The 113,324-nt window shown below is 60.0% G+C and carries 108 protein-coding genes, 4 tRNA genes and 1 pseudogene (1 of these 113 running past the window's edge); 64 read left to right on the top strand and 49 right to left on the bottom strand.

Annotation, left to right across the window (positions count from 1 at the left end; genetic code table 11):
• Positions 1–381, bottom strand: partial view of a class II fumarate hydratase gene (gene fumC / locus RAC79_RS18910; protein WP_080857020.1) — the start only. It extends 1,011 nt beyond the left edge of the window; 381 of the gene's 1,392 nt are visible here — the first part of the coding sequence; the start codon lies at positions 379–381; its stop codon lies off the left edge, out of view.
• Positions 382–881: 500 nt separating this feature from the next.
• On the opposite strand from fumC, the gene RAC79_RS18905 reads away from it, so the two are divergent.
• Positions 882–2,741 carry a murein L,D-transpeptidase gene (locus tag RAC79_RS18905; RefSeq protein WP_161988002.1) on the top strand — a complete coding sequence of 620 codons (1,860 nt, stop codon included), beginning with the start codon at positions 882–884 and terminating at the stop codon, positions 2,739–2,741.
• A gap of 312 nt (positions 2,742–3,053) precedes the next feature.
• Here RAC79_RS18905 and RAC79_RS18900 read toward each other — a convergent pair whose 3' ends face one another.
• Positions 3,054–3,755 carry a phosphoglycolate phosphatase gene (locus RAC79_RS18900; protein ID WP_065654994.1) on the bottom strand — a complete coding sequence of 234 codons (702 nt, stop codon included), beginning with the start codon at positions 3,753–3,755 and terminating at the stop codon, positions 3,054–3,056.
• 190 nt (positions 3,756–3,945) lie between these two features.
• Between RAC79_RS18900 and rpiA the strand changes: the two genes are divergently transcribed.
• The 4 genes from rpiA to RAC79_RS18880 all read left to right on the top strand — a co-directional run bounded on the left by rpiA (position 3,946) and on the right by RAC79_RS18880 (position 8,388).
• Entirely contained in the window at positions 3,946–4,641 is a 696-nt protein-coding gene (gene rpiA / locus RAC79_RS18895) for a ribose-5-phosphate isomerase RpiA (protein ID WP_174036025.1), read from the top strand.
• Between the two features lie 16 nt (positions 4,642–4,657).
• Positions 4,658–5,227 (top strand): DUF2059 domain-containing protein, encoded by a 570-nt coding sequence (locus RAC79_RS18890; protein ID WP_003524811.1) that lies wholly within the window; start codon positions 4,658–4,660, stop codon positions 5,225–5,227.
• A 147-nt stretch (positions 5,228–5,374) separates the two neighbouring features.
• Complete coding sequence (gene gor / locus RAC79_RS18885; protein ID WP_174039170.1) at positions 5,375–6,763, top strand: glutathione-disulfide reductase; 1,389 nt, start codon at positions 5,375–5,377, stop codon at positions 6,761–6,763.
• A gap of 248 nt (positions 6,764–7,011) precedes the next feature.
• Positions 7,012–8,388 carry a class II 3-deoxy-7-phosphoheptulonate synthase gene (locus tag RAC79_RS18880; protein ID WP_142846348.1) on the top strand — a complete coding sequence of 459 codons (1,377 nt, stop codon included), beginning with the start codon at positions 7,012–7,014 and terminating at the stop codon, positions 8,386–8,388.
• A 170-nt stretch (positions 8,389–8,558) separates the two neighbouring features.
• Here RAC79_RS18880 and RAC79_RS18875 read toward each other — a convergent pair whose 3' ends face one another.
• From RAC79_RS18875 to RAC79_RS18850, 6 genes are all read right to left on the bottom strand, one after another.
• Entirely contained in the window at positions 8,559–10,298 is a 1,740-nt protein-coding gene (locus RAC79_RS18875) for a TadG family pilus assembly protein (protein ID WP_065654998.1), read from the bottom strand.
• Position 10,299: 1 nt separating this feature from the next.
• On the bottom strand, positions 10,300–10,722 hold the full coding sequence (locus tag RAC79_RS18870) for a TadE/TadG family type IV pilus assembly protein (RefSeq protein WP_003524819.1): 423 nt from the start codon (positions 10,720–10,722) through the stop codon (positions 10,300–10,302).
• A 137-nt stretch (positions 10,723–10,859) separates the two neighbouring features.
• Complete coding sequence (radC, locus tag RAC79_RS18865; RefSeq protein ID WP_065654999.1) at positions 10,860–11,693, bottom strand: DNA repair protein RadC; 834 nt, start codon at positions 11,691–11,693, stop codon at positions 10,860–10,862.
• Between the two features lie 14 nt (positions 11,694–11,707).
• Positions 11,708–12,547 carry a type I methionyl aminopeptidase gene (gene map, locus RAC79_RS18860; protein ID WP_078053031.1) on the bottom strand — a complete coding sequence of 280 codons (840 nt, stop codon included), beginning with the start codon at positions 12,545–12,547 and terminating at the stop codon, positions 11,708–11,710.
• A gap of 31 nt (positions 12,548–12,578) precedes the next feature.
• A complete protein-coding gene (gene sfsA, locus RAC79_RS18855) occupies positions 12,579–13,298 on the bottom strand; it encodes a DNA/RNA nuclease SfsA (RefSeq protein WP_125145664.1) in 720 nt (239 codons plus the stop codon).
• Positions 13,299–13,330: 32 nt separating this feature from the next.
• On the bottom strand, positions 13,331–15,190 hold the full coding sequence (locus tag RAC79_RS18850) for an alpha/beta hydrolase (protein WP_174039169.1): 1,860 nt from the start codon (positions 15,188–15,190) through the stop codon (positions 13,331–13,333).
• 139 nt (positions 15,191–15,329) lie between these two features.
• Here RAC79_RS18850 and RAC79_RS18845 point away from each other — a divergent pair, with 139 nt between their 5' ends.
• A complete protein-coding gene (locus RAC79_RS18845; protein WP_223215599.1) occupies positions 15,330–15,755 on the top strand; it encodes a hypothetical protein in 426 nt (141 codons plus the stop codon).
• 549 nt (positions 15,756–16,304) lie between these two features.
• On the opposite strand, the gene fnrN is transcribed toward RAC79_RS18845, so the two are convergent.
• Positions 16,305–17,030: a transcriptional regulator FnrN gene (fnrN, locus tag RAC79_RS18840; RefSeq protein WP_065655003.1), complete on the bottom strand. Its 726-nt coding sequence runs from the start codon at positions 17,028–17,030 to the stop codon at positions 16,305–16,307.
• Positions 17,031–17,243: 213 nt separating this feature from the next.
• Here fnrN and hemN point away from each other — a divergent pair, with 213 nt between their 5' ends.
• From hemN to RAC79_RS18800, 8 genes are all read left to right on the top strand, one after another.
• On the top strand, positions 17,244–18,593 hold the full coding sequence (gene hemN / locus RAC79_RS18835) for an oxygen-independent coproporphyrinogen III oxidase (RefSeq protein WP_174044350.1): 1,350 nt from the start codon (positions 17,244–17,246) through the stop codon (positions 18,591–18,593).
• Between the two features lie 114 nt (positions 18,594–18,707).
• Positions 18,708–18,992, top strand: a complete 285-nt coding sequence (locus tag RAC79_RS18830; RefSeq protein WP_003495848.1) for an acyl carrier protein — start codon at positions 18,708–18,710, stop codon at positions 18,990–18,992.
• Between the two features lie 88 nt (positions 18,993–19,080).
• Positions 19,081–19,560 carry a 3-hydroxyacyl-ACP dehydratase FabZ family protein gene (locus RAC79_RS18825; protein WP_065655005.1) on the top strand — a complete coding sequence of 160 codons (480 nt, stop codon included), beginning with the start codon at positions 19,081–19,083 and terminating at the stop codon, positions 19,558–19,560.
• 209 nt (positions 19,561–19,769) lie between these two features.
• Entirely contained in the window at positions 19,770–20,966 is a 1,197-nt protein-coding gene (locus RAC79_RS18820) for a beta-ketoacyl-ACP synthase (protein ID WP_080856386.1), read from the top strand.
• An 11-nt stretch (positions 20,967–20,977) separates the two neighbouring features.
• A complete protein-coding gene (locus RAC79_RS18815) occupies positions 20,978–22,261 on the top strand; it encodes a beta-ketoacyl-ACP synthase (RefSeq protein ID WP_059758707.1) in 1,284 nt (427 codons plus the stop codon).
• 145 nt (positions 22,262–22,406) lie between these two features.
• Positions 22,407–23,435 carry a zinc-binding dehydrogenase gene (locus RAC79_RS18810; protein ID WP_059758710.1) on the top strand — a complete coding sequence of 343 codons (1,029 nt, stop codon included), beginning with the start codon at positions 22,407–22,409 and terminating at the stop codon, positions 23,433–23,435.
• Positions 23,436–23,440: 5 nt separating this feature from the next.
• On the top strand, positions 23,441–24,370 hold the full coding sequence (locus tag RAC79_RS18805; protein WP_174039167.1) for a lipid A biosynthesis lauroyl acyltransferase: 930 nt from the start codon (positions 23,441–23,443) through the stop codon (positions 24,368–24,370).
• A 279-nt stretch (positions 24,371–24,649) separates the two neighbouring features.
• Positions 24,650–25,345: a hypothetical protein gene (locus RAC79_RS18800; protein ID WP_035240634.1), complete on the top strand. Its 696-nt coding sequence runs from the start codon at positions 24,650–24,652 to the stop codon at positions 25,343–25,345.
• A 31-nt stretch (positions 25,346–25,376) separates the two neighbouring features.
• On the opposite strand, the gene RAC79_RS18795 is transcribed toward RAC79_RS18800, so the two are convergent.
• Entirely contained in the window at positions 25,377–26,180 is an 804-nt protein-coding gene (locus tag RAC79_RS18795) for a TSUP family transporter (protein ID WP_174039166.1), read from the bottom strand.
• A gap of 183 nt (positions 26,181–26,363) precedes the next feature.
• Between RAC79_RS18795 and RAC79_RS18790 the strand changes: the two genes are divergently transcribed.
• From RAC79_RS18790 to recJ, 5 genes are all read left to right on the top strand, one after another.
• On the top strand, positions 26,364–27,323 hold the full coding sequence (locus tag RAC79_RS18790; RefSeq protein WP_174039165.1) for a nucleoside hydrolase: 960 nt from the start codon (positions 26,364–26,366) through the stop codon (positions 27,321–27,323).
• Positions 27,324–27,625: 302 nt separating this feature from the next.
• Positions 27,626–28,846 carry an LL-diaminopimelate aminotransferase gene (locus tag RAC79_RS18785; protein WP_035260789.1) on the top strand — a complete coding sequence of 407 codons (1,221 nt, stop codon included), beginning with the start codon at positions 27,626–27,628 and terminating at the stop codon, positions 28,844–28,846.
• 60 nt (positions 28,847–28,906) lie between these two features.
• Complete coding sequence (locus RAC79_RS18780) at positions 28,907–30,217, top strand: homoserine dehydrogenase (protein ID WP_080856383.1); 1,311 nt, start codon at positions 28,907–28,909, stop codon at positions 30,215–30,217.
• Positions 30,218–30,404: 187 nt separating this feature from the next.
• Positions 30,405–30,629, top strand: coding sequence for a hypothetical protein (locus RAC79_RS18775; RefSeq protein ID WP_174036016.1), 225 nt, complete (start codon positions 30,405–30,407; stop codon positions 30,627–30,629).
• A gap of 94 nt (positions 30,630–30,723) precedes the next feature.
• Complete coding sequence (gene recJ, locus RAC79_RS18770; RefSeq protein WP_236780859.1) at positions 30,724–32,532, top strand: single-stranded-DNA-specific exonuclease RecJ; 1,809 nt, start codon at positions 30,724–30,726, stop codon at positions 32,530–32,532.
• 142 nt (positions 32,533–32,674) lie between these two features.
• On the opposite strand, the gene RAC79_RS18765 is transcribed toward recJ, so the two are convergent.
• The 7 genes from RAC79_RS18765 to RAC79_RS18735 all read right to left on the bottom strand — a co-directional run bounded on the left by RAC79_RS18765 (position 32,675) and on the right by RAC79_RS18735 (position 37,849).
• A tRNA-Glu gene (locus tag RAC79_RS18765) sits at positions 32,675–32,749 on the bottom strand.
• 218 nt (positions 32,750–32,967) lie between these two features.
• Positions 32,968–33,093, bottom strand: a complete 126-nt coding sequence (locus tag RAC79_RS18760) for a hypothetical protein (protein ID WP_272872066.1) — start codon at positions 33,091–33,093, stop codon at positions 32,968–32,970.
• 107 nt (positions 33,094–33,200) lie between these two features.
• Positions 33,201–33,275, bottom strand: a tRNA-Glu gene (locus RAC79_RS18755).
• Between the two features lie 303 nt (positions 33,276–33,578).
• Positions 33,579–34,352: an amino acid ABC transporter ATP-binding protein gene (locus RAC79_RS18750; protein ID WP_003524857.1), complete on the bottom strand. Its 774-nt coding sequence runs from the start codon at positions 34,350–34,352 to the stop codon at positions 33,579–33,581.
• Positions 34,353–34,363: 11 nt separating this feature from the next.
• Positions 34,364–35,521 carry an amino acid ABC transporter permease gene (locus tag RAC79_RS18745; protein WP_065655013.1) on the bottom strand — a complete coding sequence of 386 codons (1,158 nt, stop codon included), beginning with the start codon at positions 35,519–35,521 and terminating at the stop codon, positions 34,364–34,366.
• 2 nt (positions 35,522–35,523) lie between these two features.
• Positions 35,524–36,720, bottom strand: coding sequence for an amino acid ABC transporter permease (locus RAC79_RS18740; RefSeq protein WP_065655014.1), 1,197 nt, complete (start codon positions 36,718–36,720; stop codon positions 35,524–35,526).
• 106 nt (positions 36,721–36,826) lie between these two features.
• A complete protein-coding gene (locus tag RAC79_RS18735) occupies positions 36,827–37,849 on the bottom strand; it encodes an amino acid ABC transporter substrate-binding protein (protein ID WP_065655015.1) in 1,023 nt (340 codons plus the stop codon).
• A 376-nt stretch (positions 37,850–38,225) separates the two neighbouring features.
• Between RAC79_RS18735 and RAC79_RS18730 the strand changes: the two genes are divergently transcribed.
• Complete coding sequence (locus RAC79_RS18730; RefSeq protein ID WP_174044343.1) at positions 38,226–39,413, top strand: cystathionine beta-lyase; 1,188 nt, start codon at positions 38,226–38,228, stop codon at positions 39,411–39,413.
• Between the two features lie 2 nt (positions 39,414–39,415).
• Here the strand turns inward: RAC79_RS18730 and RAC79_RS18725 are convergent, their stop codons facing one another.
• Both RAC79_RS18725 and RAC79_RS18720 read right to left on the bottom strand, forming a co-directional pair.
• Positions 39,416–40,597 (bottom strand): FAD-dependent monooxygenase, encoded by a 1,182-nt coding sequence (locus RAC79_RS18725; RefSeq protein WP_174039163.1) that lies wholly within the window; start codon positions 40,595–40,597, stop codon positions 39,416–39,418.
• Positions 40,598–40,627: 30 nt separating this feature from the next.
• Complete coding sequence (locus RAC79_RS18720) at positions 40,628–40,873, bottom strand: zinc-finger domain-containing protein (RefSeq protein ID WP_035261222.1); 246 nt, start codon at positions 40,871–40,873, stop codon at positions 40,628–40,630.
• Positions 40,874–41,043: 170 nt separating this feature from the next.
• Here RAC79_RS18720 and RAC79_RS18715 point away from each other — a divergent pair, with 170 nt between their 5' ends.
• The 3 genes from RAC79_RS18715 (at position 41,044) to RAC79_RS18705 (ending at position 43,192) form a co-directional block, all read left to right on the top strand.
• Positions 41,044–41,820, top strand: a complete 777-nt coding sequence (locus RAC79_RS18715; protein ID WP_065655040.1) for an alpha/beta fold hydrolase — start codon at positions 41,044–41,046, stop codon at positions 41,818–41,820.
• Positions 41,821–42,022: 202 nt separating this feature from the next.
• Entirely contained in the window at positions 42,023–42,847 is an 825-nt protein-coding gene (cysE, locus tag RAC79_RS18710) for a serine O-acetyltransferase (RefSeq protein WP_065115719.1), read from the top strand.
• Between the two features lie 141 nt (positions 42,848–42,988).
• Positions 42,989–43,192 (top strand): DUF3126 family protein, encoded by a 204-nt coding sequence (locus RAC79_RS18705; protein ID WP_003524869.1) that lies wholly within the window; start codon positions 42,989–42,991, stop codon positions 43,190–43,192.
• A 55-nt stretch (positions 43,193–43,247) separates the two neighbouring features.
• Here the strand turns inward: RAC79_RS18705 and RAC79_RS18700 are convergent, their stop codons facing one another.
• Complete coding sequence (locus tag RAC79_RS18700) at positions 43,248–44,642, bottom strand: cytochrome P450 (protein WP_142845525.1); 1,395 nt, start codon at positions 44,640–44,642, stop codon at positions 43,248–43,250.
• Positions 44,643–44,753: 111 nt separating this feature from the next.
• Here RAC79_RS18700 and RAC79_RS18695 point away from each other — a divergent pair, with 111 nt between their 5' ends.
• Positions 44,754–45,413 (top strand): TetR/AcrR family transcriptional regulator, encoded by a 660-nt coding sequence (locus RAC79_RS18695; protein ID WP_080856379.1) that lies wholly within the window; start codon positions 44,754–44,756, stop codon positions 45,411–45,413.
• A gap of 97 nt (positions 45,414–45,510) precedes the next feature.
• Here RAC79_RS18695 and fdhA read toward each other — a convergent pair whose 3' ends face one another.
• Entirely contained in the window at positions 45,511–46,701 is a 1,191-nt protein-coding gene (fdhA, locus tag RAC79_RS18690) for a formaldehyde dehydrogenase, glutathione-independent (RefSeq protein WP_003524961.1), read from the bottom strand.
• A 161-nt stretch (positions 46,702–46,862) separates the two neighbouring features.
• The gene (locus RAC79_RS18685) at positions 46,863–47,735 is read right to left on the bottom strand and encodes an ATP-binding protein (RefSeq protein WP_003524963.1); all 873 of its coding nucleotides are present in this window, start codon (positions 47,733–47,735) and stop codon (positions 46,863–46,865) included.
• Positions 47,736–47,941: 206 nt separating this feature from the next.
• On the opposite strand from RAC79_RS18685, the gene yajC reads away from it, so the two are divergent.
• From yajC to RAC79_RS18660, 5 genes are all read left to right on the top strand, one after another.
• Positions 47,942–48,289, top strand: coding sequence for a preprotein translocase subunit YajC (gene yajC / locus RAC79_RS18680; protein ID WP_003524964.1), 348 nt, complete (start codon positions 47,942–47,944; stop codon positions 48,287–48,289).
• Between the two features lie 80 nt (positions 48,290–48,369).
• Complete coding sequence (gene secDF / locus RAC79_RS18675) at positions 48,370–50,943, top strand: protein translocase subunit SecDF (RefSeq protein WP_374997433.1); 2,574 nt, start codon at positions 48,370–48,372, stop codon at positions 50,941–50,943.
• A complete protein-coding gene (locus RAC79_RS18670; protein WP_003524967.1) occupies positions 50,943–51,335 on the top strand; it encodes an Mth938-like domain-containing protein in 393 nt (130 codons plus the stop codon). Before secDF ends, RAC79_RS18670 begins: the two co-directional genes overlap by 1 nt.
• A gap of 23 nt (positions 51,336–51,358) precedes the next feature.
• Positions 51,359–52,204, top strand: a complete 846-nt coding sequence (locus RAC79_RS18665) for a phytoene/squalene synthase family protein (RefSeq protein ID WP_174039162.1) — start codon at positions 51,359–51,361, stop codon at positions 52,202–52,204.
• A gap of 145 nt (positions 52,205–52,349) precedes the next feature.
• A complete protein-coding gene (locus RAC79_RS18660; RefSeq protein WP_059753108.1) occupies positions 52,350–52,808 on the top strand; it encodes a hypothetical protein in 459 nt (152 codons plus the stop codon).
• Positions 52,809–52,828: 20 nt separating this feature from the next.
• Here RAC79_RS18660 and RAC79_RS18655 read toward each other — a convergent pair whose 3' ends face one another.
• The 3 genes and pseudogenes from RAC79_RS18655 to lipB all read right to left on the bottom strand — a co-directional run bounded on the left by RAC79_RS18655 (position 52,829) and on the right by lipB (position 55,717).
• The gene (locus RAC79_RS18655) at positions 52,829–53,764 is read right to left on the bottom strand and encodes a DMT family transporter (protein ID WP_174039191.1); all 936 of its coding nucleotides are present in this window, start codon (positions 53,762–53,764) and stop codon (positions 52,829–52,831) included.
• An 87-nt stretch (positions 53,765–53,851) separates the two neighbouring features.
• Positions 53,852–54,919: pseudogene (locus RAC79_RS18650) on the bottom strand (NAD(P)-dependent alcohol dehydrogenase).
• Between the two features lie 66 nt (positions 54,920–54,985).
• Complete coding sequence (lipB, locus tag RAC79_RS18645) at positions 54,986–55,717, bottom strand: lipoyl(octanoyl) transferase LipB (protein WP_174039161.1); 732 nt, start codon at positions 55,715–55,717, stop codon at positions 54,986–54,988.
• A gap of 189 nt (positions 55,718–55,906) precedes the next feature.
• On the opposite strand from lipB, the gene RAC79_RS18640 reads away from it, so the two are divergent.
• A tRNA-Leu gene (locus tag RAC79_RS18640) sits at positions 55,907–55,991 on the top strand.
• 198 nt (positions 55,992–56,189) lie between these two features.
• Here the strand turns inward: RAC79_RS18640 and RAC79_RS18635 are convergent.
• Positions 56,190–56,435: a hypothetical protein gene (locus RAC79_RS18635; RefSeq protein ID WP_125145676.1), complete on the bottom strand. Its 246-nt coding sequence runs from the start codon at positions 56,433–56,435 to the stop codon at positions 56,190–56,192.
• Between the two features lie 216 nt (positions 56,436–56,651).
• Here RAC79_RS18635 and RAC79_RS18630 point away from each other — a divergent pair, with 216 nt between their 5' ends.
• A complete protein-coding gene (locus tag RAC79_RS18630; RefSeq protein ID WP_065655024.1) occupies positions 56,652–57,077 on the top strand; it encodes a PAS domain-containing protein in 426 nt (141 codons plus the stop codon).
• 76 nt (positions 57,078–57,153) lie between these two features.
• Here the strand turns inward: RAC79_RS18630 and RAC79_RS18625 are convergent, their stop codons facing one another.
• A complete protein-coding gene (locus RAC79_RS18625; RefSeq protein WP_003502827.1) occupies positions 57,154–57,321 on the bottom strand; it encodes a Thivi_2564 family membrane protein in 168 nt (55 codons plus the stop codon).
• A 111-nt stretch (positions 57,322–57,432) separates the two neighbouring features.
• Here RAC79_RS18625 and RAC79_RS18620 point away from each other — a divergent pair, with 111 nt between their 5' ends.
• Positions 57,433–57,858, top strand: a complete 426-nt coding sequence (locus tag RAC79_RS18620; protein WP_142845522.1) for an OsmC family protein — start codon at positions 57,433–57,435, stop codon at positions 57,856–57,858.
• 3 nt (positions 57,859–57,861) lie between these two features.
• Here RAC79_RS18620 and RAC79_RS18615 read toward each other — a convergent pair whose 3' ends face one another.
• From RAC79_RS18615 to RAC79_RS18605, 3 genes are read right to left on the bottom strand one after another with little or no spacing between them, the layout of a single operon-like run.
• Complete coding sequence (locus RAC79_RS18615; RefSeq protein ID WP_142845521.1) at positions 57,862–58,356, bottom strand: peptide deformylase; 495 nt, start codon at positions 58,354–58,356, stop codon at positions 57,862–57,864.
• A gap of 17 nt (positions 58,357–58,373) precedes the next feature.
• On the bottom strand, positions 58,374–58,676 hold the full coding sequence (locus tag RAC79_RS18610) for a hypothetical protein (protein WP_142845520.1): 303 nt from the start codon (positions 58,674–58,676) through the stop codon (positions 58,374–58,376).
• The gene (locus RAC79_RS18605; RefSeq protein ID WP_174039160.1) at positions 58,676–60,976 is read right to left on the bottom strand and encodes an FdhF/YdeP family oxidoreductase; all 2,301 of its coding nucleotides are present in this window, start codon (positions 60,974–60,976) and stop codon (positions 58,676–58,678) included. The genes RAC79_RS18610 and RAC79_RS18605 overlap by 1 nt, the downstream gene beginning before the upstream one ends.
• Positions 60,977–61,369: 393 nt before the next feature.
• Between RAC79_RS18605 and mgtE the strand changes: the two genes are divergently transcribed.
• A complete protein-coding gene (mgtE, locus tag RAC79_RS18600) occupies positions 61,370–62,797 on the top strand; it encodes a magnesium transporter (protein WP_142779228.1) in 1,428 nt (475 codons plus the stop codon).
• Between the two features lie 72 nt (positions 62,798–62,869).
• Positions 62,870–63,256 (top strand): MerR family DNA-binding transcriptional regulator, encoded by a 387-nt coding sequence (locus tag RAC79_RS18595; protein ID WP_003524989.1) that lies wholly within the window; start codon positions 62,870–62,872, stop codon positions 63,254–63,256.
• A gap of 268 nt (positions 63,257–63,524) precedes the next feature.
• Here the strand turns inward: RAC79_RS18595 and RAC79_RS18590 are convergent, their stop codons facing one another.
• Positions 63,525–64,490 (bottom strand): heparan-alpha-glucosaminide N-acetyltransferase, encoded by a 966-nt coding sequence (locus RAC79_RS18590; protein WP_065655030.1) that lies wholly within the window; start codon positions 64,488–64,490, stop codon positions 63,525–63,527.
• 69 nt (positions 64,491–64,559) lie between these two features.
• Positions 64,560–65,252 carry a DUF599 domain-containing protein gene (locus tag RAC79_RS18585; RefSeq protein WP_003524993.1) on the bottom strand — a complete coding sequence of 231 codons (693 nt, stop codon included), beginning with the start codon at positions 65,250–65,252 and terminating at the stop codon, positions 64,560–64,562.
• A gap of 504 nt (positions 65,253–65,756) precedes the next feature.
• Here RAC79_RS18585 and cobU point away from each other — a divergent pair.
• The 5 genes from cobU to ccoP all read left to right on the top strand — a co-directional run bounded on the left by cobU (position 65,757) and on the right by ccoP (position 69,914).
• Positions 65,757–66,278, top strand: a complete 522-nt coding sequence (gene cobU, locus RAC79_RS18580; protein WP_142845518.1) for a bifunctional adenosylcobinamide kinase/adenosylcobinamide-phosphate guanylyltransferase — start codon at positions 65,757–65,759, stop codon at positions 66,276–66,278.
• A gap of 238 nt (positions 66,279–66,516) precedes the next feature.
• On the top strand, positions 66,517–68,139 hold the full coding sequence (gene ccoN / locus RAC79_RS18575) for a cytochrome-c oxidase, cbb3-type subunit I (RefSeq protein WP_065655032.1): 1,623 nt from the start codon (positions 66,517–66,519) through the stop codon (positions 68,137–68,139).
• Between the two features lie 10 nt (positions 68,140–68,149).
• Complete coding sequence (ccoO, locus tag RAC79_RS18570; RefSeq protein WP_065655033.1) at positions 68,150–68,881, top strand: cytochrome-c oxidase, cbb3-type subunit II; 732 nt, start codon at positions 68,150–68,152, stop codon at positions 68,879–68,881.
• A gap of 13 nt (positions 68,882–68,894) precedes the next feature.
• A complete protein-coding gene (locus RAC79_RS18565) occupies positions 68,895–69,047 on the top strand; it encodes a CcoQ/FixQ family Cbb3-type cytochrome c oxidase assembly chaperone (RefSeq protein ID WP_003502810.1) in 153 nt (50 codons plus the stop codon).
• Positions 69,048–69,050: 3 nt separating this feature from the next.
• Positions 69,051–69,914, top strand: coding sequence for a cytochrome-c oxidase, cbb3-type subunit III (ccoP, locus tag RAC79_RS18560; protein WP_142845517.1), 864 nt, complete (start codon positions 69,051–69,053; stop codon positions 69,912–69,914).
• 237 nt (positions 69,915–70,151) lie between these two features.
• Here the strand turns inward: ccoP and RAC79_RS18555 are convergent, their stop codons facing one another.
• Positions 70,152–70,508, bottom strand: coding sequence for a VOC family protein (locus RAC79_RS18555; RefSeq protein ID WP_078053007.1), 357 nt, complete (start codon positions 70,506–70,508; stop codon positions 70,152–70,154).
• A gap of 10 nt (positions 70,509–70,518) precedes the next feature.
• Positions 70,519–70,923, bottom strand: coding sequence for an SRPBCC family protein (locus tag RAC79_RS18550; RefSeq protein ID WP_142845516.1), 405 nt, complete (start codon positions 70,921–70,923; stop codon positions 70,519–70,521).
• A gap of 119 nt (positions 70,924–71,042) precedes the next feature.
• Here RAC79_RS18550 and ccoG point away from each other — a divergent pair, with 119 nt between their 5' ends.
• From ccoG to gndA, 5 genes are all read left to right on the top strand, one after another.
• Entirely contained in the window at positions 71,043–72,626 is a 1,584-nt protein-coding gene (gene ccoG / locus RAC79_RS18545) for a cytochrome c oxidase accessory protein CcoG (protein WP_065655454.1), read from the top strand.
• Positions 72,623–73,123 (top strand): FixH family protein, encoded by a 501-nt coding sequence (locus RAC79_RS18540; RefSeq protein WP_142845515.1) that lies wholly within the window; start codon positions 72,623–72,625, stop codon positions 73,121–73,123. Before ccoG ends, RAC79_RS18540 begins: the two co-directional genes overlap by 4 nt.
• On the top strand, positions 73,120–75,411 hold the full coding sequence (locus RAC79_RS18535) for a cation-translocating P-type ATPase (protein WP_174039159.1): 2,292 nt from the start codon (positions 73,120–73,122) through the stop codon (positions 75,409–75,411). The genes RAC79_RS18540 and RAC79_RS18535 overlap by 4 nt, the downstream gene beginning before the upstream one ends.
• A complete protein-coding gene (gene ccoS, locus RAC79_RS18530; RefSeq protein ID WP_003502794.1) occupies positions 75,408–75,566 on the top strand; it encodes a cbb3-type cytochrome oxidase assembly protein CcoS in 159 nt (52 codons plus the stop codon). Before RAC79_RS18535 ends, ccoS begins: the two co-directional genes overlap by 4 nt.
• Before the next feature lie 164 nt (positions 75,567–75,730).
• On the top strand, positions 75,731–77,161 hold the full coding sequence (gene gndA, locus RAC79_RS18525; RefSeq protein ID WP_174039158.1) for an NADP-dependent phosphogluconate dehydrogenase: 1,431 nt from the start codon (positions 75,731–75,733) through the stop codon (positions 77,159–77,161).
• Between the two features lie 67 nt (positions 77,162–77,228).
• Here gndA and RAC79_RS18520 read toward each other — a convergent pair whose 3' ends face one another.
• The 3 genes from RAC79_RS18520 to RAC79_RS18510 all read right to left on the bottom strand — a co-directional run bounded on the left by RAC79_RS18520 (position 77,229) and on the right by RAC79_RS18510 (position 81,379).
• Positions 77,229–77,555, bottom strand: coding sequence for an RcnB family protein (locus tag RAC79_RS18520; RefSeq protein WP_142845513.1), 327 nt, complete (start codon positions 77,553–77,555; stop codon positions 77,229–77,231).
• Between the two features lie 190 nt (positions 77,556–77,745).
• Entirely contained in the window at positions 77,746–78,777 is a 1,032-nt protein-coding gene (mgrA, locus tag RAC79_RS18515; RefSeq protein ID WP_174039157.1) for an L-glyceraldehyde 3-phosphate reductase, read from the bottom strand.
• Between the two features lie 103 nt (positions 78,778–78,880).
• Complete coding sequence (locus tag RAC79_RS18510; RefSeq protein ID WP_174039156.1) at positions 78,881–81,379, bottom strand: glycoside hydrolase family 2 protein; 2,499 nt, start codon at positions 81,377–81,379, stop codon at positions 78,881–78,883.
• Positions 81,380–81,867: 488 nt separating this feature from the next.
• Here RAC79_RS18510 and RAC79_RS18505 point away from each other — a divergent pair, with 488 nt between their 5' ends.
• Positions 81,868–82,920 (top strand): LacI family transcriptional regulator, encoded by a 1,053-nt coding sequence (locus RAC79_RS18505; RefSeq protein WP_161987931.1) that lies wholly within the window; start codon positions 81,868–81,870, stop codon positions 82,918–82,920.
• Between the two features lie 195 nt (positions 82,921–83,115).
• Here the strand turns inward: RAC79_RS18505 and znuA are convergent, their stop codons facing one another.
• Positions 83,116–84,108 carry a zinc ABC transporter substrate-binding protein ZnuA gene (znuA, locus tag RAC79_RS18500; RefSeq protein WP_078053000.1) on the bottom strand — a complete coding sequence of 331 codons (993 nt, stop codon included), beginning with the start codon at positions 84,106–84,108 and terminating at the stop codon, positions 83,116–83,118.
• A 104-nt stretch (positions 84,109–84,212) separates the two neighbouring features.
• On the opposite strand from znuA, the gene znuC reads away from it, so the two are divergent.
• The 3 genes from znuC to zur are packed head-to-tail and all read left to right on the top strand — an operon-like array spanning position 84,213 to position 86,354.
• Complete coding sequence (gene znuC / locus RAC79_RS18495; protein ID WP_174039155.1) at positions 84,213–85,133, top strand: zinc ABC transporter ATP-binding protein ZnuC; 921 nt, start codon at positions 84,213–84,215, stop codon at positions 85,131–85,133.
• Positions 85,126–85,944 carry a zinc ABC transporter permease subunit ZnuB gene (gene znuB, locus RAC79_RS18490; protein ID WP_174039154.1) on the top strand — a complete coding sequence of 273 codons (819 nt, stop codon included), beginning with the start codon at positions 85,126–85,128 and terminating at the stop codon, positions 85,942–85,944. The genes znuC and znuB overlap by 8 nt, the downstream gene beginning before the upstream one ends.
• Positions 85,941–86,354: a zinc uptake transcriptional repressor Zur gene (gene zur, locus RAC79_RS18485; RefSeq protein WP_020809932.1), complete on the top strand. Its 414-nt coding sequence runs from the start codon at positions 85,941–85,943 to the stop codon at positions 86,352–86,354. Before znuB ends, zur begins: the two co-directional genes overlap by 4 nt.
• A 36-nt stretch (positions 86,355–86,390) precedes the next feature.
• Here zur and RAC79_RS18480 read toward each other — a convergent pair whose 3' ends face one another.
• Positions 86,391–86,924, bottom strand: coding sequence for a gamma carbonic anhydrase family protein (locus tag RAC79_RS18480; RefSeq protein WP_174039153.1), 534 nt, complete (start codon positions 86,922–86,924; stop codon positions 86,391–86,393).
• Positions 86,925–86,955: 31 nt separating this feature from the next.
• Positions 86,956–87,645, bottom strand: a complete 690-nt coding sequence (locus tag RAC79_RS18475; protein ID WP_374997432.1) for a fumarylacetoacetate hydrolase family protein — start codon at positions 87,643–87,645, stop codon at positions 86,956–86,958.
• A 137-nt stretch (positions 87,646–87,782) separates the two neighbouring features.
• Here RAC79_RS18475 and dusA point away from each other — a divergent pair, with 137 nt between their 5' ends.
• On the top strand, positions 87,783–88,793 hold the full coding sequence (gene dusA / locus RAC79_RS18470; protein ID WP_174039151.1) for a tRNA dihydrouridine(20/20a) synthase DusA: 1,011 nt from the start codon (positions 87,783–87,785) through the stop codon (positions 88,791–88,793).
• 6 nt (positions 88,794–88,799) lie between these two features.
• On the opposite strand, the gene RAC79_RS18465 is transcribed toward dusA, so the two are convergent.
• Positions 88,800–89,600, bottom strand: coding sequence for a DUF72 domain-containing protein (locus RAC79_RS18465; protein WP_374997431.1), 801 nt, complete (start codon positions 89,598–89,600; stop codon positions 88,800–88,802).
• A 56-nt stretch (positions 89,601–89,656) separates the two neighbouring features.
• A complete protein-coding gene (gene uvrA, locus RAC79_RS18460) occupies positions 89,657–92,578 on the bottom strand; it encodes an excinuclease ABC subunit UvrA (protein WP_142845505.1) in 2,922 nt (973 codons plus the stop codon).
• A 264-nt stretch (positions 92,579–92,842) separates the two neighbouring features.
• On the opposite strand from uvrA, the gene RAC79_RS18455 reads away from it, so the two are divergent.
• Positions 92,843–93,418, top strand: coding sequence for a single-stranded DNA-binding protein (locus RAC79_RS18455; protein WP_065655441.1), 576 nt, complete (start codon positions 92,843–92,845; stop codon positions 93,416–93,418).
• Between the two features lie 39 nt (positions 93,419–93,457).
• Positions 93,458–93,712 (top strand): hypothetical protein, encoded by a 255-nt coding sequence (locus tag RAC79_RS18450; RefSeq protein ID WP_142845504.1) that lies wholly within the window; start codon positions 93,458–93,460, stop codon positions 93,710–93,712.
• A gap of 37 nt (positions 93,713–93,749) precedes the next feature.
• Here the strand turns inward: RAC79_RS18450 and RAC79_RS18445 are convergent, their stop codons facing one another.
• Both RAC79_RS18445 and RAC79_RS18440 read right to left on the bottom strand, forming a co-directional pair.
• Entirely contained in the window at positions 93,750–94,898 is a 1,149-nt protein-coding gene (locus RAC79_RS18445; protein WP_003525060.1) for an HPP family protein, read from the bottom strand.
• A gap of 132 nt (positions 94,899–95,030) precedes the next feature.
• Entirely contained in the window at positions 95,031–95,660 is a 630-nt protein-coding gene (locus RAC79_RS18440) for a MarC family protein (protein ID WP_003525062.1), read from the bottom strand.
• A 217-nt stretch (positions 95,661–95,877) separates the two neighbouring features.
• On the opposite strand from RAC79_RS18440, the gene gyrA reads away from it, so the two are divergent.
• On the top strand, positions 95,878–98,670 hold the full coding sequence (gene gyrA, locus RAC79_RS18435; protein WP_142845503.1) for a DNA gyrase subunit A: 2,793 nt from the start codon (positions 95,878–95,880) through the stop codon (positions 98,668–98,670).
• A 96-nt stretch (positions 98,671–98,766) separates the two neighbouring features.
• On the opposite strand, the gene RAC79_RS18430 is transcribed toward gyrA, so the two are convergent.
• The 3 genes from RAC79_RS18430 to RAC79_RS18420 form a co-directional block, all read right to left on the bottom strand.
• The gene (locus tag RAC79_RS18430) at positions 98,767–99,027 is read right to left on the bottom strand and encodes a hypothetical protein (RefSeq protein ID WP_003502750.1); all 261 of its coding nucleotides are present in this window, start codon (positions 99,025–99,027) and stop codon (positions 98,767–98,769) included.
• An 83-nt stretch (positions 99,028–99,110) separates the two neighbouring features.
• The gene (locus RAC79_RS18425) at positions 99,111–100,604 is read right to left on the bottom strand and encodes a D-alanyl-D-alanine carboxypeptidase family protein (RefSeq protein ID WP_142845502.1); all 1,494 of its coding nucleotides are present in this window, start codon (positions 100,602–100,604) and stop codon (positions 99,111–99,113) included.
• A 138-nt stretch (positions 100,605–100,742) separates the two neighbouring features.
• On the bottom strand, positions 100,743–101,462 hold the full coding sequence (locus RAC79_RS18420) for a hypothetical protein (protein WP_142845501.1): 720 nt from the start codon (positions 101,460–101,462) through the stop codon (positions 100,743–100,745).
• A 137-nt stretch (positions 101,463–101,599) separates the two neighbouring features.
• Here RAC79_RS18420 and RAC79_RS18415 point away from each other — a divergent pair, with 137 nt between their 5' ends.
• The 4 genes from RAC79_RS18415 (at position 101,600) to RAC79_RS18400 (ending at position 102,777) form a co-directional block, all read left to right on the top strand.
• Positions 101,600–101,863: a hypothetical protein gene (locus tag RAC79_RS18415; RefSeq protein WP_035261275.1), complete on the top strand. Its 264-nt coding sequence runs from the start codon at positions 101,600–101,602 to the stop codon at positions 101,861–101,863.
• A 15-nt stretch (positions 101,864–101,878) separates the two neighbouring features.
• Positions 101,879–102,106 carry a hypothetical protein gene (locus tag RAC79_RS18410; protein WP_035261278.1) on the top strand — a complete coding sequence of 76 codons (228 nt, stop codon included), beginning with the start codon at positions 101,879–101,881 and terminating at the stop codon, positions 102,104–102,106.
• A gap of 341 nt (positions 102,107–102,447) precedes the next feature.
• Positions 102,448–102,600 carry a hypothetical protein gene (locus tag RAC79_RS18405; protein ID WP_162856850.1) on the top strand — a complete coding sequence of 51 codons (153 nt, stop codon included), beginning with the start codon at positions 102,448–102,450 and terminating at the stop codon, positions 102,598–102,600.
• Positions 102,601–102,687: 87 nt separating this feature from the next.
• Positions 102,688–102,777 (top strand) — tRNA-Ser (locus RAC79_RS18400).
• 129 nt (positions 102,778–102,906) lie between these two features.
• Here RAC79_RS18400 and RAC79_RS18395 read toward each other — a convergent pair.
• Positions 102,907–103,245, bottom strand: coding sequence for a hypothetical protein (locus tag RAC79_RS18395; RefSeq protein WP_003523701.1), 339 nt, complete (start codon positions 103,243–103,245; stop codon positions 102,907–102,909).
• Positions 103,246–103,562: 317 nt separating this feature from the next.
• Here RAC79_RS18395 and RAC79_RS18390 point away from each other — a divergent pair, with 317 nt between their 5' ends.
• The 8 genes from RAC79_RS18390 to RAC79_RS18355 all read left to right on the top strand — a co-directional run bounded on the left by RAC79_RS18390 (position 103,563) and on the right by RAC79_RS18355 (position 113,002).
• Complete coding sequence (locus RAC79_RS18390) at positions 103,563–104,651, top strand: septal ring lytic transglycosylase RlpA family protein (RefSeq protein ID WP_065655433.1); 1,089 nt, start codon at positions 103,563–103,565, stop codon at positions 104,649–104,651.
• 75 nt (positions 104,652–104,726) lie between these two features.
• Positions 104,727–105,899 (top strand): D-alanyl-D-alanine carboxypeptidase family protein, encoded by a 1,173-nt coding sequence (locus tag RAC79_RS18385; RefSeq protein ID WP_065655432.1) that lies wholly within the window; start codon positions 104,727–104,729, stop codon positions 105,897–105,899.
• Between the two features lie 136 nt (positions 105,900–106,035).
• The gene (gene tmk / locus RAC79_RS18380) at positions 106,036–106,710 is read left to right on the top strand and encodes a dTMP kinase (protein WP_065655460.1); all 675 of its coding nucleotides are present in this window, start codon (positions 106,036–106,038) and stop codon (positions 106,708–106,710) included.
• Positions 106,703–107,728, top strand: a complete 1,026-nt coding sequence (locus tag RAC79_RS18375; protein ID WP_142845500.1) for a DNA polymerase III subunit delta' — start codon at positions 106,703–106,705, stop codon at positions 107,726–107,728. Before tmk ends, RAC79_RS18375 begins: the two co-directional genes overlap by 8 nt.
• 305 nt (positions 107,729–108,033) lie before the next feature.
• Entirely contained in the window at positions 108,034–109,584 is a 1,551-nt protein-coding gene (gene metG / locus RAC79_RS18370; protein WP_142845499.1) for a methionine--tRNA ligase, read from the top strand.
• 11 nt (positions 109,585–109,595) lie between these two features.
• The gene (locus tag RAC79_RS18365; protein ID WP_142845498.1) at positions 109,596–110,378 is read left to right on the top strand and encodes a TatD family hydrolase; all 783 of its coding nucleotides are present in this window, start codon (positions 109,596–109,598) and stop codon (positions 110,376–110,378) included.
• A 2-nt stretch (positions 110,379–110,380) separates the two neighbouring features.
• Positions 110,381–111,199, top strand: a complete 819-nt coding sequence (locus RAC79_RS18360; RefSeq protein ID WP_174039141.1) for an MBL fold metallo-hydrolase — start codon at positions 110,381–110,383, stop codon at positions 111,197–111,199.
• Between the two features lie 21 nt (positions 111,200–111,220).
• A complete protein-coding gene (locus tag RAC79_RS18355) occupies positions 111,221–113,002 on the top strand; it encodes a chloride channel protein (RefSeq protein ID WP_078052968.1) in 1,782 nt (593 codons plus the stop codon).
• Positions 113,003–113,004: 2 nt separating this feature from the next.
• On the opposite strand, the gene RAC79_RS18350 is transcribed toward RAC79_RS18355, so the two are convergent.
• Positions 113,005–113,139: a hypothetical protein gene (locus RAC79_RS18350; RefSeq protein ID WP_262927925.1), complete on the bottom strand. Its 135-nt coding sequence runs from the start codon at positions 113,137–113,139 to the stop codon at positions 113,005–113,007.
• Positions 113,140–113,324 lie beyond the last annotated feature (185 nt).

Raw genomic sequence — 113,324 nt, 5'->3', positions numbered from 1 at the left:
GGGCTTCTTGGTGCCCATTTCGCCGCCGAGCATCTCGATTGCGCGGTTGGAAATCACCTCATTGGCGTTCATGTTGGACTGGGTGCCGGAGCCGGTCTGCCAGACGACGAGCGGGAAATGCTCGGTCAGCTTGCCGTCGATGACTTCCTGCGCGGCGGCGATGATGGCCTCGCCGACCTTGGGGTCGAGGCCTGCCAGCGCCATGTTGGCGCGGGCGGCTGCCTGCTTGACGATGCCCAGCGCACGAACGACAGAGGCGGGCTGCTTTTCCCAGCCGATCTTGAAGTTGCCGAGCGAGCGCTGCGCCTGCGCGCCCCAATAGCGATCGGCCTGAACTTCAATGGGTCCAAATGTATCGGTTTCCGTCCGTGTGGCTGTCATCAATCTTGCCTTTTTACTCGTTTTCCTCCGCCAAAACGGCGCCTTCGCCCGCCTTGCGCGGCCGATATATAGAATCATCGCGCCGGCAATGAAAGCGCTGCAATGCAGCGGAGGCAGATATTTCCCGCCGCGCAAAAGCGATTTCGCCTTAAGGCGCGGTGCAGGGTGAAAAAGGCGCCAGCGTGTCATTTTTACTACGACGCGAAATGGCCGGAAAACCGGGCTTTCCGGGGCGCCCGGAAGGTGTGGCGGGGCAGGGCAAAGTGAATGAAATAAATGGAAATTTAACCATTCTCGCCAATTCTGGAAATTACGTTTTTACGGCTTTGGCTGTATCATAAGGTTCATTTCGGCACGGTTGTGGGCCTTTTCACGTTTTCTTTTCAACGGGCCGTCGATCGGCTAGACAGGCATGAAACTGATGCCCGCTTTCGCTGGCGGTGCTGGGTGCTACGAGGATCAAATTGCAAGTCACATCTGGAAAAACATCGGCAGCACTGGTGCTGGCTCTCGGTCTTTCCGTTTCCACCGCTCTTCCCGGCAGCGCCGGTGCGGTAACGCTGATGGACCTCCTGCGCGGCGGCCCTGGCAAGATCGCGCGCGATCGCGGTGAGTTGCCGCCGGCCGGCATCGTCACCTCGCCCTCCGGATCGAGTGCCGGCCAAAGTGCCGATGCTTCCGATCCCGAGCCGCTGCCGCGTGTTTCCGGCCCGCGTTATTACGACTACAAGGCGGATACGGCCCGTGCGGTGAACACGGCGAATTTCGGTGAAGGCCTTGCCAATCTGAAATTCAGCGCCACCCCCGAGATCGCCAAGGCGCTGGAAACCTATTACGGCGCAGGCGGCAAGACGCTCTGGGTTTCGGAAGGCGAGCTGACCGCGCGCGCCAGTGCTGTCATCGCCTTTCTCGAGACGGTCGGAGAAAGCGGCCTCGATCCAGCCGATTACAGCATTTCGCCACCGGCAAAGGATGTGACGGCCAGCATCAGCAACACTTCCGGTGCGGCTGCGACCGATACGCCGGTGGAGACGGCCTCGGCGCCCGTGTCCGACGCCTATCAGCGGGCACAGATGCAGTTCGAACTGGCCCTTTCCGCCAAGGTTCTCGCCTATGTGCAGGATACGGCCCGTGGCCGTGTCGATCCGAACCGGCTCTCCGGCTATCACGATTTCAAGCGCAAGACGGTGAACCTCGCACCGGTGCTGAAGCTTGCGGGCCTGAGCCCCGATGTCGCCGCCTATCTGCGCAGCCGTGAACCGTCGAGCGCCGAATATCTGGCGCTGAAGGCGGAGCTTGCCCGCCTGCGCGGTGAGGGCGATGCGGCGCATGTCGTCCGCGTTCCCGCCGATCTGGTGCTGAAGCCCGGCAACAGCAGCGCTGATATGGCCAATGTCGTCAAGGCTATCGAACATCGCGCATCGCCCGCCTTCAAGGCGGAGCATGCGGCGATCATTTCTGGTTATCAGCAGACGCCGGATTATACGCCCGATCTCGTCGATCTGGTGAAGGCGTTCCAGAGCGAGAACGGTCTGAAGCCCGACGGCGTCATCGGCCGCGCCACCGTGCGCGCCATGGTCGGCGAAAGCAATGACGCGAAGATCGCCAAGGTGCAGGTGGCGATGGAGCAGGTGCGCTGGCTGCCGGCCGATCTCGGCCAGCGTTATGTCTTCATCAACCAGCCCGCTTTCATGGCCTATTATCACAATGATGGCGTGGAACAGTTCGGCATGAAGGTGGTCGTCGGCTCCAAGGCCAACCAGACCTATTTCTTCCAGGACGAAATTCAGACCGTGGAGTTCAACCCCTATTGGGGCGTGCCGCAGTCGATCATCGTCAACGAAATGCTGCCGAAGCTGCGCCGCGATCCGTCCTATCTCGACCGGCTGGGCTACGAAGTGCAGGTGGGCGGTCGTGCCGTTTCCTCCACCAGCGTCAACTGGTATGGCTCTACCAATGCCGTTTCCGTGCGCCAGCCGCCGAGCAGCGACAATGCGCTGGGCGACCTGAAAATCCTGTTCCCCAATGCGCATGCCATCTACATGCATGACACGCCTGCCAAGAGCTTTTTCAACCGCGACATGCGGGCGCTGAGCCACGGCTGTATCCGTCTGGTCGATCCGCGCCGCATGGCCGCCGCGGTTCTCGGCACCAGCGTCGACAAGGTCGGCGAGCAGATCGCATCCGGCAAGAACCGCGCCGTGCAGGTGCCGGAGAAGGTTCCGGTCTACGTGGCCTATTTCACCGCCTGGCCGGACAAGGACGGCAAGGTGCAGTTCTTCGACGATGTGTATGACCGCGACAGCTATGTGCAGAAGGCGTTCGCCGTGACGACGAAGGCGCGTGCCGCTTCGATCTGATCAGGATTGCATCAAGAGAAAAAGCGCCGGAGACGGCGCTTTTTTGTTTGAAGGAAAGGCCTGCCCAATTTGTTTGGTGCTGGAGTCCGCCTGCTACATTTGGCGTCAACGGCAACACCGTACTCCGTCACCCCGGACTTGATCCGGGGTCCAGCGCGATCAAGTCCTTGATCGCGAAAGAGTCTTCTCACGACGCAGACGCGTCGTGGCTGGATGCCGGATCTAGTCCGGCATGACGGAAGAGAGGTTGTTCAGCTCTCATTGACGTCGGAATCGCCGTTCCCTGGCGCTTTACTTGTCTGGTCCAGCCTCTCAGGCCGCCGCTGCACCCTTCGCAACCAGCTCTTCGAAGAGCGCCGGCGTCAGCGCAGTGAAATCGTCGATCACGACATCCGGTTCGAGTTCAACCATTGGCACATCCGAATAACCGAAAGTGACGCCAATCGACGGCACGGCGGCGTTCTTTGCCGCGAGAATGTCGTTGATGCTGTCGCCGACCATGATGGAGCGCTGGACGTCGCCGCCGGCCTTTTCGATGGTGCCGAGAATATGGCGGGCATCCGGCTTGCGGAATTCGAACGTATCGCCGCAGGTGATGGCGGCGAAATATCGCGTCAGCCCCAGTTTTTCGAGCAGCGGCACAGCGAGGATTTCGGTCTTGTTGGTGCAGACGGCAAGCGTGATGCCGGCTTCCGAGAGCGCATCCAGCGTGTTGACGATGCCGGGATAGGGGCGGCTTTCACCCGGCATTTCGGCGCGGTAATGGGTGATGAAGCGCTCATAGAGCGGCTCGATTTCGGCTTCCGGCAGTTCCCTCTCGCGAAGCGCGAAGGCGCGCTTGATCATGACCCGCGCGCCCTGGCCGACGAGGTGGGTCAGGTCGTCATAGGTGACGGGAGCAAGCCCGGCTGCGGCAATGGTGTGGTTGAGGCTCGAGACCAGATCGGCGGCGGTATCGACCAGCGTGCCGTCGAGATCGAAAATGGCGAGCGGGGAGAGCGGGCGGGATGTCACGGGAACTGGCCTCTCGGGAATGCGTGTAACTGATGTATCGGTGCTTTCATTCCCGCCAAGCCTAGGCAAACGGGCCTGTCTTTGCAACCGCGTCACAACGTTCTGTTCGTTGCCTTGAAAAAGGCTTTCGTTTGGCTTTCGACCCGTGTAAACAGCACGGCGACGACAAAGTTACCGGAGTTTCAGGCACATGGATGCCCGCCAGATGAAGATCAAGGCCGCCGAGGCCGCATTGTCCCACGTACAGGATGGGATGAGGCTCGGTATCGGCACGGGTTCGACGGCCGAGGAATTCGTCAGGCTTCTGGCCGAAAAGGTCGCCGCCGGTCTGAAAGTCGAGGGGGTGCCGACATCCGAGCGCACAGCGCGCCTGTGCGTCGAGCTTGGCGTGCCGCTGAAATCGCTGGATGAATTGCCGGAACTGGATTTGACCATCGACGGTGCGGATGAGGTCGATCATGCGCTGCGTCTCGTCAAGGGCGGCGGCGGCGCGCTGCTGCGCGAAAAGATCGTTGCGGCGGCATCCGCCCGCATGATCGTGATCGCCGACCAGAGCAAGGTGGTGGAGACGCTGGGCGCCTTTCCGCTGCCCATCGAAATCAACCCGTTCGGCCAGGTGGCGACGCGTATCGCCATCGAAAAACTGGCGTCGCGTTCCGGGCTTTCCGGCGCGCTGACGATGCGTTCGTCGGGCGACGGCGCCTTCATGACCGATGGCGGACACCTTATCCTCGACGCATCTTTTAGCCGTATTCCTGATGCAGAAGCGCTAGCACGCGAGCTGAACACGATTCCCGGTGTCGTCGAGCACGGACTTTTCATAAATTTGGCATCGCTTGCCATTATCGCGGGTCCTGAAGGCGCCCGCGTGATGCAGGCAGTATAACAGGAGCGAGATTTTCATGGTCAAACTAGCGGGACTGGGCAAAGCTGCCGCTGCTTCGATCCTCATTTCCGGCATCGTGTTCGGTACTGCCGCACGCGCTCAGGAAATTTCGGAAGCGCATATCGCTGCCGCACGGCAGGCGATCACCTCTCTTGGCGTTACCGACCGTTTCGACGACATTCTGCCGGGTCTGGCGGAGCGTCTGAAGGCCGAACTCATTCAGGCTTCGCCGAACGTTCAGGACGCGATCACCGAGACTGTTGACGCGAAGGCTCTTGAGCTTGCGCCGCGCCGCGCCGATCTGGAGCGCGAAGCAGCGCTCACCTATGCGCGCGCCTTCACCGTCGAAGAGCTGAACGCCATTTCCACCTTCTACAGCAGCGAAGCCGGCAAGAAGCTTCTGAAGGACGGCCCGATCGCCACGCGCGAACTGATGAAGGCCGCCGACATCTGGGCAGCCGGCATCAACCGCGACCTCAACGCTTCCAGCATGTCGGAACTGCAGAAGGTTGCCGGCGCCGATCTGAAGCCGCTTCCGGCCGATCAGAACGCCACGGGCGGTGCTCCGGCGGCTCCCAAGCCCTGATTGAATGAACAGACAGTTCAGAAATATTCAAAGCCCGGCCGCAAGACCGGGCTTTTCATTTGTGCGTCGCAGCACCTATATGTGCCGTGAATGCGCCGCCGCCCGTCTCGAGGCTGAGGACGGCGGTTTTGATCAGGGGTTTTGACTATGACAGCTTATGACTACGATCTTTTCGTCATCGGTGGCGGTTCCGGCGGCGTGCGCAGCGGCCGCGTGGCGGCCTCGCTCGGCAAGCGCGTCGCAATCGCCGAGGAATACCGCTATGGCGGAACCTGCGTCATCCGCGGCTGCGTGCCGAAGAAGCTGTTCGTCTACGCCTCGCAATTCCCTGAGCATTTCGAGGATTCGGAAGGATTCGGCTGGAGCGTCGGCGAGCGCAGCTTCGACTGGAAGAAGCTCATCGCGGCCAAGGACAAGGAAATCACCCGTCTCGAAGGGCTCTACCGCAAGGGACTGGAAAACGCCAAGGCCGATATTTTCGACAGCCGGGCGGAACTGGTCGACGCCCATACCGTGAAGCTGACGAAAACCGGCGAGACCTTCACCGCCGAGCGCATCGTGATTGCCGTCGGCGGCACGCCGAACGAGCACAAGGCGCTGCCCGGCCATGAGCTGACGATCTCGTCCAACGAGGCTTTCGACCTGGAAGAGCTGCCGAAATCGATCCTGATCGCCGGCGGCGGTTATATTGCGGTCGAATTCGCCAATATCTTCCATGGGCTCGGCGTCGAAACGACCCTGATCTATCGCGGCAAGGAAATCCTGTCGCGCTTCGATCAGGACATGCGCAGGGGCCTGCATGAAGCGATGGAGGCCAAGGGCATCCGCATCCTTCTGGAAGATATCATCGAGGAAGTCAGCAAGGATGGCGCCGGCGGTTTCGTGGCACGCACCAAGCAGGGTGCCTCGCTGCATGTGGGCCTGGTCATGCTGGCGCTTGGTCGCGATCCGAATACCAAGGGCCTGGGGCTGGAAAATGCCGGTGTGAAGGTGGATGCGCGCGGTGCGATCATCGTCGACGATTATTCGCGCACGAATGTGCCGAATATCTTCGCGCTGGGCGACGTCACCGATCGGGTACAGCTGACGCCGGTGGCAATCCATGAGGCCATGTGCTTCATCGAAACCGAATACAAGAACAACCCGACCAAGCCGGATCACGAGCTGATCGCGACGGCGGTGTTCTCGCAGCCGGAAATTGGCACCGTCGGCCTTTCGGAAGAGGAAGCCGGCAAGAAATATCCGGAACTGGAAGTCTATCGCGCCCAGTTCCGGCCGATGAAGGCGACGCTTTCCGGCCGTCAGGAAAAGACGATCATGAAGCTGATCGTCAATGCCGCCGACCGCAAGGTTGTTGGCGTCCATATTCTCGGCCATGAGGCGGGCGAGATGGCGCAGCTTCTCGGCATCACGCTGAAAGCCGGCTGTACCAAGGATGATTTCGACCGCACGATGGCGGTTCATCCCACAGCCGCCGAAGAGCTGGTGACGATGTATTCGCCGAGCTATCGCGTCGTGCATGGCGAGCGTGTGTAACGCCGGTACGGGCGTCATATAATCGCCGCCCACATCAGCCTGCCGCCCTTCGAGAGCGAAGTTTTCGAATGGCGGCGGGGTTGTTAAATCGTTTGAATTGACTTTTGTGCGTCTGGAGCGCTCAAAACGGGCAGAATGAGCCGGATGGCTCGGGGATCGGCTATGCAAAGCCGATGCTTGGAGCTATAAGCCGCTCAATTTTTCGAGGCGGCCGCGCGACGTCGCGTGGGCGAGAAAAGGGTGAGAACATGGCACAGAATTGGACCCCCGGCAGCTGGCGGCAGAAACCGATCCAGCAGGTTCCCGAATATCCGGATGCGGCAGCACTTGCGGCAACGGAAGCCACGCTTGCGACCTATCCGCCTCTGGTCTTTGCCGGCGAAGCCCGCCGCCTGAAGAAGCAGCTCGCCAATGTGGCTGAAGGCAACGCCTTCCTGCTGCAGGGCGGGGATTGCGCCGAAAGCTTCCTCGAGCATGGCGCGGACAACATCCGCGACTTCTTCCGTGCCTTCCTGCAGATGGCCGTCGTGCTGACCTATGGCGCGCAGCTGCCCGTCGTAAAGGTCGGCCGCATTGCCGGTCAGTTCGCCAAGCCGCGCTCTTCCAACGTGGAAGCGCAGGATGGCGTGACGCTGCCGTCTTACCGCGGCGACATCATCAACGGCATCGAATTCAACGAGGCCTCGCGCATCCCGAACCCGGAGCGCCAGCTCGACGCCTACCGCCAGTCGGCGGCGACGCTGAACCTGCTGCGCGCTTTCGCGATGGGTGGTTACGCCAACCTTGAAAACGTTCACCAGTGGATGCTCGGCTTCATCAAGGACAGCCCGCAGGCGGACCGTTACCGCAAGCTGGCCGACCGGATTTCCGAAACCATGGACTTCATGAAGGCGATCGGCATCAGCGCGGACAATAATCCGAGCCTGCGTGAGACCGACTTCTTCACCAGCCATGAGGCGCTGCTGCTCGGTTACGAAGAGGCGCTGACCCGCGTCGATTCCACCTCCGGTGACTGGTATGCCACATCCGGCCACATGCTGTGGATCGGCGACCGCACGCGCCAGCTCGACCATGCGCATGTGGAATATTTCCGTGGCATCAAGAACCCGATCGGCTTGAAATGCGGTCCGTCGCTGACGCCTGACAATCTGATCGAGCTGATCGATGCGCTGAACCCGGCGAACGAGGCTGGCCGCCTGACGCTGATTTGCCGTTTCGGCCATGACAAGGTGGCGGACAGTCTGCCGAAGCTCATTCGCGCCGTCAAGAAGGAAGGCCGCAAGGTCGTCTGGTCCTGCGATCCGATGCATGGCAACACGATCACGCTCAACCACTACAAGACGCGTCCTTTCGAGCGCATCCTGTCGGAAGTGGAAAGCTTCTTCCAGATCCACCGCGCCGAAGGCACGCATCCGGGTGGCATCCATATCGAGATGACCGGCAAGGACGTGACGGAATGCACGGGCGGTGCGCGCGCCGTGACGGCGGATTCGCTGTCCGACCGTTACCACACCCATTGCGATCCGCGCCTCAATGCCGATCAGGCGCTGGAACTGGCGTTCCTGCTGTCCGAGCGCATGAAGAGCGGCCGTGACGAGAAGCGTCTGGCAATCGCCAACGCCTGATCTGACACCATAAACAAAAAAGCCGCCGGGAGACCCTCCGGCGGCTTTTTCGTGCGCGGCGCTGACCTAAAGCGCCTCGCGTTTAATCTGATTCATGCGACGCGCTTTATGTTTTTGTTTTTACGCATATCTTTGTCCCAAAAACGCTGCACACTTTGGGGAGACATGCTCTATTGCACCAGCGCCGGCTGCTGGCAGCGGACATCCGTGACCCGCACATCGGCTTCGCCGATCTTGACGCCGAGAACCAGAAGCACGTTGTAGAGCAGCTGATCGACCGGAGCGGTGACTGCCGCGAGCGTGTTGGCAAGCGCCGACTGAATGCCCGCCAGACCTCCCAAATCCAGGTTGAGGAAGAGAAGCCTTATATCCAGGTTGAGGTTTTTCAGCAGTGAACTGACAAGAGTGGTGACTGTGTCCTTGGTGGAGACACTCTTGATCTTGGCCTGGGTAATATCGGACTGCGTGAAGGTCAGCTTGCTCTTGGTCATGTTGGTGGCGTTGATGAGGGCGCTGCCATTGATGGCGAGCAGTGCTGAATCCACGATTGCGGCCTTGGTGACGCGCGGGTCCCTGCCGAAATTGGCAAAGGCGGTGGTATCGACATTGCCAAGGGCGATTTCGGCGATGCCGGGAACGACCTCGACATCGACGGTGCCCTGTCCGCCACCCGTGCAGCGAATATCGGCAAGCCGCGCTTCGGCATGGGCGACTTCCACATAAAGCGGGAGATTGACCTTGAGGCCGGCAATGGCCTGAAGCCCGTCCACCACGACGTTGACCGCCAGCCGGGTCTGTGCAGTACGCACGATGGTGCCCGCGCCGCCAACGGCGAGCGACGGCGTTTCGACCGGCGGTTCACCGATGGCGAGCGTTGCCTTGACCGAGGCGAGGCCGAGAAGATTGGCGTTGATGTTAAGCCCCAGCTGGTTACCGCCATTGCCCGCCACGGCGGCGGCATTGATGAGATCGAAGACGCCGGCGGTGACCTTGAGGTTTTCGCCCGTACCGATCAGCTTGTCCGAGAACGGGCCGAGATTGAGTATCTCCTCGAGCTTGATCTTCACGTTGCTCTTGTTGACGGTTTTTTGCAGCGTATTCAAAATGTTGACGACCGCCGGCTGCAAGCCTGCGGTTTTCGTCAGTACGTCGAGGAATTTGCCGTAGCTGATTTCCGTCTTCAGAACATCCTTATAGGTGCCCGCGGTGAGGTTGAGATCGATGGCCAGCGCCTCGACGATCTTGAGCGCATTGACATCGGCGGCGAGAAGCGCCTGATAATCCATGAGTTTCAATGAAACCGTGGTGCCGAGCAAGCCACCGAGCAGGCTGTTGAGAATTCCCTCATCGAGGCTGGCGAGGCGCGATCCCACCGAAAATGCCGCGATCCTTTGGGACGAGGCCGTTCCGACCGCCGAGACCTTTGGCGGCTTGGTGAAGGCGGAAGCGAAGAATATCTGGCCCTGTTCGACGATGTTCACCTTTATCGCATTCGTGGGCAGGGCGTTATCGACGAAACGCTGGCCGACCGGGACTGTCGCATCCGGCTCGTAATGACCCTTGATGACCTCGGCATAACCCTTGCTGTTGGCGAATTCATTCAGCGGGTCGAAGGGTTGCAGGCCCTTTTCGGTCAAAAGTCCCTGCGCCGTCCTGACACCGAGATCCATGCCATTGAGGGCGAAATATTGCTGAACCGCCTTTTCGGCGTCCGCGGCGTTGGCTGCCGCCGATATGGCTGCGAGATCGGCGGTCTGCTGCAACTGCCGTTTTTGCAATGTCAGATAACCGTAGTCGACGCCGAGCGCCAATATGCCGATGAAGAGCGGTGCGGTGAGCCCCGCCGAAATGGCGATGTTGCCCGTTTTGTCCTTGAGGAAGCGGGGAAGCAGGGAATGAAAATCTCGCATGTCATGCTCCTCCGATCCGGATGGTGGAAAAACGCCGGATGACCGGTTCGGGCAGGGTGTAGCTGTAGAGGCTCCAGATCGGCAGATCGCGGGCGTCATATTCGACCTTCACCGTGAACTGGTTGGCATTGGCGGGATCCGTCGCGACATCGACGGTGAAACGGCTCTTGTCCATGAAGGCGTAGCTGAGGTCGCTTTTGGTGACGAAATCCCGGGCAAGCTGCTGGCGTTCGGTCGTATTGAGGCCGGCAACCGCTGTGCGCGCCGCGTCGGCGGCGATCTGCTGCACCGAATAGGCCGCCATCAGATAAATGCCGTAGGCGATCATGGTGAGCAGAACGAGAAAGAATATCGGTGCGACGATGGCGAACTCGACAGCAGACGAGCCAGATCTATCGCGAAAGAAACGCACTCCATTAAACATAAAGCACCCCCGTTCCTTCAGGCATCAAGGTTCGATGCCTTGATTTATTATTTTCGGAAATGCTAATTTATAGGTGTTAATTTTGTGTTGATGCCGCTCCTATGGGTTGCAGCTCTTCTTAAACTTTCGCGTTTACTTCAAATCAACCGAAGGCCTTTGAAACTGGCGTGGCCGTCCTTGCCGATGATGATGTGGTCGTGGACGGTGATGCCGAGCGGCTTTGCCGTATCGATGATGGTCTTGGTCATCTCGATATCCGCGCGCGAAGGGGTGGGGTCTCCACTTGGATGATTATGTATTAAAATCAAGGCGGTAGATGAAAGTTCAAGGGCGCGGCGCACCACTTCGCGCGGGTAGACCGGCGTGTGATCCACGGTTCCCTGGCCCTGCACCTCATCGGCGATCAGGACGTTGCGCTTGTCGAGGAACAGGACGCGGAACTGTTCGCGCGTTTCATGGGCCATGGCGGCGTGGCAATAATCGATGACAGAGGACCAGGAGCCGAGCACCTGCTTGTTGCGGATTTCGCTTTTCAGCATGCGCTGGGAAACGGAGGCAACGAGCTTCAGATCGAGCGCCACGGTTTCGCCAACGCCCTTCACCTCCTGCAACAACGGCAAGGGCGCGCCGAGCACGCCGCCAAGCGTTCCGAAACGGGCGATCAGGGCCTTGGCGATGGGTTTGGTATCGCGCCTCGGGATCAGCCGGAAGAGAAGAAGCTCCAGCAATTCGTAATCGGCGAGCGCCGCGTCGCCGCCATCGCGATAACGCGCCCGCAGCCGGTCGCGATGTCCGTGATAATGGGCGGCATCCGTTTCCTGTTCGACCATGGCTGCCGGCCTTTTCGCGCCGCTTCGCGATTCGGCGAAAAAGCCGCGCTCATCCGCTCCGTTGAACAGATCGCCTTCGCCCGCCTGAAAGCCGGGAGTTTTGGAAAGATCGGCGGAAGGCGGGGCGGGGCGTTTTGCCATAGGCGGGTCTGGCCTTATGCGGGGGGAAGCGGCGGCAGGCCCGGACGGTCGAAGCCGCCGGGCGACAGTGTGAAGATTTCGCAGCCCGTGGCCGTGACGCCGACGGCATGTTCATATTGGGCGGAGAGCGACCGGTCGCGCGTCACCGCCGTCCAGCCGTCGGAAAGCACCTTCACATGCGGTTTGCCGAGATTGATCATCGGCTCGATGGTGAAGATCATGCCTTCGCGGATTTCCGGCCCTTCATCCGGGCGGCCGTAATGCAGGATGTTCGGCGTGTCGTGGAACAGGCGTCCGACGCCATGGCCGCAGAAATCGCGCACGACGGAGCAGCGCTCGGCTTCCGCATAGGCCTGGATTGCCGCGCCGATTGCGCCGGTGCGCACGCCGGGCTTCACCGCCGCGATGCCGCGCAGCAGGCATTCATAGGTCACTTCCATCAGCCGCTCGGCGGCGCGCTTGATCTGGCCGACCGGATACATGCGGCTCGAATCGCCATGCCAGCCATCCAGCACATAGGTCACGTCGATATTGACGATATCGCCTTCGCGCAGCGGTTTTTCATCCGGAATGCCGTGGCAGACGACGTGGTTGATCGAGGTGCAGACGGATTTGGTATAGCCGCGATAATTCAGCGTTGCCGGCAGCGCGCCGTGGTCGGCGCCGAATTCGAAGACGAAACGATCAATGGCGTCGGTCGTCACGCCCGGCTTGACGATTGCGGCAAGTTCATCGAGGCAGCGCGCCGTCAGCTGGCACGCCTTGCGCATCCCGTCGAAGTCCTCAGCGGTATAGAGGCGGATAACGCCGGTATTCTTGAGGGGGGCGGAGGCTGCGTCGATATAGGTGACCATCTTGGTGCTTTCTGTCTCTTTACGTCCCTGTTCATAAAACAGCCGGACGCCATTCGTCCATCTTAACCGTTCCGCTGACCGAAATTTGTGCCGGGGAGACCGTGCATTTCACCGCATAGGCCTCCACGCCGCGCGCCATCGCACGCTGAAACGCCAGCGCATAGACGGGATCGAGATCGTCGCAGATGCGCATCCGGTCGCAATCGTCGCGCTGGATGAGATAGAGCATCACCGAACGGTAACCTGCTTCCGCGGCGTCACCCAGTTCCTCCAGATGTTTCGCACCGCGTTTGGTGGCGGTATCGGGAAATTCGGCGAGGCCTTGCTCGCGCATGAAATGCACGTTCTTGACTTCCACATAGGCGTCCGGCCGGCCGGGCTCGGACAACAGGAAATCGATGCGGGAATTGCGGCCGTATTTCTGTTCGCGCCGGATCGTCGAATAGCCGCCGAGTTCAGGGATGAGGCCGTTCAGGATCGCTTCTTCCGCCAGCCGGTTCGGCATGCCGGTATTGATGCCGACCGTGGTGCCATCGGCCTCGACCATTTCCAGCATGTGCCGGTACTTGCGGGTCGGGCTGTCATGTTCCGACAGCCATATGCGGGAGCCCGGAGCCGTGAGCCCGCGCATGGAGCCGGTATTGGGGCAGGAGCCGGTGATCGCGGTGCCGTCTTCCAGAATGGCGTCGAACAGGAAACGCTTGTAGCGGGCGATCAGCGTGGCGGGAGTAAGCGGGGGCGTGAAGAACATGTGGCCTGAAAGATGAGAAATGATGGGTGCGGTCAGGAGAGGACATAGGTTCCCGGCGCATCGCCGAGCACGGGGCGCTTGCCGTCTTCCGGTTTTCGCGCCGTCACCTTTTCAGCGCTCTGGCTTTCGATCCAGTTCTGCCAGTGCACCCACCAGGAGCCTTTGTGCGGGGTGGCGGCGGCCTGCCAGCCGTCAAAGTCTCCGGCCGGTGACGGGCCTGTCCAATATTGGTATTTTTCAAGCTGCGGCGGATTGATGACGCCGGCTATGTGGCCGGAAGCGCCAAGCACGAATTCCACCGGCCCGCCGAACAGCGCAGCACCCGTAAAGACCGATTTCGCCGGCGCGATATGGTCCTCGCGGGTGGCGAGATCATAGACCGGGATTTTGATATCCCCGAGATTGATCCGCTTGCCGGCGACCCGCATCAGCCCGCGGGCGAGATTGTTCTCGAGGTAACAATTGCGCAGATAAAAAGAGTGGCTGGCGGCCGTCGCCCGGGTCGAATCGGAGTTCCAGTAGAGGAGGTCGAAGGGCAGGGGCTCGGCGCCGCGCAGGTAATTATCGACCACATAGGGCCAAATGAGATCGGAGGCGCGCAGCATGTTGAAGACGGTGGCCATGATCGAGCCGTCGAGATAACCGACCGCCTGCATGTGCTTGTCCAGCGCGGCCAGCTGGCCTTCGTCGATGAAGACCTTGAGATCGCCGGCATGGATGAAATCGGTCTGGGCGGCCAGCAGCGTGGCGCTGCGAATGCGTTCATCGCCTTGCTGCGCATGCAGCGCCAGCGCGGAAGATAAAAGAGTGCCGCCGACGCAATAGCCGATGGCGTTGATTTCTTTTTCGCCGGTCCGCTCCTCGATGGTATCGAGCGCAAAACCGATGCCTTCGCGGACGTAATCATCCCAGCCCTTGTCGGCGAGGCGGGCATCCGGGTTGATCCAGGAGACCATGAAGACGCTGTGGCCCTGCTCGAGGCACCAGCCGACGAAGGATTTCTGCGGGTTGAGATCGAGGATGTAGAATTTGTTGATCCATGGCGGCACGATCAGCAAAGGCCGTTTGAAGGCCTTCTGCGTCGTCGGCGCATAATGGATGATTTCGCAGAGCGGGCTTTTCGCCACCACCTTGCCCGGCGTGACGGCGATATTCTGGCCGATGACGAATTTGCTGTAATCGGTCTGGCGCAGTTTCAGGTGGCCGTTTCCGGCCGCGACATCCTCCGCCAGCTGCGCCATGCCCTTGACGAGATTGGCGCCGCTGGAGGCGACCGTTTCGCGAAAGACCTGCGGATTGGTGAAGACGAAATTGGCCGGCGAAAGGGCCTCCGTCACCTGGCGCATATAAAACAGCGCCTTGGTGCGGGTATGTTCGTCCAGCCCATCGGCCTCCGTCACCATCCGGTCGGCGAAACCAACGGTGGTCTGGTAGGCTTTCAGGAGAAAATCGAAGAACGGATTGGCCTGCCAGTCGGCATCTGCAAAACGCCTGCTCCTGCGTTCCGCAGGGCCGCTTTCGGCGGGTTTTTGCGGGGCCGAATCGGCATCGCCGGAAAACTGCGCCACCGATTTTGCCCAGAGATCGTAATAGCTGGAAAGCAGATGGGTCTGCGCCTCGAGCGAGCGCTTCGGTTCGGCCATCCAGTATTCGGCGACATCGGAGAGCGTCCTGACGAGATCGGTTACCGGATCGGCGCTGGTGTGGGGAACCTCACCGCGTTCGCGCGGGGCGAGCCATTCGGATGCGGCCTTGCCGAGATTTTCGAGCGCACGGGCGATGTTGATCGCGAAGGTTTCCGGGTCGCGGATCAGATAGGCCTCGGCGGAGCTGGCGTCGAAGCCGGGCGTTTTGCCACCCTTTTTCGTGTCCCCGCCGTCAACACCTGCCATGCACCATCCTCCGCCAAATTTATGTTTGCACATTCTGCATGAAAACGAATACAAGTTCCACCAGCAAGGGGAGGCCGCAAAGGGCCGAACCGTGGTCGAATTCGATATCTGCAGATATCCTTACAGGCGGAACATGACGATGGGCAAGCACATGGGCACATGGGGAACATATGCGGAAAATGCGGCAAGAATCGCTGTGCTTTCGCTCTCCGGCGCAATGCTCGCCGCCACACTTGCCGCCTGCAAGGCTCCGGAGCCGATCGTCGCGCCCGCCCATATGCGCCGCCCGACGGCCGAAATCGTCGGCCCGCGCCCGGTCAGCGACACTGCGGTGAGCCAGAAGCGCGACACCGGCACCTATCCGACCTTCTCGCAGCCGCTGACGGCCGCTGGCACCCAGATGGGCGAAGATGAGGCCTCCACCATGGAATCGAGCCTCTCGCGCCTCGGTGCGGCACGGCGCAACGGCCAGATTTCGGAAGCCGAATACAAGCGCCGCGTGGCGGAGCTGCGGGCGCTTGCCGAAAACCAGAAGCCGGTTGCGACGCCAGCCGCCTCGCAGTGAGATCACGCCGCGCAGTTTGCGCGGTCTCAGCGACGGACCAGATTATCTTTGATTGACGAAACATACCCCAAACGGGGAATTCCCCATGGAGCGAGTGGGTGCGCCCTGTTTCTTCTCCCCGCCGGGAGAAGTCCGCGGCAGCGGGATGAGGGGGCTAGCTCTCCACATATCTCCGCGCTTGCCCCCTCATCCGACCCTTCGGGCCACCTTCTCCCCGGCGGGGAGAAGAAACAAGCGGCGATGCCGAACTTGCTACAGCGACAATCACGGCTGAAGGTCCTGTCGGCCCGGCAATCATAACCCCTTCTTTACCCTGCCTTTGAACCATCTGCTTACCCAAGATGTTAAGCAGATGGATGAGGTTTGCCGCTTATGATGCAGCCATAACAAACAGGCCGCTGAAAAAGCGGGGCACGGGGTGAAATATCATGAAATGCATCGCCGCTTTGCTGGTTCTTGCCGGTTTTGCGCTCGCACCCGCTCAGGCGCGAGCGCCGCATATCAATTTCGGGACATCTGCACTTCAGGGGCAGTGAGAGGCAAATTCCGTCAGTCGTTGCCGGCGGCGTCACTCAGCACGTCGAGATCGGGCACGGTGATGTGGCGATTGTTCTCGATGCGGATAATGCCTTCCTTGCGCAGCTTGGTCATTTGCCGGCTAACCGTTTCGATGGTGAGCCCGAGGAAATCGGCGATATCGGCGCGTGAAAGCGGCAGGTCGAAGCAGGATTTGTCGTCGTTTTCCGGGTCGATATGGGTGGCGATCATATAAAGGAAGCTGGCAACCTTTTCCTGCGCCGATTTGCGCCCAAGCGTCAGCATCCAGTCGCGAGCCTCGTCCAGTTCCTTCAGGGACTGGCTGTGGAGCTTGCGTTCCATATCGGGCACTTCGGCAACCATCCGGTCGACGACACGGCGCGGGAAAAGACAAATCTCGACATCGGTTGCGGCTTCCGCCGTCATCTTGCTTTCCGCCATGAAGGGGCGGCCGAGAAAGTCCGGCGCGAATTGCAGGCCGACGATCTGCTGGCGGCCGTCCGACATCATTTTCGACAGCTTCACCACGCCGTTCAGGATATTGCCATAGGAGGTCACGAGTTCGCCCTGGCCAAGAAGCTCGTTGCCCGCTTCCAGTTTCTTGCGGCTGGAATGGCGATTGAGGTCACAGAGCTGCTGTGGCGTCAGCGTGCTGCAAAGACCGCCGTGACGCGCCTCGCAGGAGCGGCAAACAACGGGTTCTTCCGAATTGTGGATGGTCTTCTGCAGCGTGTCCATAAGCCTTTTCCAATGCTGGCTTTTTCGGGACGATTGCGACCGTGGGTGTCAAATCCGGTCTGATGCAAGGCTTTCGCCACGTAGCCGTCGCCCCTGCGTCTACTTTAGCAAGAACTTACGGTGCAATTTGATTGAAGTCAAAGTTGCAAACTGTCGCAGCCGTTACTGAAAGAGAGGAAATCGACATTTTCTTGATAAAAGGCAAATCGGGCGATGAATACCGAACTTCTTTACAAATATTCGGGTGCAGTGCCGCGCTACACAAGCTATCCGACCGCGCCGCATTTCCACGAGGGAATCGATAATGGCACCTATCGCCGCTGGCTCGGCGCGCTCGGTCACAGGAATCGCCTCTCGCTTTATCTGCATATTCCCTATTGCGACCGGCTGTGCTGGTTCTGCGCCTGTCACACCAAGCACACGCTGAAATACGAGCCGATTGCCGTTTATCTTGAAGCACTTAAGCAGGAGATCGAAGCCGTCGGCGCGCTTGTTTCGCCGGATGCGGTGGTGAGTGCCGTGCATTTCGGCGGCGGCTCGCCCACCATGTTGAAGCCAGAGGACATGCAGAGCCTGATGGACTGTCTGCGGCGTCATTTCACCTTCGGCCTCGCACCCGAGATCAGCGTCGAGATGGACCCCAACGATCTGGATGACAGCCGCTACGATGCGCTTGCCGCCATCGGCATGTCGCGGGCGAGCCTCGGGGTTCAGGACTTCGATGACAAAGTGCAAAAAACCATCAACCGCATTCAGTCCTTCGAACAGACGAAATCCGTTGTGGATGCGGTGCGGGCGAGGGGCGTTCATTCGGTCAATTGCGACATTCTTTATGGGCTGCCGTTCCAGACCTGCGGGACATTGGAAAAGACGGTGAACCAGATCGTGTCGCTCGACCCCGATCGCATCGCGCTTTTCGGTTATGCGCATGTTCCGTGGATGAAAAAACACCAGTCGCTGATCCCGGAGCATGCCCTGCCGGATATTGCCGAACGCTACCGCCAGATGACGATGGCGGCGGAGATGCTGAAACAGGCGGGTTACGAGGCCATCGGCATCGATCATTTCGCCAAGCCGACCGATACATTATGCCAGGCCGCCGAAGCGGGCGCCCTGCGGCGGAATTTTCAGGGCTATACGACCGATACGGCCGATGCGCTGATCGGACTTGGTGCATCGTCCATCGGCAGGCTGCCGCAGGGTTATGTGCAGAACATGGTGGCGACGGGGGAATATCAGCGGATGGTGGGCGAGGGCGGTCTTGCCGCCGTCAAGGGCATAGAGTTGTCTGAGGACGACCATCTGCGCTCGCATGTCATCGAAAGGCTGATGTGCGATTTCGCTATCGATCTTTCGCAGTTGCAGCACCGTTTCGGCAATGTGAGCCATTCCGTGACAGCCCAGGCGCAGCATTTTGCCGCAAGCGACAAGGATGGCGTGGTGCGGATGGACGCCGATATTTTTGCGGTGACGGAGGCTGGAAAGCCCTTCGTGCGTAATATCGCGGCAATCTTCGACGCCTATCTCGGCAATGGACGCGGCCGCCATTCGGTTGCTGTTTAGGCAACAGTTTTGGGGCAAATTTCAAAGTTACGTCACGAAACCATTGGCTTTTTTGTGCGACTTGCCTATGTGGTGCGTCAGACAGGATAATTCATACGAACGACAATAAGGATTATGGGCGTGACAGCTACATTCGACAAGGTTGCCGACATTATCGCCGAAACCAGCGAAATCGACCGCGAAACCATTACGCCGGAGAGCCACACGATCGACGATCTGGGCATCGACAGCCTCGACTTTCTTGATATCGTTTTCGCGATCGACAAGGAATTCGGCATCAAGATTCCGCTCGAGCAGTGGACGCAGGAAGTCAACGAAGGCAAGGTTTCCACCGAAGAATATTTCGTGCTGAAGAACCTTTGCGCCAAGATCGACGAATTGCGCGCAGCCAAGGGCTGATCTGACAGTGCCCGCTTCAGGCGGGCATTTTCTTTTGATGCCGCCTGCGGGCAAACAATGACTAACCGACCAGAGACGGGCCGGACGGATGCTGCTTGAATATTTTCAGATGATCGACAAGGTCGAGGCCGTGGACATGACGACGCGCACGTTGAAGGCGCAGTCTGTCGTTCCCGACAAAAGCCCGGTTTTCGAAGGCCACTTTCCCGGCATGCCGCTGGTTCCGGGCGTGCTTCTGATCGAGACCATGGCGCAGGCTTCCGGCATGATGGTTCTGGCGTTTTCCGATTTTGCGTCCATGCCGTTCCTGATGTCGGTGGACGGCGCCAAGATGCGTACCTTCGTGGAGCCGGGCGCTGTTCTCGACATCGAGGCGGTGCTGGAGCATGACGGTTCCGGCTTTGCCGTTACCAAGGCGAAGATCACCTCGGATGGCAAGAAGGTCTGCGACGCGCAGCTTAAGCTCAGGACCATGCCCTTCAGCGAAATTCCGCTCGGGCCTATCGTCAAGAAGCGGGCCGAGGAAGTCGGCCTGATGGCGGCGATTGCCGCGGATGCACAGAAATAAGCGTTTCCGTCCGTTTCGAAGGAGAGCGTTTTTCCCGCCGGCTCGGTTTTTGAGCACGAAAATCGTGGGCTCGCGACGGCGGATCAGGCCTTCACCATTGCCAATCCGCATCGCGCGCTTTATTCCGCAACGCATGAAGTGGTTGTTCGCGACCGCTGTTGGATAGCCGTGACCGTTTCGACGGGGCCGGCTGCAAAGGATGACAGACGATGAAATCTGACAATGATGTGGTGATAACAGGGGTCGGCATCGTGACCTGTCACGGCGTCGGCAGCCAGGCGCATGTGGCGCTTCTTTCGGGAACCGCCGTGCCGGAGCCGGTGGTCGAGACCGAAAAGTTCAAGCCTTATCCGGTCCATCCCATGCCGGAGATCGACTGGTCCGCGCAGATCGCCAAGCGCGGCGACCAGCGCCAGATGGAAAACTGGCAGCGTCTCGGCGTTTTCGCCGCCGGTCTCGCACTCGACGATGCCGGGCTGAAGGAAGATGCAGAAGCCTGCGCCACCATGGACATGATCGTTGCCGCCGGCGGCGGTGAGCGCGACATCAATGTCGACACGCTGATCGTTGACGAGGCGCTGAAGCGCAATGACCGCGAAAAGCTGCTCAATGAGAAGCTGACGACGGAGCTGCGTCCGACGCTGTTTCTTGCCCAGCTTTCCAACCTGATGGCCGGCAATATTTCCATCGTGCACAAGGTTACCGGGTCTTCCCGCACCTTCATGGGCGAGGAAGCGGCCGGCATTTCCGCCGTCGAAACCGCGTTCCACCGCATCCGCTCCGGCGAATCGAGCCACGCGCTGGTGGGCGGCGCCTTCTCGGCGGAACGTCCCGACATGATCCTGCTGTTTGAGGCCATCGGCGCGCATGCGCAGGGCGGCTGGCAGCCGCTGTGGTCGCGTCAAGGTCAGGAAGGCGGCGGCATGGTTTCCGGTTCGCTCGGAGCCTTCCTGGTGCTGGAATCGCGCAAGCACGCCAGCGAGCGCGGCGCGCGCATTTATGCCCGCATCGACGCCATCGAGGGCGACCGCGGCAGCCGTGACGAAGGCAAGATGGAAAAGCGCATGGAGCGGCTGCTTGCCCCCGCCAAGGACAGCGCGGCGACCGTCGTGTTTTCCGGCGCGAGCGGTTATGACGGCGTGACGGCCCGCGAGAAGGACATTCTCGAAAAGGCCCTGCCGAATGCCGTCATTCGCGGTTTTGGCGGCGTCACCGGTCATGGGCTGGAAGCACAGTTTCCGCTCGGGCTGGCGCTTGCCGCGCTGACGCTTGAAAGCGGCGCGAAGGTGCCTACCTTCGATGCGGCTGAGGAAAAGCCCATGGGCGAGGCGGCCAGCGAAGCCGTCGTCACCACCGTCGGCCATGTGCGCGGCGAAGGTGTCGCCGTTCTGTCCCGCGACGTTTGAGGAGAAAGACCATGACTTCCAATTTCAGGGATCATCTCGGTCGTCCCATCGTCGCCGTCACCGGCATGGGCATCATCACCTCGCTCGGGCAGGGGCTTGCCGATAACTGGGCGGCGCTGACATCGGGCAAATCGGGCATCCACAAGATCACCCGTTTCCCGACCGAGGGGCTTTCGACCCGCATCAGCGGTACGGTGGATTTCATCGATATCCCGGTTCCGAATTCGGTCGAGCGTTCCTATGCCTTCGCGCGCGAAACCACCATCGAGGCACTGGCGCAGGCCGGTATCTCCGGCGATTTCGACGGCCCGCTATTTCTCGCGGCGCCGCCTATCGAGCCGGAATGGAGCGCCCGTTTCGAGCTTGCCGACCGGTCTCCGCCGGCCGCCCAGCCGGGTGACGCCTATGAACGGTTCTTGACGGCCTTCCGCCAGCGTCCCGACCCGGCATTCCAGGAAGCCGCCCTGTTCGGCGCAATTTCCGAGCGTCTTTCCGACCGTTTCGGCACACGCGGCCTGCCGGTCACGTTGTCTACGGCCTGTGCATCCGGCGCGACCGCGATCCAGCTCGGCGTCGAGGCAATCCGCCAGGGCCGCACCGAGCGGGCGCTGACGGTGGCCACCGACGGTTCGGTCAGCGCCGAGGCGCTCATTCGCTTCTCGCTTCTCTCCGCGCTTTCCACCCAGAACGATCCGCCGGAAAAGGCCTCCAAGCCGTTCAGCAAGGACCGCGACGGTTTCGTGATCGCCGAGGGTGCTGCGACGCTGGTGCTGGAATCGCTGGAAGCCGCCGTTGCGCGCGGCGCGAAGGTACTCGGCATCATCAAGGGTGCGGGCGAGAAGGCCGACAGCTTCCACCGCACGCGGTCTTCGCCCGATGGCGGCCCGGCGATTGCAACGATCCGCGCGGCACTGGCCGATGCGGGCGTGGCAGAAAGCGATATCGGTTACATCAACGCCCACGGCACTTCGACGCCTGAGAACGACAAGATGGAATATGGCTCCATGCTCGCCGTCTTCGGCGAGGGTCTGAAGAATATTCCGCTGTCGTCCAACAAGTCGATGATCGGCCATACGCTCACCGCCGCCGGCGCCGTGGAAGCGGTGTTCTCGCTGCAGACCATGTTGACCGGCACGCTGCCGCCGACGATCAACTACAACAATCCCGATCCGACCATCACGCTCGACGTGGTGCCGAATGTGAAGCGGGATGCTCAGGTGAGTGCGGTTCTGTCCAACTCCTTCGGGTTCGGCGGGCAGAATGCAAGCCTTGTCATGACGCGGGAACCGGCTTAACCGGTTTCGCCATCAACAGGAGCGTTTCCAGGGCAACTGCGGAAACGCTCTCGCTTCTTTGATTACGCATTCCGGCCGCAAAACGGTTACAGAGTTTTGCTGGAATCGCACTAGAGATTAACGCCTTCGGGCGAAGGACTGATATATGCGCGCTCTTCAACTCGTGGACGACCGGAAGCTCGAAAAAGTGGACCTGCCCGAACCGGATGCCCCGGCGCCGGGCGAGGTGACGCTGCGCGTCAAGGCGGTTGCGCTCAACCACATCGATGTATGGGGCTGGCGCGGCATGGCTTTCGCCAAGCGCAAGATGCCGCTCACCATCGGTGCCGAGGCTTCGGGTGTGGTCGAAGCCATCGGTCCGGGCGTTTCGAATGTGCTGCCCGGCCAGCTCGTGTCGATCTACGGTGCGCGCACCTGCGGGCTGTGCAAGCCGTGTCGCGAAGGCCGTGACAATCTGTGCGAACATGTGCAGGGTGTGCACGGTTTCCACCTTGACGGTTTCGCGCAGGAAAAGATCAATATTCCCGCCCGCCAGCTGGTGCCCGCGCCGCATGGCGTCGATGCCGTTGCAGCGGCTCTCGCACCGGTGACCTTCGGCACCGTCGAGCACATGCTGTTCGACAATGCCAAGCTGGAGTCCGGCGAAACCATCCTCATCCATGCCGGCGGTTCCGGCATCGGCACGGCGGCGATCCAGCTTGCCAAGAAGATGGGCTGCACCGTCATCACCACTGTCGGTTCCGACGACAAGATCGAACGGGCGAAGGCGCTGGGCGCCGATCACGTCATCAACTACCGGACTGACCGTTTCGAAGGCGTCGTGCGCAAGCTGACGAAAAAGAAGGGTGTCGACGTGGTGTTCGAACATGTCGGCAAGGACACCTGGGCGGGTTCGATGTTCTCGCTGAAGCGCGGCGGCCGTCTCGTCACCTGCGGTTCGACGTCGGGCGTCTCCACCGATATCAACCTTATGATGCTGTTCCAGCAGCAGCTGAAGCTGCTCGGCTCGTTCGGCTGCCGTATGGAAAACATGGCCAACGCCATGCAGAAGATGGCGCGCGGCATCGTTCATCCCGTCATCGACACCGAAGTGACCTTCGACGATATCGACCGGGCGCTGGAGCGCATGGAGACACGCCAGGTATTCGGCAAAATCGTGCTGCGGATGGACTGAGCATCTTGAAGCTTTTCCTGACACGGATTGTCCTGAAACTGGACCACTTCCGGCAGTGGCTGATTGCGACATTCGCCTTCGGCCTTCTCAACCTGCTGAAGCTCTTTCCCGCTGATGCGGGCATTCGCGCCGCCGACCGGCTGGCGCGCTGGGTGGGGCCGAAAACCGAACGCCACAAGCTGATGCTCCATAATCTGGCGCGCGCTTTTCCGGAGAAATCCGAAGATGAGCGGCTTGAGATCGCCATGGATAGCTGGGCCAATATGGGCCGGCTTGCGGCGGAATACGTGTTTCTCGACCGGCTGTTCGATTTCGATCCGGAAAAGAACGAAACGGGCCGCATCGAGGTCGAGGGCATTCCGACCTTCCTCGAGCTGCGCGACAATCCGCGACCCTTCATCGTCTTTACCGCCCATAGCGGCAATTTCGAATTGCTGCCGGTGGCCGGCTCGGCTTTCGGTCTCGATGTAACGGTGCTGTTCCGTCCGCCGAACAATCCTTTCGTGGCCGACAAGGTGTTCAACTTCCGCAAGGAGCGCATGGGCAATCTTGTGCCGTCGCACGCCGGCTCCTCTTTCGCGCTGGCGCGGCAGCTGGAAAAGGGCGGCGGTGTCGGCGTGCTCGTCGACCAGAAGTTCGGCAAGGGGCTGACGACAAAGTTCTTCGGCCTTGAAGTCCGCACCAACCCGCTGCTTGCCAAGCTGGTGCGGCAGTTCAACTGCGATGTCTATCCGGCCCGTTGCGTTCGTCTTCCCGACAATCGCTACAGGCTGGAAATAGAGCCCAAGGTTGAAATTCCGCGCGATGAGAAGGGTAATGTCGACATTCAGGCGACGGCGCAGCTTCTGAACGACAAGGTGGAAAGCTGGGTGCGCGAATACCCCGGACAATGGCTGTGGTATCACGACCGATGGGACGTGAAGCACCAGATTTAAGGTGATGCCGTGCGGCCCGATCCTCGGCGATTTTTACGAAATTCGGCCGTAGAATGATGTGTTCCGATGTTTTTTCCATATTAATGGAACCTCATTTTTCGTTCATGGATTATCGAAATTGAAAAATTGGCGGCTGCTGTGATATTTTGGACAACAATCCTCGCAGCGTTCCTGCGTTTCGTTACGTCATTTTTAAGCGCAAAGACGCTATAATCAGGGGGCAAAGGGTTAATCCGTTCGCATTGGGAACCGGGTTATGCCCGTTCAGGGAGAGTTGGGTTGAAAGATTTGATTGAGTTGTTCTGGCTGCGTTATACGGAACTGCAATCTGCCGTTGGTAAGAACGAAGCCGACAAGATCGCAGTGCTGGAGCGTGAACTGGAGCAGCTTCTCGAGCGGGTCGTCGGACGCAAGACAGAAAATTCCGAAGATATTCGCGAGCAGTTCCGTTTTGCCATCGACCTCCTCAACCACGAGGCGGAGGATCTGGGCTGCGTCCAGCGCAACTCCGAGCTTCTGCGGACGCTCGTTGATCGTTATGTCGGCATGCCTTCGAAGGCCAAAGTCGTTGGTGACGAGGACGAGGACACGCTGGAGTGGCATCATCGCCACCTGATCCTCGATGAAGACATGCTGAACGATCTGGACGATCCCGTCGTGATCGTTACGCCCGGCTACCGCGTTTCGTTCGCCAATTCTCTTGACGCGTTTCAGCGCAATGCGCCGGAAGGGCTTGTGGGTTGCCATATTGCGGAGCTGGTCGGCGTCCACCGTTTCCAGAACGATCTCAGGGACAAGCTCGATAATTGTTTCAAGGGTGATACGTCGAAGTATACCTACGCGGAAGACCAGAACGGCCGTACGATCGTGAAATCGTTGGAAATGTCGCCGTGTTATTCATCTGCCTACAAACTTGTTGGCGCGATGGTCGTCATCCGTGAAATCGAGGATCGCAGACGCCGCGCCACGGCGTGACGTTACACGTCCGTCTCTGACGACCATCCTTTTACGTCGGGAATATCGTTTCCCATATCGTCGCGATGGACCATGCGGAAGATGCATCCGCAAGGAGCTTCGTCGCCATGGCCAGGCAGGAAATCACCAGCAGCGGGCGGATGATCTTCGCGCCGTTCTTCATGGCGAAGCGGGAGCCGATCTGTGCGCCGATGAACTGGCCGACGCCCATGGCGAGGCCGAGCTTCCATAAAACCGCCCCCCCTATAGCAAACACAACGACACCGCCGAAGTTCGAGCCGAGGTTCAGAAGCTTGGTGTGGGCGGTTGCTTTCAACATGCCGAAACCGGCAAGCGCCACGAAGGCGAGCATGTAGAAGGATCCCGCACCGGGGCCGAAAACGCCGTCGTAGAAGCCCACCAGCGGCGCGACGGTGAAGCCGAACACGAAGGGTGTGATGCGGCGGTGGCTGTCGATATCGCTGAGCTGCGGCTTGAAGGCGAAATAGATCGCAATCGCGATCAGCAGGAACGGCATTATGGTACGCAGCACGCTCGAAGGCACGAAGCCGGCGGCGACCGCGCCGAGCCCGCCGCCAAGCATGGCCATGACGGCCATGGGCAATTGTTCCCTCAGATTGACATGGCCGCGCCGGGCATAAGCGATGGTGGCGGAGGCAGAGCCGAATTGCGATTGCAGCTTGTTGGTGCCGAGCGTATCGAGCGGTGCAATGCCCATGATCAGCATCGCCGGAATGGTGATGAGGCCACCGCCACCGGCAATGGAATCGATAAAGCCGGCAAAAATGGCGACGCAGAAAAGGACGAGAAAAACGTTGAGGGCGATGTCTTGCACTGGGGATGTCCGGGCAGCGGCGGGAGAGGGCTTCTTCTTTCACTGAAAAGACCGCCACGCAATATTTTTCTGCATGATATGCCGCCTGCGGGGGGATTGCGGTGTTGCCGCTTATCGTTATGTTTCCGTGGCGCGTCGCCGGCAGAAGCGGATGGCGCTTGAAGACATACGGATGAGGGCATTATGCATAAAGTGATATTCGATACGGATCCCGGTGTAGACGACGCCATGGCGCTTCTGTTCCTGCACCGTCGCCCCGATATCGATCTGATCGGCGTCACCACGGTTTTCGGCAACGCTCCCATCGATATCACCACCCGCAATGCGCTCTTCCTCAAGCGGGAATGGCAGATGACCGCACCGGTTGCGAGAGGCGCCGGCGTGACCTTCGATCCCGCCCGCAAAGAGGGTCATTGGCCGACCTTCATCCACGGCGAAAACGGCCTCGGCGATATCGATATCCCTGAAACCATCGATCTGCCGCTCGACCCGCGGCCCGCGCATCGCTTCATCATCGAAACGGTGAAGGCCAATCCAGGTGAGGTGACGCTGATCGCCGTCGGCCGCATGACCAATCTGGCGCTGGCACTGCGTGAGGAACCGGATTTTGCGGCGCTGGTGAAGGAAGTCATCGTCATGGGCGGCGCCTTCGACATCAACGGCAATGTATCGCCGGCGGCCGAGGCCAATATTCATGGCGATCCGGAAGCGGCCGATCTTGTCTTCACTGCGCCGTGGCGCGTGGTCGTCGTCGGTCTCGATGTCACGACAAAAACCGTGATGACGAGCGCCTTCATGGCTGAGATGGCAGAGGCGGGCGGCAAGCCGGTGCAGCTGCTTTCGGACCTGTCGCAGTTCTACATCGATTTCTACAAGACCCGCACCGGTGACGGCATGGTGGTGCATGATAGCTGCGCCTGCGTTTATCTCGTCGCGCCGGAACTGTTTACCACCCGCAGCGGCCCGGTGCGTGTCGTTTGCGGCGGGCTTGCCGATGGCCAGACGATCCAGAAGCCGGATGGCCGCGCCTTTCCGCCGGGCGACTGGGACGGGCATCCGAGCCAGCTCGTCTGCACGGATATCGAGCCGGAGCGCGTGCTTTCGGTCATCCGCGCGGCAATTGTGAAGGGTGAGCACGGCTGAAGGGCAGGAATGGCCGTTCTTGAGCATGGCTTGCCTTGCATTTTCCAAGAATCTGGCGTTATGCAAGTTCCCTGATCATAGTGCGCGATCCGCCTTGCCGGCGGGGCTGAGAAGGCCGTGCCGGAAGGACGGGCGGATCACCGCTATGCGGCGTGGGCCGAGAAAAGCCTTGTAGGTTTTCCCGTGCTTTGCGCTACAATGAATAACGCCTGCCGGGTCGGTTCGTGTCGGCGGCGTTTAACAACAAAAAACGAACCTTCGTTATGGGCCGGCAGAACCGGTCCATTCCCATGAGGAAAGAGATGGAAGAGTTTCACAAGGTCCGGCGTCTGCCGCAATACGTCTTCGAACAGGTCAACCGTTTGAAAGCGAGCGCGCGAGCGGCCGGGGCCGATATCATCGATCTCGGCATGGGCAATCCCGACCTTCCGACCCCGAAGGCCATCGTCGACAAGCTTTGCGAGGTCGTTCAGGACCCGCGCACCCATCGTTATTCCTCGTCCAAGGGCATTCCCGGCCTTCGCCGCGCGCAGGCAGCCTATTATGCCCGCCGTTTCGGCGTGAAGCTGAACCCCGACACGCAGGTCGTCGCCACGCTCGGCTCCAAGGAAGGCTTCGCCAATATGGCGCAGGCCATCACCGCACCGGGTGACGTTATCCTGTGTCCGAACCCCACCTATCCGATCCATGCCTTCGGCTTCCTGATGGCGGGCGGCGTTATCCGTTCGATGAATGTCGAGCCGGATGACAGCTTCTTCGGACCGCTGGAGCGCGCGGTGCGCCATTCCATTCCGAAGCCACTGGCGTTGATTGTCAACTACCCGTCGAACCCGACGGCGCATGTCGCCTCGCTGGATTTCTACAAGGACGTCATCGCCTTTGCGAAGAAGCACGAGATCATCGTGCTTTCCGACCTTGCCTATTCGGAAATCTATTTCGACGAAAACAATCCGCCGCCATCGGTTCTTGAAGTTCCCGGCGCAATCGACGTTGCGGTGGAGTTCACCTCCATGTCGAAGACCTTCTCCATGCCCGGCTGGCGCATGGGCTTTGCCGTCGGCAACGAGCGGCTGATCGCGGCGCTGACGCGCGTGAAATCCTATCTCGATTACGGCGCGTTCACGCCGATCCAGGTTGCGGCGACCCATGCGCTGAACGGTGACGGTTCCGACATCGCGGAAGTGCGCAATGTCTATCGCCGCCGCCGCGATGTGATGGTCGACACCTTCGGCAAGGCCGGCTTCGAAGTTCCGCCGCCGGCGGCGACGATGTTCGCCTGGGCGAAGATTCCGGAAAAATTCCGCCATCTCGGCAGCCTGGAATTCTCCAAGCTTCTGGTCGAGAAGGCAGATATTGCCGTTGCTCCCGGCATCGGCTTTGGCGAGATGGGCGACGATTACGTCCGTCTCGCGCTCGTGGAAAACGAGCATCGAATTCGTCAGGCAGCGCGCAATCTGAAGCGTTTCCTGTCGAGTGCAGACGAAACGATGCATAACGTCGTTTCGCTCAACGCCCACAGATAAGGGCAACCCAAGGCGGCCGGGTGCCGGCCGCCACCATCAACAGCAATCAGGAACATACCCATGGCAGATTCATTGAGAATCGGCATAGCGGGGCTCGGCACTGTCGGCGCTTCGCTCGTGCGCATCCTCCAGCAGAGAAGCAACGAACTTGCGATTACCTGCGGACGCGCGATTGAGATTATTGCCGTGAGTGCGCGCGACCGTTCGCGCGACCGTGGCATCGATCTTGCGGGTATTACCTGGTTCGACACGCCCGAGCAGCTGGCGAGCGAAGCGGAGATCGACGTGTTCGTCGAACTCGTCGGCGGTGCTTCCGGTCAGGCGGAAAATGCGGTGCGCGCCGCACTTGCACGCGGTCTCCATGTGGTGACAGCCAACAAGGCGCTGCTGGCCAAGCATGGCGTCGAACTGGCGACCATTGCCGAAGACAAGGGCGCGCTTCTTAATTTCGAAGCGGCGGTAGCCGGCGGTATCCCCGTCATCAAGGCACTGCGTGAATCCTTGACCGGCAACCATGTGTCGCGCATCTACGGCATCATGAACGGCACCTGCAACTACATCCTGACCAAGATGGAGAAGGAAGGGCTGTCCTTCGAGGCCTGTCTGAAGGAAGCGCAGCGGCTCGGTTACGCGGAGGCCGATCCGGCCTTCGATATTGAGGGCAACGATACGGCCCACAAGCTGGCAATCCTGACGACGCTTGCCTTTGGCAACAAGATTTCGGCCGATGACATCTATCTGGAAGGCATCACCAATATCTCCAGCGAGGACATTCAGGCGGCCGCCGAACTCGGTTATCGCATCAAGCTTCTCGGCGTGGCGCAGGTGACCGAATCCGGCATCGAGCAGCGCGTGCATCCGACCATGGTGCCGCTCGATTCCGTTATCGCCCAGGTGGATGGCGTGACCAATGCGGTGGCGATCGAATCCGACATCCTCGGCGAATTGTTGATGGTTGGCCCAGGTGCGGGCGGCAACGCCACGGCGTCTGCCGTGCTCGGCGACATTGCCGATATCGCCAAGAGCCGTCCGGGCGCCCAGCAGGTGCCGGTGCTCGGCCGTCCGGCGAAATCGTTGACGGAATACCGCCGCGCCAAGATGAAGAGCCATGAGGGCGGTTATTTCATTCGCCTCACGGTGAAGGATCAGGCCGGCGTCTTTGCCTCCATCGCCACCCGCATGGCGGATAACAACATCTCGCTGGAATCTATCGTGCAGCGCCAGCGCGTGCATGTGGAAGGCGCGCCGCAGACCATCATTCTCGTTACCCATGCGACGATGGAAGATGCGATCCGCAAGGCCGTGAAGGCGATCAAGAACGAGAAATATCTCGTCAGCGAGCCGCAGGTCATCCGTATCGAGCGCACCTGAGACGCTTCGTGATCTTAATGTTATCGAGGGCCGCGCTTCCGGATGGAGGCGCGGTTTTTCGTTCTATGGCTGCCCGCATCGTGTCGGTAGTCTCGCGCCCATAAAATTTGGGGGCACGGCGTCGGAAGCGCTGGAAAACAAGGCGATTCGGCACTATGGTTAATCCTGTTCACCAAGCGAGGGAGGCGTGGCCGTGACATCGATCATCCTGTTCAAGGACAATAAGCGCGCAGGCTTTGCGGCTGCCCATCACCGGGCGCGGCCTCACAATGCCAATGACAATATTCGCAGCATGGAGTTCGATATGGGGGAGCATGAGCGCAACTGGTGTTCGCTTGCCGTGTTCTCACTGCTGCTGCTTGTTGGCGCCGTCTCGATCGTCAGCCCGTTTTTCTCGATTTTTTCGGTGTGAATCCTCATAAGCGCGTTTTTGCTTGAAAAACGCGCCATCGCCATTTAGCCCGTTTTAAAGCGCGATTGGGCGCATGACAGGATGAATGGACAGGATGGCAATGATGGAGCCGGCCGATACCGTGGCCCGCGCGTTTCTAAGCGTGGAGCGGTCGGCGACAGAACAGCGCTGGGTGTCGCGGCTGGATCAGGCCGGGCAGAACCGCGCGCTGGCTATGTCCCAGATCCACGCCATTCCAGAACTGATCGCACGGGTGCTTGCCGGGCGCGGTGTGGGTGTCGATGACGCCCTGGCGTTCCTCGATCCGACCATTCGCTCCCTGATGCCCGATCCGCATGTGCTGACCGATTGCGAAAAGGCCGCCGAGCGGTTGGTGCGGGCCATCGAGACAGGCGAGAAGGTGGCAATCTTTGGCGACTACGATGTCGACGGCGCTGCTTCCTCCGCTTTGATGTACCGGTTTCTCGCGCATTTCGGTCTGACACCGGAAATCTATATTCCCGACCGTATTTTCGAGGGCTACGGGCCGAACCCGGCGGCGATGCAGCAGCTTGCCGCCAATGGTGCGACGCTGATTGTGACGGTCGATTGCGGTTCCACCAGCCATGAATCGCTGAAGGCCGCCAGGGATGCGGGAACGGATGTGGTGGTGATTGACCACCATCAGGTCGGCACGGAGCTGCCGCCGGCCGTGGCGCTGGTCAATCCCAACCGCGAGGACGATCTTTCGGGGCAGGGGCATCTCTGCGCCGCCGGCGTCGTGTTCCTCGTGCTGGTCGCCACCCTGCGGCTGTTGAAGGAGAGGCGGCACAGGCAGGCCTTCACGCTCGATCTGCTGTCGCTTCTCGATATCGTCGCGCTTGCCACCGTGTGCGATGTGGTGCCGCTGAAGGGGCTCAACCGCGCCTATGTGGTGAAGGGGCTGATTGCCGCGCGCCATATGAACAATGCGGGGCTCGCTGCTCTCTTCAAGAAGGCCGGGCTCGGCGGGCCCGTGACGCCCTATCATTTCGGTTTCCTGATCGGGCCGCGCATCAATGCCGGTGGCCGTATCGGCGACGCTGCGCTCGGCAGCCGTCTCCTGACCATCGACGATGCGTCGCAGGCCGAGGTCATTGCCGAGAGGCTGGATGAGCTGAACCGGGAGCGGCAGGCCATGGAGGCCGCCATGCTGGCGGAAGCCGAAGCGGAGGCGCTGTTCGAATATGGCGACGGCTCGGGTGCGGGCGTCATCGTTACTGCGCGTGAAAACTGGCATCCCGGCATTGTCGGTCTGCTTGCCTCGCGTCTGAAGGATCGCTTCCGCCGTCCCGCCTTCGCCATTGCCTTCGATCCCTCCGGCAAGGGCACCGGTTCAGGCCGTTCGATCAACGGCTTCGATATGGGTCGCATGGTGCGCGCTGCCGTGGAGGCCGGCTTGCTGGTCAAGGGCGGCGGTCACGCCATGGCGGCCGGCCTGACGGTGGAGCGCGCCAATCTCGGCAAGCTCAGGACTTTCTTCGAGGAAGCGGCGGCAAAGACCGTGAACGAGCTGGTGGAAAGCAGCGTGCTGAAGATCGACGGCGCTATCGGCGCGTCGGGCGCGACATTGCAGCTTGTCGACCAGCTGGAGCAGGCCGGTCCATATGGCTCCGGTCATTCGCAGCCCATCTTTGCCGTGCCGGCGCATCGTCTGCGCGATGTGCGGCTTGTGGGTACAGCTCACGTCAAGATCACGCTGGAGGCCATGGATGGCTCGCGGCTGGACGGTATCGCGTTTCGCGCCGCAGAAGCGCCTCTGGGGCAGATGCTGCTGAATGCGCGTGGCAGGAACATTCACGTCGCAGGCACCGTGGGCGCCGATCTCTGGCAGGGCCAGAGGCGCGTTCAACTGCGCGTTCTGGACGCGGCATTCGCGCCCTGACTTTGCGCAATGACAGGGCCTTCCAGCTATATTGGAATTTCACCGGACACCGGCCCAGGCGAGTGGATGAGACACAACGAGACTTCTTTACGCGATGCGTGAAGATTTTCGTGCAGGCAGCTGATTTTTAAGGAGAAGCAAGTGGCACGCCCTAGGGGAGTCGAACCCCTCTTTTCAGAATGAAAATCTGACGTCCTAACCGATAGACGAAGGGCGCGTGCGCTTGTGGTGTGGCGCCCTTATAGTCAGGCTCCGGTTGGTCCGCAAGCGAAAAAATTGATTTTTCTCGCTTCGTGACGAGTTTTTTTATGGAGGCCGGAAGGGCTGTGGAAAACTGCGCCCGAACTGGCCAAGGCCTTGAAATATCGCCCCTATCGCTGCGCGTCAGTAATGGCCCCATGTCTTGCGGGAGGCGGGGGACGCAGTCTCTAACCCTTAGCTGGCAAAGGCGGCCGGCTCGATGAAGCGGATGCTGTGGGGAGAGCTGAAGGGGAAAGGCAAGCCGGTCGATTTGCCTGTTGGCGTTTCGTCCGGCTTGCCTTCCATCGGGGGGGACAGCATTCTAACGTGCCCGACGGGAATCGGTTCCGGCACATTGATCACGCGTGACGAATTTGCCAGCTGATGCAATGTTGTCATATTCTGAAGGGGAAAAACACGAAGGCAAGTGGCACGCCCTAGGGGAGTCGAACCCCTCTTTTCAGAATGAAAATCTGACGTCCTAACCGATAGACGAAGGGCGCGTGCGCTTGTGGTGTGGCGCCCTTATAGTCAGGCTCCCGAAGGTCTGCAAGCGGAAAAATGCATGATTTGACAAAAAAATGACATGGGCCCCCAGAAGCCCTGAAAAACAAGGATTCCTGTTTCGTAACAAATGGTTAAACTGCGACGCTGCGCCCATTTTCGTGCTCTTGGCGCTTCGAAAGCGGTGGAATCACGGAATCGAAATCGTCGCGCTCGTGCATGGAGATAAAGATTTCAGCAGGTCTCCAGAAACGAAAACGGGGCCGAAACGGCCCCGCTCGATATACGTGTCGATCGCAGTCTCAGTGCAAAATCTGGCTGAGGAACAGCCGGGTGCGCTCGTGCTGCGGGTTGTCAAAGAATTCGGCGGGCGAGTTCTGTTCGACGATCTGGCCCTGGTCCATGAAGATGACGCGGTTTGCCACCTGGCGGGCGAAGCCCATTTCGTGGGTGACGCACAGCATCGTCATGCCGTCTTCGGCAAGGCTCACCATGGTGTCGAGCACTTCCTTGACCATTTCCGGATCGAGCGCCGAGGTCGGCTCGTCGAACAGCATGATCTTCGGCTTCATGCAGAGCGAGCGGGCAATCGCCACGCGCTGCTGCTGGCCGCCGGAGAGCTGGCCGGGATATTTGTTCGCCTGCTCGGGGATCTTGACGCGCTTCAGATAGTGCATCGCCACTTCTTCGGCTTCCTTCTTGGGCATCTTGCGAACCCAGATCGGCGCCAGCGTGCAGTTTTCGAGGATCGTCAGATGCGGGAAGAGGTTGAAGTGCTGGAACACCATGCCGACTTCACGACGCACCTCATCGATCTTCTTAAGGTCGTTGGTGAGTTCGATGCCATCGACATTGATCGTTCCCGACTGATGTTCTTCAAGACGGTTGATGCAGCGGATCATGGTCGATTTGCCCGACCCGGAAGGACCGGCGATAACGATGCGTTCGCCCTTCATGACCTTCAGGTTGATATCGCGCAGCACGTGGAAGTCGCCATACCACTTGTTCATGCCGATGAGTTCGATCGCCACGTCCGTAGTCGAGACGGTCAGTTTTTTTGCTTGGGTTTCTGCCATTTGAGCGTCCCTTATCGTTTATGCCCGGTGTCGAGGTGCCGTTCCATGAACAGCGAATAACGCGACATGCCGAAGCAGAATATCCAGAATACGAAGCCTGCGAAAATATAGCCAGTCATGGCGGTGACGGGTGTGGCCCAGTTCGCATCCGATTGGTTGAGTGTGACAATGCCGAGCAGATCGAACATGCCGATGATCGAAACCAGCGACGTGTCCTTGAACAGCCCGATGAAGGTGTTGACGATGCCCGGAATGACGAGCTTCAGCGCCTGCGGCAGCACGATCAGCCGCGTCTTCTGCCAGTAGTTCAGACCGAGCGAATCCGCACCTTCATATTGTCCCTTCGGAATGGCCTGCAGGCCGCCGCGGATCACCTCCGCCATATACGCCGAGGAGAACAGCGACACGCCGACGAGCGCGCGCAGGAATTTGTCGAAGGTCCAGCCGTCGGGCAGGAACAGCGGCAGCATGATGCTGGCGAAGAACAGGACGGTAATCAGCGGAATGCCACGAATGACCTCGATGAAGAGCACGCAGAGCATCTTGATCACCGGCAGGTTCGACCGCCGGCCAAGCGCCAGAAGAATGCCGAAGGGGAGTGACACCGTGATCCCGAAGAACGACAGGATGAGGGTCACCATCAGGCCGCCCCACAGCTGCGTTTCCACCTTCGGCAGGCCGAAGACGCCGCCGATGAGCAGGAAGAACGCAATGAAGGGCAGGATGATGAAAAGCGCCAGCGCATTCAGTCGCTTGAACGGCGCTTTTGGAATCAGCATCGGTATAAGCAGGATGGCGAACGTCACCATCACCAGGATGGGACGCCAGCGTTCGTCGATCGGATAGCGACCGAAGACGAATTGGCCGAGCTTTGCCGAAACGAAAGCCCAGCACGCACCGGACTGGCCGTCCGGCAGCGCGCCGCCCTGCGAAGCGGTCAGGCAGGCGATACGATCGCTGCCGGTCCATACCGCGTCGATGAACAGCCACTTGATGATCGGCGGCACCAGATAGGCGAGCAGGGCAAGGGCGATAACCGTGAGAACGGTGTCCTTAGGCGTGGCGAAGAGTTTGGTGCGCAGCCAGTGGCCGAAGCCGACGGCGCTCGAGGGCGCGGGTTTGGCGTCCTCGATGGTCTGTCGCACGAATGCGTGATTGCTGATCGTCATCGTTATCGCTCCACCAGGGCCATTTTCGCATTGAACCAGTTCATGACCACGGCCGTGAGCAGGGACAGCGAGAGATAGATGACCAGCCAGATTGCAACGACTTCGACTGCCTGTCCCGTCTGGTTCAGGATCGTGCCGCCGACCGAGACGATGTCGGCGAAGCCGACAGCGACCGCAAGCGAGGAGTTCTTGGTCAGGTTGAGATACTGGCTCGTCAGCGGCGGGATGATGATGCGCATCGCCTGCGGAACGACGATCAGGCGCGTCGTGGTGCTGGAGCGAAGTCCCAGTGCATCCGCAGCTTCCGTCTGACCCTTCGCTACAGCCTTGATGCCGCCGCGAACGATTTCGGCGATAAAGGAGGCGGTATAGAAGGAAAGCGCCAGGAACAGCGACATGAATTCAGGTGCGACAACCGCGCCGCCCGACAGGTTGAACCGCCCGGCAATCGGATAGTCGAATGTCAGCGGCGCCCCGAGCGCCAGAAACGTCGCCAGCGGCAGGCCGATGATGAGAAGCGTCACCGTTATGCCGGTGCGGAACTGCTGTCCGGTTCTCTCCTGTCTGGCCTTCGCCCAGCGGTAAACGAAGACGCTGAGAACGATGGCGACCAGGAAGGCCAGCGGCACGAGCCAGGTGCCTTCTCCCCACAGCGGCTTGGGATAGAAGAAGCCGCGATTGTTGAGGTAGGCTCCAAGCGGAAGCTCGAGCGACTCGCGCGCCTGCGGCAGAACCGAGATGACGCCCTTGTACCAGAAGAAGATGACGAGCAGCGGCGGGATGTTGCGGAAGATTTCCACATAGGCCTGCGCGAGTTTCGAAATCAGCCAGTTATTGGACAGCCGGGCGATGCCGACGATGAAACCGATGATCGAGGCGGCGATGATGCCGAAAAATGCAACCTGGATCGTGTTGAGAATGCCAACGAGCAATGCCCGGCCATAGGTCGCGTCGCTGGTATAAGCGATCAGCGACTGGCCGATATCGAAACCGGCTCTTCCGTTGAGGAAGCCGAAGCCGGACGAGATGTTTGACCGTTGAAGATTGGTGATCGTATTCGTCACGATGATCCAGACGAAGGCGGCCAGGACGACGACTGTCAGGACCTGATAAAAAATGCCGCGTATGCGTGGATCGTAGATAAGTGACGACGCGCTTTGCGCGCGCGATCGTTGCGAACTGACCGCGTTGCCTGCCATAGGCACCTTTCCCTTTTATGTGCTCTTTGCGAGCTTATTTATATAATTTGAAGCGGAGGCCGGGCGTTGCCCAGCCTCCTTATGATCTAGCCGGTAATGGGGCCGATCAACGGACCGGCGGTGCGTATTGCAGGCCGCCCTTGGTCCAAAGCGCGTTCTGGCCACGCTCGATCTTCAGCGGAGAGCCAGCGCCGACGTTGCGGTCGAAGACTTCGCCGTAGTTACCCACCAGCTTGATGATGTTGTAGGCCCAGTCGTTGGTCACACCGAGATCGGTACCGATCTTGGTGCCTTCTTCCGTGCCGAGCAGGCGCTTCACGTCCGGATTGGCGCTGTTCTTCTGCTCATCGACATTCTTGGAGGTGATGCCAAGCTCTTCGGCGTTGACCATCGCATAGTGAACCCAGGTCACGATGTCGAACCACTGGTCGTCACCCTGGCGAACGGCCGGGCCAAGCGGCTCCTTGGAGATGACTTCCGGCAGAACGACGTTTTCGTCCGGGTTCTTGAGCTTCAGGCGGATCGCGTAAAGGCCAGACTGGTCAGTGGTGTAGACGTCGCAACGGCCAGCATCATAAGCAGAGGTCGCGTCGGCTTCCTTTTCGAAAACCACCGGGTTGTACTGCAGATTGTTGGTCTTGAAGTAGTCGGCGAGGTTGAGCTCCGTAGTTGTGCCGGTCTGCACGCAGACGGCGGCGCCGGAAAGCTCGAGAGCGGACTTCACGTTGAGGCTCTTCTTGGCGATGAAGCCCTGGCCGTCGTAGTAGTTGACGGTACGGAAGTTGAAGCCCAGCGACGTGTCGCGGCTGATCGTCCAAGTGGTGTTACGGGTCAGAACGTCGACTTCACCGGACTGGAGAGCCGGGAATCGGTCCTTGCTCGAAAGTGCGACGAACTTGGCCTTCGAAGGATCACCGAAAACCGCTGTGGCAATACCACGGCAATAGTCCACGTCGATACCGGACCATTCGCCCTTGTCATCGGGATTGGAGAATCCCGGAATGCCGGCGCTGACGCCGCAGGTGACGAAACCCTTGCCCTTCACATCCTGAAGCGTCGCAGCCGAAGCGACCGAGGCTCCTCCCAAAACTGCTGCGCCGATGGCGGCCGACAGAATTGCCTTTTTCATTTTTCCCAACCTTTGTTTGTTATCGTCACTTGGAAGGGGACCGGCATGTTTGTCTTCCCCAGCTCCCCCTTCAGCGAGATCTTTTTCGATCCGCTTTTTCTATCACAATCGCAATTGGCAGCGGGGTCAAGACGTGCGGGCAATAATTGTGCCTATAAAACGGAATTTTCCAAATTTTGGTCGGGAAGTGTGCAAAGGGTGAAAATATAAGCATATTTTTGCGGAAATTTGCACTTGCACAGTATTTGTATACTTCTTGTATTCTGATTGGCGATGCGTCAATCCGACCTGCCCAGGCGTCCCTGCGGGACTTGACCTTGCGTTGCGCTCTTAGCATTGTCGCACGCGTCAATGTTCCTTCGAAAGCTGATCTGAAATGACCAAGACAAATGACCTGCTTTCCGCCGCAGGTGTGAATACGCGCCTGACCCATGGCGGCAACGATCCCGCGGACTGTTTCGGTTTCGTCAATCCGCCCATCGTTCGCGGTTCGACCGTGCTTTTTCCCGACGCGGAGACGCTTTCGACCGAAAACCAGAAATATACCTATGGCACGCACGGCACGCCGACGACGGACGCTTTGTGCAATCTCGTCAACGAGCTGGAAGGGTCTGCCGGAACCATTCTCGTGCCCTCGGGCCTTGCGGCCATCACCGTGCCGTTCCTTGCCTATCTCGGCGCCGGCGATCATGCGCTGATCGTCGATTCCGTCTATTTTCCGACGCGCCGTTTCTGCAATACGATGCTGAAGAAGCTCGGTGTTGAGGTGGAATATTACGACCCGGCAATCGGGGAGGGCATTGAGGCTCTCATCCGGCCGAACACCAAGCTGGTACATCTGGAAGCGCCGGGCTCCAACACCTTCGAGATCCAGGATGTCAGGCTGATCACCGATATCGCTCACCGCCATGATTGCGTGGTGACGATGGACAATACCTGGGCGACTCCGCTTTATTTCAAGCCGCTCGATTTCGGCGTCGATGTCTCCATTCACGCCGCCACCAAATATCCCTCGGGTCATTCGGATGTGCTGATGGGCTTCGTTTCGGCCAATGAAAAGCACTGGAAGGCGCTTTATCAGGCCAATACCAATCTCGGCATCTGCGTCACCTCCGACGATGCCTACCAGATCCTGCGCGGCATGCGCACCATGGGAATAAGGCTGGAGCACCACCAGAAAAGCGCGCTCGATATTGCCACATGGCTGGAGAGCCGTGACGACGTCGTCCGTGTGCTGCATCCGGCGCTGCCGAGCTTTGCCGGGCACGAACTCTGGAAACGCGATTTCAAGGGCGCAAGCGGTGTCTTCTCCTTCGTGCTGAAGGCGGAAGAAGGCAAATACAAGCAGGCGGCGGCCGCCTTCCTCAATGCGCTGACCTTCTTCGGGCTCGGCTATTCCTGGGGCGGATACGAATCGCTTGCCGTTTCGGTCTCGCTTGTCGACAGAACCATCGCCAGGGGGCCCTCGGAAGGGCCGGTTATCCGCCTGCAGATCGGGCTTGAGGATATCGCCGACCTCAAGAAGGACCTTGAGGCCGGGTTTGCGGCAGCGGCCGGGGTTTGACCTCAGCCTTTGGCGCGATAGCCGTAGAGCCAGTCGAAGTCCTTCAGGAAGGCGTCGGTGGGGCGCGTGGAAAACACGAAGTCCCGCGCAATACGCACCGGGCCTGTCGCGTGATAGGCAAAACGATTGAGAGAGGCCCGTTTGCGGGCCTTTTCTATGCGCGGCAGGCGCAGGGCCTCGAAGCTGGCAAGGGCCTGCGGCAAGGGCAGGGGCTTTTCGGCATTGCCGCCTGCCGTCGCCCCCGCAAGTTCGAAAGCATCCTCTATCGCCATGGCCGCGCCTTGTGCGGCGAAGGGCATCATGGCATGCGCCGCATCGCCGATCAGCACCGTGTCGCGGTCATTGTGCCAGCGGCCCGGGCCGGCCTGATAGAGCGGCCAGAACGTCGGCTTCTCTGACGAATCGAGCAATCGGACGATATCCGGGCTGAAGCCGCGAAACTGTTCCAGCAACATGGCTTTCTGCCGCCCGCTCGATTCGGCCCGCCAGGTTGCGCCGGGGTCGGCACCCAGCGCGATGGCGACAATGTTGAAACCGCCGACTTCCTTCAGCGGATAGGCGACGATATGGCCGCCGGAACCGAGATAGGCGGTCACTGCGCTCTTGTTGATGGCTGACGGCACGTCATTTGCGGCAACGGTGAAGCGCCAGGCAATATTGCCGGAGAAGGTGGCTTTGGGGGCGGAAGGGACCGCGAAGCGGGCCGCCGACCAGACACCGTCCGCGCCGACGATCAGATCATGGTCACGGAAGGTGGTTGCGGCAATCACGTCCACCGTCGCGTTTTCGATGCGCTTGCCGAGATGCAGGCGGCAGAGCGGGTTGCGTGTCACCGCCTGGAGAAGCGCATTCTGCAGCGTCGAGCGGTGCAGCACGCCATAGGGTGCGCCCCAGCGTGTGCGCGCCACCGCGCCCATCGGCAGCGAGAGCAGCGTGGCAAGCGATTTTCCGGAGGCGAGTTCAACGCTGACCGGTTCGGTCCAGCGTGCCTCGATTTCCGGCAGCACGCCGAGTTCGGCGAGAATGCGTGCGGCATTGGGCGAGAGTTGCAGGCCTGCGCCCACTTCCGTCAGCTCACCGGCCTGCTCGATGATGTCACAGTCGATACCGTACCGGGCAAAGGAAAGGGCAGCGGTGAGACCGGCGATGCCGGCACCGACAATGGCTACGGATTTGATGGGCATTGGTGCGCCCCGATCAGGAAAAGTGGAAGGTCAGGCGGCCTTCACATGGAAGACGCAGCCCGGAGGATTGGTCTGCTCGGCCTTCAGCGACGGATTGTAGCGGTAAAGGGTGGAGCAGTAGGAACAGACCTTCTCGTTGTCGTCGCCCATATCGATGAAGATATGCGGATGATCGTAAGGAACGGAAGCGCCGGTGCACATGAATTCCTTGACGCCGATCTCGATCATGCGGTGTCCGCCATCGTTCTGGAAGTGGGGAATGGAATGCCCGGCCATGTTCGTCTCCAAATGCAATATCGTTACCGAGCCGCAATCCGTCTTCGCGTGCCGGCTCGTCGTTGCGGATATGTAGCCTCAAACGCATTGCATCTCCATAAAAATCGTCAGCAAAACATGTTCAACATTGCTAATTCCTGCCATATGGTCCGGCAAAAAGGATGTCCTTGATGAATCTCAACACGCCGCAGTTTTCCGATTTTTCCCATGACGGCCTTCGCCTTGCCTATTTCGACGAGGGCGATCCGGCGGGCGAACCGGTTCTGCTGATCCACGGCTTCGCCTCCAGCGCCAATGTCAACTGGGTGCATCCCGGCTGGCTGAAAACATTGGGGGATGCGGGCTACCGGGTGATAGCCATCGACAATCGCGGCCACGGCGCAAGCGACAAGCCGCACGATTCCGAAGCCTATTATCCTCCGGTCATGGCCGGGGATGCGGTGGCGCTGCTCAACCATCTCGGCATCGCCGAAGCGCATGTGATGGGCTATTCCATGGGCGCGCGCATTTCCGCCTTCCTTGCCATGGCGCATCCGGAGCGCGTGCGTTCGCTGGTCTTCGGCGGGCTCGGCATCGGCATGGTCGAAGGTGTCGGCGACTGGGACCCGATTGCCGAGGCGCTTCTCGCACCTTCGCTCGATGTCGTCACCCACGAGCGCGGCCGCATGTTCCGCGCCTTTGCTGACCAGACGAAAAGCGACCGGCTGGCGCTGGCCGCCTGTATCGAGACGTCGCGGGTTCTCGTCACCCGCGAACAGGCTGGGAAAATCGATGCGCCAACGCTGATAGCGGTTGGAACGAAGGACGATATCGCCGGTTCCGCTGCGGAGCTTGCCGCGATCATGCCGCATGCGCGGGCGATCGATATCCCCGGCCGCGACCACATGCTGGCCGTTGGCGACCGGGTGTTCAAGGCGGCGGTGCTGGAATTTTACCGCTCGCTTTGATCAGGAGCATTTTCAGGAAAAGTGGAGCCCGGTTTTCCGTCCGGAAATGTGGCAACGCTGACGGCACGGCAAGAAACGGTTTTTCATGCTGCATGAAGAAAAACTGAAGCCTTGCCGCCTTTAAAGTCGTCATTCGAATCCCATTTCTAATGCACGTCTTTTTCTGTATAAAGAACGACCACTGCAAACGAGGAGACCATTCATGGTCGCACGTACCGAGGCCCGTCAGCCCGAACAGCTGGCGATCGTCGATCCCATCTGGGGCAGCCTGCTCAATGAAGCCCGCAGCGCCGCGGCACAGGACCCGCTGCTTTCGGCCTTCCTTTATTCGACGATCCTCAATCACCGGTCTCTCGAAGAATGTGTGATCTACCGCATCTGCGAACTCCTCGATCATCCCGACATGCAGGCCGTGCTTCTGCGCCAGACCTTCCAGGACATGCTGGATGACTGGCCGGAATGGGGAAGCGTGCTGCGCGTCGACATTCAGGCCGTTTACGACCGCGATCCGGCCTGCACGCGCTTCATGGAGCCGCTCCTCTATTTCAAGGGGTTCCAGGCCATCCAGACCCACAGGCTCGCCCACTGGCTGCTGCAGAAGGGCCGCAAGGACTTCGCGTTTTACCTGCAAAGCCGCTCCTCGAGCATTTTCCAGACGGATATCAATCCGGCCGCGCGCATCGGCAAGGGCATCTTCCTCGATCATGCCACCGGGCTGGTGGTCGGCGAGACCGCCGTGATCGGCGACAACGTCTCCATCCTCCACGGCGTCACGCTCGGCGGCACCGGCAAGGAAGGCGCGGACCGCCATCCGAAGATCGCCAATGGCGTGATGATCGGGGCGGGGGCGAAAATCCTCGGCAATATCGAGATCGGCAGCTGCTCGCGCATCGCCGCCGGCTCGGTGGTGCTGAAGCCGGTTCCGCCCAAGACGACCGTTGCCGGCGTGCCGGCGCGTGTGGTGGGAGAAGCAGGGTGTTCCGAACCCTCGCGCCTGATGGACCAGCTTATCGGGGCCGATATCTGACCGGCCCTGTCGCGCCCCGATGGGGCCGGCATTTTCACGGTCGTCCGTGTGGAAGACACGGATGACTTGCCGCTTTCACTTTACTTTGGCCTTTGTCCCATGCCAAAAGCGGGCCAACGCGAACCGCACAGGAGAATAGTGGTGAAAGCCGACGAAATCAAAAAACTCGACGCCTATTTCAAGCGCACCTTCAACCCGACGATGGTGGTCAAGGCGCGTCCGCGCAAGGACGATTCCGCCGAAGTGTATCTTGGCGAAGAGTTTCTCGGCGTCGTTTATATCGATGACGAAGACGGCGACCGCTCCTACAACTTCTCCATGGCGATCCTCGACGTCGATCTGTAATCGTCACCATCCGGTGACGGATGGAGTTTCGCACTGAACCAGTCGCCCGTGGCGGTTACGCCGCGGGCGATTTGTTTTTTCGGCTGCTGACCTGCATCATCAGGCGGTTTTCCGGCCGCAACGTGACCCGCATCAGCGGCTCCGTATTTCCCGGGCTTTTGTTCCTGAGGTGGTCGTTCTGCAAAAGAACGGCAAGGATCGCAACAGCCTCCATCATGGCAAAGGCATTGCCGATGCAGACGCGCGGGCCGGCGCCGAAGGGCATATAGGCATAGCGGTGGCGCGCCTTGACCTTTTCAGGCTGGAAGCGTGACGGGTCGAAGCGGTCGGGTTCTTCCCACAGTGTTGTGTGCCGGTGGACGGCGTAGATCGGCACATAAAGAACGGTGCCGGCCGGGATATCGTGTTCGCCGAGCCTGAAGTCCTGCAATGCCGTGCGTGTCACGACAGGGGCGGGCGGGTAAAGCCGCATCGCTTCCGAAAATACCTGTCTGGTATAGGTCAGGCGGGCGATATGGTCGGCCGCGACCGGTTCACCGGCGGTAACGGCTTCAATCTCGTCGATGACCTTGCGCTCCACGTCGCTGTTTTGCGAGAGCAGATGGAAGGTCCAGGCAAGGCCGAGGGCCGTGGTTTCATGACCGGCGGTGATGAAGGTCAGGAGATTGTCGATGATTTCCGTGTCGCTCATCATGCGCCCCGTTTCCGGATCTTTCGCTTCGAGCAGCATGGAAACCAGATCGTTCCTCTCGATCGGATTTTGTCGCCTTTCGGAAATGACGGTTGCAAGGCTGGAGCGAAGATAGTCCACCGCCGCGCGCGCCTTGCGCCGGCCCGGATGCGGAAGCCATTCCGGTGCGCCCAGCATGGCGAGTGCGAAGGTCCAGCCCGTGGGTTTCAGATAATCGGTGATGCTTTGCTCGACGCGGGCTATATCGATGCCGTGGCCGCCGGACATCATGGTTTCGACGATGATATCGAAGGTCGTCCGCATCATCTCATGGCCGATATCGATGTCGCCGGCGGGCGATGCGTGCCAGCGCTGTTGCGTGCGGCGCGCGGCGTCGATCATGACCGGCAGCAATTCCAGCAGCTTCTCGTGCCGGAATGCTGCGGCGACGGATTGCCTTTGCCACTTCCAGTGATCGCCATCGGCCGTCAGAAGTCCCTGGCCGAGCGCGGGGCCGAGGGCGCGGCGCACATCTTCGCCCTTGCCGAGCAGATGGGCGTTCTTGACAAGCGCCTCATGAATAAGCGCGGGATCGGCAAGATGAACCCGCATGACGCCGCCGAGACGGGTAAAGACCGCCGGCTCGCTGAAAATTTCCGGCGGCAGAGCCTTCAGCGGATTGCGGATGAGCGACAGCGCGACGCGGGCGGTTGCGAATTTGGAGACGGGAGCGATTCCGGGCGTATCCGGGGAGGCGGTGCGAAGGTCGGTTCCGGTCATTTTACAGGTCCTTTGTCCGCGTTGAACACTTACATTTCCTGTTAAGGTGTATACCTTATTGTGGGTATTTAAGGTGCATACCTTAGATTTCAATGGTCGGGTTCGAAATCAATGAAGAAAAGCAGTACCGCGCGGACGGCAGCACGTCCCACACGCCAGAGAATTCTCGACGCCGCTCTTACTCTGTTTAACGAGCGCGGGCCTGACCATGTGACGACCGCCGAAATCGCAAGGGCGGTGGAGATCAATGAGGGCAATCTCTATTATCACTTCCGCACCAAGGAAGCACTGGTTCTAGCGCTGTTTGCCCGGTTCGAAGCCGATGCGCTGGCAATTGTCGGAAAGATTGACGGGGCCGATGAGGGAGCGGCGGCAACCTATGCCGGTTTTCTGCGGCTATGGTTTTCGCTGGTGTGGGACTACCGGTTCCTGTTTCGCGATCTGGTCGGTCTTGTCTCTTCCGCCCCGGCGCTGGTGGAGCCCGTGCGAACCATAAGCGCCGCGATGCGCCTTGCCGTCGGCGATATCGTCGCGCGCATGGAGAAAGCGGGCCTCGCTGCGATACCGGAGGAAGAACGGCCTGCCGTTTTGACGAACCTATGGATCGTCTCCACCTATTGGGCGTCCTATCTCAACCTTCAGGAAGGCATCACCGAGTTCGGTCCGCCGCAGCTGGACTGGGGATTGAAGCAGGTCTCAAGCCTGTTCAGGCCCTATCTCTCCCCGGAAGCGAAAGCCGAGCTGGAGGCGCTGCTGGTAGGGGAGCCGTAAGTTTCACCGGGTAGTGACAGGGCCGGAAAACAGGGACGCCCGCGACGATATCCGTCGCGGGCGCCTTTACAATTATCAGCCATATGCCGCTGAAGTATCAGGCAGCCTTCAACAGATCGCCATGCGGATCGAGGACGAACTTGGTGGCCGCGCCCTGATCGAAGCTTTCATAGCCCTGCACCGCATCGTCGAGCGCAATGATCTTGGCGTTGACGATATCGGCAATCGGCAGGCGGTCGTGCAGGATCGCCTGCATGAGCTGGCGGTTATATTTCAGCACCGGCGTCTGTCCGGTGTGGAAGGATTGCGCTTTTGCCCAGCCGAGGCCGAAGCGCAGCGACAGGCTGCCCTGTTTCGCCGCCGCATCCACCGCGCCGGGGTCTTCGGTGACGTAGAGGCCCGGAATGCCGATGGAGCCGGCGGCGCGGGTGATTTCCATCATCTGGTTGAGAACGATGGCCGGCTGTTCGCCGCCCGCATGGCCGCGCGCTTCGAAGCCGACGGCGTCGATGGCGCTATCCACCTCGTTGGTGCCGACGATTTCGGCGATCATGTCGCCCAGCCGGTCGCCCTTGGAAAGATCGACGGGTTCAAAACCGACTTTTGCCGCGTGCGCAAGGCGATCCTTGTTGAAATCGCCGATCATGACGACCGCAGCACCGAGAATGCGGGCGGATGCGGCGGCGGCAAGGCCGACCGGGCCGGCGCCCGCAACATAGACCGTGGAGCCGACGCCGACGCCCGCCTTGACGGCGCCATGGAAGCCGGTCGGCAGAATGTCGGACAGCATGGTGAGGTCGCGGATCTTCGACATCGCCTTGTCGCGGTCCGGGAACTTCAGCAGGTTGAAATCGGCATAGGGGATGGTGACATAGCGGGCCTGTCCGCCGATCCAGCCGCCCATATCGACATAACCGTACGCGCCGCCGGCGCGGGACGGGTTCACCGTCAGGCAGACGCCGGTATCCTGCGACTTGCAGCAACGGCAGCGGCCGCAGGCGACGTTGAAGGGCACCGAGACGATATCGCCAATTTCCAGCATCTCGACATCGACGCCTTTTTCGATGACTTCACCGGTGATCTCATGGCCGAGGACGAGGCCCGGCATCGCCGTGGTGCGGCCGCGTACCATATGCTGGTCGGAGCCGCAGATATTGGTGGAAATCACCTTGAGAATGACGCCGTGCTCGATGCGGCGGCCATCCGGCGCCTCAAGCTTCGGGTCATCGATATCGCGAACCTCGACCTGACCCGGCCGCATGTAGACGACGCCTCTGTTCCTGCTCATATCCATCTCCTCCATGGTTTGAACACCGTACCTGTCCGCTCCTCCGGAAACAGGTGACTCCATGGGTGCAGCAAACCATGTGAGGGGAGATGTGGCGTTCGGGAATACGACACGCGGTGTGGTCGTAACGACACCGCGTTTCGCCCGATGTCACGGTGGCGTTATCTGTCGAGCGGTTTTCTGAGGCGGCCGGCGGCGTCCTGAATATATTGCCAGGCGACACGGCCCGAGCGGCCGCCGCGCGTGGTCGCCCATTCCAGCGCCTCGTGATGCAGCGTTTCGCGGTCAAGACCCAGATCGAAATGCGCCGCATAGCTGTCGATCATCGTCAGATAATCTTCCTGGCCGCATTTGTGGAAACCGAGCCACAGGCCGAAACGGTCCGAGAGCGAAACCTTCTCCTCCACCGCTTCCGAAGGGTTGATGGCGGTGGACTGCTCGTTTTCCATCATGTGGCGCGGCAGAAGATGGCGGCGGTTGGAGGTCGCATAAAACAGCACATTGTCCGGCCGGCCTTCGATGCCGCCGTCCAGCGCCGCCTTCAGCGATTTATAGGCCGTATCGTCATGGTCGAAGGAGAGGTCGTCGCAGAAGACGATGACGCGATGGCCGGAGGCCTTCAATATATCGAGCAAAGCGGGCAGGGTGTGGATGTCCTCGCGGTGCACTTCCACCAGTTTCAGCGAAACGCCGCTTGCCGCGCGCACATCTTCGTGAACGGCCTTGACCAGCGAGGATTTGCCCATGCCGCGCGCACCCCACAACAGCACGTTATTCGCGGCAAAACCTTCCGCGAAACGCAGCGTGTTTTCGTGGAGAATGTCGCGGACGTGGTCGACGCCACGGATGAGCTTCAGGGCGATGCGGTTGGGGCGGGGAACCGGCTGGATAAAGGAGTTGACTGGCGCCCAGACGAAACAATCGGCCGCATTCCAGTCGTTTACGGCGGGCGCCGGCCCGGCCAGACGTTCCACGGCGATGGTGAGCCGGCGCAGTTCTGAAAGAAGCAGGGAGGCCGTTTCTTCTCGAATCATGGTGTTTCTTCCGCTTGTCTGGTGTTCAAAACTCTGTTTTGCGCCCGGCCTAGCATGGCGTTTCAGGCCCATAAAGGTTAAGAGGTCCGGAATCGGTACGGCGTGGGCCCTGCATCTGTTGCAATCCCGGCGTTCCCCACTATATTCCGGCGGCTTGAAAGCTGGGGCGGCATCCAAGGTCGTGCCGTAATTCTGAGGAGTTTTATATGTTCATTAGTCAAGCTTTTGCCCAGGACGCAGCGGGCGGCGCATCGGCCTTCGGTTCCGGCCTTGAGATGCTTTTCCTGTTTGCGCCGCTTATGGTGGTCTGGTACTTTTTCCTTATCCGCCCGCAGCGCGCGCAGATGAAGAAGCGCCAGGAAACGCTGACCAATATTCGCCGTGGCGATCAGGTCGTTCTCGGCGGCGGCATCGTCGGCAAGGTGACCAAGGTCATCGATGACAATGAACTCGAAGTCGAAATCGCCGAAGGCGTGAAAATCCGTGCCGCCCGTGCCTACATCGCCGAAGTGCGTGTGAAGGGCGAAGTGGTCAAGACGGAAGCCGCTTCCTGATCCTGCCGGATTATCGAATGCCCGATTGCGAATTTTGACGGGTTGCGCAAAGCGCTACCCCAACCCTGACCGAGATCGAAATGCTTCATTTTTCCCGTTGGAAAACAGTCTTCATCTGGCTGCTTGTGCTGGCAAGCGTCTTCATCGCTTCTCCCAACCTGTTTACGGACAAACAGCTGGAGGGCATGCCTGCCTGGTACAAGGACAACAAGGTAACGCTCGGTCTCGACCTTCAGGGCGGTTCGCACATCATGCTCAAGATCGAGCGTTCCGACATCGTCAAGGAACGGCTTGAAACGATCGTGGGTGATGTGCGCACGCAGCTTCGCGACGCCAACATCCGCTATTCGGGGCTGACCGGCAACGGCCAGCAGATTCAGGTCCGCATCAGCGATCCCGCTCAGGTGGAAGCCGCCAAGAACGCGCTTCGCGACCTGACGCAGCCGGTGTCCGCCGGCACGCTGGTCGGCGGCTCCATCACCGAAGTGACGATGAATGACGGCGGCGACAATCTGCTCAGGCTCAACCTGACGGATGAAGGCATCGACTACCGCCTGTCATCCGCCGTTTCGCAATCCATCGAAGTCGTGCGCCGTCGCGTTGACGAAGTCGGCACCACCGAGCCGCTCATCCAGCGTCAGGGTTCGGACCGCATCATCGTGCAGGTGCCTGGCCTTCAGGATCCGCAGCGCCTGAAGTCGCTTCTGAACCAGACGGCAAAGCTCTCCTTCCGCATGGTCGATACGACGATGCCGGTGCAGGAGGCGATGAACGGCCGTCCGCCCGCGACCTCCGAGGTTCTCTATTCGCAGGACGATCCGCCGGTTCCCTATCTGGTGGAACGTCGCGCGCTTGTTTCCGGCGACAATCTCGTCGACGCGCAGGCAAGCTTCAACCAGCAGACCAACGAGCCGGTCGTTACCTTCCGCTTCGACAGCCGCGGTGCGCAGCGCTTCGCGCAGGCGACGCAGCAGAATGTCGGCAAGCCTTTCGCCATCGTTCTCGATAACCAGGTCATTTCCGCACCTGTCATCCGCGAGCCGATCATCGGCGGTTCGGGGCAGATTTCGGGTAATTTCTCGGTGCAGGGCGCCAACGATCTCGCGGTCCTGCTGCGCGCCGGTGCGCTGCCGGCCACGCTGACCGTGGTTGAAGAACGCACCGTCGGCCCGAGCCTCGGTAACGACTCCATCACCGCCGGCCTGACGGCCAGCGCCATCGGCGCCGTTGGAGTCCTCATCTTCATGTTCGTCTTTTATGGCTTCTTCGGCCTGCTGGCGAACATCGCCCTCATCGTCAACGTCATCATGCTGCTCGCTGTGTTGAGTGTGATCGGATCGACGCTGACCTTGCCGGGTATTGCCGGTATCGTCTTGACCATCGGCATGGCTGTGGATTCGAACGTTCTGATCTATGAGCGAATACGCGAGGAGGTGAAGAGCGGTAAACCGCTGATCCAGTCATTGGATAACGGCTTCACCCGCGCCTTTGCGACCATTATCGACGCCAACCTGACGACGCTGATCGTGGCAAGCGTGCTGTTCTACATGGGCACCGGTCCGGTGAAGGGCTTCGCAGTCACGCTGGCCGTCGGTATCATCACGACCGTCTTCACGGCCTATACGCTAACAGCGTGGATGTTCGGCTACTGGGTTCGCCGCAGCCGTCCGAAGCACCTGCCGAAGGGTGTCCGCACCGCCATGTTCGACGGTCGCGACATTCCCTTCATGCGTTATCGCCGCGTGGTGTTCATGATCACCGGCGCTATCATGCTCGCCTGCGTCGGCGGTTTCGTGGCCAAGGGTCTGAACCTCGGCATCGATTTCCAGGGCGGTTCGGTCATCGAAGTGCGCGCCAAGCAGGATGAAGCCGATCTCGCCGATATTCGCGATCGTCTGAACCAGCTCAACCTCGGTGAAATACAGGCGCAGAATTTCGGTACGCCGCAGGATGTTCTCATCCGCATTCAGGCGCAGGACGGCGGCGAAAATGCCGAGCAGTCCGCCATCACCATGGTGCGCGGCGAGCTTGAGGACAAATACGACTTCCGCCGCGTGGAAGTCGTGGGTCCTGCCGTGTCTGGCGACCTGACCGTTACGTCCACCATCGGCGTTATGCTCGCCATGGCGGCGATCATGGTCTACATCTGGGTTCGCTTCGAGTGGCAGTTTGCACTCGGCGCGGTCATCTCCATGGTGCACGACGTGGTCTTCACGATCGGACTGTTCGTCTTCCTTGGGATAGAGTTCAATCTGACCAGTATCGCGGCGATCCTTACGATCATCGGTTATTCACTGAACGACACCGTCGTCATCTACGACCGTGTCCGTGAAAACCTCAGGCGATACAAGAAGATGCCGCTTTCCATGATCATCGACGTGTCGCTGAACCAGACGCTGTCGCGCACGATCCTCACAGGTCTGACCGTGCTTCTGGCACTGCTGGCGCTGTATCTCTTCGGCGGCGAGGTCATCCGTTCCTTCACCTTCGCCATGCTGTTCGGTGTCGGTATCGGCGTGTTCTCCTCGGTCTACATCGCCGCTCCAGTGCTGATCGCCTTCAAGCTGCGTCCTGATAGCAAGGATGCGGAAGACGAGAAGGACGACAAGAAAGAAAACAACACCGGCGCCATTGGCGGCAAGCCTGCCGTCTGATGGCCGGCGGGATTGAAATACGCCCGGCCCATTTTCCCGGCCGGGCGCCCATCGATGCCTATGGCAATGGCGGGTTCCGTTTTGCCGACATGTCGCATCGCGGTTCGCTTCTGCTCCTGCCTTCGGGCATCTATGGGTGGGAGCCTGTCGATGCGAAAGAACTGACGGTCGGACATTTCGAAAAGGTTCTGGCGGAAGCGCAGGATATCGAAGTGCTGCTGATCGGCACGGGCGACGGCATGCGGGTTCTGCCGAAGGAATTGCGCGCCGCCTTCAAGGAGGCGGGCATTTCGGTGGATCCGATGAGCACGGGGGCTGCCGTGCGCACCTATAATATCATGCTGTCGGAATCGCGCGCCGTGGCTGCGGCGCTGATTGCCGTCGAAGGCTGACAGGACGTTTCGCGCGGGGAACCATGGCACCCACAGAAAATCTCGACGTCTGCCTCGCGACGCTGCGCGATACCGATCGCGACCGCTATCTCGCCTGTCTTCTGTCGCCTGCCGACAGGCGTAATGCGCTTGCCGCGCTATACGCCTTCAATGCCGAAATAGCCCGCATCCGCGATTCCGTGCGCGAAGCGCTGCCCGGCGAGGTGCGCATGCAATGGTGGCGCGATCTTCTCGACGGCAATCCACATGGCGACAGCCAATCCCACCCGGTGGCAGCAGCGCTTTTGACGACGATCGAGCACTATCGCCTGCCGCGCCCGGTTCTCGCCAATATGATCGAGGCGCGTATCTTCGATCTCTATGACGACCTGTTCGAGGATCGCAATGCGCTGGAAGGTTATGCCGGAGAGACCGCATCCGCATTGATCCAGCTTGCAAGCCTCGTGCTTTCCGCTGAAGACGCCGCATCCAGCGCGGAGGCGGCAGGGCACGCGGGCGTGGCGCAGGCCATGGCGGGCATGCTGCTGCTCATGCCGCTGCACCGGCGTCGCGGGCAGGTCTATATTCCCGCCGATATGCTGGCTGCGGCCGGGCTCGACCGCGAAACATTTCTTGAAGGGCAGGACAGGCAGCGCATCGGCATCGCCATCGAAATTTTCGCGGCCCATGCGCTGGATCATATTGAGAAGGCGAGACGCGCGAAGATTTCAAAAAATGTCTTTGCCGCCTATCTTCCCGTCGCCCTCTCCGCGCCGGTCATCGCTGCCGCGAGAAAGGCTGGGAGCGGCGTATTCGACGGAGACCTGCAACTGTCGCAGCTTCGCCGGCAATGGCTGCTGGCAAAGGCTTCCTTCCTCAAGCGTTTCTGACGGTGCGGACCGTGCCAGGCTGCGAAACGACGTCGATCCCGCAAAGCCACACTTCACACAAGCCTCGGCCTATATGAACCTGAACCGAGTTCGCATCGTTTCGATTCGCGAATCTTGATGTTTCGATGCTGAGGGAGCGTCCCGGATGAGTATTGCGATCTGGATTATCGTTTTCGTGCTGCTTTCGGTCTTCGCTGTTTATGCCTGGCGCATGTCGCGGGCGACGGATGAGGATAACAGTCATGATGTGGGGCAGGCGATCATGGATTTCGCCCGCGCCTTTCCCAATGAGGCGATCAGAAGTCTGCATATGACGGCGGATGGCGGTGCAGCCTTCGTGCGGCTGCACGACAACAAAGCCGGCTTCATGCGCAATATGGGATCGCATTATGTGTGCGTGATGATCGATCCCGAGCGGATCCGGGTCGAAAGTCTTGAAAGCGGCGACGGTTTCGTCGTCACCTTTTTCGACATGCCGAAATATAGCGGCTCATACCGGTTCAAATCGGCCGGAGAGGCGGCCGAGGTTTCCCTCTGGCTGCTCGGCAGTCTCGTGGAGGCGCAGGACCATCACGACGAAGGCCCGCTGCCCTCGAACGGTTGAGGCACGTCAGGTGTCGGCTGTCACTGCCCGTCAAGCGGCGGGTTCGCACCGGCCTGCTGGCGCTCGCGCCAGATGATGAACAGGCCGGATGCGACGATGATGAGGATGCCGAGCCATTTCGACGGCGTCGGGAAATCCGAAAACAGCGCATAACCGAGGATCGTCGCCGAGATGATCTCGAAATACTGGAACGGCGCCAGCAGAGAGAGCGGCGCCAGCCGGAAGGCCCTGACGATCAGCAGGTGCATGTAGCCGGATATCGACCCCAACAATACGAGCAGGGCAAGTGCGAAGCCGGATTGCGGCAGCGAGACGGCAAAATCCTTGTCGCCCAGCGCATCGCCGGCGAAAAGTGCGGCCCCCATGAACACTGTTCCCGCAATGCCCGACATTGTCTGCATGACAAGCGGGCTGTCGGCATCGCCGATGGCGCGGTTCAGGAAGAGGTAGAGCGTATAAAGAAAGGCGCAGGCGACCGGCAGGAGCGATGTCCAGCCGAAGATTTCGAAACTCGGCTGAATGACGATCAGGGCGCCGCCGAAGCCGACCGCAATCGCTGTCCAGCGCTTCCAGCCCACCTTGTCGCCGAGGAAGAGGGCCGACATCATCGTCAGCATGAAAGGCTCGACGAAATAGATCGCGAAGACATCGGCGAGCGGCATGTATTTGACGGCGGCGAAAAACATCAGGCTGGCCGAGGCGTGCAGGACGCCACGCAGGCAGTTCATCCACGGTCGTTTGGCGCTGAACAGCGCCCTGTGCGACACCACCAGCAGCAGCGGCAGGGTGCAGAGCACCTGGAAAAAGAAGCGGTAGAAGGTCACCTGCGCCGGCGACATGCCGCCGCTCACCGCCATATATTTGGCAATCGCATCCATGACCGGCAGCACCAGCATGCAACCCGCCATGATGGTCATGCCCTTGGCGATATCGTTGAAACCGGTCTGGCTGGTCATGGATCGGGGAGTCATGGGTCAGGCTGCGCTTTCGACCAAAAGGTCCAACGGGAGAGGGGACGCCCGCAAGGTCGCCCCCTTCCGGGGTCAGGCGGCCTTCTGGCGCGGCAGGCTCTTCATATCAATGACGAAGCGATAACGCACATCGCTTTTTATCATGCGTTCATAAGCGTCGTTGATCTGATCGATGTCGATCATCTCGATTTCGGCGGCGATGCCTTTTTCGGCGCAGAAATCCAGCATTTCCTGCGTCTCGGGAATGCCGCCGATCATCGAACCGGCAAAGGTCTTTCGACCGGGAATGAGGCTGAAGGCCATAACCGAGAGCGGCTTTTCCGGTGCGCCGACCTGCACCAGCGCGCCGTCACGTTTCAGCAGCGCGAGATAGGCGTTGATGTCATGGTCGGCGGCCACGGCGTCGATGATGAGATCGAGGCTCGAGGCGGCTTTTTTCATCTGCTCGGCATCGCGCGAGACGATCACCTCGTGTGCGCCGAGCTTTTTCGCATCCTCTGCCTTGCTGGGCGACGTCGTGATCATCACCACGGTTGCGCCCATGGCATTGGCGAGCTTGACGGCCATATGGCCAAGACCGCCAAGACCGACGACGCCGACACGCTTGCCGGGTCCGGCGTTCCAGTGGCGCAGTGGCGAATAGGTGGTGATACCCGCGCAGAGCAGGGGTGCCGCTGCCGCCGGATCGAGGCCTTCGGGAATATTGAGGACGTAACGGTCATCGACGACGACGTGGGCGGAATAACCGCCGAGCGTATGTGCACCGCCGCCCATCGCTTTGTCGGGCGAATTATAGGTGCCGGTCATGCCGTTTTCGCAATATTGCTCCAGACCCTCGGCGCAGCTGGCGCATTCCCGGCAGCTATCGACGATACAGCCGACGCCGACGCGGTCGCCCACCTTGAACCGGGTGACCTGCGCGCCGACACGGCCGACGCGGCCGATGATTTAGTGGCCGGGAACGCAGGGATAGAGGGAGCCCGGCCATTCGCTGCGGGCAGTGTGGATATCGGAGTGGCAGACGCCACAGAATTCGATCTCGATTTCGACATCGCGGGGGCCGGGATCGCGACGCTTGATGGTCGCGAGCTTCATCGGCGAAGAGCCGTCATCGCAGGCATAGGCGGACGTAGTGAACATGATCGCTCCTCCTCTTGTGGTGATCGATGCTGGAAACACCGGCCTGCGGCAAAGGTTGCGGTGGGATCAGCCGCCTGCGCCGGTTTCGGGCACTGCCTCGCCAAACACCTCCTCAAAGGCCTCGCGCAGCAGAACGTCGACGTCGCCGATCATAACCGGCAATCCAAGATCGACAAGGCTGGTGACGCCATAGGCGCTGATGCCGCAGGGAACGATGCCGGAAAAATGCGAGAGGTCCGGATCGACATTGATCGAGAGCCCGTGGAAGCTCACCCATTTGCGCAGCCTGATGCCAAGTGCCGCGATCTTGTCCTCGGCCATGCCGCCATCGGGAAGCAGCGGTTTTTCCGGCCGCCGGACCCAGACGCCGACGCGGTCCTCGCGCCGCTCGCCACGCACATTCATCTTGTCGAGCGTGCGGATGATGACATCCTCCAGCGCCGCCACATAGGCGCGGACATCCTGCCGCCGCCGCTTCAGGTCGAGCATGACATAGACGACCCGCTGTCCCGGCCCGTGATAGGTATATTCGCCGCCACGACCCGTGGCGAAGACGGGAAAACGCTCCGGTTCTATGAGGTCGGCGGCATCGGCGCTGGTGCCGGCGGTATAGAGCGGCGGATGTTCCAGAAGCCAGACGAGTTCGTCGGCCTCGCCGCTGGCAATGGCGGCGACTTCACGCTCCATTTCCTCAATCGCCTGCTCATAAGGGACGAGGCCTTCCGAGATTCGCCAGCGAACGGGCGGCGAACCGGGGGCGGGGAGCATGTTTGTCTCGATATCGGTGCGTGTGAGCATGAAAAAGTCCTTTCCACAGCCTTCTCGCAAAATGGCGACAGGGCCGCAACCCCAGCATTTCCGGGCTTCCTGCATATAGGATGGTGCGGTGCGATTTTTAATTTCAAAAAACTGTCACGACGCTCTTGTGCACCGAAAATCCTTTTGCTACATGCACCCCCGTCGGCGCAAGTCGACGCCTACCACGATGCGGTCGTGGCGGAATTGGTAGACGCGCAGCGTTGAGGTCGCTGTGGGGCAACCCGTGGAAGTTCGAGTCTTCTCGACCGCACCAAAGAAACCCGCTTCGGCGGGTTTTTTCTTTTTTAGCCAGTCGTTTAGCTTGCCTTCTGTTTCCGGTCCCCGGTTCGTTGGACCGTATCGGATGTGTCCCAAGTCACACCAATCTGCTTTATCCCGCAGCCAGAGCGCCACGAATTAACGGCGGCAAATTATCGACCTGCCGCCGTTCGAATTGAATGGACGAGGTGGATCAGCGTCGGTTGCGCTGGCCGTCACCGACACGGTAGGGGTCACCATCCATGACCTGATCCATGCGCCACTCGTTTCCACGATATGGACTATGCCACGTCTGGCACCCGGCCAGAAAGACGGTTGCGGTCAACAATCCGAAAGTGAGGGCGGCTCGCACCATATTGAACTCCTTCGACATGTCATCACAAGCCATGTAGGCGCAGGCAGGTGGTTTTGCGATGCCTCTTCGAAATTTATCGTCCATTTCGGAACCCTGGAGCACGTCCGGTCAAAACGGAATCGTGGGGCGTGCTCTATCGCTTTGTTTTTTCGCATTCCGGGACGTAAAACCGCTACGCACTTTTACTGGAAATGCTCCAGCTGGATTTGGTCATCGTCAAATTTCAGTGGATATCGATGCACGCTGTAGTAGCCGTGCGTTTCCCCCTACAAAAAGGAGGGGTGGAATATTAGAGGTCCGATGTTAGCTTTTGTCAGGAAAATATGTCTGGGGGTTTTCGTGCAGGGGGACAAAACGGATTCAGACAATGCGCTTGGCTATTACATGTGGAGTATTTCCGATAACAGGCTGATCATGGATGCGGTCACTGCGGAATGCCATGGGTTTTCGGAGCCGGTTGCGTCGAGTGGGGTGACGATCGAGGAGATTCTCGAAAGAATCGACGTCGAGATGCGCGATCAGGTGGCGCAGGCCATTTTTGAGAGCATCACTACCGGGGTGTTTTTCGACCAGCGCTACAAGGTCAATCTGCCGGATGGGTCGGATCGGTGGATCGTGGCGAAGGGCAGGGCGATTTTCGATGCCGACAATACGCCGTTTCTGGGTATTGGCAGCGTTCGGGATATTACCCTGAAAAAAACCTATCAGTTCGAGCCTCGGCAATAGCGACCGGATGGGTGAAAACCGCGCATAAAAAGAGGCGGCTTTCGCCGCCTTTTTTCGTCTGCACCGTGCGGGGACATCAGAAGACGGCGAGATATTTCAGCAGCGAAATAATGCCGATGATGATGACGATCACCTGTGCGATCTGTTTCGCACCGCCGCCGACCGGCAGTCGCGCGATAAGCCACAAGACGAGCACAATCACCAGGAAGGTGATCAGAATGCTGACGAGCGTAGATGTAACCATATGTCCCAGCTCCCTTTTCAATCAATACTCAACGGTCGTTCACCGTTGCGTGAGTAAAAGCGCGAGGCTAATTTTGGTTCCATCGGGCGAAATCGCGGTGTGAGGTCGGGCATGAATCAGTTCAGGGTTAAAAAGCGGCCGACGGGCGCTGTCGTCACTCTTGGCCGTCTCGGGCATCCCGATGTCGTCACGGCCACCGGAGGCGCCCTGACGGTGGTGACGGCGGCCTCGGAGCCGGGTTTCAATCCGCTCGATCTCCTTTATTCGTCGCTGTCGGCCTGTCTGGCGCTCAGCGCCCGGATTGCGGCGAGCCGCATGGGCGTGCTCGACCGGTTCGAAAAGGTCATGGTGCACGTGTCCGGCGAAAAGGCTGAGGAGGAGCCATCGCGGATCGTGCGTTTCGATGTCCGGATAGAGATAAAGGGGGATTTCGATGAGGCTACGCGCAGCGCCATCGCACATATGGCCGAGGAAATCTGCACCGTCAGCAACACGCTGAAGGACGATGCGGAATTTGCGCTGTCGATTACCGGCTGACCATCAGGATTTCCGGGATTTTTCCCATTTTTTCACCAGCCGGTCGCGCTTGAGCTTCGAGAGGCGCTTCAGCCAGAAAATGCCGTCCAGCTGGTCGATCTCGTGCTGGATGCAGATGGCGTGAAATCCCTCTGCGATCTGCCGGTGTTCGCCGCCGGCTACGTCCTGAAATCTCACCTCGATTTCGGAGGGTCGCTCCACTTCCTCCGTGAAGCCCGGCATGGAGACGCTGCCCTCCACATGGCGCATGGTCTGCGTGGATTGGCTGACGACTTCAGGATTGATGTAGGTGAGCACGGTTCCCGGTGTCAGCTCCAGCACGAAAACGCGCTGTTTGACGCCGATATGGGCGGCGGTGATGCCGACGCCGGGTGCGGCGCGCATCGTATCGATCAGGTCCGTCACCAGTTCCTGCAATTGCCCGTCGAAAGCCGTGACCGGTGCGCAGATTTCGGACAAGCCGGGATGGGGATAGGGCAGGATCGGCCTGGTTGCCAAGGAATGCTCCGTTCGTTTCAAATCCGCAGGGACGCCGCCGCAAGGGACTGTCCTTCTTCGGTTGCCTCCAGAAAGCTGCGCTGGGTGCGGGCATCGCGTTTTGTCACCCGCACGAAACGTGGCGACAGGGAAGTGATTTCGCGCAGAATGAGGGCGTGTGCAAGCCCCAGCCGGTTGGCGATACTGCGGCTGTCAGCGCCGATGGTCAGATAAACCGAAAGAAGGATCGCTGCGCCCGTGGCGGTCAGCGCCTTTGAGGCGCTTTCCTGAACCCGCTCCACCGCCGCCATGAACGCCGCAGTGGATTGCTCCTCTTCCATCAGGAGGCATCCCGGCGCAGGCGAACGGAGACGAGCACCGATTTCGATGTCGGCGTGAAACTGCCTTCGCCATAACTCGACAGCGGCACCAGCACGTTCAGTTCGGGATAATAACCGCCGACGCTGCCCTGCGGGATATTATAGGGCACCAGCCGGAAATTCTTTGCGATGCGTTCCACGCCGTCGCCATATTCGCCGATGACATCGACGCGCTGGCGGGAATGAGCGCCGAGCGCTTCCATATCCTTCGGGTTCATGAAGATGACTTGGCGCTCGCCATAGACACCGCGATAACGGTCATCCATGCCGTAGATCGTGGTGTTGTATTGATCGTGGCTGCGGAAGGTCTGCAATACGAACAGGTCGTCGCGCGTGAGCGCCTGCTGGTGTTCGGTCTGTTCGGGCAAGGGGCCGCTATAGAAGGTGGCCTTTTTCGCCGGCGTGTTCCATTCCCGTTCGGCTGCTGCGTTGCGCAGATGAAAACCGCGCGGCACGCGGACGCGCTCGTTGAAATTATCAAAACCGGGAATGACCCGCTCGATCATGTCGCGGATGAGATCGTAGTCATCGGCAAGCGCCTTCCAGTCGACATGGGTATTGCCAAGCGTCGCCTCGGCGATGCCGGCGACGATGGCGACTTCCGAACGCAGCTCATCCGAGGCCGGCGGATTGATGCCGCCGGAACCGTGCACCATGCTCATGGAATCCTCCACCGTGACGATCTGCGCGCGGCCGGCCGAATTGCGGTCGATTTCCGTTCGGCCGAGGCAGGGCAGCACGAAGGAGGTTTCGCCCGGCACCAGATGCGAATGGTTGAGCTTGGTGGCGATGTTGACGGTCAGCTTCTGCTTTTCGAAAGCCTTGACGATCAGCGGGCTGTCGGGCGTCGCGCGCATGAAATTGCCGCCGAGCGCGATGAAAGTCTGAGCCTCGCCGTCCAGCATCGCAGCGACGGCTTCCACGGTGTTGTGGCCGGGCTTGCGCGGCATGGGGACGCCGAGTTCCTTTTCCAGCGCTTCGAGAAGCGCTGGCGGGGCCTTTTCGTCGATGCCAACGGTGCGGTCGCCCTGCACGTTGGAATGGCCGCGCACCGGGCAAAGGCCGGCGCCCGGACGGCCGATATTGCCGCGCAGCAGCATGAAATTGGTGATCTCGCGAACGATGATGACAGAATGCTTGTGCTGGGTGACGCCCATGGCCCAGGTGGCGATGACGGAACCGGCATTCATGTAGATACGGGCGGCTTCCTCGATCTCCGCGCGGGTGAGGCCGGACTGGTCGAGGATGCTTTCCCAGCTGGTCGCATCGACGGCGGCACGATAGGCCTCGAACTCCACCGCATGTTCGGCGATGAAGTCGTAATCGATAATGGCGGGTTCGCCCGCTGCCCTTGCGGCATCGTCGGCGGCGAAGACCGCCTTGCTCATGCCGCGCACGGCCGCCATGTCGCCGCCCTGGCGCGGCTGGTAATAATTGGTGGCGATGCGGGTGCTGCCGCCGGTAATCATCTCCACCTTGTCCTGCGGGTCGGCAAAGCGTTCCAGACCCTTTTCACGGATGGGGTTGAAAACGGCGATGCGAGCGCCGCGAAGGGCGGCGCGGCGCAGGTCGCCCAGCATGCGGGGATGGTTGGTGCCGGGATTTTGTCCAATGACGAAAATGGCGTCCGTCTGTTCGAAATCCTCAAGCAAAACGGTGCCCTTGCCGACGCCGATCGAAGCCTTCAGGCCAACGCCGCTCGCTTCGTGGCACATGTTCGAACAATCGGGGAAATTGTTGGTGCCGTAAAGCCGGACCATCAACTGATAGAGGAAGGCCGCCTCATTGGAGGCGCGGCCGGAGGTATAGAACTCCGCCCGGTCCGGGCTGTCGAGGCTGTTGAGGATACGGCCGATTTCGGAGAAGGCATCGTCCCAGGAGACGGGCAGATATTTGTCGCTCGCCCGGTCATAACGCATGGGATGGGTGAGGCGGCCCTGTTTTTCCAGATCGTAGTCGGACCAGCCGCGCAGTTCCGAGACGGTGCGGCTGGCGAAGAAGTCCGGCGGCACGCGGGCCTCCGTCGCCTCCCATGACACGGCCTTGACGCCGTTCTCGCAAAATTCGAAAGACGAGCCGTGTTCCGGATCGCCCCAGGCGCAGCCAGGGCAGTCGAATCCATCCGGCTGGTTGGTCTTCAAAAGCGTGCGGGCGCCGGAAATCGGGGCGCCGGATTCGAGAAGGCGTTTGCCGACGCTTTTGAGAGCGCCCCAGCCGCCTGCGGCTGTCGATGCCTTGCCAATGAAGTCCGTCTTGCTCATGTTCCTGATTCCCGGAATCTGTCTTCTCGTGCCCGCCTGTCGGCGTTTGCCGTTTGTCAAATGCCTATCCAGAAGCGCCGTTCCACGCTGCCTGTCAATGTCTTAATTGTGCATTGCGGCGAAACCTTTGTTCGCCCGTTCGACATTTAAAACGGGAACGGCGTAAAGGGGGTGGGCGTTGTCGCAAAACAAGCTGCAAAGCCTCGCTAAACATGCCTATAGCCGCTGGCCGTGGCTAAGTCTGCGAACCGGAAGAGGAATGTCGAATGGATTTTTCGCCGCAGCCGGAGAGCTTGTTTATTTGCCGCTATCCGGTTGTTGACAATAAACCTTTTAACGCCATTCTGCCTGCGCATCCGTGCACTGCGGCATTTGAATACAAGGGGACGCCAGATGACAGACCGTGACGACGATCCTGTCGCGCCCGAGGACATGAAGCCTGCGGAAGCGCCCTCCGATATTTACGCCGAAGACGGCTCCGTCCGCTCGGATTTTCTGACGATGGTGGGCGCTGCGATCGCTGACCGCGATCTGCTTTTCCTGCGCAAGAACGTGGCGCGGCTGCACGAATCCGAACTCGGCGACGTGCTGGAATCCATCCTGCCGGAACAGCGCCATGCGCTGGTGCGTCTTCTCGGTTCCGACTTCGACATGACGGCGCTGACCGAGGTGGATGAGGGCATCCGCCTCGATATCGTCGACCAGATGTCGAACGAGCAGATCGCCGCCGGTATCGGCGAGCTGGATTCGGACGACGCCGTCTATATTCTCGAGGACCTCGACGACGAGGACCGCGAGGATATTCTCTCGCAACTACCGTTCACCGAACGTGTGCGGCTGATGCGGGCTCTGGATTATCCGGAAAGCTCGGCCGGCCGCCGCATGCAGACGGAATTCGTGGCTGTGCCGCCGTTCTGGACAGTGGGGCAGACCATCGATTATCTGCGCGAGGAGGAGGAGCTGCCGGATTCCTTCACGCAGATCTTCGTCATCGACCCCACCTTCAAGCTGGTCGGCGCGCTCGATCTCGACAAGGTGCTGCGCGCCAAGCGTCAGGTGAAGATCGAAACGATCATGCACGAGACCAACCACTCCATTCCGGCGGAAATGGACCAGGAAGAGGCCGCGCAGCTTTTCGAGCAATACGACCTTCTCTCCGCCGCCGTGGTCGACAACAACGGCCGACTGGTGGGCGTGCTGACCATCGATGACGTGGTGGACGTCATTCAGGAAGAGGCCGAAGAGGATCTGCTGCGCCTTGGCGGTGTCGGTGACGAAGAACTGTCGGACTCGATTGCCAGCACATCGCGTTCACGCGTGCCCTGGCTTGCGGTCAATCTCATCACCGCCTTTCTCTCCGCCTCCGTCATCAGCCTGTTCGATGCGACGATCCAGCAGATCGTCGCGCTGGCGATCCTGATGCCGGCGGTGGCCGGCATGGGCGGCAATGCCGGGTCGCAGACCATGACGGTGTCGGTGCGGGCACTTGCCACCAAAAGCCTCGATATTCACAACGCCGCGCGCATCATCCGGCGTGAGGCGGGTGTGGGTATCCTGAACGGCATGCTGTTCGGCTGCGCCATCGGCATTGTTGCCGGTATCTGGTTTCAGGATATCCATATTGGCGGCATCATCGCCACGGCCATGTGTCTCAACATGCTGGCGGCGGCGCTGGCGGGCATTCTCATTCCGCTGGTGCTCGACAAGTTCGGGGCGGACCCGGCGGTCTCCTCGGCGGTCTTCGTCACGGCGGTCACCGATATTGTCGGCTTTTTCGCCTTTCTGGGGATCGCGACCTGGTGGTACGGTATTTCCGGGTAAGGCCGGGCGGGCGAAAATTGACTTTTACGTGAAGGTCAAATAATATCATCCGGTTATGAATCGGATAGGCCCTTGGACAAGTATTATAGCATAACCGAACTGACACGCGAATTCGGTGTTTCCACCCGCACCTTGAGATTTTACGAGGACGAGGGGCTAATTCACCCTGAGCGTCGCGGGCGCACACGGCTTTTCAGGGCTGCGGACCGCCGCCTCATTCAGGAAATCCTGCGCGGCCGCCGTATCGGTTTCACGATCTCCGAAATTCGCGAAATCATCCACGTCTACAAGGAACCGCCGGGCGAATCGGGCCAATTGGTGCTTCTGATGAAGAAGGTCGATGAAAAGCGCGCGGAGCTTCGGCAAAAACGCAAGGACATCGAAGAGACGCTGGCGGAACTCGACAATGTCGAAGAAGCCTGTCTGACGCGGCTTGCCGAAATCGGCGTGGGGACTTGAAGCCGGCCCCGGCCCTATAGCGGTGTTGGCTATTCCGTTGACGTAGCTGTCAAGAATGGCTCCGAAGCCTTTTCACTTTTGTTGCATATGGAACGAGCGGGTTTCGCTTGTCTCTTCTCCCCGCCGGGGAGAAGGTCGCGGCAGCGGGATGAGGGGGCAAGCTCTCGATTTATCGCCGACGTTGCCCCCTCATCCGACCCTTCGGGCCACCTTCTCCCCGGCGGGGAGAAGAAAAGGCGGCAAGCGCTAACGTTCTGGCTACCTGAGCCTACTGCGCCTCAACAGTGCACTGCTTCGCCACCTCGCTGACCTTCGTCTGCTGATCGGCGCTGAGCTTGCCTTCCATCATCGTGTCGAACAGGTTTTCTGCCTGCAGCTTCTCCAGCGTGCAGCCGCAGAAACGTTGGCACAGTTCCAGTCCGTTCGCCTGCTCGACGCAGCTCTTTTCACAGCTCGATTTGTAAAGCTCGACCTGATCGACAGGCGGGGGCGGGGCGATGAGTGACAGCGTGTAGACGAGGCCGATCAGCACCGGCTGGTGGATGAGGTAAAAGGCAAGGCTGTGACGGCCGGCGCCTGCGATCAGGTTGCGAGGCGAACTCGGGCTTCGAAAGCGGTCGAGCCAGTCGCGCGGTGTGACGAATTGCGACACCGCAAGGCCGGCGAGGAAGGGCGCAAGCCAGGGCAGCAGCGGCACATAATCGTTCGAGCGGGGCGGCATGGTGGAAAAACCGATCCAGGCCAGCCATTTTGCGTTGAACAGCTCCGATTGCAGATAGTGCGGCAGGATGAAAGCGACCACCGCAAAAAGCAGCGTCACGGCCGCGGGTGCTCGCAGGAACAACAGCCCGACAAGGCTTGCGGCGGCGATATTGTGCAATATGCCAAAGAAGATGAAGCTGTCCGGAAAGGCGAAATAGGTGGCGACGGTAATGAGCAGCGCCGAGCCGGCCACCATCGCAAAGCGCTTGCCGAAGGACGGCCAGTTCACGCCCTTGCCATGGGCGAGAAACAGGCTGAAACCGGCCAGAAACAGGAACGAGCTGGCGATGCCGCGCGCATAGAGTTTCCACAGGCCGGTCGTCGCCGTGCCGGGTTCGAGATAGCCGAAATATTCCAGATTCCACGTGAAGTGGTAGGACGCCATGGCGATGAGGGCCAGCCCGCGCAGGGTGTCGAGACCGCCTATGCGGCCTTTGCGGCGGTTTTCGTTTGCGGCTGCGTTCGTGTCCATGGTTTCCGTTTTTCAAGCTTTCGGGGAGGCCGGTATCACGCTGGGCTTGGCCCTTGAAGTGCGGCTATTTCAAGGCCTGTTTTCTTCCATGATGGCGCGTCGTGCTTCGGAAAAGAACTGGCGGCGTAGCAGCGCCACGATGATGATGACCGTGCTGGCGATGAAGACGTAAGGGCTGATGAACCAGCCGAGATAACCGATGGACAGAAAGATGGTCCGCAGGCCGTCATTGAAGTTCTTAGCAGCGATGATGTTCATCTTTATGACGTTTTCCGCCGCCCGCTCCGCCGCCTCGCGATCGGCGCCGACATCGTGGACCATGGGAATGGCGCCGAACAGTATCGTGCAATAGTTGAACAGGCGGTAGGACCAGCCGAACTTGAAGAAGGAATAACCGAAAAGACAGGTGAGTCCGATGACCTTCAGTTCGAAGGCCGTGCGCCCCGCATAATGCACGAAAGGCATGTCGCGAAACACCGATTCGACCTGTTCTGTCGCGCCCAGAAGCGCGAAACATCCGCCAATGGCGAAGATGGAGGTGGAAGCGAAAAAGGCGGTGCCGTTCTGCAGGCCGGCCATGATCTGCGTGTCGATCATCTTCAGGTCGCGCTTCAGCGAATTCATGATCCAGTCTCGCCGACGCTCGGCCATGGCCTGATTGAGGCTGGCTCTCGAAAATAGCCGCGTTCCCGTCGTGACATGGGTATAGACGGCCCATAACAGGATGAAAACGACGATCGAGATATAGTCCATGACGGTCATCACGGGCAGGCCACCTTGCTGTTTGCGAATCTTCGAAAGCATATTGATTTGAAGGCCATGGCAAGGCAATGGCGGCGGCTGCCGTCACTCCATATTCTCCTTTGGCGTTGCGGTTTCATCATTCGGTTTTTCGCTAACTTTCCGGTAACCAAGTCGCTTTATCAATCCAGTCGCGGACGACAGGTCTGCCGGTTCCGGATTAAGGTTTTGCGTTCCGGTTCCGCCTGATTTTTGGCTAACGGCAGGGACCGATTGACAGGATGGCCGTTCGCACCTAGCCTTTCATCAGGACCGGTGTTTCCGGTATCCGGAGTTGCCAAGGCTGTGATATGTCCCGCATCCCGCAGGCAGGTTTTGTCTCTCCGGTCCGGTATCAGCGGCAGTCCGGCATGAACAACCGGGGGACGCCTTTTTCTACGAATCGTTCCCTTCATGTCTGCCTGTCCCTGGCTTTCGACACGGCGAAGATGCCGGTCCACTTCATTCTCTTCCTTCAGGTTTTAGATGACAGATAAAAACCGCTCCGTTTTCATTCTTGGCGGCGCGCGCTCCGGCAAGTCCCGTTTTGCGGAAGAGCTTGCGGGCAAGTTCGGTGGAAGCCTGCATTATCTGGCCACCGGCCGGGCATGGGATGACGAGATGCGCGACCGCATCGTCCATCATCAGGGGCGACGCGGCGGTGAATGGACCACCCATGAAGCGCCCGTCGATATTGCCGCCGTGCTGGAGCAGCTCGATGCGCCGGAAAATGTCGTTCTCATCGATTGCCTCACCCTGTGGCTCACCAATCTGATGATGGAGAATGCCGATATCGAGGCTGCCTTTGCGGCGCTCGAGGCGGCGATTGTATCGGCTCGGGCAAAGCTGATTTTTGTCTCCAACGAAGTCGGTCTCGGCATCGTGCCGGAAAACCGCATGGCGCGGGAATTTCGCGACCACGCCGGCCGCCTGCATCAGCGAATCGCCGCCATTGCCGGTGAGGTCTATTTTGTCGCCGCCGGTCTGCCCCTGAAGATGAAGGGCTGAAGCGGCACCCGCGAAAGCGGGCCGACATCGCCGTGTATTTTTGCTCTTACGCAAATTCCTCTCATAAAGCCGCGCCCCGTTTTGCCGGGGCTGCGACAGCTTTGCATTCTTGATCTGGATCAAGGTGGCGTTCCCCTGCTGGTGGCAATGCTCCAACCGACGCAAAGGCGCGTTTCCGCTCTCCCAGGCGCGTGCCGTGCCTTTCGTCGGTCGGCTTGCACGTTGGGGGAAACCAACAATGAATTACACGTTAGAAACCGCGATCGTGGCCCTTGGGGCCTTTCTCGCGTTGCTTGGGGCAGCCTTTGCCCATGACAGTCTTTTCGCCGCCCATATGTGGGTGCTGTTCTTTACGCTTCTGGTCAGCACGGTGCTTCTGTTGCGCCGTGTCTCCTTCGCGCCTGTCGATTCAGCCGCGCGTGCCCGCCTCAAGTCGGAATATTTCGATGAGGTGGTGAAATACGGCGTCATTGCGACCGTGTTCTGGGGTGTCGTCGGCTTTCTGGTCGGCGTCGTGGTGGCGCTTCAGCTCGCCTTTCCCGATCTCAATATCGCGCCCTATTTCAATTTCGGCCGGATGCGGCCGCTGCACACATCGGCGGTGATCTTCGCTTTCGGGGGAAATGCGCTGATCGCCACCTCCTTTTACGTGGTGCAGAGAACCTGTCGGGCCCGCCTGTTCGGCGGCAATCTCGGCTGGTTCGTGTTCTGGGGCTACAATCTCTTCATCGTCATGGCCGCCACCGGCTATCTGCTCGGCATCACGCAGGGCCGCGAATATGCGGAGCCGGAATGGTATGTCGATATCTGGCTGACCATCGTCTGGGTTGCCTATCTCGTCGCCTTCCTCGGCACGATCTTCATGCGCAAGGAGCCGCATATCTATGTGGCGAACTGGTTCTACCTGGGATTCATCGTCACGATTGCCATGCTGCATATCGTCAATAATCTCGCCATTCCGGTCTCGTTTCTCGGCGTCAAGAGCTACTCGGCCTTTTCGGGCGTGCAGGATGCGCTGACGCAATGGTGGTACGGCCACAATGCCGTCGGCTTCTTCCTGACGGCCGGATTCCTCGGCATGATGTATTATTTCATCCCGAAGCAGGTGAACCGCCCGGTCTATTCCTACCGCCTGTCGATCATCCACTTCTGGGCGCTGATCTTCATGTATATCTGGGCCGGCCCGCACCACCTGCACTATACAGCGCTGCCGGACTGGGCGCAGACGCTCGGGATGGTGTTCTCGGTGATGCTGTGGATGCCCTCGTGGGGCGGCATGATCAACGGTCTGATGACGCTTTCGGGCGCATGGGACAAGATCCGTACCGATCCCGTCGTGCGCATGATGGTGATGGCGGTTGCCTTCTACGGCATGGCGACCTTCGAAGGCCCGATGATGTCGATCAAGGCCGTCAATTCGCTCAGCCACTATACCGACTGGACCATCGGCCATGTTCATTCCGGCGCACTCGGCTGGAACGGCATGATCACCTTCGGCGCGATCTATTACCTGACGCCGAAACTCTGGGGCAGGGAGCGTCTCTACAGCCTGCAACTGGTCAACTGGCACTTCTGGCTCGCCACGCTCGGCATCGTCGTTTACGCCGCCGTCATGTGGGTCGCCGGCATCCAGCAGGCGCTGATGTGGCGCGAATATGATGCCCAAGGCTTCCTCGTCTATTCCTTCGCGGAATCGGTCGCGGCGCTGTTCCCCTACTACGTGATGCGTGCATTGGGCGGCCTGATGTTCCTCAGTGGCGCGCTGATCATGGCCTACAACGTCACGATGACCATCCTCGGTCATCAACGCGAGGAGGGCGCCAGCAAGGACGCGGCTCCTTCGCTGCAGCCTGCTGAATAAGGAGAGGCCGATGTCCATACTTGACAAACACGGCGTCATCGAACGCAACGCGACGCTGCTTCTGGTCGGCTCCCTGCTGGTCGTTTCCATCGGCGGCATCGTTGAAATCGCACCGCTCTTTTATCTCGAAAACACCATCGAGAAGGTGGAGGGCATGCGGCCCTACACGCCGCTGGAACTGGCCGGGCGCAACATCTACATCCGAGAGGGATGTTACGTTTGCCACAGCCAGATGATCCGGCCGTTCCGCGACGAGGTGGAGCGGTACGGGCATTACAGCCTGGCAGCTGAATCCATGTACGATCATCCGTTCCAGTGGGGTTCCAAGCGCACGGGTCCTGACCTTGCGCGCGTCGGCGACCGTTATTCGAACGAATGGCATGTGCAGCATCTGGCCGATCCGCGTTCGGTGGTGCCGGAATCGGTCATGCCCTCCTATGCGTTCCTGAAGACCACGCCGCTGAAGATCACCGATGTTTCCATGGAGCTGAAGGCCAACCGCGCTGTCGGCGTGCCTTATAGCGACGAGATGATCGAGAAATCCGCTGCCGATCTTGCCGCCCAGGCCGACCCGAATGCGGATTCGTCGGAACTTCTGGCGCGTTATCCGAAAGCGAAGGTGGGCGATTTCGACGGCGATCCGGCGAAGCTCACCGAAATGGATGCGCTGGTCGCCTATCTGCAGATGCTCGGCACGCTGGTCGATTTCTCGACCTATGACGATGCCGCCGGATACCGGTGAGGAGGTGTGAGCCATGGAAACCTACACGGCCATGCGCCACTTCGCCGATAGCTGGGGTCTGCTTGCCATGACCCTGTTCTTTGCCGGCGTCGTCGTTTTCACCCTTCGCCCCGGCTCGAAGAAGGCCGCGGACGATGCCGCCAGCATTCCGCTCAAGGAGGACTAGGATATGTCCGAAAAACACATTGATGACATCAGCGGCGTCGAAACCACCGGCCACGAATGGGACGGTATCCGCGAGCTGAACAATCCCATGCCGCGCTGGTGGGTCTGGACCTTCTATTTTACGATCCTCTGGGCCATCGGCTATACCATCGCCTATCCGGCATGGCCGCTGATCAATGGGGCGACGCAAGGGTTGCTCGGCTGGAACAGCCGCGGCGATATTGCCGCCGAAATTGCCGATGCAAAACAGTCGCAGAGCGTCTTTGTCGACAAGATCGCCAATTCGTCGCTTGCCGAAATTCAGGCCGACCCGACCCTGATGCAATTTGCCCTTTCCGGCGGCGCTGCCGCTTTCAAGGTCAATTGCATTCAGTGTCACGGTTCGGGCGCGGAAGGCGGGCAGGGCTATCCCAACCTCAACGATGACGACTGGATGTGGGGCGGCAGCGTCGACGACATCTATACGACGGTGAAGCATGGCATTCGTTTTGCCGACGATGCGGATACGCGTGCTTCGGAAATGCCCGCTTTCGGTGAAATTCTGAAATCGGACGAAATCCGCGAGGTTGCGGCCTATGTCGTCAGCCTCACCGGCACCCCATCCAACCCGGCTCTGGTGGAGCCAGGCAAGCAGCTCTTTGCCGACAATTGCGCCTCCTGCCACGGGGAAGATGCCAAGGGCAATCGCGAATTCGGCGCGCCCAATCTGGCCGACGCGATTTGGCTGAAGGCGCATGGGGAGGAAGGCATCGCCGCGCAGATCCGTTCGCCCAAGCACGGGGTCATGCCCGCCTGGGGTGAGCGTCTCGGCGATACGACGGTCAAGCAGCTGGCGATCTTCGTTCATTCGCTTGGCGGGGGTGAGTGATTGCTTGAGGTAGAAAAGCAAAGGGCCGCGTGATGCGGCCCTAAGGCCACGCGGAGATGTTTTGGGCAGAGTACCTCATCCGCACTCCGTCACCCCGGACTTGATCCGGGGTCCAGCGCGATCAAGTCATTGATCGCAAAAGACTCTTCTCACGGCGCAGACGCGCCGTGGCTGGATGCCGGATCAAGTCCGGCATGACGGAGAGGTTTCAATGTGGGCCGCGATGCGGCCTTTTTCTTATCGGTCCGACCAGACGGCCAGTTCGTATCCGTCCGGATCGGTGAAGTGAAAACGCCGGCCGCCCGGAAACTCGAAGATTGCGACGCTGATCTGCCCGCCGGCGGCTTCGACGCGTCGCTGCACATCCTCGATATCGTCGGCGTAGAGAATGACGAGCGGTCCGCCCTTGGCCGAGACCGGAGCCGTCGTGGTGAAACCGCCGGTCAGCCGGCCATCGGAAAACTCGCAATATTGCGGACCGTAATCCTTGAAGGACCAGCCGAACGCGCCGCCGTAAAATTCCTTGCTGCGCTCGATATCGGCGACGTTGAATTCGACATAATCGATCCGCCGGTCGTTCGTATTCGTGGTCATGCTTCCTCCATCAATCCTTTTCGAGCAGCGCCTTCAGCGTTTCGAGATCGGCCGTGACCGCTTTTGCATCCTGCTCGAAATCCTCGTCCGTCATCTCCTGAAGGCGAAGCAGGGTGAAACTCACCTCCGTGCCGCTGCCGTTCGGCGTTACCCGTAGCGCGTTATAAACCTTCACGCCATCCGGCAATGTCACGACATGGTCGATGACACCGAACTCGTTTGCGGGCGCGAAATTGACGCGCACTTCGCCAAGCGGCCCGCCCTCGGCGATCCAGTCCTCGCCGTCCGGTGTGAGGCCGCCCGCAAGGCCCGCGGCCCAGCGGGGCATGTTCTGCGGGTTGGAGGCGAAGTCATAGACGTGGCTCCAGGGTTTTTCGACCGACAGATGAATGATTCTCGACTGCATGACAGGCATTTCATCCTCCCTTGGCGGCGCGTTCCCATACTGCGCCACTTTGTCGTCACTTGATGTAAGTCAAGGATGTTTCACCGGGGAGATGGGAGAAAGCAAGGAGATAAAAACGGACTCCTATCATGAACATCTATCGCGCCGGACAGGATCGCCCGCAACAGCCTGTCGAGAGGCTGGAGGCGGAAGCCGTCAATTCCGCAAAAACGCGCAAACCGCTCTACGAGGCACGCAGGAAGATTTTTCCCAAGCGCGCCGAGGGCAGGTTTCGGCGCTTCAAATGGCTGGTGATGCTGGTCACGCTCGGCATTTATTATTTGACGCCGTTCCTGCGCTGGGATCGCGGTCCCTATGCGCCGGATCAGGCGGTGCTGATCGATATCGCCAACCGGCGCTTTTATTTCTTCTTCATCGAAATCTGGCCGCAGGAATTCTTCTTCGTCGCCGGATTGCTGGTCATGGCCGGGCTTGGGCTCTTTCTCGTGACTTCCGCTGTCGGGCGCGCATGGTGCGGTTACACCTGTCCGCAGACCGTCTGGGTCGACCTGTTTCTGGTGGTCGAACGGGCGATAGAGGGTGACAGGAACGCGCGCATGAAACTGGATGCCGCGCCCTTCACATTCGGCAAATTGCGCAAGCGGGTGCTGAAACATGCGATCTGGCTGGTGATCGGCGTTCTGACCGGCGGCGCATGGATTTTCTATTTCGCCGATGCGCCGACACTGGCGATGCAGTTCATGACCGGGCAGGCGCCGATGATCGCCTATTCCACCGTCGCCATCCTCACCGCCACCACCTATGTCTTCGGCGGGCTGATGAGGGAACAGGTCTGCACCTATATGTGTCCCTGGCCGCGCATTCAGGCGGCGATGCTGGATGAGAACTCGCTTGTCGTCACCTATAATGACTGGCGCGGTGAACCGCGCTCGCGGCATGCCAAGAAGGCTGCGGCGGCAGGGGAAAGCATCGGCGACTGCGTCGATTGCAATGCCTGCGTCGCGGTCTGTCCCATGGGCATCGACATCAGGGACGGGCAGCAGCTGGAATGCATCACCTGCGCGCTCTGCATCGATGCCTGCGACGGGGTGATGGACAAGATCGGCAAGCCGCGCGGGCTGATCGCCTATGCGACGCTTTCCGAATACCAGTCCAACATGGCGCTGGCGACCGGCAATGGTGAGCACGCCATCCGCCCTGCCAATGTGCGTGAGGAGGACGGCAGCTTCAGGAAGAGTGTCCGCCACTTCAACTGGCGCATCGTCTTCCGGCCGCGCACGCTGCTTTACACGGCCATCTGGTCGGCGGTCGGTATCGGCATGCTGTTTGCGCTGGTGACGCGCGAGCGGCTGGCGCTGAATGTCCTGCATGACCGCAATCCGCAATATGTGCTGGAATCGAACGGTTCCATTCGCAACGGCTATACGGTGCGCATTCTGAACATGGTGCCGCAGCCACGCACGATGAACCTGACCATCGAGGGCATTCCGAATGCGGTGATGAAGATCAACGGCATGCCGGATACGGCCGCGCGCACCTTCGAAGTGACGGTGGAGCCGGACGAGGCGACGACGCTGAAGGTCTTCGTCACTCTGCCGGGCAAAGATGTTGCGCGGGCGGCGGAAAATTTCGAATTCATCGTCAGCGATACGGGCGGCCATGAGACGGCCCGCTACGATGCTGTATTCAACGCTCCGGGAGTGAAAAAATGACCGTGAACAATCGCCAGACGTCCGGTTTCACGTTCACCGGCTGGCATATGCTGGGTGTCATGCTGCTGTTTTTCGGCACCGTCATCACCGTCAACATGGTGATGGCCTGGAACGCGGTCAACAGCTGGAGCGGGCTTGTCGTGCCCAATACCTATGTGGCCAGCCAGCAGTTCAACGCCAAGGCGGAAGCCGCCAAGGCAAGGGCCGCGACCGGCATCAAGGGCAAGCTCATCGTGGATGAAAAGACGGTGCGATATGAGGTGTTTCATCCCGACACCGGCCCGGTCGACACCGATAAGGTGACGGCGCATTTTCGCCGGCCCGTCGGTGAACGCCAGAATTTCGACATGGAACTGACCCCGGTTTCCACCGGCGTCTTCACCGGCCCGCATGACATGCTGCCGGGCCAATGGATCGTCGAGGTCACCGCCGTCAAGGACGGCCGGATCATCGTTCATGAGGGCACGCGGATTGCCGTCATCAGGGGGCGCAAATGAGCTGCTGCGCACCGGGAACGGAAGGTTCGTTGCAACTCGGCGAGCCGGTCAATCCGCCATCGTCGGAGGAGTTGTTGCTGGCGAGCCGCGATCTGGGGCAGGGGCTGCGCCAGACCGACCTCAGCGTGCCGGATGTGTATTGTGGCGCCTGCATCACTACCATCGAGACCGCGCTCGGCCGTCTGCGCCAAGTGGAGCGGGCGCGCGTGAACCTGTCGTCCAAACGCGTGGCGGTCGTCTGGAAAGAAGAAGTCGACGGCGTCAGGACTGACCCTGCCGAGATTGCCCGCGCCATTCTTGCGACGGGATATCGCACGCATCTTTTCGCCAGCGGGCAGGATGCCTCGGACGCCTTGCGTTCGCAGCTGATCAGGGCGGTGGCGCTGTGCGGTTTTGCTTCCGCCAATATCATGCTTCTGTCCGTCTCCGTCTGGTCGGGGGCGGATGCGGCGACGCGCGACATGTTCCACTGGATTTCGGCGATGATCGCCGCGCCGGCGCTGATCTATGGCGGGCGTTTCTTCTATCAATCGGCCTGGAACGCGCTGAAACATGGCCGTACCAATATGGATGTGCCGATCGCACTCGCCATCACGCTTTCCTATGCCGTTTCCCTGTGGGAGACGATCCATCACGGTGAACATGCCTGGTTCGATGCGACCGTGTCGCTGCTGTTCTTCCTGCTGATCGGCCGGACGCTTGACCATATCATGCGTGACAAGGCGCGCTCGGCCATTGCCGGGCTTGCCCGGCTTTCGCCGCGCGGGGCAACGGTGATCGGTGAGAATGGAACGCGGGAGTATCGGCCGCTTGCCGATATCCAGCCGGGAATGTCGATTGCGATTGCGGCTGGCGACCGTGTGGCGGTGGATGCCGTGGTCGTCTCCGGCAGCAGCGATCTCGACATGTCCATCGTCAACGGTGAAAGCGCGCCGCGCCGCGTTGCGGCAGGCGACAGCCTTCAGGCCGGTACGCTCAATCTCACCGGTTCGCTGACTGCGCGGGTGACGGCATTGGCAAAAGATTCCTTCCTTTCGGAAGTGATCGGGCTGATGGAGGCGGCCGAAGGCGGGCGGGCGCGTTACCGGCGCATCGCCGACCGCGCCGCAAGCTATTATTCTCCCGTGGTGCATCTTCTTGCGCTGGTGACGTTTCTCGGCTGGGGCATTTTCGGCGGTGACTGGAAACAGGCGATGCTGATCGCCATTGCGGTTCTCATCATCACCTGCCCCTGCGCGCTCGGCCTTGCCGTTCCCGTCGTGCAGGTGGTGGCCGCCGGAAGGCTGTTCCGGCACGGCATCATGGTCAAGGAAGGCTCGGCCATGGAGCGGCTGGCCGAAATCGATACCGTGCTGTTCGACAAAACCGGCACCCTGACTATCGGCAAACCGAGATTGGTTGAGACTGGCGATGTGAAGCCCGTCACCATGGCGATTGCAGCGGGGCTTGCCGCCCATTCGCGTCACCCATTGTCGAAAGCCCTGCATGCTGCCTATAGCGGCGCGGTGCCGGCCTATGAGGCGGTGCGGGAAATTCCGGGCTCCGGCGTCGAGGCGGAAACGGAAGCCGGAACCTATCGGCTGGGCAATCGCCGTTTCGCGTGCCCAAGTGAAGCGAGCATCGACAATGGCGATGCGCGCTCGGAAGTGGTGCTGTCCCTCGATGGCGGGCATCTGGCAAGCTTCGGCTTCGAGGATAATCCGCGCGCGGGTGCGGTTTCGGCATTGCGCAGCCTGTCGGTACGGGGGCTTATGCAGGAAATCGTTTCGGGTGACCGGGCAGCAGCCGTCAGCGCCATGGCGCAGCGGCTGGGGATTGGTAACTGGCGTGCGGACCTATCGCCGAAGGACAAGGCGGCGCGTTGCGCCGAGCTTGCGGGCGAGGGGCGGCGGGTACTGATGGTGGGAGACGGTATCAACGACGCGCCGGCGCTCGCCGCCGCGCATGTGTCCATGGCGCCCGCCACCGCCGCCGATATCGGCCGGCAGGCCGCCGATTTCGTGTTCATGCAGGAGGATCTCGATGCCGTGCCTTTCGCAATCGAGACATCGCAACGGGCAGGAAGGCTGATCCGGCAGAACTTCGCGCTTGCCATCGGCTACAACATCATCGCCGTGCCGATTGCCATTGCCGGTTATGCGACGCCGATGATCGCGGCCATCGCCATGTCGACGTCCTCGCTGATCGTCGTCGCCAATGCGTTGCGTCTTGCCGGTACGGCTGAAACCGTCCGTCCTCAGAATGAAGCGAAGACCGGATTTGCAGGCGAGGGGGCGCAACTGGCATGAACATGCTGATCTATCTCATTCCCGTCGCGCTGTTTTTAGGAGCGCTCGGCCTTTTCGCCTTCCTCTGGTCGGTGCGTTCGGGCCAATATGAGGATATGGACGGGGCCGCCTGGCGGGCGCTGGATGATGGTGACGACCGGCCCCGACGATCATAAGAGGCGAGTCGGGCTTGCCATTTTGAGCCGGCCTCGACCTGCCGCAAATATGCAAAGCTGATTTGCGTCATCAAAATTTAATCGTTTCAGTCGCGGCTAGCCTTGCCGTTTGTTCATTACAGTGCCACAACACGACCACCAAAAAGCAAGATGGAGGCACATCCGTGGAACAGGCAGAAATCGGTTTGATCGGTCTCGGCGTCATGGGCTCGAACCTGGCGTTGAACATCGCGGAAAAGGGCAACAAGATTGCCGTATTCAACCGAACCCCTGAAGCGACGAAAAAATTCTACGCCGAGGCTGGGGACTTGCAGGGACAGTTGATCCCCTGCGAAACCATCGAGGAATTCGTCGCCGCCATTCGTCCTCCGCGCCCGATCATCATCATGATCAAGGCCGGCGATCCGGTTGACCAGCAGATGGAAATCCTGAAACCGCATCTCGCCAACGGCGACATCATGATCGACGCCGGCAATGCGAATTTCCGCGATACGATCCGCCGTTTCGACAATCTGAAGGATAGCGGCCTGACTTTTATCGGCATGGGCGTTTCCGGCGGTGAAGAAGGTGCGCGTCATGGACCGTCGATCATGGTCGGCGGCACCGAGGACAGCTGGAAGCGCGTCGAGAAGGTGCTGACTTCCATTTCCGCCAAGTACAACAACGATCCGTGCGTGGCATGGCTCGGCAATGACGGCGCTGGCCATTTCGTCAAGACCATCCATAACGGTATCGAATATGCCGATATGCAGATGATCGCCGAAATCTACGGCATCCTGCGGGACGGCCTTGGCATGAGCGCCGTCGAAATCGCCGATGTTTTCGCCGAATGGAACAAGGGCCGCCTGAATTCCTACCTGATCGAAATCACCGAGAAGGTTCTGCGCGCCGCCGATCCGATCACCGGCAAGCCGATGGTCGACCTGATCCTCGACAAGGCTGGCCAGAAAGGCACCGGCAAGTGGTCGGTCATCGAGGCGCAGAACATGGGCGTCGCCGCCACCGCCATCGAAGCGGCCGTGGCTGCGCGTATTCTCTCTTCGCAGAAGGACGAGCGTGAAGCTGCCGAGAAGATCTTCGGCCTGCCGACCCTTGCGCCTGCACCGGCTGACAAAAAGGCCTTCATCGCCGATCTGGAAAGCGCGCTTCTGGCCGCCAAGGTCGGCGCTTATGCGCAGGGCTTCGCGATCATGTCGGCCGCTTCCAAGGAGTTCAACTGGAACCTGCCGATGCCGACGATTGCCCGCATCTGGCGCGCCGGCTGCATCATCCGCTCGGAATTCCTCGATGAGATCACGTCGGCCTTCACCAAGGACCCGCATGTGGCCAACCTCATCGTGACGCCTGCCTTTGCCGGCATCGTCAAGGATACCGACGCACCGCTGCGCCGTGTTGTTTCCTATGCCGTTCTCTCCGGCCTGCCGGTTTCGGCGCTGGCTTCGGCGCTCGGTTATTTCGACGCCTATCGCCGTGGTCGCGGCAGCGCCAACCTCATTCAGGCGCAGCGCGACTTCTTCGGCGCCCATGGTTTCGAACGCACCGACGGTGTGGACAAGCCGCACGGCCCGTGGGGCAGCGGCGCCGACATTTTTTGATCGGCGGAAACGACAAACGATAAAAGGCCCGCGCGAGCGGGCCTTTTTCATTTCATCGATGCCTGGATTAGCGGGCGGCGGCGAGGCCGACGATCAGGCCGCTGACGGCGTTGATGAGCAGGAACTGGTTGTCGACGCGTACCCAGTGCTGGTCGCGGCGCGGTTCTGCAAGGTGGTAACGGCGGTAGTCACGACGGTCTACCATGTTGCGGCGCTCACGGGCCGAAAGGCGCTGGCCGCGATCCCAGCGGTGCTTCTTGACGATGACCTTCTTGGTGGTGACCTGACGCTCGACGGTGACGCCGCGATGGCGATCGTCGTGGCGGCTTTGGGCCTGAGCCATCGGAGCGGCGAGAACGGTGGCAGCCAGAAGAATGGTGACGAACTTTTTCATGGAAGTTTCCTCTCGTGTTTCGATGAGGAGAACTTACGAATAAACGAATGAACGGAAACTGAATTTAAAATTACATTTATGTAATGGTTATTAACGGTTAGGGGTGGAAGTTAATCTTTTGTTTTGAGATTTTTGGCCCGGCTTTTGCAATGTGCAGACCGCCCGGCAGAACCGGGCGGTCTCTCCTCAGTCAGACGCGTTCGGCGGATTTTGCCCAGAGGTTGATATCCGCTTCCTTGGCGTAACGATCGATTTCGGCAAGCTCTTCTGCCGTGAAATCCTGCTTGTCGAGCGCCTTCACGCAATCCTCGACCTGTTCGACACGGCTTGCGCCAATCAGCGCCGAGGTGATGCGGCCGCCGCGCAGAACCCAGGCTATCGCCATCTGCGCCAGCGTCTGGCCACGCCGCTCGGCAATGCTGTTCAGCGCACGGATGTTCTCGACATTGCGCTCGTTGAGGAAGGCCGGGTTGAGAGACTTACTCTGCGATGCACGGCTGCCATCCGGCACGCCGCCGAGATATTTCGTCGTCAGCATGCCCTGCGCCAGCGGCGAGAAGACGATGGAGCCGATACCCAGTTCTTCTAGAGTGTCGACGAGACCGTCTTCCTCGATCCAGCGGTTGATCATCGAATAGCTCGGCTGATGGATGATGCATGGCGTGCCGAGGTCCTTCAGGATCGCGGCGGCCTCGCGGGTGCGCTTCGAATTGTAGGACGAAATGCCGACATAAAGCGCCTTGCCCGAGCGCACGATCTGGTCCAGCGCGCCGCAGGTCTCCTCAAGCGGCGTGTTGGGGTCGAAACGGTGGGAGTAGAAGATATCGACGTAGTCCAGCCCCATGCGCTTCAGGCTCTGGTCGCAGGAAGCTATCAGATATTTACGGCTGCCCCATTCACCGTAAGGACCGGGCCACATGTTGTAACCTGCCTTGGAAGAGATGATCATCTCGTCGCGATAACCCCTGAAATCTGTCTTCAGAATTTCTCCGAAGGCGGTTTCGGCGCTGCCGGGCGGCGGACCGTAATTGTTCGCGAGATCGAAATGGGTGATGCCGAGATCGAAAGCGCGGCGGCAAATGGCCTGTTTGGTCTGGTGCGGCGTGTCGTTGCCGAAATTGTGCCATAGGCCGAGCGAAATCGCCGGCAGCTTCAGGCCGGTCTTGCCGCAATGATTATATTTCATGGATGCATATCGGTTTTCGGCCGGTTGCCAAACCATGGGTCTTCCTCCGCTTGCTGATGACTGGCTGCCGGAGAACCCGGCAGCCTTTTGAACTGATGAAGACAGGCGTGGGTTCACCTGTCATTCCCGTGAGGGATGGTTATGCCTTTCTCCGCATGCTTTCAATGCCGGGATTGGGCGAGGATTGGCAGGTATGAAGATCGAAGATGCGGAAATGCGGCTGAGGGCCGTCCGCTTTCGGGGTGAAGATGATACGGCGCGTTTCGCCGGCGGCAAGATCGAAGAGATTGTCGGAATAACGTCCGGGCTGATCTGCCTCCAGCATGACAAAGAGGGCGAGACCGGTGGCGGTGACATCGATTTCGAACTGGCCGTTTTTCAGTGTGCTGGTGGTGAATGTCAGACCTGCTGGCTGAAGCTCCAGCGCCTTGTAGCTATCGCGTACATGATGGCCTTCGCCGGTCATGCCGTTCGAGGCGATGAAATTCCAGGCGAGGATGGCGCCATCAGGCAGGCTGTCCATGTCGATATCGGTCAGCATGGCGGCCCTGTCGGTCGCGCAGGTGCCGTTGGCGGATTTCAGTGGCACGCGGTTGCCGTCCATGGTCAGGGCGACGATGTTCATGTCGATTTCCACATCCTCCGCCGTGTCGTTGACCATGGAGAAGGTCACCCGGCCTCCATCTTCTGAAGGGATGGCCGAGACTGTAACCGGCTGGAAGAAACGGCGGGCGGCATAATGCAGCGCTTTCCAGCCTCCGCCATAATCAAGGCTCGACCATGAGGCGACCGGCCAGGTGTCGTTCAGCTGCCAATAAAGCGTGCCCATGCAATGGGGCTTGAGCGAGCGCCAGTAATCGACAGCCGTGCGGATCGCCAGCGCCTGCTGGACCTGACTGAGATAAACGAAATTCTCGAAATCCTTCGGGAAGCGGAAATAGCGGAACATGGTGCCCGCAATCCGCTCATTGCCGCCGACATTCTTCTGGTGCAGTTCGATGACGGGGGAGGCGATGTTCATGTCCCGGTCTTCCGCATAGCTGCGGATGACGGGCATGGATGTATAGGACTGGAAACCGAATTCGGAGCAGAAGCGCGGTTTCACCGAACGATAATTGTCGAACGATTTGTTCTCGTGCCAGACGGACCAATAATGCATGTCGCCGGAACCATCAGCATGCCAGGCATCGCCATAATCGAGATAACCGGAGGCAGGGCTCGATGGCCACCAGTTCGCTTCGGGAGCGGCTTTTTTCAGGGCCCGTTCGATGGTGCGGTTCAGGCGGTCATAGGCCACGAGATAACGGTCGCGATTGTTGCGGGATTCATCGAACCATGTCAGCGCACCCACCAATTCATTATCACCGCACCAGAGCGCGATGGAGGGATGTGAGGAGAGGCGTTTGACCTGATACTCGACCTCGTGTTCGACATTGTCGAGGAAATCCTCGCTGCAGGGGTAGAGGTTGCAGGCGAACATGAAATCCTGCCAGACCAGCAGGCCGAGACGGTCGCAGAGATCGTAGAACCAGTCTTCCTCATAGAAGCCGCCGCCCCAGACGCGGATCATGTTCATGTTGGCCTCGACCGCGGAGCAGAGAAGGTCTTCGGTCTTTTCCCGGCTGGTCAGCGAATAAAGCGCATCGGCGGGGATCCAGTTGGCACCGCGGCAGAAGATTTCCCGGCCGTTGATGCGGAAGGCAAAGCGGCTGCCTGCCTCGTCCTTGTCCGTAAGAAGCTCGATGGTCCTGAAGCCGATCTGCCGGGTCACGGTCTCATCGGGCAATTCCACCGTCAGCTCGTAGAGCGTCTGTTCGCCACTGCCGGCTGGCCACCAGAGTTCCGGATTTTCTACGAAGAAGACGTGACGCACCACCGTTTCGCCGGCGCCCACGCCGCAATCGAGCCTGAGCCTTTCGTCATTCAGCGACAGATAGACCGGCAGGCTCGCCGGACCTTCGGCAAACAGCGTGACGGCGACATGCAGTTCCACGCCGCCTTCGACATGGTGCTGCGAGGTGACGACATGTTCGATGCGGGCTGTATCGAGGCGCTTCAGCAGGATTTTGCCGTAAAGGCCGAGCGGGGCAATCGCGATATTCCAGTCCCAGCCGAAATGGCATTGCGGCTTGCGCAGCATGTTGCCATTGGCAATCGGCGAATTGCCGGGGTGATAGGGAATATAAAAAGGCTGCCGCGCCTGCCGTTCCGCGCCGGCGGCGATGTTGGAATGGAAATGGATGCGGATGGTGTTTTCACCCGGCCGCACAGCGCGCGAAACATCCGGGCGGTAACGGCGGAAACAATTGTCGGCGCTCAGGACAGGAATGTCGTTGACGAAGACGATGGCGACGGTGTCGAGGTAATCGATATCGAGATACCAGCTGGCATCAGCCTCATCGAGAATGAAGGTTCGCTCAAGGATCCAGTCCTGCTGCGCGACCCATTGTACTGCCTTCTCATTGGCGCCGTGATAGGGATCTGGAATGATGCCCGCATTTTTGAGCGCGGTGTGAATATCGCCCGGTACGGAAAGCTGGGTGGCGTGGTCTCCTTCCACCGAGGTCAGGCGCCATGACCCGGCCAGATCGATGACGGTTTCGGGCGAGGAAGAAGAAATCATAATCGGACCCTGCATAATATGAATTCGAAGAAGATTGGCCTGCATCATGGTGCAAGCTTGTGTCAGAATCTGGGGGAATGGACGCTCGCAAAGCGGCTGCCTCACATTTATCCGGCTTTGCTATTTCCTCCCTTCGGCAACGTTACCGTAAAACAATCGTTCCGTCATTCCTTTAGTGACAATCGGTAACATGAAAAATGCCAGGGAACGCCGAGTGTTGACAATGCGGTTGCATCGTCCAAAAATTATCTATTTTTATCATTTTATATTAGCGTGTTATGTATATTTTTTAATCTATATAATGAGGAAATTCATTCAATGATATCCGGACTTTTGGCCCCTTAAGAAAAGGATCGCAGTCGGGAAATATTTTGCGGACCTATATCGTTTTAGCTGAATTAGCCGATAGCCGGACAAGACCGGCCTTTGACCGCAGACCTTTGCCTTTGCAACGGAGCAAAAGCTATCTATGATTACCGTTCGGTAAAGCGTGGCGAAATGACATGAACGATACTGGCAAATCCGGCAGGGACGACATACCCGCGACCACGGGCGAGCGTCCGACCTTGAAGACAATCGCCTATATGACGGGTCTCGGCATCACCACCGTCTCGCGCGCACTGAAGGATGCGCCCGATATCGGCGCTGAAACCAAGGAACGCGTGCGGCTGATCGCCCGGCAGATCGGTTACCAGCCAAACCGCGCCGGGGTGCGCCTTCGCACCGGCAAGACCAATGTGATTGCCCTTGTGCTGAGCGTCGATGAAGAACTGATGGGTTTCACCAGCCAGATGGTCTTCGGCATCACCGAGGTTCTTTCCACAACACAATATCATCTGGTCGTGACGCCCCACATCCATGCCAAGGATTCCATGGTGCCGATCCGCTATATTCTCGATACCGGTTCGGCGGATGGGGTCATTATTTCGAAGATCGAGCCCAACGATCCGCGCGTTCGTTTCATGACCGAGCGCAACATGCCCTTCGTCACTCATGGGCGGTCCGATATGGGCATCGACCATGCCTTTCATGATTTCGACAATGAGGCCTATGCCTATGAGGCGGTCGAGCGGCTGGCGCAATGCGGGCGCAAAAGGATCGCCGTCGTCGTGCCGCCATCGCGGTTTTCGTTCCACGATCACGCCCGCAAGGGGTTTATGAGGGCGATCAGGGATTTCGGCCTTAGCGAATTTCCGCTGGATGCCATCACAATCGAAACGCCGCTCGAAAAAATCCGCGATTTCGGCCAGCGGCTGATGCAATCCGATGACCGTCCCGACGGCATTGTTTCGATCAGCGGCAGCAGCACCATTGCGCTGGTGGCTGGTTTCGAAGCGGCAGGTGTAAAAATCGGCGAAGATATCGATATCGTCTCGAAGCAGTCCGCCGAGTTCCTGAACTGGATCAAACCGCAGATCCACACCGTCAATGAGGATATCAAGCTGGCGGGCAGGGAGCTTGCGAAGGCCCTTCTGGCGCGCATCAACGGCGCGCCGCCGGAAACCTTGCAGAGTATCAGCAGTCCTGTCTGGTCTTCGATGGCGCCGAAGCCGTAACGAGCCGCTTTGCGATTGATGGCGCGGCGTCTCTACCCAGCGATTGTCGCACCTCGTTTCCTTATGCGGTACTTTATATTTTAAGCGCAAGTAACTGTTTTTAAATATTTATTCTTCCGATCGTTTACGCTTCGGCCCGCACTCCGATTCAAAGCCGGAATGACGGAGACGTGGCGTTAGGGGCGGCAATGCGCATCAGGACAGGCAATCCTTCAGCGAGCCTGCAATGCCGCGCATCAGCTTGAAATAGAGGTCCGGGCCGGGTTCCAGTGTCGCTGCCTCCGGATCGAGCGTCGCCGATTTCGCGGCAGTGCCTTCGGTTATGACTGAAATCAGCTTCGGCTCGAATTGCGGTTCAGCGAAAACGCAGGTTGCGCCAAGCTGGCGAACCTTTTCCTGCATCTGTTTGACGCGGTCCGCCCCCGGCAGGGTTTCGGGGCTGACGGTGATCGACCCCGCCGTCTTCACGCCGTAACGATGCTCGAAATATTGATAGGCATCGTGGAAGACGATGAATGGCTTGTCCTTCACCGGCTTGACCGTTTCCCTGAGTTCGGCATCGAGCGCATCGAGGTCGTCGATCAGTTTTTTGGTATTGGCCTGATAGGTCGCGGCATTGCCGGCATCGGCGGCGATCAGCGCGGTTTCTATCGTCTGCGCCATGGCCTTGGCATTGGCGGGATCGAGCCAGAGATGGGTGTCGTATGCGCCATGGTCATGGTCCTCGTGACCCTCCGCATGGTCGTGTCCATGATCGTGCGCGCCTTCCTCTTCAGCGTGGCCGTCATGCGCCTCGTGGCCTTCATCGCCATGGTCGTGTGCTTCAAAGGGGCCGCCTTCACGGAAGGGCAGCTTTTCCAGACCCTTTGCGTCTTCCAGTTCCACCACGGTTGCCTTGCTGGCAAGCGCTTCGAGCGGCTTTTCCAGGAATGCTTCCAGTCCCGGCCCAACCCAGAAGACCACATCGGCCTTTTCCAGCTTGCGGGCATTGGACGGTCTGAGATTATAGGTGTGCGGCGAAGCCGCGCCGTCGACGATGAGCTGTGGTTCGCCGACGCCCCGCATGATGGCGGCGACGAGGGAATGGACGGGCTTGATCGAGACCACGACATCGGGCGCGGCGGTGGCGCCGGAAGCGGCGGCCGCTATTGCCACCGATGCCATGAGCGGGATCAGGAACGATTTCATGAAATGCACTCCACTTGAAGAAGTATAGTTATGTTATTACATTTATTGCGTAACTCTATAACGTATGCAATAGCGGTAAGCAACATCGCCGAACGGACAATCCCATGCTTCATTCCGCCCATCGGGGCAAAGAGATACTGGTTTCCCTTGCCAATGCCGGCGTCCAGCGCAACGGCCGCTGGCTGGTGCGCGGCGTTGAGTTTTCCGTCAGCAAAGGCGAGATCGTCACGCTGATCGGGCCGAACGGTTCCGGCAAATCCACCAGCGCGAAAATGGCAATCGGCGTGGTGAAGCCGACCGAGGGCGAGGTTTCGCGCATTGCCGGTCTGAAGGTCGGTTATGTGCCGCAGAAGCTTGCCGTGGACTGGACCATGCCGCTTTCGGTGCGGCGGCTGATGACACTGACCGGCCCGCTGCCAGCCCGCGAAATCGATGCGGCGCTGAATGCGACGGGCATTGCGCATCTCGCCAATGCGGAAGTGCAGCACCTTTCCGGTGGTGAGTTCCAGCGCGCACTTCTGGCCCGCGCCATCGCCCGCAAGCCCGATCTGCTGGTTCTTGACGAGCCCGTGCAGGGGGTCGATTTCTCCGGCGAGATTGCGCTCTATGATTTGATAAAAAATATCAGAAATTCAAATAATTGCGGAATTTTGTTAATCTCACATGACCTGCATGTGGTAATGGCTGAAACCGACACCGTGATATGCCTGAACGGCCATGTCTGCTGCCGGGGCACGCCGCAGGCGGTTAGCCAGAGCCCGGAATATATGCGGCTGTTCGGCGGCGCCGCGGCCAAGGCGCTCGCGGTCTATAGCCACCATCACGATCATACGCATCTGCCTGATGGCCGGGTGCAGCATGCGGATGGTTCGGTGACCGATCATTGCCACCCGGAGGATGGGCACCACCATATGCATGACTACGGCCACCATCACGACAGCCATGACGAATGCGGCTGCGGCCATGAGAATGAGCATGAGGGCCATACGCCGTCCAGCCACGGACAGGGAGAGCGCCATGTTTGACGATTTCTTCGTTCGCGCCATGGTCGCCGGTATAGGCGTTGCGCTCACTGCCGGTCCTCTCGGCTGTTTCGTCGTCTGGCGTCGCATGGCCTATTTCGGCGATACGATGGCCCATTCGGCGCTGCTCGGCGTCGCGCTGTCGCTGCTGTTGCAGCTCAACCTCATCGTCAGCGTCTTTCTGGTGGCATCAGCGGTGTCGATCCTGCTGCTCTTTTTGCAACGGCGGCAGGCGCTATCCGCCGATGCGCTGCTTGGTATCTTGTCCCATTCGGCGCTGGCGATCGGTCTCGTCATCGTCGCTTTCATGAGCTGGGTGCGCATCGATCTCGTCTCGTTCCTGTTCGGCGATATTCTCGCCGTTACCCGCAGCGATATCGCCCTGATCTGGGGCGGCGGGCTGGTGGTCATCGTCTCCATGGTGTTCCTGTGGCGGTCGCTGCTTGCCTCCACCGTCAATACGGAGCTGGCCGAGGCCGAGGGGCTGAACCCGGAGCGTGCAAAACTGATCTTCACGCTGTTGATGGCGCTGGTGATCGCCATTGCCATGAAGGTGGTCGGCATCATGCTCATCACATCGCTGCTCATCATACCGGCGGCGACTGCCAGACGTTTTTCCGCGACGCCGGAGGTGATGGCGGTGGTGGCTTCGCTGATCGGCGCAGTCGCCGTTGTCGGCGGCCTGTTCGGCTCGCTCAGTTACGATACACCGTCCGGCCCATCCATCGTGGTTGCCGCGGTGATCCTCTTCGTTATAAGCCTGTTGCCGGCGCCGGGTTTTTCCCGCGCCGCGAATGAAGGAGGCAAATCATGAATGCGCAGACCCAGCAGAACCTCACCAAGAACCAGTCGCTGGTCATGAATGCCCTCTCAAACGCGCATCAGCCGCTCAGCGCCTATATGATCCTCGACAAGCTGCGGGATGAGGGTTTTCGTGCGCCGCTGCAGGTTTACCGGGCGCTGGAAAAGCTGGTGGAGTTTGGTCTCGTACACCGGCTTGAGAGCCTCAACGCCTTTGTCGCCTGCACCCATACGCAGGCTGAGTGCTGCTCGCACCACCATGGCACGGTGGCTTTCGCCATCTGCGAATCCTGCGGGCAAGTGACGGAATTCCACGATCATGAAATCGACCACCGCCTGGAGCGCTGGGTGAAGGACAGCAAGTTCAAGGCGGAAAAGACCACGATTGAAATTCGCGGCCTCTGCGCCGCCTGCTCGGCTTAGTCTCACGGCAGGGCGGGCGTGGATGCCCGCTGTTTCCTAACCTTCGACGATCGCCAGATCTTTCGAAAAACGCTTCCAGTTTTCGATGTATTTTTCCGCCGAGCGGCGGAGCCCCGCGACGGCTTTGTCATCCAGCGTGCGGATGGCGCGCGCCGGCGAGCCGACAATCAGGGAATTGTCCGGAAATTCCTTGCCCTCCGTCACCAGCGCATTGGCGCCGACGAGGCAGTTGCGGCCGATCTTCGCGCCATTCAGGATCGTCGCGCCCATGCCGACGAGCGAGTTGTCGCCAATGGTGCAGCCATGCACGATGGCATGGTGGCCGATGGTGCACATTTCGCCGATGACAGCGGGAAAACCGGGGTCGCTATGCACCATCACGCCTTCCTGAATATTGGTGCCGCGCCCGATGCTGATCGGCTCGTTATCGCCGCGCAGCGTTGCGCCGAACCAGATGCCGACATCCTCACCGAGCGTCACCGAGCCGACGACATTGGCATCCGGGGCAACCCAGTAGCGATCAGGCGCAGGGGTCTGCGGCACCCGGTCGGCGAGGCGGTAAAGCGGCATCGTGGTCTCCTCCCTTTTGTTTTCTTCGGCCTCAGGCAACCGTCACGCCCAGCGTGCCGACACCCTCGACGCCGCATTCGATGCGGTCGCCACGTACGATGGGGCCGACGCCGGCCGGTGTGCCGGTCATGATGACGTCACCGGCGGCAAGCGTGAACAGCTTGGAAAGCTCGGCAATCACTTCCGGCACCTTCCAGATCATCTGGGCAAGATCGCCCGTCTGCTTGCGTTTGCCATTGACGTCGAGCCAGATCGCACCTGTGGCGGGATGGCCGATCCTGTCCGCCGGGACGATGGGGGAGACCGGTGCGGAATATTCGAAAGCCTTCGCGCCTTCCCAGGAGCGGCCCATCTTCTTCAGGCCGTCCTGAAGGTCGCGGCGGGTCATGTCTATGCCGACGGCGTAACCCCAGACATGGTCCAGCGCCTCGGAAGCCGGGATATCGGCACCGCCGCTTTTCAGAACCACGACACACTCGACTTCGTAGTGCACATTCGACGACAGCGGCGGGTAGGGGAAATCCTGACCGGCGGGCAGCAGATTGTCCGGGTTTTTCTGGAAATAAAAGGGCGGCTCGCGCGAGGGATCGTGGCCCATCTCAATGGCGTGATCGGCATAATTGCGGCCGACGCAATAGACCCGCCGGATGGGGAACAGATCGTCCGTGCCTTCAATGGGCAGGAGAACGGGTTTCGGAGCGGGGATGACGGTGGCGGCCATGTCGATTTCCTGTCGTCTTTTTCGGTGCAATTCTTGTCCCGCGATTCCGGGGCGATTTCCAGTTCAAAATGTCCGTGCCTGCAAAACTGGCTTTTTACGGTCCTTTGCTGTAGAAGCCGGCGCAAAGAGGTTAATCCATGTACAGACAAGCGCTTGCAAGCGGCGAAAAAATCTTCGCCGTGGCCCCCATGATCGACTGGACCGATACCCGCTGCAGATTTCTGCACCGGCAATTGTCGAAGCGCGCGCTGCTTTATACCGAAATGATCGTCGCCGATGCCATCATCCACGGCCAGCGCGACAGGCTGCTCGGTTATCACCCTGAGGAACATCCCGTCGCGCTGCAGCTTGGCGGGTCTGATCCGGCCAAGCTTGCCGAGGCGGTGCGGATAGCCGGCGATTACGGATATGACGAGATCAACCTCAATGTCGGCTGCCCGTCGGATCGGGTGCAGTCCGGCACATTCGGCGCCTGCCTGATGCGCGAGCCGGAGGTGGTGGCGCAATGTGTCACCGCAATGAAGGCTGTCGCCAGCGTGCCGGTTACGGTGAAGTGCCGGATCGGGGTGGACGACCAGCAGCCGGAAGCGGTTCTGCCGGATTTTCTGAAGCGGGTTGTTGCGGCGGGCGCGGACGCGGTCTGGGTTCATGCGCGAAAAGCCTGGTTGCAGGGGCTTTCGCCAAAGGAAAACCGCGAAGTGCCGCCGCTCGATTACGATCTCGTCTATCGCATGAAGCGGGAAAACCCTGATGTCTTTATCGGCATCAATGGCGGTATCGCCGATCTCGATCAGGCGAGCGGGCATCTCCAGCATATGGATGGCGTGATGCTCGGCCGTGCCGCTTATCACAACACGTCCATTCTTGCCGATGTCGACCATCGCATCTATGGCGAAGAGGCTCGCCAGCCGGACTGGATAGCGTTGCGTGACACGATGATCGCCTATGCCGCCGACTATATCGCCGCGGGCGGACGTCTCAACCACGTCACCCGCCACATGGTCGGGCTGTTTCAAGGCATGCCCGGCGCGCGCCGTTTCCGGCAAATCCTCTCCAGCGACGCCACTCGGCCGGGCGCTGGCCCGGAGGTTATCGAGGCCGCTTTCGCGGCCATCGATTTCAGCCCGACGAAAGAAATGGCGGGCTGAAAGCGCTCAGACCACCTTTTGCAGTTCCTGCGCACCAACAGGCGCATTCACCTTTCCGCCGGTGATGAAGAAGGCGAAGACATCGCGTGGTGTCTTTTCGACCTTCCGATCCGGCGCTATCAGCGGCAGATCGTCCGGCACGCCGCCCTTTGCATAGGTCTTTACCCGGTCGGCCCAGTGGTCGATCTCTTTTTTCGGGTAACAGGTCTTGATATCGTCCTCGCCCTTCTGCAGGCGGCAATAGACGAAATCGGCCGTCACATCAGGCAGCATCGGATAATCATGATGGTCGGCGCAGACGACGGCGACCTTGTGCCTGGCGAGAAGATCGATGAATTCCGGAACCTGAAATGTCTCGTTGCGCACCTCAACCACATGGCGAAGACGGATGCCGTCCTGCTTCTCCGGTAATAGGGACAGAAATGCGCCAAAATCCTCCGCGTCGAATTTTTTCGTCGGCGCAAATTGCCAGAGGATCGGACCGAGGTGGGACCCGAGTTCCGTCAGCCCCTGCGTCAGAAACTTCGTCATCGATTCACCAGCCTCGGCCAGAACCTTGCGGTTGGTGACGAAACGGCTCGCCTTTAGCGAGAAGATGAAATCCTCGGGCACTTCGGAAGCCCATTTTGCAAAAGTTTCCGGCTTCTGGCTGCTATAATAGGTGCCGTTCACCTCGATGGCCGTGAGCTGCCGGCTGGCGTGCTCCAGCTGGCGCTTCTTCGGCAATTTTTCGGGATAAAACGTGCCTTCCCATGGCTCAAAGGTCCAGCCGCCGATACCGGTGCGGATCGTGCCTGATGTAGACATATGCTGTTCCTCCTCCGGCCTTCGGCCTATCGAACCCTTGCGACGAAAGCTGCGGATTACTCCGCAGCCTCCCGTTTTCCGGCCGGCCGGCGCTCCAGAAGCTCCTTCAGGAAGTGACCGGTATAGGAACGCTCGACCTTCACGATGTCCTCCGGTGTGCCCGTCGCCACCACTTCGCCGCCGCCCGTGCCGCCTTCAGGCCCGATATCGATGATCCAGTCAGCCGTTTTGATGACTTCCAGATTATGCTCGATCACCACGACGGAATTGCCCTGCTCGACCAGCGCATGCAGCATTTCCAGGAGCTTGTTGACGTCGTGGAAATGCAGGCCCGTCGTCGGTTCGTCGAGAATATAGAGCGTGCGGCCCGTCGAGCGTTTCGACAGTTCCTTGGCGAGCTTGACGCGCTGCGCTTCGCCGCCGGAGAGCGTATTGGCCTGCTGGCCGACCTTGATGTAACCGAGGCCGACATCGAACAGCGATTGCAGCTTGTCGCGCACGGCCGGGACGGCGGCGAAGAACTCCACGCCTTCTTCCACCGTCATATCCAGCACATCGGCGATGGACTTGCCCTTGAAGGTGACATCGAGCGTCTCGCGATTGTAACGCTTGCCGTGACATACATCGCAGGTGACGTAAACATCAGGCAGGAAGTGCATCTCGATCTTGATGACCCCGTCGCCCTGGCAGGCCTCGCAGCGGCCGCCCTTGACGTTGAAGGAGAAACGGCCCGGCGCATAACCGCGCGCCTTCGCTTCCGGCAGGCCGGCGAACCAGTCGCGGATCGGCGTGAAGGCGCCGGTATAGGTGGCCGGGTTGGAACGCGGCGTGCGGCCAATCGGCGACTGGTCGATATCGATGACCTTGTCGATGAATTCGAAACCGTCGATGCGGTCGTGTTCGGCCGGGATTTCGCGCGCACCCATCACCCGACGCGCCGCCGACTTGTAGAGCGTCTCGATCAGGAAGGTGGATTTGCCGCCGCCCGATACGCCGGTTACGGCAGTGAAAACACCGAGCGGCACGGCGGCCGTGACATTCTTCAGGTTGTTGCCGCGTGCGCCAAAAACCTTGATCTCGCGACCCTTCTTGGGCTTGCGGCGCTCCGCCGGCACGGCGACACCGAGCTCGCCGGAGAGATATTTGCCGGTCAGCGATTTCGGATTGGCCATCACGTCCTGCGGCGAGCCTTCAGCGATCACCTGACCGCCATGAATGCCGGCGGCTGGGCCGATATCGACCACATAATCCGCCGTCAGAATGGCGTCCTCGTCGTGTTCGACCACGATGACGGTATTGCCGATATCGCGCAGATGTTTCAGCGTATCCAGCAGGCGGGCATTGTCGCGCTGGTGCAGGCCGATCGACGGTTCGTCGAGAACATAGAGAACGCCGGTGAGGCCCGAACCGATCTGCGAGGCCAGCCGGATGCGCTGGCTTTCTCCGCCGGAAAGCGTGCCGGAATTGCGCGACAGGCTGAGATAATCCAGCCCGACATCGTTGAGGAAGCGCAAGCGTTCGCGGATTTCCTTGAGGATGCGGACTGCGATCTCGTTCTGCTTGGCGTTGAGGCTTTCCGGCAGTACCTCGAACCAGTCGCGCGCGGTGCGGATCGACATTTCGGTGACTTCGCCGATATGCAGCCTGTTGATCTTGACGGCGAGCGCTTCCGGCTTCAGGCGATAACCGGCGCAGGCCGGGCAGGGGGCCGCCGACATGTAGCGTTCGATTTCCTCGCGCGCCCAGGCGCTGTCGGTCTCTTTCCAGCGACGCTCCAGATTGGGCACGATGCCTTCGAAATTCTTCACCGTCTTGTAGGAGCGGGCGCCGTCCTGATAGTTGAATTCGATCTTGTCATCCGTGCCCTGAAGAATGGCGTGCTGCGCCTCTTTCGAAAGATCCGACCACTTGCTCGACAGCTTGAAGCCGAAAGCCTTGCCGAGCGCTTCCAGCGTCTGATTGTAATAGGGCGACGAGGATTTGGCCCAGGGAGCGATGGCGCCGTCACGCAGGGTACGGGCGGGCTCCGGCACGATCAGGTTTTCATCCACTTTCTGCTGCGAGCCGAGGCCATCGCAGCTCGGGCAGGCGCCGAAGGGATTGTTGAAGGAGAACAGCCGCGGCTCGATTTCCGGAATGGTGAAACCGGAAACGGGGCAGGCGAATTTTTCCGAAAACAGCACCCGCTCATGGGTCTCGTTGAGCGACTTGTTGGCGGAGCCGCCGGCGGCGGTTTCTTCCGGCGGCAGGGGCTTGTCGGCGAATTCGGCAACCGCCAGGCCGTCGGCGAGCTTGAGGCAGGTCTCGAGACTGTCGGCCAGGCGCGCGGCCATATCCGGGCGCACCACCGCACGGTCGACCACAACGTCGATATCGTGCTTGTATTTCTTGTCGAGGGCGGGCACGTCGGCGATTTCGTAGAACTGGCCATCCACTTTGACGCGCTGGAAGCCCTTCTTCATCAGGTCGGCGAGTTCCTTTTTATATTCGCCTTTGCGGCCGCGCACCATCGGCGCGAGAATATAAAGACGTGTGCCTTCCTCGAAAGCGAGGATGCGGTCGACCATCTGGCTCACCGTCTGGCTTTCGATCGGCAGGCCCGTGGCCGGCGAATAGGGGACGCCGACACGCGCGAACAGCAGGCGCATATAGTCGTAGATTTCGGTGACCGTGCCGACCGTGGAACGCGGATTGCGCGATGTGGTCTTCTGCTCGATGGAGATTGCCGGCGAGAGGCCGTCGATCTGGTCGACATCCGGTTTCTGCATCATTTCCAGGAACTGGCGCGCATAGGCCGACAGGCTCTCGACATAACGGCGCTGGCCTTCGGCATAGATCGTATCGAAGGCAAGCGAGGACTTGCCCGAACCGGAAAGGCCGGTCATGACGATCAGCTTGTTGCGCGGCAGGTCCAGATCGATGCCCTTGAGGTTGTGCTCGCGGGCGCCACGGATGGAAATCGTCTTCAGTTCACTCATGACAAGGCTCGGACAAAAATAACAGGCTTGATGGCAGCGCGTCCTTATGTAGTGACGCAGCCGGATGTGTCGAGGTCTATTCCCAATCGGTCGCAGCTTTTCGGAATGCTTGACTCGAAATCTGCGATTTAATAGAACAAAAAAGGAACGAATTGCAAGCGCGAATGTCTGCTCCCGCAGCTTAAGATTATTCTTTGTGGATAGTTCCATGCTTGCGGTGCCCTTTGCGGGCGGCGGCAGCTATTGTGTGGCGAATTTTTTGAAATGCAATTGCCGGTCATGATGGCCGGCGGACAGGATGACGAGATGGCTGGTAGCGTAAACAAGGTAATTCTGATCGGGAACGTGGGCGCCGATCCCGAAATCCGCCGGACGCAGGATGGCCGCCCCATCGCCAATCTGCGCATTGCCACCTCGGAGACCTGGCGGGACCGCAACAGCGGCGAGCGCCGCGAGAAGACCGAATGGCACACCGTCGTCGTCTTCAACGAAGGCCTGTGCAAGGTCGTCGAGCAATATGTCAAGAAGGGCGCCAAGCTCTATATCGAAGGCCAGCTGCAGACGCGCAAATGGCAGGACCAGACCGGCAACGACCGTTATTCCACTGAAATCGTGCTGCAGGGCTTCAACTCCACGCTGACGATGCTCGATGGTCGCGGTGAGGGCGGTGGCCGCAGCGGCGGCGATTTCGGCGGCGGCAACGATTATGGCAGTGGCGGCGGCTCCAGCTATGGCGGCGGTTACGACCAGCAGTCCTCGTCGCGCGGCGGCTCTTCCCGTGGCGGCGGCCAGCCTTCCGGCGGCTTCTCCAACGATATGGATGACGATATTCCGTTCTGAGCGGCTGGCGAATTCGGGAAAGCGTAACGGGAGACAGGTATGAGTGATGCGCCCGCACCGAAACAGCCGGCAACCTGGCGCATCGTTCTTGCCTTCTTTCTCGATTTCTGGACGGCGTTTTTCGCCGCCGGATTTCTCGTGGCGGCGGTTGCAGACGGGCGCACGCCACAGGGGTTTGCCTTGAACGGTGTGCCTGCCTTTATCGCCTTTGCGCTTATCATCGCATATTTTGTCGTGCTCGGCCGGTTCTTCGGCGGCACGCTATGGCAGCGTCTTCTGAAGGCGAGGCGCTAACATCCGGCTTTGCCGGTTCCAGGGGCGTCGCGGCAGACTATGCCGCGACCTTGTCCGCCAGCATCGCGACCATGACATCGGATTGCGACACGATGCCCACCATCTTACCTCTGGCGTCGATGACCGGCAGGTAATGCAGTCCTTCTTCGGCAAAGCGGATGATGGCCTCCTCGATTGCCGTTTCAGGCCGTACGGTTCTGACCGGCGATGTCATGATGTCCTTGACGGTATCGTTGGGGGCGCTTGCGCCGGAGAGGATGAGGCGCAGCCGCTGCAGGAAACCAATGGAGGGGCGGCCGTTTCTCCAGCTCGCCTTTTCCAGAAAATCCGTCTGGGTGACGATGCCGACGATCTCCGCTTTATCGTTGGTGACCGGCAATGCCTTGAAATGGTGGCTGTGCATCAGCGCGTGGGCATGGCGCAGACTGTCATCAGGCGCAACACCGACGACATCGCGCGACATGACGCTGGCGCAATCGAGATGCAGCGCACGGCGACGCCAGGAGCGCAGTTCGGTCTTGCGTAAAATGGTTTCGAGCTCGTCGCGGTCGATATCCAGGACCTGGTCATATTCCTTCAGCACCTCGTCGAGGTCGTTGGAGGAAAAGCCGATTTTCTGGATGGGGGTCGGATCGGTGGTGCCATGGGCGGCCTTGCCGAGCTTCAGGCCGTGTGGGTAGGCGCGGCCGGTAGCATTGTTATAGGCGAGGGCCAGGGCAAGAAGGATCAGCGAATTTCCGGCGACCGGCCACAGCAGAAAGCCATAACCGAGGCTGTGGACGGCAGGGCCGCCGAGAACGGCGGTCAGAGCCACCGCACCGCTTGGCGGGTGCAGGCAGCGCAAGGCCATCATCGCGGCAATGGCGAGGCTGATGGCGAGCGCGCTGGCAAGGAATAGATCCGGAACCAGCAGCGCCACTGTCACGCCCACGAAGGCCGAAACGAGGTTGCCGCAGAGGATCGACCAGGGCTGCGCCAGCGGGCTGGAGGGCACGGCGAACAAAAGCACCGCGGAAGCGCCCATCGGCGCGATCATGGCGGGCAGGGTGGGATCGAAACTGAGAGCGAGACTTCCCAGAAGGCCGGTCAGCAGAATGCCGACAAAGGCGCCGGTTGCGGAGCGCAGCCTTTCCCTGTTGCTGACGGGTGCGGCATCCGGGATGAGGCGACGCAGCGTGGAACGCATGGAGATAACTTTCGAATCCGAAAAAACATGCGTCTTTTAGCCGAAGCGGCGGTCGGATTTAAAGGGAGGATTTTCCGGCATTTCAGCGGTTGGCGGGAATTTATTGCGCAGGCACCGCCAAGGGTTGGCCTTTCAAAATGCGAAGGCCGATTTTATGCCATCGACCACGAACTGTACGGAAAGGGCGGCAAGCAGCACGCCGAGCAGTCGGGTCAGGATCGCGCGGCCGGTATTGCCGAGAAAACGGTCCATCCGTTCCGAGACGATCAACGCGGCATAAACGAGGGCCATGGCGAAAGCGAGGATCAGGATGAGCACCAGCATCTCGACGGTGGTTTTCATCGAGCCGGCAAGTAGCACGGTGGCGGAAATGGCGCCCGGCCCGGCGATCAGGGGCAGCGCCAGCGGAAAGACCGCCAGATTGTGAAGGTGGTCCTTGGTGATGGCGATCTCGGAGGTCTTTTCCTTGCGCTCCTGGCGTTTTTCGAAAATCATCTCGAAGGAAATCCAGAACAGCAACAGGCCGCCGGCGATGCGAAAAGCGCCGAGCGAGATGCCGAGAAGATTGAGGATGGCAAGGCCGAAGAGCGCGAAGACGGCGAGAATGCCGAAGGCGATGATGGAGCCGCGCAGCGCCACCTGGCTGCGCTGGTCGCGCGTCATACCGGCGGTCAGCGCCAGAAAGACGGGGGCAAGGCCCGGCGGATCGAGCGTGACCAGAAGTGTGGTAAGCGCGTTGATGAGCGTTTCGCTGCTGGCCATTCTTTCCCCGTCTTATCTGTTTTTAGGACGGAGCCTACGCAAGTCGCCGGCACTTTGAAAGGGAGCGGCGGTGCTTTTGCCGGGCTAAATCGTGAAAAGCGGCGTTCGTCTTGCAAATGACGCAAAAGCCTGTTCAAAACTCGCCGGGAAATTGGCTTAACGTGGCTGTTTCCGCTATAAAAATCCATCCGATTCTTAACAGAGAATGTGATCCGTTTTGACTGACCAGAGCCCCCCCGGCGGCGGAAAACTTCCGCCAGGCATTGAACCGATTTCCATCATGGAGGAAATGCAGCGGTCGTATCTCGATTACGCCATGAGCGTCATCGTGTCCCGCGCGCTTCCCGATGTGCGAGACGGCCTGAAGCCGGTTCATCGCCGTATTCTTTACGGCATGTCCGAACTCGGCATCGACTGGAACAAGAAATACGTCAAATGCGCCCGCGTTACCGGGGACGTGATGGGTAAATTCCATCCGCACGGCAATGCGGCGATCTATGACGCTTTGGCGCGTATGGCGCAGGACTGGTCGCTCCGCCTGCCGCTGATCGACGGGCAGGGCAATTTCGGCTCCATCGACGGCGATCCGCCGGCGGCAGAACGTTATACCGAATGCCGTCTGGAAAAGGCCGCCCATTCGCTGCTCGACGATCTCGACAAGGAAACGGTCGATTTCCGCGACAACTATGACGGCACCCTGCAGGAGCCGGTCGTCATTCCGGCGAAGTTCCCGAACCTTCTGGTCAACGGGGCAGGCGGCATCGCGGTCGGCATGGCCACCAATATTCCGCCGCACAATCTCTCGGAAGTCATCGACGGCTGTATCGCCATGATCGACAATCCGGCGATCGAGCTGCCGGAGCTGATGCAGATCATTCCCGGCCCGGATTTCCCGACCGGCGCGCTGATCATGGGCCGTTCCGGCATCCGTTCAGCCTATGAGACCGGCCGCGGCTCGGTTATCATGCGCGGCCGCGCCACCATCGAGCCGATGCGCGGCGACCGCGAGCAGATCATCATCACCGAGGTTCCCTATCAGGTGAACAAGGCGAACATGATCGAAAAGATGGCCGAACTGGTCAAGGAAAAGCGCATCGAGGGTATTTCCGACCTGCGCGACGAATCCGACCGTCAGGGCTATCGCGTCGTCATCGAATTGAAACGCGACGCCAATGCCGAAGTCATCCTGAACCAGCTTTACCGCTATACGCCGCTGCAGACCTCCTTCGGCTGCAACATGGTGGCGCTGAACGGCGGCAAGCCGGAGCAGATGACGCTTATCGACATGCTGCGCGCCTTCGTGGCCTTCCGCGAGGATGTCGTCAGCCGTCGTACGAAATATCTGCTGCGCAAGGCGCGCGAGCGCGCGCATGTGTTGGTTGGTCTGGCGATTGCGGTTGCCAATATCGATGAGGTCATCCGGGTTATCCGTCATGCGCCCGATCCCGCTTCGGCCCGCGAAGAGCTGATGACGCGGCGCTGGCCGGCGCAGGATGTGGAAAGCCTGATCCGTCTGATCGACGATCCGCGCCACCGCATCAATGAAGATGGCACCTATAATCTCTCGGAAGAGCAGGCCCGCGCCATTCTCGAACTGCGCCTTGCCCGCCTCACGGCGCTTGGCCGCGATGAAATCGGCGACGAGCTGAACAAGATCGGCGCGGAAATTTCCGAGTACCTCGAAATCCTGTCGTCGCGCCTGCGCATCCAGCAGATCGTCAAGGACGAGCTTGTCGCCATCCGCGACGAGTTCGGCACGCCGCGCCGGTCCGAGATCGTCGAGGGCGGTCCCGATATGGACGATGAAGACCTCATCGCCCGCGAGGACATGGTCGTCACCGTTTCGCATCTCGGCTATATCAAGCGCGTGCCGTTGACCACCTACCGGGCGCAGCGTCGCGGCGGCAAGGGCCGTTCCGGCATGGCGACGCGCGACGAGGATTTCGTCAACCGTCTCTTCGTTGCCAATACCCATACGCCGGTGCTGTTCTTCTCCTCGCGTGGCATCGTCTACAAGGAAAAGGTCTGGCGTCTGCCGATCGGTACGCCGCAGTCCAAGGGCAAGGCCCTCATAAACATGCTGCCGCTGGAGCCCGGCGAGCGCATCACCACCATCATGCCGTTGCCCGAGGACGAAACCACCTGGGAAACGCTGGATGTGATGTTCTCGACGACGCGCGGCACGGTTCGCCGCAACAAGCTCGGCGATTTCGTTCAGGTCAACCGCAATGGCAAGATCGCCATGAAGCTGGACGAGGAGGGCGATGAAATCCTCTCCGTCGAAACCTGTACGGACCGCGACGACGTGTTGCTGACGACCGCGCTCGGCCAGTGCATCCGCTTCCCCGTGGACGATGTGCGCGTCTTTGCCGGCCGCAACTCCGTCGGCGTGCGCGGCATCAACATGGCCGAGGGCGACCGCATCATCTCCATGACCATTGTGGGCCATGTGGAAGCTGAACCGTGGGAGCGTGCGGCCTATCTGAAGCGCTCGGCTACCGAACGGCGTGCCGCAGGCGTCGATGAGGACGATATCGCGCTCGTCGGCGAGGAAGTTACGGAAGAGGGCGAACTCAGCGAAGAGCGCTATCAGGAACTGAAGGCACGCGAAGAATTCGTGCTGACGGTTTCCGTGAAGGGATTCGGCAAGCGTTCCTCTTCTTACGACTTCCGCACCTCTGGTCGCGGCGGCAAGGGCATCCGCGCCACCGATACCTCGAAGACCAACGAGATCGGCGAACTCGTCGCGGCCTTCCCCGTGGAAGAAGGCGACCAGATCATGCTGGTTTCCGATGGCGGTCAGCTCATCCGCGTGCCGGTCAACGGCATCCGCATCGCCAGCCGCGCCACCAAGGGTGTGACGATCTTCTCTACCGCCAAGGATGAGAAGGTGGTTTCCGTGGAGCGCATCAACGAGCCGGAAGGCGACGACGAAGCAGAGAACGGCAATGGCGAAGATGCCGCCGACGATCTGCCGGATACGCCGGAGGCACCGGAGAGCGAGGCGTAAGCCGCCTCGTTATCTTCGGTTACCAATCAAGAAAAACCCCGCGGCGCTCAGGCTCCGCGGGGTTTTTGTTTGTGTCTAGTCGACTGCGTTTGATTTTCAGCGAATGCGAATATGGACCGGAGCGCGACCCGAGCGGCTCGCGACATGAAGGTGGATGTTCGCTTCCGGCTGGTTGGAGCGCCAGGCGCGGGCGCCATGCGACAGAAGCAGCGCCACGAGATCGCGTGTCTTCGCCTTGGAACGATTAAGACCGAGATCGGCGATACGCATCGCCGCTTCGTGAATGGGATGCAGAACCGACAGGCTGCCATGCCCGTTGCCAGACGCAATGTCCGAATAATTCTCGTTGACTGCCATCTTGGAAAGCCTCGCTACACATTACAAACTTCGAGGAGACAGGCGATGTTTCGACTATGAACCACCGCCTGCGGAAACGTCTGTTACTGGAGTGACGCCCAGCAGCTGACGCCTTTCTTTTTCAATGCATTGCATGCATTTACCGCGGCGTTCTGGCCATCGAAGCCGCCGAAACGGGCGCGGTAGATCTGGGAGCCGTCCTTGCTGAAGGCGACCGTGAAGGGTTTTGCGGAGCGCAGTGCCGCGCCGCCCTTTTCCTGTGCGTTCTGCAACAGGCCACGTGCGGAGTTCTCATCCGGAGATGCGCCGATCTGGATGACCCAGCCACCCTGCGGAGCCTCGGCCCTGGCCGAAACCGAAGGGGCGGAGACAACAGGCGCCGTGGTGGACGCGGTGACGATATTGTCCACCTTGGTCGAATTGGTGATCAATTTGCGGTCCGGTGCAGCGGGCGCCTGATTGATTGGATCCTTGCCCTTCTGCCAGGTGGCAGCTTCCATGGCCTTGACGGCTGCATTGGAAGAGGAGCCTGCGAAGGCGGTGACCGGGGATTCTTCGTAACGGGTCTGCGGCACCGGACCGGAATTGGGTAGGCCGGCTGCGGTTGCTGCAACTGCCACGGAAGGAACAGCAGCGGCCACGGCGACGGGCTCTTCGACCGGCGCTGAGCGGGTCTGCGCGATCAGGTTGCTGTTGCCGCCACGCGATGCCTGCGGCAGGTAGGTTGCGACAAGCTTGCGCATGGTGGCGTCACGGGCAGCGCTGGAGCGGCCGCCGAGAACGACGGCGACGATGGAGCGACCGTCAAGTTGAGCCGATGTGGCAAGGTTGCTGCCGGCTGCACGTGTATAACCGGTCTTGATGCCATCCACACCCTTCACGGTTCCGACGAGGCGGTTATGGTTGCCGATAACCTGCTTGCCGAAGTTGAAGGTGCGGGTGGAGAAATAGCCGTAATATTGCGGGAAATGCTGGCGAAGCGCGACGCCGAGACGGGCTTGGTCGCGTGCCGTCGTCATCTGCGCCGTGTTGGGCAGGCCGTTGGCGTTGCGATAGGTCGTGCGGGTCATGCCGAGTGCGCGGGCCTTGGCGGTCATCATTCTGGCGAAACGGTCTTCCGAGCCGCCGAGATATTCGCCGAGCGCGGTTGCCATGTCATTTGCGGACCGGGTGACGAGTGCAAGGATAGCCTGTTCCACAGTGATGCTGCCGCCGGCGCGCACGCCAAGCTTGGATGGCGGCTCCTTCGCGGCGTTGGCTGACACCGGCACCCTGGAATCGAGCGAGATACGTCCGGTATTGAGCGCTTCGAATGTCAGATAAAGCGTCATCATCTTCGTCAGCGAAGCCGGATAACGCAGCCCGTCCGGATCCTCGCCATAGAGGACCTTGCCGGTCTTGGCATCGATGACGATGCCCGCATATTTCGGATCGGCCTTTGCGGTCTGAACGGATGTTGCGGTTATGAACGCCGCAGCAAGGGTTAGCGCAATAAACCTTACGAAAGACGTCGCACCCGCTTTGCGCGAATGTGCCCCAGATAGACTTTTCAACACTGCTGAACTCTTCAATCGCATATTTCTGTTCCGCTCGGACACGCCCCGCCCGATGCTCCGGGAAGAAACTTTATCGGGATGGCGTTACCAAGTGGTTTATGAAAGGTATCTGCCTTCCATAAAATGCGACTTTTCGCACGCAATCTGTGCCGTGCTGTTTCACCGATTTCCGTCTTTTACGAGGCGGCGCTCGATATAGTTTTTTACATCCGCGTCGAGCTTTTGCCATTGTGGCAGCAGGGCGGAGGAGAAACGATAGAACAGGCTGAGGTCCTGTCCGGCGTGAATATCCCTCTGGCAATCGCTGCCGGTGGCCGCCTGCGGCGTTTGCGGCAGCAGGCAGCGCACCACATAGGCGCTTTGGCCTTCGCGCTCGCCGGTCAATATGACTTCCTTGCCGTAACCGGAATCGGCGCGCAGGCGGTGCAGCAGCAGGCCGTGCTTCAGCGGTACGGGCTCTCCCTCCGTCAGCCGCGAATAGATCGGCCCGAAACGACCGGACATGTCCTCGGACATGGTGCTTTGCGAAAGCTGGATGAAGATCAGCCCTGCCGCCTGCGCCGGATCGTCGAAGACGGCGCGATTCGCTTCCTCGTAACCCTTGAGGTCAGGCCAGCTCAGATAAAGGTCGACGCGCTCGCGTTCTCCGCCGAGGCGCTCGGAAGGCGCCCGAAGGGTGTTTTTGGCAAGCTTCAGCCGGTCGTTGCCGATGACGATCTCCACCTCCTCGGTGGCCGTCGTATGGCCCGCCTGGAGAATCCGCTCGCCATACCATTTAATGCCGACGTTGAGGGTGCCGAGAAAGACGAGAAGAATTCCGGCGATGAGAGCGGCCCGGAGCATGAGTGACGATGAAAGCAGGGGTTTCTGGTCGTTCATGGGCTTCCATATTCGTTCCGGCCGCCGGATGGGTTTCCGGCCGGGAAATAGCCGTGCAAAGCTTTAACCCGGGGCGATCGGCATTGAAATGATGTTTTGCCGCTGCTACCTGATAACCACCAAGCAAAGGACGGCATATGGCAGCGCGCGACAGATATTCCCGGAAGCTCGAATGTTCCAGATGTGGTCATCAGGGTTTTGCCGAAGCGTCGGAATCGGATGACAAGAGCCGCCGGGACGTCGATTTTCGCATCGATGAAATGCCGCGTGGATTTCGCGCGGAGCGCGCCTCGGGCGATCCGACGGATTTCATGATCCGCTGCGCTCAGTGCGGCAATATATTCCGTTTCCTGCAGAAAACCGCCTATGCGCCCGGAGGCGAGCCACGGGTGAAGGCCTGAAGGGAAGGTGCCAGCATGACTTTACCGCAACAACCGAACGGAGCGCCGCAAAGGCGCAAGCCGATCTGGCCGTGGATCGTGCTTCTGGTGCTGACGCTCTCAGCCATCTACTCCTATAATCGCGCCAACGAAATCATCGCGGAATTGTCCGACACCTTGCCGCCGGCGCTGCTGAACCTGTTCGAAGATATTCTCCGGGGTGACGGCCGGCATGGCAATGGTGGGCCGAGCATCGGCGTCTGAGGCGAGGGCGGTTGGAGAGCCGCTGGCCTTTTTTGGGTGCGCTTCGCCTTCTGGGCCAAAAAAGAAAAAAGCCCCGCAAAGAGGCGGGGCAGGTTGATCGCTCGGGGAAAGTTGGGCAATGCCCGGGAGCGATGGGTTGATATAAGTGACGATAGTGCTGACGCGATAGGCCATTTCCGTCCCAAACAGTACGCCTATGCATAAATTTCGCTCAATCAGCAGATTTTTAAACGACGAGTTCGGACAATCTGTAAGACAACTTGACAGACTTGCGCTTTATTCTTCGCATTGCCTCGAATTGCACATATTCGCCTTTAACATAACGTGACATGAGCAGACGCATGGATAAATCGGGAATCCTCTTCGTGGCGCTTTTGCTGGTGCTTGTCGCAATCGTTTTAAGCCTGACGCTATTCGATACGGCTCAGCAGGTGCCCTCGATACCTTCAGGCGACGGATCCCTGCTGCCTCCGGCAACGACCCCGGGGCAATGATATGCCAGCCGTAAGAGAAGGGCGACACAGCTCGCCCGGGCGGGATTGACGGCCTTTTTCAAACCGCTATAAAGCCTCACCACCGATGGATGGGTGTCCGAGTGGTTTAAGGAACCGGTCTTGAAAACCGGCGTGCGTGAGAGCGTACCGTGGGTTCGAATCCCACCCCATCTGCCATAAAGCGCAAAAATCATTCAAACACGCTGCGACGAGGGATGCCTCGATCGCGTTAATCAGCTTTGGAATGGCTCGAATTCAGCGCAAATGAGAAACCCGCCTTGCGGCGGGTTCCCAGTGTTCATCCAATCAGATTTCCGGGCAGCCCCGTTCGTTGGCGAAGGTGATGCGATCCGGTCCCCGGCGCGTGAAGCCTTCGACGACGACACGACCAGGTGTGACGCGCACGACCTCTGGATCGCGCAGGCCTGCTTCACGGGCGGCAGCGCGGGCTTCGCGTTCGCTGCAGCCACGCATGCGGGGCGGGCCGCGGCGGTCTACGTCCCGGTCACGATCGCGGATGACGGGGCGAACGCCGTCGGGGCCGATTCTGAGTTCCATGTCCTGCGCACCTGCGGGGATCGGCGCGGCGAAGGATACTAGGGCGATGCCCATCGCAAGAGCTGTGGTTTTCATAAGCTTGATCATGTTTCCTCCCTCAGCCGAAACCGGCGGAAAGCTCGTTTCTTTGCGGGGAGAGAACGCGGTTGCCGTCCGTTTGTTCCTTGCAGACGCGGTGAGCGGGAGATGTTGGGGCGGGTAAATCCGGCCCGATGGGTGGGCTCAAAAGATAGAAATCATTAACCACGTTCGTTACAATTTTATCGAATTTGCAGAAGTCGTTCGCATTTTCGCCACGTTATGCACAAGATTAAGCGACTGTTAGGTGCTTCGATGGCAGGGGCAGTTATCGAGGCAAGTGAGGGTGCGGTTCTCCGAGCCAATAGCAGCGTGGGGCAGACGATTTGAATTCTACGGTCAAGAAACTCGGCATCAACGCCAGGTCGGGCGTGAAGTGGCTTGCAATTTCCGTGCTTTGCGCTGCAACCGCATCGTGTTCCACGACATCCGAGACCAAGCCCAAGCCCAAGCGCAGCAAGGAATATTTTTCCGAATCCGAATATGGCGTCAAAGCCAGTCCGCGTGTGGCCGATGGCAAGGCCATTCCCAAGGGCGGCGGGCGAGAGTTGATCGGCAATGCCTATACAGTCAAGGGCCGCCGTTATTTCCCGAAGGAAGAGCCGGGTTACAACAAGACCGGTCTTGCTTCCTGGTACGGTTCTGCCTTCCATGGTCGCCTGACCGCCAATGGCGAAGTCTACGACAAAGAACATCTTTCTGCCGCACATCCGACATTTCCCCTGCCGAGCTACGCGCGCATCACCAACATGGAAAATGGCGCTTCGGTTCTGGTGCGCGTCAACGATCGCGGACCGTTCCACGAAGGCCGCCTGATCGACGTTTCCAGCAAGACGGCCGATCTTCTCGACATGAAGGCCACCGGCACGGCCAATGTGCGGGTGCAATATGCCGGCCGCGCACCGCTTGATGGTCACGACATGCCTTATCTGATGGCATCCTATATCCCGAAGGGTTCGCGCTCGCCGGGTGTGGCACCCGAAGGGCAGATCGCGACGGGCGTGATGGTGGCTTCGGCCTCGCCGAATTTCGTTCCGGCGCCCGCGTCCAACCCGAATTATGCCGGCTCCACACAGACGGCGCTCGTCGGTTCCAAGAAGAATGCGGCGCTTCAGGCCATGCCGCTGGTCAACGGCCCGGCACCGGCTTTCGAGCAGTTCGCGATACTGCCGGAAATCGGCCCTATCCTGGCGGAGCGCCCGGAAGGCAATTTCATGCGTGAGCCGGCGGCGCCTGGCGGCAATTATCTGCGTGTGCCGACGCCTTCCTCCAAATTTGCTGCGGCCTATTCCGAAGAATCGGCTACGGTCTCCAGGACCGCGAGCGCCTTCGACAGCGTGCTCGTCGACCGTGGCGCGCTCAACGAGCAATCGATACTCGCCCATGTGAAGCGTCAGCAGGCGAAGTCCCGCTGACGGGTTGAAGGATACGGCCGGCCTCTCGCCTTTATCGCGGGCAGCCGGTTACGGCAGGCAGGACTGGGCGGTTTCATGCGCAAGGCCATTCATCGCTCCTATCGTTCGGTCGCCGTAGCGGCAGCGTTTGCGTTTTTCAGTGCAGGCCCGGTGCAATCACAGACCGGCCCCTTCATCGCAAAGGCCGAACAGGCTTACATGATCGATGCCGAAACAGGCACGGTGCTTCTTTCGCAAAACGAGAATCAGCCCTTTCCGCCCGCGTCGCTTGCAAAGCTGATGACGGTTGAGGTGGTGCTGGATGCGCTGTCAAAGGGGCAGGTCACGTCAGAGACGGCTTATCCCGTCTCGGAATATGCCTGGCGCACGGGCGGCGCGCCCTCGCGCACCTCGACCATGTTCGCGGCGCTGAAATCCTCCGTCAGCATCAACGATCTTTTGACCGGCATCATCGTGCAGAACGCCAATGACGGCTGCATCGTCGTTGCCGAAGGCATGGCGGGTTCGGATGCCGCTTTCGCCAAGCGCATGACGGCGCGGGCGGGCGAACTGGGCATGAGCAGCAGCACCTTCACCAATTCGACCGGGCTTCCCGACCCCGGCAACCGGACGACCGCGAGGGACATGGTGCGTCTCGCGCAGCATCTGCGCGATACCTATCCGGAGCGTTACGGGCTTTTCACCAAACCGGATTTCGAATGGAACCGGATTTTCCAGCGCAACAAGAATACGCTGCTGATGCCCGGCAGCGGTATCGACGGTCTCGGTCTCGGTTTTGCGGAAGGCAGCGGTTTTGCCGCTGTCGTTTCGGCCGAGCGGGAAGGCCGCCGGGTCTATCTGGCGCTTGCCGGCATCGTGGACGACAAGACGCGGCAGGAGGAGGCCCGCCGGGTGGTGGACTGGGGCCTGACCGCCTTTGAAAAACGCCATCTCTTCAGCAAGGACGAAGCGGTTGGGTCCGTCAGCGTTTATGGCGGCGATGTTTCGCATATCGATCTTTCGCCGAAGGAAGATGTCAGCGTGCTTGTACCGGTCAATAATCCGGATCGAATTTCCGGCCGCATCGTCTATCGCTGGCCTCTGAATGCGCCGCTGGACGTCGGGGCGAATGCCGGAACGCTTAAGATTTTTTCGGGCGAGCGCCTGTTGCGGGAGGTACCGCTTTATACGAAGGCGGCAGTCGGCAAGGGGTCGCTCACCCAGAATGCGACTGGCGCGCTGAAGGAACTACTGCTGTTCTGGCTCTGAAAGCCTGTTGACGCGCAGCCTTGTTCCTATGCTTTTGTTCAGCCACCGGATTTTCTGAAAAGCGCTTCACACTTTTCCGTTCGATGCTGTAAACAGGCATTTCAACATTGACGTGAATTCCTCGCAGGACGTGACATTGGCCGAAAAGACCGGATTGTTCATCAGCTTCGAAGGCGGCGAAGGCGCCGGCAAGTCGACGCAGATTCGCACGCTTGCCGAGGCGCTTCGCGGCCGTGGTTTCGAGGTGGTCGTGACGCGTGAGCCGGGCGGCTCGCCGGGCGCGGAGGCCGTTCGGCATGTTCTCCTCTCGGGTGCTGCCGAATCCTTCGGGGTGCGCATGGAAGCGATCCTGTTTGCGGCGGCGCGCAACGACCATGTCGAAGAGGTCATTCGCCCGGCGCTTGCGCGCGGTGAGATCGTGCTCTGCGACCGGTTCCTCGATTCGTCCCGCGTCTATCAGGGCACGACCGGCAATCTGGAGCCGGATTTCATCGAGACGTTGCAACGCATCGCGATTGACGGTGTCGTGCCGGAACTGACGTTGATTTTCGATATTGCCGCCGAAAAGGGGCTCGCCCGCGCCAGAAAGCGCGCGGATGAAGGCGCTGCGCCGGACCGCTTCGAAAAAGAGGAAATCGAGACCCACGAGAAGCGACGCGAGGCCTATCTGGATATTGCGCTCGCCGAGCCGCGTCGTTGCCGGATCGTCAACGCCGATCAGCCGGAAGAAAAAGTGGCGGAGGATGTCATGTCCTTCGTCGAACCCTTGCTCGAACAGCTGAAAACAGCAGCGGGCGCAGCGCATGAGTGAGGTCCAGGGCGTTCTCGACGGTGCGATTGCGCCGCAGCAGAACACGAAGCTTTTCGGGCATGAGGAAGCGGAAGCCTTCCTCGCGCAATCCTATCGCTCCGGCAAGGGGCATCATGCCATTCTGATCGAAGGGCCGGAGGGGATCGGCAAGGCGACGCTTGCCTTCCGTTTCGCCAATCATGTGCTCAGCCATCCCGATCCGTCGCTGGCGCCGGATTTTCTCGCCGATCCCGATCCGCAATCGCTGGTCAGCCGCCAGATCACGGCCGGGGCCTCGCATAATCTGCTGCATCTGACCCGTCCGGTGGATGAAAAGACCGGCCGCGTGAAATCCGCCATCACCGTGGACGAGGTGCGGCGGGCAGGGCACTTCTTTTCGCAGACCTCCGGTACCGGCAACTGGCGTATCGTCATCATCGATCCCGCCGACGATCTCAATCGCAACGCCGCGAATGCGATCCTCAAAATACTGGAGGAGCCGCCGAAGCGGGCGATGTTCCTCGTCCTGTCGCATGCGCCGGGAAAATTGCTGCCGACCATCCGTTCGCGCTGTATGCCGTTGAGGCTCCTGCCGCTTTCCGATGCAGCCATGGTGCAATCTCTCGATCATCTTGGCATCAGCCCGGAAGGCGAAAAACGTGACGCCCTGCTTGCCGCCTCCAAGGGCAGCGTGGCGCAGGCGTTGAAGCTGATGAATTACGGCGGCTCCGACATTGTCGAGGCCTTTGCTGAGGTCATGGCGGCTGAGGGACCTGGCGTGCGCAAGCAGATGCACAAGCTTGCCGAGGTTCTGGCACAGAAGGATGGCGACATCGTTCTCGGCTTCTTCATGGAGCATGTGACGGAAGAACTGATGGAACGCGCACGGGCGGCGGCGATGGCGGGCGATATTGCGGCGGCGGAAAAACATGCACGGCTTTCCTCGGCGCTCTCGGAACGCATCACCGTGGCGCAGGCCTATAATCTCGACAAGAAGCAGATGGTGCTTTCCATTCTGGAAGATATTCGCGGCGTTTGAAGGCGAGGGATCGTGCGGAATGTACGATTCGACGGTGCATAAATTCTCCTCCGCCATGCCGGACTGGATCCGGCATCCAGCCACGGCGCGTCCGCGCCGTGAAGAGAGTCTTTTGCGATCAAGGACTTGATCGGGCTGGACCCCGGATCCAGTCCGGGTTGATGGTAGTGCGGATGCCAAGCGCTCGCCAAATCCAATTTGTCTGCAAGCGGTCGTACAAAACGTACTCTTTTTCTTTCGCTGCTGCGAACAATGGTTTAAGAGCGGTCTATCCAAAAAACAGCCTGTAAAGTCGATAGACCGTCATGAAAGACAAGACACCATTCTACATCACCACCGCGATCTCCTATCCTAACGGCAAGCCGCATATCGGCCATGCCTATGAGTTGATTGCGACGGACGCCATGGCACGCTTTCAGCGCCTGGATGGAATGGATGTGTTCTTCCTGACCGGCACCGACGAACATGGCCAGAAGATGCAGCAGACGGCGCGTGCGGAAGGCATTTCACCGGAAGACCTGGCTGCGCGCAATTCCGACCAGTTCCGCGCGATGGGCAAGCTGCTCAACGCCTCGAACGACGATTTCATCCGCACCACGGAAGAGCGTCACCACGAGACCTCGCGCAATATCTGGAACCTGATGGCCGACAGCGGCGACATCTACAAGGACAGCTATGCCGGCTGGTATTCCGTGCGCGACGAGGCCTATTACGCCGAGGACGAGACGGAAGTGCGTGCTGACGGCGTTCGTTACGGACCGCAGGGCACGCCGGTCGAGTGGGTGGAGGAGGAAAGCTACTTCTTCAAGCTCTCCGAATATCAGGACAAGCTGCTGAAGCTCTATGAGGAGAACCCGGAGTTCATCGGCCCGGCAGAACGCCGCAACGAAATCATCTCCTTCGTCAAATCCGGCCTCAAGGACCTGTCGATTTCCCGCACCACCTTCGACTGGGGCATCAAGGTTCCGAACGATCCGAAACACGTCATGTATGTCTGGGTCGATGCGCTGACCAACTACATCACCGCCACGGGTTACATCGAGGATAAAAACGGCCCGCGTGCGAAATATTGGCCGGCCGACGTGCATATCATCGGCAAGGACATTATCCGCTTCCACGCGGTCTATTGGCCGGCTTTCCTGATGAGCGCGAAGCTGCCGCTGCCCAAGCGGGTCTATGCGCATGGCTTCCTGCTCAACAAGGGCGAGAAGATGTCGAAGTCGCTCGGCAATGTCGTCGATCCGGCCAATCTGGTGAATCATTTCGGTCTCGATCAAGTCCGTTATTTCTTCCTGCGCGAAGTCTCCTTCGGCCAGGACGGCAGCTATAGCGAAGAGGGCATCGCCACACGCATCAATGCCGATCTTGCCAATGGTATCGGCAATCTCGCCAGCCGTTCGCTATCGATGATCGTCAAGAATTGCGACGGCCAGATCCCGACGCCCGGTGAGTTCACCGAAGAAGACAAGGCGATGCTGGCTTCCGCCGACGGGCTGCTGGCGCTTTGCCGCGAGGAAATGGGCAAGCAGCTCATCCACCGTGCGCTTGCAGCCATCATCGCCGTCGTCTCGGAAACCGACCGCTATTTCGCCTCGCAGGAGCCGTGGGCGCTGAAGAAGACCGATCCCGAGCGCATGGGCACCGTGCTTTACGTAACGGCGGAAGTGGTGCGCCAGATCGGCATTCTCCTGCAGCCCTTTATGCCGGAATCCTGCGAGAAGCTGCTGGATCTCGTTGCTGCCCCTGCCGACAAACGTGATTTTGCAGCACTCGGCGAAGCGGGCCGTCTGGTTCCGGGCACGCCGCTGGAAGCACCGAAGCCGGTCTTCCCGCGTTACGTCGCACCGGAAGCGTGAAGGCGAGACCCATGCTGATCGATACACATTGCCATCTGGATTTTCCCGATTTCGAGGCTGAGCGCGACGATATCATCGCCCGCGCCCATGCTTCGGGTGTGAGCCAGATGGTGACGATCTCGACCCGGGTGCGTCGTCTGCCCGAACTTTTGAAGATCACGGAAAAATATCCGTCGGTCTTCTGTTCGGTCGGCACGCATCCGAACAATGCCGATGAGGAACTGGATATCTCCGCCGACGATCTGGTACGGTTGGCGGAGAGCCATGACAAGATCGTGGCGATCGGCGAGGCGGGTCTGGATTATTTCTACGATACGCAGAAGCCGGAAGACCAGAAGACCGGCCTCATTCGCCACATCGAGGCAGCAAGACGAACGAAGCTGCCGCTTGTCATCCACAGCCGCAGCGCCGATGACGATATGGCCGCTATTTTGCGCGCCGAAAGCGGGAAGGGTGCCTTCCCCTTCATCCTGCACTGCTTTTCCGCCGGTCCCGAGCTGGCGAAAACCGGTGTCGAGCTTGGCGGTTATGTCTCCTTTTCCGGCATTCTGACCTTCCCGAAATCGCAGGATATCCGCGATATCGCCGCCTCCGTGCCGCTGGACCGGCTGCTGGTGGAAACTGATGCGCCCTATCTTGCGCCGAAGCGCTGGCGGGGAAAGCGCAACGAGCCGTCCTATGTGGTCAATACAGCTGAGGTTCTGGCCGAGGTGCATGGCATTTCCTATGAGCGCATGGCCGAAATCACCACCGAAAACGCCTTCCGCTGCTTTTCCAAGATGACAAGGGTATAGGTGTGGCAATCTACCGTCGTCGCTTCACGGTTCTCGGTTGCGCGTCGTCGCCCGGCGTGCCGCGCATCAACGGCGACTGGGGCGCCTGCGACCCCGAAAACCCGAAGAACCGGCGCACGCGAACGGCCTTCATGGTGGAGCAGATCGGCCCGGATGGAGGCAGGACGACTGTCGTCATCGATACCGGCCCGGATTTTCGCGAGCAGATGATCGCGGCCAAGGTGGAGGCGGTGGATGCTGTGCTTTACACCCACGCCCATGCCGACCATCTGCACGGTATCGACGATCTGCGCATCTATTTCGCCCTTCAGCAAAACCGCATTCCGATCTATGCCGATCCCATTACCATGGCGCGGATAAAGGACGGTTTCGCCTATTGCCTGGAGACCCCGCCGGGCAGCAGCTATCCTCCCATCGTCGAACCGCGGATCATCGCCGATATCGACGCGGCGCTGATCATCGATGGGGCAGGCGGGCCGATCCCGTTCAACGTGCATATGCAGCAGCATGGCGATGTGCATTCGCTGGGCTTCCGCATCGGTGACGTCGCCTATTGCACCGATGTCAGCGATTTTCCGGCAGAAAGCCTGCCGAAGCTTGCCGGTCTCGATGTCCTCGTCATCGACGCGCTGCAGCACCGTTACCACCCCAGCCATCTTTCACTGGAACAGGCGCTCGGCTGGATCGAGAGATTCGCACCCAAAAGGGCGATCTTGACCCACATGCATATTCCGCTCGATTATGAGACGGTGATGCGGGAAACGCCTGATCATGTCGAACCGGCCTATGATCAAATGCGTTTCGAGATCGAAGCAGCCTGACGCCGCCTGAAAAGGAACAGCATGTCGACCAAGCCTTTCCGTGCACCCAGTATGGCGAGCTTCTTCGACAATCTGCGCGCCAGTCGCCTGCGGGCGATGTTCCGGCGCGGCGAACTGGGACTGGTGCTCCTTGCCGTCTTCATCGGCATTGCGGCAGGCCTTCTGGTGGCGCTGATCGGCGCCTTGAGCACGGCGTTGCATCTGCTGGTTTTCGGCGTCGAGCGGTTGAGCAGCAGCGATCTTTCCGGACGTATCGTGCTTGTCGGCCCGATCATCGGCGGCATCGTGCTCGGGTTGATCATCTTCATCCTTTCGAAGACCCGCAAGAAACCCATGGTCGACCCCATCGAGGCGAATGCGCTGCATGGCGGCCGGTTGTCGTTGACGGACAGCATCATCGTCTGCGTGCAGAATATCGTCTCCAACGGTTTTGGCGCGTCCGTGGGGCTGGAGGCCGGTTACACCCAGATCGCCAGCGGCGTCGCCTCGAAGATCGGCATCAAGCTGAAGCTGCGGCGAGGGGACATGCGTATCCTTGTCGGCTGCGGCGCTGCGGGGGCGATTGCGGCCGCCTTCAACGCGCCGCTGACCGGGGCGTTTTACGCCATCGAACTCATCATCGGCACCTATACCGTCGTGACGCTTGCGCCGCTCATCGTCTCGGCACTGGTGGCGACGACGGTCATCGGGATTATCGGCGGCCATGGTATCTCGATCGATATTGTCGATGCCAGCCGTGTAACACCGGCGGATTATGTGCCCGCCATCTTTCTCGGCGTCGTATGTGCGGCCATCGGCATCGTGCTGATGCAGGCGGTGTCCTTCATCGAAGAAACCGCACGCAAAAGCGCCATTCCGGGCTGGCTGCGTCCTGCCATCGGCGGCGTGGCGGTGGGCGGGCTTGCGCTGATTTCACCGCAGGTGCTGTCGAGCGGCCATGGGGCGCTGCATCTCAATATCGATGCGGAACTGACGATATACGGGGTGGCCGGGCTGTTCCTGCTGAAGGCGGCGGCGAGCGCCATTTCCATCGGTTCGAATTTCCGTGGTGGCCTGTTTTTCGCGTCGCTGTTCATGGGCTCGCTGCTGGGCAAGATTTTCGCGCTCTGCGCACCGTATATCGGCTATGGGTCGACGGCGCCCATCGTCTATGCCGTGATCGGCATGAGCGCCTTTGCCGCCGCCATTATCGGCGGTCCGCTGACGATGACGTTTCTGGCGCTGGAACTGACAGGCGACTTCCAGATCACGGCGCTTGTGCTTGCCGCCGTCATCACCACCTCGCTCGTGGTGCGCACCACCTTCGGTTACTCCTTCGCCACCTGGCGTTTTCACCTGCGGGGCGAGAGCATTCGCAGCGCCCATGATATTGGCTGGATCCGCGACCTGACGGTCGGCAGGATGATGCGCGCCGATATCCGCAAGGCCAATGTCAGCATGGGCCTCCCGGCCTTCAAGGAGAAGTTCCCGCTCGGTTCGACGCAACGGGTAATCATGACCCATGATGACGGGCGTTATGCCGGCATCGTCCTCGTGCCGGAAATTTACGCCGACCCGATGGATCGCGATCCCAGCAAGATCAGCCTCGAAACCTATCTGCAATACAAGAACGATGTGTTGCTGCCGACCATGAATGCCCGCCAGGCGGCGGCAGCCTTCGATGCGGCGGAGAGCGAAGCGCTGGTTGTCGTTAATGACAAGATCGAAAATCGCCCTGTCGGATTGCTCACCGAAAGCCATACGCTGAGGCGCTATAGCGAAGAACTGGACCTGAGACGCCGGGAGGCGTCTGGTGAGTTTTGAAATTACATTAGATTATCTGTGCCAATCTCGACGCCGAGCGCGCCGCCACCTGGATTGCCGCATTGATTGACGGTGTTTTCTCGCGCCTGGCGGTCGATCCCGATTTCCGGCCCCTGAAAGAGGCCGAGATGATGCATCTGATCATCGGCCGTTTCCTCTCGGCACGGCAATTCCAATGCAGCGGATGAAACCGGACGGTGTCCGACGCCGGCAACAGCTGGGGCATAGGCCCGTACCGAATAGTCCCCAAAAACCGGACTGCGGTCTCAAGAACGGTCATCTCACGGCTTTATGACGCGAAGCTGGTTCAAGCGCTTGCGGG

It is taken from the genome of Agrobacterium sp. LR_9 (genome assembly GCF_041954855.1).
Classification (GTDB): domain Bacteria; phylum Pseudomonadota; class Alphaproteobacteria; order Rhizobiales; family Rhizobiaceae; genus Agrobacterium; species Agrobacterium leguminum.
This window is presented reverse-complemented; position numbering and strand designations above follow the sequence as displayed.

What these genes read in the sequence shown, in the direction of transcription:
- rpiA (WP_174036025.1), top strand. Translation starts at nt 3,946, where the DNA reads ATGGATGCCCGCCAGATGAAGATCAAGGCCGCCGAGGCCGCATTGTCC.
- RAC79_RS18890 (WP_003524811.1), top strand. Translation starts at nt 4,658, where the DNA reads ATGGTCAAACTAGCGGGACTGGGCAAAGCTGCCGCTGCTTCGATCCTC.
- gor (WP_174039170.1), top strand. Translation starts at nt 5,375, where the DNA reads ATGACAGCTTATGACTACGATCTTTTCGTCATCGGTGGCGGTTCCGGC.
- RAC79_RS18880 (WP_142846348.1), top strand. Translation starts at nt 7,012, where the DNA reads ATGGCACAGAATTGGACCCCCGGCAGCTGGCGGCAGAAACCGATCCAG.
- RAC79_RS18875 (WP_065654998.1), bottom strand. Translation starts at nt 10,298, where the DNA reads ATGCGAGATTTTCATTCCCTGCTTCCCCGCTTCCTCAAGGACAAAACG.
- RAC79_RS18870 (WP_003524819.1), bottom strand. Translation starts at nt 10,722, where the DNA reads ATGTTTAATGGAGTGCGTTTCTTTCGCGATAGATCTGGCTCGTCTGCT.
- radC (WP_065654999.1), bottom strand. Translation starts at nt 11,693, where the DNA reads ATGGCAAAACGCCCCGCCCCGCCTTCCGCCGATCTTTCCAAAACTCCC.
- map (WP_078053031.1), bottom strand. Translation starts at nt 12,547, where the DNA reads ATGGTCACCTATATCGACGCAGCCTCCGCCCCCCTCAAGAATACCGGC.
- sfsA (WP_125145664.1), bottom strand. Translation starts at nt 13,298, where the DNA reads ATGTTCTTCACGCCCCCGCTTACTCCCGCCACGCTGATCGCCCGCTAC.
- RAC79_RS18850 (WP_174039169.1), bottom strand. Translation starts at nt 15,190, where the DNA reads ATGGCAGGTGTTGACGGCGGGGACACGAAAAAGGGTGGCAAAACGCCC.
- RAC79_RS18845 (WP_223215599.1), top strand. Translation starts at nt 15,330, where the DNA reads ATGGGCAAGCACATGGGCACATGGGGAACATATGCGGAAAATGCGGCA.
- fnrN (WP_065655003.1), bottom strand. Translation starts at nt 17,030, where the DNA reads ATGGACACGCTGCAGAAGACCATCCACAATTCGGAAGAACCCGTTGTT.
- hemN (WP_174044350.1), top strand. Translation starts at nt 17,244, where the DNA reads ATGAATACCGAACTTCTTTACAAATATTCGGGTGCAGTGCCGCGCTAC.
- RAC79_RS18830 (WP_003495848.1), top strand. Translation starts at nt 18,708, where the DNA reads ATGGGCGTGACAGCTACATTCGACAAGGTTGCCGACATTATCGCCGAA.
- RAC79_RS18825 (WP_065655005.1), top strand. Translation starts at nt 19,081, where the DNA reads ATGCTGCTTGAATATTTTCAGATGATCGACAAGGTCGAGGCCGTGGAC.
- RAC79_RS18820 (WP_080856386.1), top strand. Translation starts at nt 19,770, where the DNA reads ATGAAATCTGACAATGATGTGGTGATAACAGGGGTCGGCATCGTGACC.
- RAC79_RS18815 (WP_059758707.1), top strand. Translation starts at nt 20,978, where the DNA reads ATGACTTCCAATTTCAGGGATCATCTCGGTCGTCCCATCGTCGCCGTC.
- RAC79_RS18810 (WP_059758710.1), top strand. Translation starts at nt 22,407, where the DNA reads ATGCGCGCTCTTCAACTCGTGGACGACCGGAAGCTCGAAAAAGTGGAC.
- RAC79_RS18790 (WP_174039165.1), top strand. Translation starts at nt 26,364, where the DNA reads ATGCATAAAGTGATATTCGATACGGATCCCGGTGTAGACGACGCCATG.
- RAC79_RS18785 (WP_035260789.1), top strand. Translation starts at nt 27,626, where the DNA reads ATGGAAGAGTTTCACAAGGTCCGGCGTCTGCCGCAATACGTCTTCGAA.
- RAC79_RS18780 (WP_080856383.1), top strand. Translation starts at nt 28,907, where the DNA reads ATGGCAGATTCATTGAGAATCGGCATAGCGGGGCTCGGCACTGTCGGC.
- recJ (WP_236780859.1), top strand. Translation starts at nt 30,724, where the DNA reads ATGGCAATGATGGAGCCGGCCGATACCGTGGCCCGCGCGTTTCTAAGC.
- RAC79_RS18760 (WP_272872066.1), bottom strand. Translation starts at nt 33,093, where the DNA reads ATGCTGTCCCCCCCGATGGAAGGCAAGCCGGACGAAACGCCAACAGGC.
- RAC79_RS18750 (WP_003524857.1), bottom strand. Translation starts at nt 34,352, where the DNA reads ATGGCAGAAACCCAAGCAAAAAAACTGACCGTCTCGACTACGGACGTG.
- RAC79_RS18745 (WP_065655013.1), bottom strand. Translation starts at nt 35,521, where the DNA reads ATGACGATCAGCAATCACGCATTCGTGCGACAGACCATCGAGGACGCC.
- RAC79_RS18740 (WP_065655014.1), bottom strand. Translation starts at nt 36,720, where the DNA reads ATGGCAGGCAACGCGGTCAGTTCGCAACGATCGCGCGCGCAAAGCGCG.
- RAC79_RS18735 (WP_065655015.1), bottom strand. Translation starts at nt 37,849, where the DNA reads ATGAAAAAGGCAATTCTGTCGGCCGCCATCGGCGCAGCAGTTTTGGGA.
- RAC79_RS18730 (WP_174044343.1), top strand. Translation starts at nt 38,226, where the DNA reads ATGACCAAGACAAATGACCTGCTTTCCGCCGCAGGTGTGAATACGCGC.
- RAC79_RS18725 (WP_174039163.1), bottom strand. Translation starts at nt 40,597, where the DNA reads ATGCCCATCAAATCCGTAGCCATTGTCGGTGCCGGCATCGCCGGTCTC.
- RAC79_RS18720 (WP_035261222.1), bottom strand. Translation starts at nt 40,873, where the DNA reads ATGGCCGGGCATTCCATTCCCCACTTCCAGAACGATGGCGGACACCGC.
- RAC79_RS18715 (WP_065655040.1), top strand. Translation starts at nt 41,044, where the DNA reads ATGAATCTCAACACGCCGCAGTTTTCCGATTTTTCCCATGACGGCCTT.
- cysE (WP_065115719.1), top strand. Translation starts at nt 42,023, where the DNA reads ATGGTCGCACGTACCGAGGCCCGTCAGCCCGAACAGCTGGCGATCGTC.
- RAC79_RS18700 (WP_142845525.1), bottom strand. Translation starts at nt 44,642, where the DNA reads ATGACCGGAACCGACCTTCGCACCGCCTCCCCGGATACGCCCGGAATC.
- RAC79_RS18695 (WP_080856379.1), top strand. Translation starts at nt 44,754, where the DNA reads ATGAAGAAAAGCAGTACCGCGCGGACGGCAGCACGTCCCACACGCCAG.
- fdhA (WP_003524961.1), bottom strand. Translation starts at nt 46,701, where the DNA reads ATGAGCAGGAACAGAGGCGTCGTCTACATGCGGCCGGGTCAGGTCGAG.
- RAC79_RS18685 (WP_003524963.1), bottom strand. Translation starts at nt 47,735, where the DNA reads ATGATTCGAGAAGAAACGGCCTCCCTGCTTCTTTCAGAACTGCGCCGG.
- yajC (WP_003524964.1), top strand. Translation starts at nt 47,942, where the DNA reads ATGTTCATTAGTCAAGCTTTTGCCCAGGACGCAGCGGGCGGCGCATCG.
- secDF (WP_374997433.1), top strand. Translation starts at nt 48,370, where the DNA reads ATGCTTCATTTTTCCCGTTGGAAAACAGTCTTCATCTGGCTGCTTGTG.
- RAC79_RS18670 (WP_003524967.1), top strand. Translation starts at nt 50,943, where the DNA reads ATGGCCGGCGGGATTGAAATACGCCCGGCCCATTTTCCCGGCCGGGCG.
- RAC79_RS18665 (WP_174039162.1), top strand. Translation starts at nt 51,359, where the DNA reads ATGGCACCCACAGAAAATCTCGACGTCTGCCTCGCGACGCTGCGCGAT.
- RAC79_RS18660 (WP_059753108.1), top strand. Translation starts at nt 52,350, where the DNA reads ATGAGTATTGCGATCTGGATTATCGTTTTCGTGCTGCTTTCGGTCTTC.
- RAC79_RS18655 (WP_174039191.1), bottom strand. Translation starts at nt 53,764, where the DNA reads ATGACCAGCCAGACCGGTTTCAACGATATCGCCAAGGGCATGACCATC.
- lipB (WP_174039161.1), bottom strand. Translation starts at nt 55,717, where the DNA reads ATGCTCACACGCACCGATATCGAGACAAACATGCTCCCCGCCCCCGGT.
- RAC79_RS18635 (WP_125145676.1), bottom strand. Translation starts at nt 56,435, where the DNA reads ATGGACGATAAATTTCGAAGAGGCATCGCAAAACCACCTGCCTGCGCC.
- RAC79_RS18630 (WP_065655024.1), top strand. Translation starts at nt 56,652, where the DNA reads ATGTTAGCTTTTGTCAGGAAAATATGTCTGGGGGTTTTCGTGCAGGGG.
- RAC79_RS18625 (WP_003502827.1), bottom strand. Translation starts at nt 57,321, where the DNA reads ATGGTTACATCTACGCTCGTCAGCATTCTGATCACCTTCCTGGTGATT.
- RAC79_RS18620 (WP_142845522.1), top strand. Translation starts at nt 57,433, where the DNA reads ATGAATCAGTTCAGGGTTAAAAAGCGGCCGACGGGCGCTGTCGTCACT.
- RAC79_RS18610 (WP_142845520.1), bottom strand. Translation starts at nt 58,676, where the DNA reads ATGGAAGAGGAGCAATCCACTGCGGCGTTCATGGCGGCGGTGGAGCGG.
- RAC79_RS18605 (WP_174039160.1), bottom strand. Translation starts at nt 60,976, where the DNA reads ATGAGCAAGACGGACTTCATTGGCAAGGCATCGACAGCCGCAGGCGGC.
- mgtE (WP_142779228.1), top strand. Translation starts at nt 61,370, where the DNA reads ATGACAGACCGTGACGACGATCCTGTCGCGCCCGAGGACATGAAGCCT.
- RAC79_RS18590 (WP_065655030.1), bottom strand. Translation starts at nt 64,490, where the DNA reads ATGGACACGAACGCAGCCGCAAACGAAAACCGCCGCAAAGGCCGCATA.
- RAC79_RS18585 (WP_003524993.1), bottom strand. Translation starts at nt 65,252, where the DNA reads ATGACCGTCATGGACTATATCTCGATCGTCGTTTTCATCCTGTTATGG.
- cobU (WP_142845518.1), top strand. Translation starts at nt 65,757, where the DNA reads ATGACAGATAAAAACCGCTCCGTTTTCATTCTTGGCGGCGCGCGCTCC.
- ccoN (WP_065655032.1), top strand. Translation starts at nt 66,517, where the DNA reads ATGAATTACACGTTAGAAACCGCGATCGTGGCCCTTGGGGCCTTTCTC.
- ccoO (WP_065655033.1), top strand. Translation starts at nt 68,150, where the DNA reads ATGTCCATACTTGACAAACACGGCGTCATCGAACGCAACGCGACGCTG.
- RAC79_RS18565 (WP_003502810.1), top strand. Translation starts at nt 68,895, where the DNA reads ATGGAAACCTACACGGCCATGCGCCACTTCGCCGATAGCTGGGGTCTG.
- ccoP (WP_142845517.1), top strand. Translation starts at nt 69,051, where the DNA reads ATGTCCGAAAAACACATTGATGACATCAGCGGCGTCGAAACCACCGGC.
- RAC79_RS18555 (WP_078053007.1), bottom strand. Translation starts at nt 70,508, where the DNA reads ATGACCACGAATACGAACGACCGGCGGATCGATTATGTCGAATTCAAC.
- RAC79_RS18550 (WP_142845516.1), bottom strand. Translation starts at nt 70,923, where the DNA reads ATGCCTGTCATGCAGTCGAGAATCATTCATCTGTCGGTCGAAAAACCC.
- ccoG (WP_065655454.1), top strand. Translation starts at nt 71,043, where the DNA reads ATGAACATCTATCGCGCCGGACAGGATCGCCCGCAACAGCCTGTCGAG.
- RAC79_RS18540 (WP_142845515.1), top strand. Translation starts at nt 72,623, where the DNA reads ATGACCGTGAACAATCGCCAGACGTCCGGTTTCACGTTCACCGGCTGG.
- RAC79_RS18535 (WP_174039159.1), top strand. Translation starts at nt 73,120, where the DNA reads ATGAGCTGCTGCGCACCGGGAACGGAAGGTTCGTTGCAACTCGGCGAG.
- ccoS (WP_003502794.1), top strand. Translation starts at nt 75,408, where the DNA reads ATGAACATGCTGATCTATCTCATTCCCGTCGCGCTGTTTTTAGGAGCG.
- RAC79_RS18520 (WP_142845513.1), bottom strand. Translation starts at nt 77,555, where the DNA reads ATGAAAAAGTTCGTCACCATTCTTCTGGCTGCCACCGTTCTCGCCGCT.
- mgrA (WP_174039157.1), bottom strand. Translation starts at nt 78,777, where the DNA reads ATGGTTTGGCAACCGGCCGAAAACCGATATGCATCCATGAAATATAAT.
- RAC79_RS18510 (WP_174039156.1), bottom strand. Translation starts at nt 81,379, where the DNA reads ATGCAGGGTCCGATTATGATTTCTTCTTCCTCGCCCGAAACCGTCATC.
- RAC79_RS18505 (WP_161987931.1), top strand. Translation starts at nt 81,868, where the DNA reads ATGAACGATACTGGCAAATCCGGCAGGGACGACATACCCGCGACCACG.
- znuA (WP_078053000.1), bottom strand. Translation starts at nt 84,108, where the DNA reads ATGAAATCGTTCCTGATCCCGCTCATGGCATCGGTGGCAATAGCGGCC.
- znuC (WP_174039155.1), top strand. Translation starts at nt 84,213, where the DNA reads ATGCTTCATTCCGCCCATCGGGGCAAAGAGATACTGGTTTCCCTTGCC.
- znuB (WP_174039154.1), top strand. Translation starts at nt 85,126, where the DNA reads ATGTTTGACGATTTCTTCGTTCGCGCCATGGTCGCCGGTATAGGCGTT.
- zur (WP_020809932.1), top strand. Translation starts at nt 85,941, where the DNA reads ATGAATGCGCAGACCCAGCAGAACCTCACCAAGAACCAGTCGCTGGTC.
- RAC79_RS18480 (WP_174039153.1), bottom strand. Translation starts at nt 86,924, where the DNA reads ATGCCGCTTTACCGCCTCGCCGACCGGGTGCCGCAGACCCCTGCGCCT.
- RAC79_RS18475 (WP_374997432.1), bottom strand. Translation starts at nt 87,645, where the DNA reads ATGGCCGCCACCGTCATCCCCGCTCCGAAACCCGTTCTCCTGCCCATT.
- dusA (WP_174039151.1), top strand. Translation starts at nt 87,783, where the DNA reads ATGTACAGACAAGCGCTTGCAAGCGGCGAAAAAATCTTCGCCGTGGCC.
- RAC79_RS18465 (WP_374997431.1), bottom strand. Translation starts at nt 89,600, where the DNA reads ATGTCTACATCAGGCACGATCCGCACCGGTATCGGCGGCTGGACCTTT.
- uvrA (WP_142845505.1), bottom strand. Translation starts at nt 92,578, where the DNA reads ATGAGTGAACTGAAGACGATTTCCATCCGTGGCGCCCGCGAGCACAAC.
- RAC79_RS18455 (WP_065655441.1), top strand. Translation starts at nt 92,843, where the DNA reads ATGCAATTGCCGGTCATGATGGCCGGCGGACAGGATGACGAGATGGCT.
- RAC79_RS18450 (WP_142845504.1), top strand. Translation starts at nt 93,458, where the DNA reads ATGAGTGATGCGCCCGCACCGAAACAGCCGGCAACCTGGCGCATCGTT.
- RAC79_RS18445 (WP_003525060.1), bottom strand. Translation starts at nt 94,898, where the DNA reads ATGCGTTCCACGCTGCGTCGCCTCATCCCGGATGCCGCACCCGTCAGC.
- RAC79_RS18440 (WP_003525062.1), bottom strand. Translation starts at nt 95,660, where the DNA reads ATGGCCAGCAGCGAAACGCTCATCAACGCGCTTACCACACTTCTGGTC.
- RAC79_RS18430 (WP_003502750.1), bottom strand. Translation starts at nt 99,027, where the DNA reads ATGGCAGTCAACGAGAATTATTCGGACATTGCGTCTGGCAACGGGCAT.
- RAC79_RS18425 (WP_142845502.1), bottom strand. Translation starts at nt 100,604, where the DNA reads ATGCGATTGAAGAGTTCAGCAGTGTTGAAAAGTCTATCTGGGGCACAT.
- RAC79_RS18420 (WP_142845501.1), bottom strand. Translation starts at nt 101,462, where the DNA reads ATGAACGACCAGAAACCCCTGCTTTCATCGTCACTCATGCTCCGGGCC.
- RAC79_RS18415 (WP_035261275.1), top strand. Translation starts at nt 101,600, where the DNA reads ATGGCAGCGCGCGACAGATATTCCCGGAAGCTCGAATGTTCCAGATGT.
- RAC79_RS18410 (WP_035261278.1), top strand. Translation starts at nt 101,879, where the DNA reads ATGACTTTACCGCAACAACCGAACGGAGCGCCGCAAAGGCGCAAGCCG.
- RAC79_RS18405 (WP_162856850.1), top strand. Translation starts at nt 102,448, where the DNA reads ATGGATAAATCGGGAATCCTCTTCGTGGCGCTTTTGCTGGTGCTTGTC.
- RAC79_RS18395 (WP_003523701.1), bottom strand. Translation starts at nt 103,245, where the DNA reads ATGATCAAGCTTATGAAAACCACAGCTCTTGCGATGGGCATCGCCCTA.
- RAC79_RS18385 (WP_065655432.1), top strand. Translation starts at nt 104,727, where the DNA reads ATGCGCAAGGCCATTCATCGCTCCTATCGTTCGGTCGCCGTAGCGGCA.
- RAC79_RS18375 (WP_142845500.1), top strand. Translation starts at nt 106,703, where the DNA reads ATGAGTGAGGTCCAGGGCGTTCTCGACGGTGCGATTGCGCCGCAGCAG.
- metG (WP_142845499.1), top strand. Translation starts at nt 108,034, where the DNA reads ATGAAAGACAAGACACCATTCTACATCACCACCGCGATCTCCTATCCT.
- RAC79_RS18365 (WP_142845498.1), top strand. Translation starts at nt 109,596, where the DNA reads ATGCTGATCGATACACATTGCCATCTGGATTTTCCCGATTTCGAGGCT.
- RAC79_RS18355 (WP_078052968.1), top strand. Translation starts at nt 111,221, where the DNA reads ATGTCGACCAAGCCTTTCCGTGCACCCAGTATGGCGAGCTTCTTCGAC.
- RAC79_RS18350 (WP_262927925.1), bottom strand. Translation starts at nt 113,139, where the DNA reads ATGCATCATCTCGGCCTCTTTCAGGGGCCGGAAATCGGGATCGACCGC.